General features: G+C 71.0%; 100 protein-coding genes and 2 pseudogenes (2 of these 102 only partly in view). 49 read left to right on the plus strand and 53 right to left on the minus strand.

The window, feature by feature from the left end; translation table 11 throughout:
* The 15 genes from ACZ7OU_RS34810 to ACZ7OU_RS34880 all read left to right on the plus strand — a co-directional run.
* A protein-coding gene (locus ACZ7OU_RS34810) for an IS701 family transposase (protein WP_470259028.1) crosses the window boundary here: on the plus strand, window positions 1-4 show its end. The gene continues 1,142 nt to the left of window position 1, outside the view; only the last 4 of its 1,146 coding nucleotides appear in the window; its start codon lies off the left edge, out of view; its stop codon occupies window positions 2-4.
* A gap of 334 nt (window positions 5-338) precedes the next feature.
* On the plus strand, window positions 339-1,568 hold the full coding sequence (locus ACZ7OU_RS34815) for a PucR family transcriptional regulator (RefSeq protein WP_470258461.1): 1,230 nt from the start codon (window positions 339-341) through the stop codon (window positions 1,566-1,568).
* A 120-nt stretch (window positions 1,569-1,688) separates the two neighbouring features.
* Complete coding sequence (locus tag ACZ7OU_RS34820; RefSeq protein ID WP_470258462.1) at window positions 1,689-2,984, plus strand: 3-keto-5-aminohexanoate cleavage protein; 1,296 nt, start codon at window positions 1,689-1,691, stop codon at window positions 2,982-2,984.
* Between the two features lie 38 nt (window positions 2,985-3,022).
* Entirely contained in the window at window positions 3,023-3,829 is an 807-nt protein-coding gene (locus ACZ7OU_RS34825) for a class I SAM-dependent DNA methyltransferase (protein WP_470242519.1), read from the plus strand.
* Window positions 3,822-4,505 carry an HAD family hydrolase gene (locus ACZ7OU_RS34830; RefSeq protein ID WP_470258463.1) on the plus strand — a complete coding sequence of 228 codons (684 nt, stop codon included), beginning with the start codon at window positions 3,822-3,824 and terminating at the stop codon, window positions 4,503-4,505. Before ACZ7OU_RS34825 ends, ACZ7OU_RS34830 begins: the two co-directional genes overlap by 8 nt.
* A 14-nt stretch (window positions 4,506-4,519) precedes the next feature.
* Complete coding sequence (locus tag ACZ7OU_RS34835) at window positions 4,520-4,960, plus strand: discoidin domain-containing protein (RefSeq protein ID WP_470258464.1); 441 nt, start codon at window positions 4,520-4,522, stop codon at window positions 4,958-4,960.
* Between the two features lie 23 nt (window positions 4,961-4,983).
* Window positions 4,984-5,421: a cupin domain-containing protein gene (locus ACZ7OU_RS34840; RefSeq protein ID WP_470242522.1), complete on the plus strand. Its 438-nt coding sequence runs from the start codon at window positions 4,984-4,986 to the stop codon at window positions 5,419-5,421.
* Window positions 5,418-6,728 (plus strand): aminotransferase class III-fold pyridoxal phosphate-dependent enzyme, encoded by a 1,311-nt coding sequence (locus ACZ7OU_RS34845; RefSeq protein WP_470258465.1) that lies wholly within the window; start codon window positions 5,418-5,420, stop codon window positions 6,726-6,728. Before ACZ7OU_RS34840 ends, ACZ7OU_RS34845 begins: the two co-directional genes overlap by 4 nt.
* Window positions 6,729-6,757: 29 nt before the next feature.
* A complete protein-coding gene (locus tag ACZ7OU_RS34850) occupies window positions 6,758-8,068 on the plus strand; it encodes an ATP-grasp domain-containing protein (protein WP_470258466.1) in 1,311 nt (436 codons plus the stop codon).
* Window positions 8,065-9,312, plus strand: coding sequence for an MFS transporter (locus tag ACZ7OU_RS34855; RefSeq protein ID WP_470258467.1), 1,248 nt, complete (start codon window positions 8,065-8,067; stop codon window positions 9,310-9,312). The genes ACZ7OU_RS34850 and ACZ7OU_RS34855 overlap by 4 nt, the downstream gene beginning before the upstream one ends.
* The gene (locus ACZ7OU_RS34860; protein ID WP_470258468.1) at window positions 9,309-10,436 is read left to right on the plus strand and encodes an Ldh family oxidoreductase; all 1,128 of its coding nucleotides are present in this window, start codon (window positions 9,309-9,311) and stop codon (window positions 10,434-10,436) included. The genes ACZ7OU_RS34855 and ACZ7OU_RS34860 overlap by 4 nt, the downstream gene beginning before the upstream one ends.
* 20 nt (window positions 10,437-10,456) lie before the next feature.
* The gene (locus tag ACZ7OU_RS34865) at window positions 10,457-10,852 is read left to right on the plus strand and encodes a VOC family protein (protein ID WP_470258469.1); all 396 of its coding nucleotides are present in this window, start codon (window positions 10,457-10,459) and stop codon (window positions 10,850-10,852) included.
* Complete coding sequence (locus tag ACZ7OU_RS34870) at window positions 10,852-12,045, plus strand: pyridoxal phosphate-dependent aminotransferase (protein WP_470258470.1); 1,194 nt, start codon at window positions 10,852-10,854, stop codon at window positions 12,043-12,045. The genes ACZ7OU_RS34865 and ACZ7OU_RS34870 overlap by 1 nt, the downstream gene beginning before the upstream one ends.
* 215 nt (window positions 12,046-12,260) lie before the next feature.
* Complete coding sequence (locus ACZ7OU_RS34875) at window positions 12,261-14,555, plus strand: WD40 repeat domain-containing protein (RefSeq protein WP_470258471.1); 2,295 nt, start codon at window positions 12,261-12,263, stop codon at window positions 14,553-14,555.
* Between the two features lie 1,151 nt (window positions 14,556-15,706).
* The gene (locus ACZ7OU_RS34880) at window positions 15,707-17,263 is read left to right on the plus strand and encodes an NAD-binding protein (RefSeq protein WP_470258472.1); all 1,557 of its coding nucleotides are present in this window, start codon (window positions 15,707-15,709) and stop codon (window positions 17,261-17,263) included.
* 18 nt (window positions 17,264-17,281) lie between these two features.
* Here the strand turns inward: ACZ7OU_RS34880 and ACZ7OU_RS34885 are convergent, their stop codons facing one another.
* The 3 genes from ACZ7OU_RS34885 to ACZ7OU_RS34895 are packed head-to-tail and all read right to left on the minus strand — an operon-like array spanning window position 17,282 to window position 20,935.
* On the minus strand, window positions 17,282-17,746 hold the full coding sequence (locus ACZ7OU_RS34885; protein WP_470258473.1) for a hypothetical protein: 465 nt from the start codon (window positions 17,744-17,746) through the stop codon (window positions 17,282-17,284).
* Between the two features lie 47 nt (window positions 17,747-17,793).
* On the minus strand, window positions 17,794-19,401 hold the full coding sequence (locus ACZ7OU_RS34890) for a PfkB family carbohydrate kinase (protein ID WP_470258474.1): 1,608 nt from the start codon (window positions 19,399-19,401) through the stop codon (window positions 17,794-17,796).
* Complete coding sequence (locus tag ACZ7OU_RS34895; protein ID WP_470258475.1) at window positions 19,376-20,935, minus strand: PfkB family carbohydrate kinase; 1,560 nt, start codon at window positions 20,933-20,935, stop codon at window positions 19,376-19,378. Before ACZ7OU_RS34895 ends, ACZ7OU_RS34890 begins: the two co-directional genes overlap by 26 nt.
* Window positions 20,936-21,785: 850 nt before the next feature.
* Here ACZ7OU_RS34895 and ACZ7OU_RS34900 point away from each other — a divergent pair.
* A pseudogene (locus ACZ7OU_RS34900) lies at window positions 21,786-21,960 on the plus strand (transposase); the annotation flags it as partial.
* 3 nt (window positions 21,961-21,963) lie between these two features.
* Here the strand turns inward: ACZ7OU_RS34900 and ACZ7OU_RS34905 are convergent.
* Together ACZ7OU_RS34905 and ACZ7OU_RS34910 are read right to left on the minus strand one after the other, a co-directional pair.
* Window positions 21,964-22,347: a hypothetical protein gene (locus ACZ7OU_RS34905; RefSeq protein ID WP_470258476.1), complete on the minus strand. Its 384-nt coding sequence runs from the start codon at window positions 22,345-22,347 to the stop codon at window positions 21,964-21,966.
* A 12-nt stretch (window positions 22,348-22,359) separates the two neighbouring features.
* Window positions 22,360-22,725, minus strand: coding sequence for a hypothetical protein (locus ACZ7OU_RS34910; RefSeq protein ID WP_470258477.1), 366 nt, complete (start codon window positions 22,723-22,725; stop codon window positions 22,360-22,362).
* Window positions 22,726-22,908: 183 nt separating this feature from the next.
* Here ACZ7OU_RS34910 and ACZ7OU_RS34915 point away from each other — a divergent pair, with 183 nt between their 5' ends.
* Window positions 22,909-23,442: a hypothetical protein gene (locus ACZ7OU_RS34915; protein WP_470258478.1), complete on the plus strand. Its 534-nt coding sequence runs from the start codon at window positions 22,909-22,911 to the stop codon at window positions 23,440-23,442.
* 58 nt (window positions 23,443-23,500) lie between these two features.
* On the opposite strand, the gene ACZ7OU_RS34920 is transcribed toward ACZ7OU_RS34915, so the two are convergent.
* On the minus strand, window positions 23,501-24,001 hold the full coding sequence (locus tag ACZ7OU_RS34920; protein ID WP_470258479.1) for a TadE/TadG family type IV pilus assembly protein: 501 nt from the start codon (window positions 23,999-24,001) through the stop codon (window positions 23,501-23,503).
* The gene (locus tag ACZ7OU_RS34925; protein WP_470258480.1) at window positions 23,998-24,237 is read right to left on the minus strand and encodes a hypothetical protein; all 240 of its coding nucleotides are present in this window, start codon (window positions 24,235-24,237) and stop codon (window positions 23,998-24,000) included. Before ACZ7OU_RS34925 ends, ACZ7OU_RS34920 begins: the two co-directional genes overlap by 4 nt.
* A gap of 269 nt (window positions 24,238-24,506) precedes the next feature.
* Between ACZ7OU_RS34925 and ACZ7OU_RS34930 the strand changes: the two genes are divergently transcribed.
* Window positions 24,507-25,061, plus strand: a complete 555-nt coding sequence (locus ACZ7OU_RS34930; protein ID WP_470258481.1) for a hypothetical protein — start codon at window positions 24,507-24,509, stop codon at window positions 25,059-25,061.
* Between the two features lie 272 nt (window positions 25,062-25,333).
* Here the strand turns inward: ACZ7OU_RS34930 and ACZ7OU_RS34935 are convergent, their stop codons facing one another.
* The 3 genes from ACZ7OU_RS34935 to ACZ7OU_RS34945 form a co-directional block, all read right to left on the minus strand.
* Window positions 25,334-25,513, minus strand: a complete 180-nt coding sequence (locus tag ACZ7OU_RS34935) for a hypothetical protein (RefSeq protein WP_470258482.1) — start codon at window positions 25,511-25,513, stop codon at window positions 25,334-25,336.
* Between the two features lie 335 nt (window positions 25,514-25,848).
* Window positions 25,849-26,346 (minus strand): GNAT family N-acetyltransferase, encoded by a 498-nt coding sequence (locus ACZ7OU_RS34940; protein ID WP_470258483.1) that lies wholly within the window; start codon window positions 26,344-26,346, stop codon window positions 25,849-25,851.
* A gap of 65 nt (window positions 26,347-26,411) precedes the next feature.
* Entirely contained in the window at window positions 26,412-27,314 is a 903-nt protein-coding gene (locus ACZ7OU_RS34945) for an RNA polymerase sigma factor (protein WP_470258484.1), read from the minus strand.
* Window positions 27,315-27,442: 128 nt separating this feature from the next.
* On the opposite strand from ACZ7OU_RS34945, the gene ACZ7OU_RS34950 reads away from it, so the two are divergent.
* A complete protein-coding gene (locus tag ACZ7OU_RS34950; RefSeq protein ID WP_470258485.1) occupies window positions 27,443-28,309 on the plus strand; it encodes an alpha/beta fold hydrolase in 867 nt (288 codons plus the stop codon).
* Between the two features lie 26 nt (window positions 28,310-28,335).
* Here ACZ7OU_RS34950 and ACZ7OU_RS34955 read toward each other — a convergent pair whose 3' ends face one another.
* Window positions 28,336-31,134 (minus strand): glycoside hydrolase family 2 protein, encoded by a 2,799-nt coding sequence (locus ACZ7OU_RS34955; RefSeq protein WP_470258486.1) that lies wholly within the window; start codon window positions 31,132-31,134, stop codon window positions 28,336-28,338.
* A gap of 118 nt (window positions 31,135-31,252) precedes the next feature.
* Between ACZ7OU_RS34955 and ACZ7OU_RS34960 the strand changes: the two genes are divergently transcribed.
* Window positions 31,253-33,307 (plus strand): PQQ-dependent sugar dehydrogenase, encoded by a 2,055-nt coding sequence (locus ACZ7OU_RS34960; RefSeq protein WP_470258487.1) that lies wholly within the window; start codon window positions 31,253-31,255, stop codon window positions 33,305-33,307.
* A gap of 136 nt (window positions 33,308-33,443) precedes the next feature.
* Here the strand turns inward: ACZ7OU_RS34960 and ACZ7OU_RS34965 are convergent, their stop codons facing one another.
* Window positions 33,444-34,430, minus strand: coding sequence for an AraC-like ligand-binding domain-containing protein (locus ACZ7OU_RS34965; RefSeq protein ID WP_470258488.1), 987 nt, complete (start codon window positions 34,428-34,430; stop codon window positions 33,444-33,446).
* A gap of 155 nt (window positions 34,431-34,585) precedes the next feature.
* On the opposite strand from ACZ7OU_RS34965, the gene ACZ7OU_RS34970 reads away from it, so the two are divergent.
* From ACZ7OU_RS34970 to ACZ7OU_RS34985, 4 genes are read left to right on the plus strand one after another with little or no spacing between them, the layout of a single operon-like run.
* On the plus strand, window positions 34,586-35,539 hold the full coding sequence (locus ACZ7OU_RS34970) for a VOC family protein (protein ID WP_470258489.1): 954 nt from the start codon (window positions 34,586-34,588) through the stop codon (window positions 35,537-35,539).
* A gap of 11 nt (window positions 35,540-35,550) precedes the next feature.
* Window positions 35,551-36,537, plus strand: coding sequence for an alpha/beta fold hydrolase (locus tag ACZ7OU_RS34975; RefSeq protein ID WP_470258490.1), 987 nt, complete (start codon window positions 35,551-35,553; stop codon window positions 36,535-36,537).
* The gene (locus ACZ7OU_RS34980; RefSeq protein ID WP_470258491.1) at window positions 36,534-37,712 is read left to right on the plus strand and encodes an acyl-CoA dehydrogenase family protein; all 1,179 of its coding nucleotides are present in this window, start codon (window positions 36,534-36,536) and stop codon (window positions 37,710-37,712) included. Before ACZ7OU_RS34975 ends, ACZ7OU_RS34980 begins: the two co-directional genes overlap by 4 nt.
* Window positions 37,709-38,350: an alpha/beta hydrolase gene (locus ACZ7OU_RS34985; protein WP_470258492.1), complete on the plus strand. Its 642-nt coding sequence runs from the start codon at window positions 37,709-37,711 to the stop codon at window positions 38,348-38,350. Before ACZ7OU_RS34980 ends, ACZ7OU_RS34985 begins: the two co-directional genes overlap by 4 nt.
* Before the next feature lie 27 nt (window positions 38,351-38,377).
* Here ACZ7OU_RS34985 and ACZ7OU_RS34990 read toward each other — a convergent pair whose 3' ends face one another.
* Window positions 38,378-39,337 (minus strand): zinc-binding dehydrogenase, encoded by a 960-nt coding sequence (locus ACZ7OU_RS34990; protein ID WP_470258493.1) that lies wholly within the window; start codon window positions 39,335-39,337, stop codon window positions 38,378-38,380.
* Window positions 39,334-39,552, minus strand: coding sequence for a hypothetical protein (locus ACZ7OU_RS34995; RefSeq protein WP_470258494.1), 219 nt, complete (start codon window positions 39,550-39,552; stop codon window positions 39,334-39,336). Before ACZ7OU_RS34995 ends, ACZ7OU_RS34990 begins: the two co-directional genes overlap by 4 nt.
* A gap of 83 nt (window positions 39,553-39,635) precedes the next feature.
* Between ACZ7OU_RS34995 and ACZ7OU_RS35000 the strand changes: the two genes are divergently transcribed.
* The 4 genes from ACZ7OU_RS35000 (at window position 39,636) to ACZ7OU_RS35015 (ending at window position 43,228) form a co-directional block, all read left to right on the plus strand.
* Entirely contained in the window at window positions 39,636-40,379 is a 744-nt protein-coding gene (locus ACZ7OU_RS35000; protein WP_470258495.1) for a TetR/AcrR family transcriptional regulator, read from the plus strand.
* A gap of 41 nt (window positions 40,380-40,420) precedes the next feature.
* Window positions 40,421-41,173 carry a DinB family protein gene (locus tag ACZ7OU_RS35005; RefSeq protein WP_470258496.1) on the plus strand — a complete coding sequence of 251 codons (753 nt, stop codon included), beginning with the start codon at window positions 40,421-40,423 and terminating at the stop codon, window positions 41,171-41,173.
* 5 nt (window positions 41,174-41,178) lie between these two features.
* Window positions 41,179-41,952, plus strand: a complete 774-nt coding sequence (locus ACZ7OU_RS35010) for a helix-turn-helix domain-containing protein (protein WP_470258497.1) — start codon at window positions 41,179-41,181, stop codon at window positions 41,950-41,952.
* A gap of 121 nt (window positions 41,953-42,073) precedes the next feature.
* Window positions 42,074-43,228: a 4-hydroxybenzoate 3-monooxygenase gene (locus ACZ7OU_RS35015; RefSeq protein ID WP_470258498.1), complete on the plus strand. Its 1,155-nt coding sequence runs from the start codon at window positions 42,074-42,076 to the stop codon at window positions 43,226-43,228.
* 39 nt (window positions 43,229-43,267) lie between these two features.
* Here ACZ7OU_RS35015 and ACZ7OU_RS35020 read toward each other — a convergent pair whose 3' ends face one another.
* The 4 genes from ACZ7OU_RS35020 to ACZ7OU_RS35035 all read right to left on the minus strand — a co-directional run bounded on the left by ACZ7OU_RS35020 (window position 43,268) and on the right by ACZ7OU_RS35035 (window position 45,775).
* A complete protein-coding gene (locus tag ACZ7OU_RS35020; RefSeq protein ID WP_470258499.1) occupies window positions 43,268-43,864 on the minus strand; it encodes a VOC family protein in 597 nt (198 codons plus the stop codon).
* Between the two features lie 136 nt (window positions 43,865-44,000).
* Entirely contained in the window at window positions 44,001-44,663 is a 663-nt protein-coding gene (locus ACZ7OU_RS35025; protein WP_470258500.1) for a maleylpyruvate isomerase family mycothiol-dependent enzyme, read from the minus strand.
* Window positions 44,660-45,238 (minus strand): TetR/AcrR family transcriptional regulator, encoded by a 579-nt coding sequence (locus tag ACZ7OU_RS35030; protein WP_470258501.1) that lies wholly within the window; start codon window positions 45,236-45,238, stop codon window positions 44,660-44,662. The genes ACZ7OU_RS35025 and ACZ7OU_RS35030 overlap by 4 nt, the downstream gene beginning before the upstream one ends.
* 96 nt (window positions 45,239-45,334) lie before the next feature.
* Entirely contained in the window at window positions 45,335-45,775 is a 441-nt protein-coding gene (locus ACZ7OU_RS35035) for a GNAT family N-acetyltransferase (RefSeq protein ID WP_470258502.1), read from the minus strand.
* A 200-nt stretch (window positions 45,776-45,975) separates the two neighbouring features.
* On the opposite strand from ACZ7OU_RS35035, the gene ACZ7OU_RS35040 reads away from it, so the two are divergent.
* Together ACZ7OU_RS35040 and ACZ7OU_RS35045 are read left to right on the plus strand one after the other, a co-directional pair.
* Window positions 45,976-47,142 carry a hypothetical protein gene (locus ACZ7OU_RS35040; RefSeq protein ID WP_470242612.1) on the plus strand — a complete coding sequence of 389 codons (1,167 nt, stop codon included), beginning with the start codon at window positions 45,976-45,978 and terminating at the stop codon, window positions 47,140-47,142.
* 355 nt (window positions 47,143-47,497) lie between these two features.
* A pseudogene (locus ACZ7OU_RS35045) lies at window positions 47,498-48,460 on the plus strand (cytochrome P450).
* Between the two features lie 44 nt (window positions 48,461-48,504).
* On the opposite strand, the gene ACZ7OU_RS35050 reads toward ACZ7OU_RS35045, so the two are convergent.
* Window positions 48,505-48,630 (minus strand): hypothetical protein, encoded by a 126-nt coding sequence (locus ACZ7OU_RS35050; RefSeq protein WP_470258503.1) that lies wholly within the window; start codon window positions 48,628-48,630, stop codon window positions 48,505-48,507.
* A complete protein-coding gene (locus tag ACZ7OU_RS35055) occupies window positions 48,627-51,425 on the minus strand; it encodes an AfsR/SARP family transcriptional regulator (RefSeq protein WP_470258504.1) in 2,799 nt (932 codons plus the stop codon). The genes ACZ7OU_RS35050 and ACZ7OU_RS35055 overlap by 4 nt, the downstream gene beginning before the upstream one ends.
* Before the next feature lie 139 nt (window positions 51,426-51,564).
* Between ACZ7OU_RS35055 and ACZ7OU_RS35060 the strand changes: the two genes are divergently transcribed.
* Window positions 51,565-52,029, plus strand: coding sequence for a hypothetical protein (locus tag ACZ7OU_RS35060; RefSeq protein WP_470258505.1), 465 nt, complete (start codon window positions 51,565-51,567; stop codon window positions 52,027-52,029).
* Between the two features lie 96 nt (window positions 52,030-52,125).
* Here the strand turns inward: ACZ7OU_RS35060 and ACZ7OU_RS35065 are convergent, their stop codons facing one another.
* From ACZ7OU_RS35065 to ACZ7OU_RS35080, 4 genes are read right to left on the minus strand one after another with little or no spacing between them, the layout of a single operon-like run.
* A complete protein-coding gene (locus tag ACZ7OU_RS35065; protein ID WP_470258506.1) occupies window positions 52,126-53,043 on the minus strand; it encodes an NADP-dependent oxidoreductase in 918 nt (305 codons plus the stop codon).
* 44 nt (window positions 53,044-53,087) lie between these two features.
* Entirely contained in the window at window positions 53,088-53,786 is a 699-nt protein-coding gene (locus ACZ7OU_RS35070; protein WP_470258507.1) for an FAD-binding oxidoreductase, read from the minus strand.
* The gene (locus ACZ7OU_RS35075; protein WP_470258508.1) at window positions 53,786-54,394 is read right to left on the minus strand and encodes a sulfite oxidase-like oxidoreductase; all 609 of its coding nucleotides are present in this window, start codon (window positions 54,392-54,394) and stop codon (window positions 53,786-53,788) included. Before ACZ7OU_RS35075 ends, ACZ7OU_RS35070 begins: the two co-directional genes overlap by 1 nt.
* 29 nt (window positions 54,395-54,423) lie before the next feature.
* Complete coding sequence (locus tag ACZ7OU_RS35080; RefSeq protein WP_470258509.1) at window positions 54,424-54,858, minus strand: DUF5709 domain-containing protein; 435 nt, start codon at window positions 54,856-54,858, stop codon at window positions 54,424-54,426.
* Window positions 54,859-55,048: 190 nt separating this feature from the next.
* Here ACZ7OU_RS35080 and msrB point away from each other — a divergent pair, with 190 nt between their 5' ends.
* Entirely contained in the window at window positions 55,049-55,516 is a 468-nt protein-coding gene (gene msrB / locus ACZ7OU_RS35085; RefSeq protein ID WP_470258510.1) for a peptide-methionine (R)-S-oxide reductase MsrB, read from the plus strand.
* Between the two features lie 52 nt (window positions 55,517-55,568).
* Entirely contained in the window at window positions 55,569-56,129 is a 561-nt protein-coding gene (locus tag ACZ7OU_RS35090; RefSeq protein WP_470258511.1) for an MOSC domain-containing protein, read from the plus strand.
* 22 nt (window positions 56,130-56,151) lie between these two features.
* Here the strand turns inward: ACZ7OU_RS35090 and ACZ7OU_RS35095 are convergent, their stop codons facing one another.
* The 5 genes from ACZ7OU_RS35095 to ACZ7OU_RS35115 form a co-directional block, all read right to left on the minus strand.
* Window positions 56,152-56,778: a TetR/AcrR family transcriptional regulator gene (locus ACZ7OU_RS35095; protein ID WP_470242623.1), complete on the minus strand. Its 627-nt coding sequence runs from the start codon at window positions 56,776-56,778 to the stop codon at window positions 56,152-56,154.
* A gap of 81 nt (window positions 56,779-56,859) precedes the next feature.
* Window positions 56,860-57,450 (minus strand): uracil-DNA glycosylase family protein, encoded by a 591-nt coding sequence (locus ACZ7OU_RS35100; RefSeq protein ID WP_470258512.1) that lies wholly within the window; start codon window positions 57,448-57,450, stop codon window positions 56,860-56,862.
* Window positions 57,451-57,604: 154 nt separating this feature from the next.
* Complete coding sequence (gene ctaD / locus ACZ7OU_RS35105; RefSeq protein ID WP_470258513.1) at window positions 57,605-59,302, minus strand: aa3-type cytochrome oxidase subunit I; 1,698 nt, start codon at window positions 59,300-59,302, stop codon at window positions 57,605-57,607.
* A gap of 376 nt (window positions 59,303-59,678) precedes the next feature.
* A complete protein-coding gene (locus ACZ7OU_RS35110) occupies window positions 59,679-60,635 on the minus strand; it encodes an NADP-dependent oxidoreductase (protein ID WP_470258514.1) in 957 nt (318 codons plus the stop codon).
* 111 nt (window positions 60,636-60,746) lie between these two features.
* Window positions 60,747-61,361 (minus strand): TetR/AcrR family transcriptional regulator, encoded by a 615-nt coding sequence (locus ACZ7OU_RS35115; protein ID WP_470258515.1) that lies wholly within the window; start codon window positions 61,359-61,361, stop codon window positions 60,747-60,749.
* 195 nt (window positions 61,362-61,556) lie between these two features.
* On the opposite strand from ACZ7OU_RS35115, the gene ACZ7OU_RS35120 reads away from it, so the two are divergent.
* Entirely contained in the window at window positions 61,557-62,231 is a 675-nt protein-coding gene (locus ACZ7OU_RS35120; RefSeq protein WP_470258516.1) for a TetR/AcrR family transcriptional regulator, read from the plus strand.
* Here ACZ7OU_RS35120 and ACZ7OU_RS35125 read toward each other — a convergent pair.
* On the minus strand, window positions 62,193-62,837 hold the full coding sequence (locus ACZ7OU_RS35125) for a nitroreductase family protein (RefSeq protein ID WP_470258517.1): 645 nt from the start codon (window positions 62,835-62,837) through the stop codon (window positions 62,193-62,195). The genes ACZ7OU_RS35120 and ACZ7OU_RS35125 overlap by 39 nt on opposite strands.
* A gap of 228 nt (window positions 62,838-63,065) precedes the next feature.
* Here ACZ7OU_RS35125 and ACZ7OU_RS35130 point away from each other — a divergent pair, with 228 nt between their 5' ends.
* Window positions 63,066-63,782, plus strand: a complete 717-nt coding sequence (locus ACZ7OU_RS35130) for a DNA-3-methyladenine glycosylase family protein (protein WP_470258518.1) — start codon at window positions 63,066-63,068, stop codon at window positions 63,780-63,782.
* Here the strand turns inward: ACZ7OU_RS35130 and ACZ7OU_RS35135 are convergent.
* Window positions 63,749-64,981, minus strand: coding sequence for an MFS transporter (locus tag ACZ7OU_RS35135; RefSeq protein ID WP_470258519.1), 1,233 nt, complete (start codon window positions 64,979-64,981; stop codon window positions 63,749-63,751). The genes ACZ7OU_RS35130 and ACZ7OU_RS35135 overlap by 34 nt on opposite strands.
* 112 nt (window positions 64,982-65,093) lie before the next feature.
* Here ACZ7OU_RS35135 and ACZ7OU_RS35140 point away from each other — a divergent pair, with 112 nt between their 5' ends.
* Window positions 65,094-65,840 carry an SDR family oxidoreductase gene (locus ACZ7OU_RS35140; protein ID WP_470258520.1) on the plus strand — a complete coding sequence of 249 codons (747 nt, stop codon included), beginning with the start codon at window positions 65,094-65,096 and terminating at the stop codon, window positions 65,838-65,840.
* Between the two features lie 73 nt (window positions 65,841-65,913).
* Entirely contained in the window at window positions 65,914-66,858 is a 945-nt protein-coding gene (locus ACZ7OU_RS35145; RefSeq protein WP_470258521.1) for an NADP-dependent oxidoreductase, read from the plus strand.
* Between the two features lie 17 nt (window positions 66,859-66,875).
* Here ACZ7OU_RS35145 and ACZ7OU_RS35150 read toward each other — a convergent pair whose 3' ends face one another.
* The 6 genes from ACZ7OU_RS35150 to ACZ7OU_RS35175 all read right to left on the minus strand — a co-directional run bounded on the left by ACZ7OU_RS35150 (window position 66,876) and on the right by ACZ7OU_RS35175 (window position 70,570).
* On the minus strand, window positions 66,876-67,538 hold the full coding sequence (locus ACZ7OU_RS35150; protein ID WP_470258522.1) for an RNA polymerase sigma factor: 663 nt from the start codon (window positions 67,536-67,538) through the stop codon (window positions 66,876-66,878).
* Window positions 67,539-67,621: 83 nt separating this feature from the next.
* On the minus strand, window positions 67,622-68,488 hold the full coding sequence (locus tag ACZ7OU_RS35155) for an aldo/keto reductase (protein ID WP_470258523.1): 867 nt from the start codon (window positions 68,486-68,488) through the stop codon (window positions 67,622-67,624).
* Window positions 68,489-68,532: 44 nt separating this feature from the next.
* On the minus strand, window positions 68,533-69,126 hold the full coding sequence (locus tag ACZ7OU_RS35160) for a GNAT family N-acetyltransferase (protein WP_470258524.1): 594 nt from the start codon (window positions 69,124-69,126) through the stop codon (window positions 68,533-68,535).
* A gap of 11 nt (window positions 69,127-69,137) precedes the next feature.
* Complete coding sequence (locus ACZ7OU_RS35165) at window positions 69,138-69,479, minus strand: GNAT family N-acetyltransferase (RefSeq protein ID WP_470258525.1); 342 nt, start codon at window positions 69,477-69,479, stop codon at window positions 69,138-69,140.
* Between the two features lies 1 nt (window position 69,480).
* Complete coding sequence (locus tag ACZ7OU_RS35170) at window positions 69,481-69,906, minus strand: hypothetical protein (protein ID WP_470258526.1); 426 nt, start codon at window positions 69,904-69,906, stop codon at window positions 69,481-69,483.
* Between the two features lie 160 nt (window positions 69,907-70,066).
* Complete coding sequence (locus ACZ7OU_RS35175; protein ID WP_470258527.1) at window positions 70,067-70,570, minus strand: DsbA family protein; 504 nt, start codon at window positions 70,568-70,570, stop codon at window positions 70,067-70,069.
* 82 nt (window positions 70,571-70,652) lie between these two features.
* On the opposite strand from ACZ7OU_RS35175, the gene nhaA reads away from it, so the two are divergent.
* The 4 genes from nhaA to ACZ7OU_RS35195 all read left to right on the plus strand — a co-directional run bounded on the left by nhaA (window position 70,653) and on the right by ACZ7OU_RS35195 (window position 75,525).
* The gene (gene nhaA, locus ACZ7OU_RS35180; protein WP_470258528.1) at window positions 70,653-72,065 is read left to right on the plus strand and encodes a Na+/H+ antiporter NhaA; all 1,413 of its coding nucleotides are present in this window, start codon (window positions 70,653-70,655) and stop codon (window positions 72,063-72,065) included.
* 31 nt (window positions 72,066-72,096) lie between these two features.
* Entirely contained in the window at window positions 72,097-73,506 is a 1,410-nt protein-coding gene (gene pdxR / locus ACZ7OU_RS35185) for a MocR-like pyridoxine biosynthesis transcription factor PdxR (RefSeq protein WP_470258529.1), read from the plus strand.
* Window positions 73,507-73,631: 125 nt separating this feature from the next.
* Window positions 73,632-74,552: an NADP-dependent oxidoreductase gene (locus tag ACZ7OU_RS35190; protein WP_470258530.1), complete on the plus strand. Its 921-nt coding sequence runs from the start codon at window positions 73,632-73,634 to the stop codon at window positions 74,550-74,552.
* A gap of 13 nt (window positions 74,553-74,565) precedes the next feature.
* Window positions 74,566-75,525, plus strand: coding sequence for a VOC family protein (locus ACZ7OU_RS35195; RefSeq protein ID WP_470258531.1), 960 nt, complete (start codon window positions 74,566-74,568; stop codon window positions 75,523-75,525).
* Between the two features lie 136 nt (window positions 75,526-75,661).
* Here the strand turns inward: ACZ7OU_RS35195 and ACZ7OU_RS35200 are convergent, their stop codons facing one another.
* The gene (locus tag ACZ7OU_RS35200; RefSeq protein ID WP_470258532.1) at window positions 75,662-76,582 is read right to left on the minus strand and encodes an aminoglycoside phosphotransferase family protein; all 921 of its coding nucleotides are present in this window, start codon (window positions 76,580-76,582) and stop codon (window positions 75,662-75,664) included.
* Between the two features lie 65 nt (window positions 76,583-76,647).
* Window positions 76,648-77,445, minus strand: a complete 798-nt coding sequence (locus ACZ7OU_RS35205) for a MerR family transcriptional regulator (RefSeq protein WP_470258533.1) — start codon at window positions 77,443-77,445, stop codon at window positions 76,648-76,650.
* 99 nt (window positions 77,446-77,544) lie between these two features.
* On the opposite strand from ACZ7OU_RS35205, the gene ACZ7OU_RS35210 reads away from it, so the two are divergent.
* Entirely contained in the window at window positions 77,545-77,832 is a 288-nt protein-coding gene (locus tag ACZ7OU_RS35210; protein ID WP_470258534.1) for a hypothetical protein, read from the plus strand.
* A gap of 63 nt (window positions 77,833-77,895) precedes the next feature.
* Here ACZ7OU_RS35210 and ACZ7OU_RS35215 read toward each other — a convergent pair whose 3' ends face one another.
* Window positions 77,896-78,399, minus strand: coding sequence for a hypothetical protein (locus ACZ7OU_RS35215; protein WP_470258535.1), 504 nt, complete (start codon window positions 78,397-78,399; stop codon window positions 77,896-77,898).
* A 226-nt stretch (window positions 78,400-78,625) separates the two neighbouring features.
* Here ACZ7OU_RS35215 and ACZ7OU_RS35220 point away from each other — a divergent pair, with 226 nt between their 5' ends.
* The gene (locus ACZ7OU_RS35220; protein WP_470258536.1) at window positions 78,626-79,069 is read left to right on the plus strand and encodes a hypothetical protein; all 444 of its coding nucleotides are present in this window, start codon (window positions 78,626-78,628) and stop codon (window positions 79,067-79,069) included.
* A gap of 14 nt (window positions 79,070-79,083) precedes the next feature.
* Here the strand turns inward: ACZ7OU_RS35220 and ACZ7OU_RS35225 are convergent, their stop codons facing one another.
* On the minus strand, window positions 79,084-80,103 hold the full coding sequence (locus tag ACZ7OU_RS35225; protein ID WP_470242646.1) for a zinc-dependent alcohol dehydrogenase: 1,020 nt from the start codon (window positions 80,101-80,103) through the stop codon (window positions 79,084-79,086).
* Between the two features lie 74 nt (window positions 80,104-80,177).
* On the opposite strand from ACZ7OU_RS35225, the gene ACZ7OU_RS35230 reads away from it, so the two are divergent.
* Window positions 80,178-80,756, plus strand: coding sequence for a TetR/AcrR family transcriptional regulator (locus ACZ7OU_RS35230; RefSeq protein WP_470258537.1), 579 nt, complete (start codon window positions 80,178-80,180; stop codon window positions 80,754-80,756).
* Here ACZ7OU_RS35230 and ACZ7OU_RS35235 read toward each other — a convergent pair.
* The gene (locus ACZ7OU_RS35235; protein ID WP_470258538.1) at window positions 80,743-81,552 is read right to left on the minus strand and encodes a dienelactone hydrolase family protein; all 810 of its coding nucleotides are present in this window, start codon (window positions 81,550-81,552) and stop codon (window positions 80,743-80,745) included. The genes ACZ7OU_RS35230 and ACZ7OU_RS35235 overlap by 14 nt on opposite strands.
* A gap of 77 nt (window positions 81,553-81,629) precedes the next feature.
* Between ACZ7OU_RS35235 and ACZ7OU_RS35240 the strand changes: the two genes are divergently transcribed.
* Window positions 81,630-82,223 (plus strand): TetR/AcrR family transcriptional regulator, encoded by a 594-nt coding sequence (locus ACZ7OU_RS35240; RefSeq protein ID WP_470258539.1) that lies wholly within the window; start codon window positions 81,630-81,632, stop codon window positions 82,221-82,223.
* Between the two features lie 62 nt (window positions 82,224-82,285).
* On the opposite strand, the gene ACZ7OU_RS35245 is transcribed toward ACZ7OU_RS35240, so the two are convergent.
* The 8 genes from ACZ7OU_RS35245 to ACZ7OU_RS35280 all read right to left on the minus strand — a co-directional run bounded on the left by ACZ7OU_RS35245 (window position 82,286) and on the right by ACZ7OU_RS35280 (window position 101,444).
* Window positions 82,286-83,209 (minus strand): quinone oxidoreductase family protein, encoded by a 924-nt coding sequence (locus ACZ7OU_RS35245; protein WP_470258540.1) that lies wholly within the window; start codon window positions 83,207-83,209, stop codon window positions 82,286-82,288.
* A 106-nt stretch (window positions 83,210-83,315) separates the two neighbouring features.
* Window positions 83,316-83,693, minus strand: a complete 378-nt coding sequence (locus ACZ7OU_RS35250; RefSeq protein WP_470258541.1) for a MerR family transcriptional regulator — start codon at window positions 83,691-83,693, stop codon at window positions 83,316-83,318.
* 27 nt (window positions 83,694-83,720) lie between these two features.
* On the minus strand, window positions 83,721-85,505 hold the full coding sequence (locus ACZ7OU_RS35255; protein ID WP_470242652.1) for a hypothetical protein: 1,785 nt from the start codon (window positions 85,503-85,505) through the stop codon (window positions 83,721-83,723).
* Window positions 85,502-90,256, minus strand: coding sequence for a hypothetical protein (locus tag ACZ7OU_RS35260; RefSeq protein ID WP_470258542.1), 4,755 nt, complete (start codon window positions 90,254-90,256; stop codon window positions 85,502-85,504). Before ACZ7OU_RS35260 ends, ACZ7OU_RS35255 begins: the two co-directional genes overlap by 4 nt.
* Entirely contained in the window at window positions 90,237-93,242 is a 3,006-nt protein-coding gene (locus tag ACZ7OU_RS35265) for a hypothetical protein (protein ID WP_470258543.1), read from the minus strand. The genes ACZ7OU_RS35260 and ACZ7OU_RS35265 overlap by 20 nt, the downstream gene beginning before the upstream one ends.
* Complete coding sequence (locus ACZ7OU_RS35270) at window positions 93,239-94,372, minus strand: Kelch repeat-containing protein (RefSeq protein ID WP_470258544.1); 1,134 nt, start codon at window positions 94,370-94,372, stop codon at window positions 93,239-93,241. Before ACZ7OU_RS35270 ends, ACZ7OU_RS35265 begins: the two co-directional genes overlap by 4 nt.
* Before the next feature lie 101 nt (window positions 94,373-94,473).
* Window positions 94,474-99,039, minus strand: coding sequence for a DUF6603 domain-containing protein (locus ACZ7OU_RS35275; protein WP_470258545.1), 4,566 nt, complete (start codon window positions 99,037-99,039; stop codon window positions 94,474-94,476).
* Window positions 99,036-101,444, minus strand: a complete 2,409-nt coding sequence (locus ACZ7OU_RS35280) for a S8 family serine peptidase (protein WP_470258546.1) — start codon at window positions 101,442-101,444, stop codon at window positions 99,036-99,038. The genes ACZ7OU_RS35275 and ACZ7OU_RS35280 overlap by 4 nt, the downstream gene beginning before the upstream one ends.
* A gap of 451 nt (window positions 101,445-101,895) precedes the next feature.
* Between ACZ7OU_RS35280 and ACZ7OU_RS35285 the strand changes: the two genes are divergently transcribed.
* From ACZ7OU_RS35285 to pntB, 3 genes are all read left to right on the plus strand, one after another.
* Window positions 101,896-105,030 carry a LamG-like jellyroll fold domain-containing protein gene (locus ACZ7OU_RS35285; protein WP_470258547.1) on the plus strand — a complete coding sequence of 1,045 codons (3,135 nt, stop codon included), beginning with the start codon at window positions 101,896-101,898 and terminating at the stop codon, window positions 105,028-105,030.
* Between the two features lie 302 nt (window positions 105,031-105,332).
* Window positions 105,333-106,889, plus strand: a complete 1,557-nt coding sequence (locus tag ACZ7OU_RS35290) for a Re/Si-specific NAD(P)(+) transhydrogenase subunit alpha (protein ID WP_470242660.1) — start codon at window positions 105,333-105,335, stop codon at window positions 106,887-106,889.
* A 4-nt stretch (window positions 106,890-106,893) separates the two neighbouring features.
* A complete protein-coding gene (pntB, locus tag ACZ7OU_RS35295) occupies window positions 106,894-108,318 on the plus strand; it encodes a Re/Si-specific NAD(P)(+) transhydrogenase subunit beta (RefSeq protein WP_470258548.1) in 1,425 nt (474 codons plus the stop codon).
* Window positions 108,319-108,335: 17 nt separating this feature from the next.
* On the opposite strand, the gene ACZ7OU_RS35300 is transcribed toward pntB, so the two are convergent.
* The 3 genes from ACZ7OU_RS35300 to asnB form a co-directional block, all read right to left on the minus strand.
* Window positions 108,336-111,548 (minus strand): WD40 repeat domain-containing serine/threonine protein kinase, encoded by a 3,213-nt coding sequence (locus tag ACZ7OU_RS35300; protein ID WP_470258549.1) that lies wholly within the window; start codon window positions 111,546-111,548, stop codon window positions 108,336-108,338.
* The gene (locus ACZ7OU_RS35305) at window positions 111,549-112,205 is read right to left on the minus strand and encodes a DUF7019 family protein (RefSeq protein ID WP_470258550.1); all 657 of its coding nucleotides are present in this window, start codon (window positions 112,203-112,205) and stop codon (window positions 111,549-111,551) included.
* 68 nt (window positions 112,206-112,273) lie between these two features.
* Window positions 112,274-114,109, minus strand: a complete 1,836-nt coding sequence (asnB, locus tag ACZ7OU_RS35310; protein ID WP_470258551.1) for an asparagine synthase (glutamine-hydrolyzing) — start codon at window positions 114,107-114,109, stop codon at window positions 112,274-112,276.
* Window positions 114,110-114,221: 112 nt separating this feature from the next.
* Between asnB and ACZ7OU_RS35315 the strand changes: the two genes are divergently transcribed.
* A protein-coding gene (locus ACZ7OU_RS35315; RefSeq protein WP_470258552.1) for a diiron oxygenase crosses the window boundary here: on the plus strand, window positions 114,222-114,598 show its 5' portion. Its footprint extends 550 nt past the window's final position; only the first 377 of its 927 coding nucleotides appear in the window; the start codon lies at window positions 114,222-114,224; the stop codon falls past the right edge of the window.

The raw sequence follows: 114,598 nt of genomic DNA on the forward strand, positions 1-114,598 counted from the left end.
TTGATTTCGTTCGGCCGGCCGGAAATAGCCCGATACCACCGAACCGACCAGATCTGCCACCCGAATGGGCCATTATTCCCGGTGTAGCATGGAACGCCGGGGAGCGCGAGCGGGGTGGGCTCAAGCGCCGGAGCCGTCGCGCAGGCTCGGCCGGGCACGGGATTTGGGGGAACGGCACACTGATGTCTGCCGACCGAAACGAGGGTGATCGGGACGCGACCGGGGATCGCCGGATTCAGCACACGCCCCCGGAACGGAGTGTGCTGAACTCGCTGGGTGATCTCACCGGAATTGCCGGAGAGAATGTCCGAAATCTCGAAAACATCACCGCGACGGCGGTGGAATTGAATGATCGGCTCACCGCGCTGGAAAACGGGCTCCGCCGAGCCCGTCAGCTGAACGAGGAGCACGCCGAACTGCTCGACGAAGTGCTCGCCGAGCCGGACCTGGACGGCGTCGCCAAGCAGGTGGCGCGGAGGATTCACGGGGATGTCGTGATCTGCGGGCCCGACGGTGCCGTCCTGTCGGCGTCGGGTGAGCGGCTGCCCGAGGTCGAGAAAGCCGTCGCGGCCGGGGCGGTGGCCGCGCACACCGACCGGGCGCCCGTGTGGCTGGCCGACGCCCGGGTGACGATTCCGGTCGTCGCGGGGAACGAAGGCGTCGGCACCATCGTCGCCCGGCCGGGTGGCACCGAGGAGATCGACCGGGAACGCCTGCGCATGTTCGCCCAGGCGGCCGCGGTGGCGTTCCTGGTGCAGCGGCGGACCGGCGCCACCGGCGGCCCGGATCGGGACGAACTGCTCGACGAGGTACTGGGCGGCTCGCCCATCCCACCGGGTCAGCTCGACCGTCGCGCACGGCGGCTCGGGATGAACCTGCGCGAGCCCTACCTCGTGGTGATCGCCCGGCCGGAGGAGAAGTCGCACGGCCGGATGCTGATCTGGGCGTCGTCGTTCACCCATCGCGCGGGTGGCCTGCGGAGCATGCGCGACGGCGCGGCGGTGCTGGTGGTCCCCGGCACCGACGCGAGCGCGACCGCACGCGTGGTCCGCGACGAGCTGACCGCCCTGCTCGACACGCCGGTGACCGTCGGTGCGGCCGGGCCCGCGTCGGAACCCGGCTCGATCCTGTCCGAGTACCGGCAAGCGAGCCGGTGCCTCGATGCGATCACCGCGCTCGGCGGCGCGGGCAACGCCGCCTCGACCGGCCAGCTCGGTTTCGTCGGTCTCCTGCTCTCCGACACGCCGGACGTCGGCGATTTCGTCCGGCGGACGATCGGGCCGGTGGTGCGCTACGACGCCGAGCGCCACACCCACCTGCTCGAGACGATCACCGCGTACTTCGACGCCGGAGGCAGCCCCACCTATGCCGCCGACCGGCTCTACGTCCACCCGAACACGGTGGCCCGGCGCCTCGAGCGCGTGGCGGAGCTGCTCGGCGACGACTGGCAGAAGCCGGAGCGAGCGGTCGACCTGCAACTGGCCCTGCGGATCCAGCGCATACGCGACCTGATGTCCCGGCCCGCCACCGGTGCGGGCACCGGGATGTCCGGTCCCGGACGCGGTTGACCTGACAAACTGCCGCACGTGCAGTCGCACGCCCGTTCGGATCCGTCGTAGGGTTTCCTCATCGCCATTTGACCATTACTAGCGGCGTCCGGGTATTCGCCGGACGCTTGGGGGCGAATAGTGGAATCCACCACGGATGGGAAGTCCCTGGTTCTGGGCTGCGCGTCGACCGGCGCCAAGTTCACGCCGGCCAACCACCGGCTCACCGGGGACGCTCTCCTGGACGAAATCTGCAGCGGCGGCACGATCAAGACGTCGCCCTCGGCGTTGCTCGCCGAAGCGGAAGCGTTGCACGGCATGGGATGCCGGTACTATCACTACCACGCGAGGAATCGGAGGACGCACGAGCAGACCACCAGCAACGAGGTCTACCGGGAGATCAGCCGCGAGCTCCAGCGCCGCTGCCCCGACCTCCTGATCAGTTTCGGCGCGAGCCGCAACGGTGCCGAGGTGCGGGAAAGCATCGCCCGCTTCGGGGAATGGGAACGCGTCAGCCAGTGCGGGCTTCCGCTGCACCTCGGCGGAGCGCACTTCGTCACCATTCAATCCGCGGTCGAACTCCAGCTGATGTGCGAACTGGAGCGTCAGTTCGGTGATGGGCCGGCCGGCGCGGTCGACAGTGCGCGGTTCGCCGAGGCGGTCCTCGCTTACCGGCCGTCGGATCAGCTGACGTCGTCCGATCTCGACACCTATTCGACGAGCAAGGGCGCCGACTACGGCCGGACTTCGCCGGCCATCCAGTTCGAGGTCTACCGGAGCGCGATCGAGGCGCGGTGCCGGCTGGGCCTGTTCCACGAGGTGGAGTGGGTGCAGTTCCCGCGCAGCCACGCCATGTCGCGGTACGCCGTGGAACACCCTTTGCTGCGCCTGGGAAGCAGCGGCCAGCTCAACGTGACCATCCTCTTCGGGTTCTCCCCGCGGCTGCCGTTCCCGGACAGCTACGTGGAGTTCAAACGAGTCGTGGCCGCCGCGAAGAGCCTCGAACACGACCTCGCCGAACCCGGCGCCCAGAAACGCCACGTGACGGTCACAGTGGGCGCGGCGGTCCTGCCCCAGCAGGCCGCCGGTCACTTTGCACCGCTCGACGTCGGCCCTCGCGCCGGCCAACGGGCTTGCGCGCTGCGCAGGCTGGCCACCTACGCGTGTCAACCGGACAGCGACGTGGACATCCTGCGGTTCGGCATGGAAGACAGCCCCTACGCGGTGGACGGCGACGGCGAAGTCCGCCTGGCGGGGAACACCGAGCTGGCCGAAATACTGCTTCATGAGCTGGCGATCAACGGTGCCCGGGTCGAAACCGGCACCCAGGCGGTCGCCGAGCGGCTGGGCTTGAACTGGATCAGCCAGAGCGTCCTGCGCGAGCAGCGGCGCCGCCCGCTCGGCCGGCCGGTGGACCGGCCGCTCCAGTTCGCCTGAACCGTTTCCCGTCCCCGGAAAGGAAAGCCGGACCGGTCATGCCCTTTTACGACCCGGAGTTCTACGACGACCTCGCCGACACCTACCACCGGATGTACGAGGACTGGTGGAGCTTCGCCGTGCGCTACACCGAACCCATCGCGACGGCGCTCGCCGGAGCGGGGATCGAGCCTCCCGCCGAGGTTCTCGACTGCACCTGCGGCATCGGGACGCAAGCACTGCCTCTCGCCGGCCGGGGCTACCGGGTCACGGGTTCCGACCTCAGCGGCCGCGCCGTCGAACGGGCCGGCCGGGAGGCCGCGGCCCGCGAGCTCGACGCGCGGTTCGTGACCGGCGACGTCCGCCACGTCGACGAGCACGTGGGCGGGACGTTCGACGCCGCGATCTCGGGCGCGAACTCCCTCACGCACCTGCTCACCGACGAAGACCTGCGGCAGGCGCTGACGGCCGTCCGCCGGTGCCTGCGCCCGTCGGGCGTTTTCGTCGCCACCATCCGCGACTACGACGAGGTCCTCCGGGACGAGGCACCAGGGCTGATGCCGGAGCTGTTCGGCAAGGGCGACGACCGCAGCGTCATCACCCAGGCCTGGGACTGGGCCGAGGACCGGCGGACCTTGACCACCATCCACATCCTCACCCTCAAGAACCGCGGCCGGCCGGGCTGGGACACGACCGTCCGGACCACCGACTACCGCGTGCTGCGGCGCGCCGAGTTCGACGCCGCGCTGGCCGCGACCGGCTTCGGCGACATCCGCTGGTACTTCCCGGACGAGAGCGGCCACTACCAGCCGATGGTCGCGGCGCGCGTTCGTCCTGATCGGACAGAGGAGAGCGTTCATGGCTGAAATCGACGGGATCTGCTTCGACCTGTTCTCGACCCTGGTCCACAAGAAACCGGGCAACCCGTTCTTCGGGCGGGTGGCCGCCGACCTCGGCCTGGACCTCGCTCGGTGGAAGCCCGCCTACGACGAGCTCCACGACGAAACCATGGCGTCGATCGTTCCGGGCATCGTGGCGCGCATCGTGCTGTCCGCCAAGACCACCGGGGTCCGGGTGTCACCGGACGCGGCTGGCGCCGCCGTCGAACGCCACTTCGCCGCCTTCGTGGCGAGCATGCAGGTCGACCCGCAGGCGGTACCGCTGCTCGACCGGCTCCGCACGGGAGGCACGTCACTGGCGCTGGTGACGAACGCCTCCGACCACGCCGAGTGGCTGTTCGACCGGCTCGGCCTGCGCGAATGGTTCGACGTCACCGTGTTCTCCCACCGCGTCGGACGCCTGAAGCCACACCCGGAGATGTACCGGCGCGCGATCGACCGGCTCGGCATCGCCGCTTCGCACTGCGCGTTCGTCGGCGACGGCCAGCACGACGAACTGCGCGGAGCCCGCGAAAGCGGCTTGACCACCGTGCTCGTCGATCGCCGGCTGCCGCACACCGAGGCGGCCCGCGCCCACGCCGACTTCGTCGTCCGCGACCTCGCCGACGTCGACGCCGTCCTCGCCACGGTCAGCACCGTCTAGAAGGGAAAGCCGACATGCCCCTCATCGAAACCTGCCGCGTAACGGATTCTTCCGGCTGCCACCGCTACGACTTCTGGAACGAGCAGTTCCTCCTCGACGGCAGCCCGCACACCGGGTGGAGCTCGCCCAGCCGCAACGAATCGCGTCCCGAGCACCTCGACTTCGACCTCGGCGGACTCCGCGTGCCCACGCGCATCCGGCTCCAGCGGCGGCCCGTACCCGTGATCCGCACCGGGTTCCCGCGGTCGATCCGCGTGATCGCGCTCCCCGACGAGGGCGGCGAGAAGACGGTGCTGGTCGCCGACGACGTCGACGTCGACGCGGGCGCCTGGTTCGACAGAGAGCTCGAGCCGGTCGCGACGCGCCGGGTGCGGCTGGAGACCTCCGGGGTGGCGATCCGGCCCAGCGGCAAGTACTTCACGCAGCTCATGCAGGTGCAGTTCCTCGAAGCGTGACCACGACCGGAAGAGGTGTTCAGATGACGTTGCGCACGTTCACCGTGCCCACCACGCCGTGTACCGACAGCGTGGCCCGCAAGCTCGGGCTCTTCGCCAGCGAACGCATGCAGGCGGCGGCCTGGCGGCTGGCGCCCGGCCAGGACATTTCCGCGCGGATGCACCCCCGGGCCGACGGGATGGTCGTGGTGCTGCAGGGCCGGGGCGAGTTCCAGGTCTTCGACGAGACCGAGCCGGCCCCGGCGGGCTGCTACGTCCCGTCCGCCCACTACCCCCTCGACGCACCGCCCAAGCGTCCACTGCCCGAGCCCACCCGGCACGACATCGGCCCCGGGTCCGTCGGCGTGGCCCCCGCCGGGCTCTACTACGGGCTGGTCAACACCGGGGACGACGTCCTCGTGGCCGTCACGGTGACCGCCTCGGACACCAGCGGGACTTCGTGGACGGTGCGGGCCTCGTGACCGGGCACGCCATGCCGGGCGCCGGCACCGCCACGGACATCGACGACGCGTGGGTGCTCGATACCCTGCGCCGCCACGAACCCGCGACGATGCACACGCAGCACCCCGTGGTGTGGCACCACGCCCACGGCAGCCGCGTCTTCGACCGGCACGGCCGGTCGTGGCTCGACTGGACGAGCGGGATCCTCACCGCCAACGCGGGACACGGACGAGCCGAAGTGGCCGACGCGATCGCCGAACAGGCTCGCCAAGGCCTGTTGCACGCCTACATGTTCCCCACCGAGGTGCGCGCCCGCGTGGTCCGCGCGCTGAGCGAGCTCACCGGGTTCCCGCAGTGCGTCCTGTACACCACGGGAGCGGAGGCGGTCGAAGGGTCGTTGAAGATCGCCCGCCGCTACGCCCGGGCGCGGGGGCGGCGCGCCGTCATCGTCACCTTCGACGGCGCCTTCCACGGCCGGACCCTGGGCGCCCAGCTCGCCGGCGGGCTCCCCGCCCAGCGCGACTGGGCACCGGAGTGCGACGACGTGTTCGTCCGGGTTCCCTTCCCCGCCCTCGGCGAGCCGTGGACGCCGGCGTCGCTCGAGGCGGAGTTGCACGCGGTCGGCGCGCGCCCCGAAGACGTCGCCTGCGTGCTGGGCGAGCTGTACCAGGGCTCGACGTTGCGCGTGCTGGACCCGGCGGCCGCGGTGAAGCTGCGCGACTGGTGCACCCGGGTGGGGGCGCTGCTGGTGTTCGACGAGATCCAGTCGGGCTTCGGCCGGACCGGCACGCTCTTCGCCTGCGAGCAGGCCGGGGTCCGCCCCGATCTCCTGCTGTGCGCCAAGGGTCTTTCCGGTTCGCTGCCGGTGTCGGCGGTCCTCGTCGGGGACCCGCGCTTCACCGAAGGTCTCCGGCTGGGCGAGCTCACGAGCACCCACAGCGGCAACCCCGTCGCGCTCGCCGCCACCGAGGCCAACCTCGCGCTCTTCGCCGACGGGCGCCTCGTCGCCCACGCCGCCGAGCGCGGCCGGCAGCTCGCCGCGGGGCTGTCCGGCTGGGCGGCGCGACGACCGGACCGGCGCCGGGTCGTCGGCGCCATCGGCATGGTGGCCGGCATCGCGTTCACCACGCCGGACGGTGCCTTCGACCCGCCGACGGCCCGTCGCGTGGTGACCGAGTGCGTCGACCACGGCCTGCTGATGTGCGTCCCGTCCACCTTGGGCGGAGCGATGGCCAAGATCATGCCCCCGCTCACCACGACCGAGGCGGAGCTGGCCGAAGGGCTGGCCATCTTCCGCGCGGCCTCCGACACCGACCGGCACGACTGACCCACCCCACGACGACGGAGCGGAAATTCATGGGTACCACCGGGAAGACTCCGGGTTTCATCGTCCTGAGCGACCTGTCCAAGATCGGCCCGTACCTGACGGAGCTGCGCGCTCGAGGCGTCGCCGTCCTGGCCGTCTCCCAGCCACGGGGATCGGCAATGGTCCACCGCGGTCTCGAGCTGCTCGGCACCGCCGGCCACCCCTTCGCCGGCCTCGCCGACGTCGCACTGCACGACGGCGGCGACCTGAGCGGCATCGTCGACCGGGCGACCCGCTGGGCGGCGGCCTACGACATCACCGGCGTGCTGGTCGCCGCCGAGGTCTACGTCGAGGCCGGCCAGGTCATCAGCGACCTGTTCAGCCTGCCCGGTCCGGGCATGCGGGCGGCGCGGGTCTGCCGCAACAAGCTCCTGCAACGCCGCTACCTCGCCGAGTGGAGCCCGAAGTCGGTGCTCGTCAGCGGACCGGCGGGCATGGCGACCTACGACGGGCCGTTCCCCGCCGCGGTCAAGCCGCTCGACCGCGAGTCCAGCATCGGCGTCCGCCTGGTCGACGACGCGGCCGCACTCGCCGGGATCGTCGAGAACCTCGAACCGGGTAGCCGGATCCTCGTCGAGGAACGCGTGCCAGGCCGGGAGTACAACGTGGACTCCATCGTGCTCGACGGCAAACCGATCGTGACGCTGCTGACCCAGAAGGGGACCAACGAGGAGTCGACCGAGTTCTTCGTCGAACTGGTCCACACGACTCCACCGGCCAACCTCGACGAGCGGCAGGCCGGTCTCATCACCGATGCCCAGCACGGCGTCGTCGACCGGCTCGCCTTCGAAACCGGCTTCGCCCACGCCGAATACCGGATCACCGACGAGGGCCGCGTGGTGCTGATGGAGATCGCGGCCCGCGCCCCGGGCGACGCCTGCCTGCCCCTGTACCACCTCGCGACCGGCCAGGCCGTCGAGCCGGTGCTGATCGACGCGGCCATGGGCCGTCCGACCGGCTACCAGCCGGCGTTCCGGCGGCGAGGCCGTCAGGTCTACTTCGAGCACGTCCCGGGAACGCTGCTCGACGTCCACGCGGAAGGGACCGGCGAGGTACGGCCACGCTGGCTCGCCGACACCACCGGCATCTGGCCGCCGCTGCGACCGGTCGAGGAGCACGCGCCGCCCACGCTGCACGAGCTGCTCGTGCTCAAGAAGCGCGGCGACCGGCTCCTGCCGATCACCGAGTCGTCGAACCGGGCGGTCACGGCCATCTTCGACGCACCGCTCGACGCCGACATCGACGCTGTCGGAGCCGGGGTGCGCCGGTCGGTCACGATCGAGACCGAGCCGGGTCGATGACGGGACTGTCCGAAGTCCCTCCGGTGACCGCGGAGAAGAGCCGCGGCGAACCGGTGGTCAAGGTGCTGGCCTGGGACAACCTGCTGGGCAGCCTTGGCCAGTACAGCGTAGTGCCGGCCCTCGGGGTCCTGATCGCGACCCAGGACCCGGGAGCCGGGCCCGGCGCGGTGGGCGGGGGACTCTTCCTCTACTTCGCGACCGTCGGCCTCGCCTCGCTCGCGGTCAACCACTGGCTCCCCCGGTTCCGCTACCGCACGATCCTCTGGGCGAGCTGGCTGCTGGCCACGGTGGGCTTCGCGCTGCTGGCGCTGCTGCACACTTTCGCCCTGCTCATGGTCGCGCTGCTGATCGCCGGGTTCGGCGTGAGCGTGCACCACGTGCTGGCGCGCGTCCTCATCGCCGAACGCACCACCGGGGACGTCGAGCGGAACCGGGCGTACTCGTGGATGAACGTCGCGCTCAACGTCGGCGGCGCGGCCGGTCCGTTCATCGCGAGCCTGCTCTACGTCGCCGGCGACGCGCGTCCCCTGATGGTCGCCGTAGCCGCCTGCTACCTGCTCGCCTCGGCTGTCCTGATCCGGTGGCTGCCCGCCGGGCTCCGACCGACCCCGACGCCGACGGCCTGGCCGCTCAACCGGGCCGGGCTGAAGTCGGTCCTGCGGCAGCCGGTGGCCTGGCGCACAGTCGTCATCGCGACGCTCGCGACCTTCCTCTACGCGCAGTTCTACTCGGCGTTCGCGCTGCTGGTCGCCGACCGGATCACGACACCGCTGATGCGGGCGGCCCTGCTGTCGGGCCCGGCCGTCGCGATCGTCGTCCTCCAGTCGTCGGTCACCGCGGTGGTCGCCGCGCTCCTGCGACGTGGCGCACGGCCGATGCCGCTGCTCGGCGGGGCCACCGTGGTCTTCGGCGTCTCCATGGTCTCGCTGGGTTCGAGTCTCCCGGTGCTGTCGGCCTGTCTGCTGGCCGTCGCGCTCTTCGCGCTGGCCGAGATGGTCTTCACCCCCATGCTCAACACCGCGTTCGCGGCCCTTCCGTTCCCGACTTCGCTCGAGCGGCTCAACTTCCGGCAGGTCTGCTGGACGGCGGGCGAGGCACTGGGGTCGCTGTGCGGCGGCACGCTCTTCCTGGTGCTCGGCGCCCGCGGGCTGGACCGGCTGTACTGGGCAGGCCTCGCGGCCGTCTCGGTCGTCGTGACCGTGCCCCTGCTCATCCCGCGCCGCTCACCGAGGAGTGCGTCATGACCCGCCACGAAACGGCCCGGCGTCTCGTCGGCGCCGGTGAACTGACCGGTTTCACCGCCACCGCCCTGCGCGCGGCGGGAGCCCGGCGCGCGGACGCCGAGGTCACCGCGGACGTCCTGGTCTCCGCCGACCTCGGCGGGGTCGAAAGCCACGGCGTCGCCCGGTTGCGGCGCTACGTCGAAGGCCTCCGGGACGGCATGATCGACGCCGGTGCCGTCCCGGAGGTCGTCCAGGACAACGGCGGGGTGTGCGTTGTGGACGCTCACAACGGCCTCGGGCAGCCGGCGCTGTGCACGGCCGTCGATCTCGCCGCCGACCGCGCCCGCGCCACCGGTGTCTCCGTCGCGCTGGTGCGGCGGTCCAACCACATGGGCATCGCGGGCTGGTTCGCCGAACGGGCCGCCCGCACGGGCGTGCTCGCGGTCGTGACCACCAACGCCGTGCCGCAGGTCGCGCCGATGGGTGTCCGCGAACCCATGTTCGGCACCAACCCGCTGTGCTACGCCGTGCCGACGAGCCAGGGGCCGATCTGCTTCGACGGCGCCACCAGCGTCGTGTCCCGCGGGAAGCTCGAGCAGCTCGGCCGCACGGGCGGGGCGATGCGGGCCGGCTGGGCGCTGGATCCCGCCGGCCGTCCGGCCACCGACGTCCACGGGACCGTCGACGGCCTCATCGGCCGGAGCGGGCACGCGCTGCTGCCCCTCGGCGGCGGCAGCCAGGACCACGGCGGGCACAAGGGTTCCGGGTTCGCCCTGCTCGTCGAGCTTCTCTGCGGCCCGCTCGCCGGAGCGCGGTGGAGCAGGCACACCTACGAAGACGGCGAAGCAGGCGTCGGCCATTTCGTGCTCTGCCTCCGTCTCGACGCCGTCGGCGATCCGGCGGTGGTCGACGCGCACCTCGCGGAGCTGGGCCGCGAAATCCGGGAAGGCAGCCCGGTCGACGCCGGGAACCCACCGCGGCTGCCCGGCGACCGACGACGCCGGCTCGCCGACCGGCGCCGGACCTACGGCGTGCCCGTCCTCGAGTCCGTCCTGACCGAGCTCCGGGACATCGCCGCGCGGCTCGGCATCCGGCCGCCGTCGCCGGCCAACTACGACATCCCCGCGGTGACCGCACCGCGTTGACCGCTATCCGGGAGGAACCCGTGCACTACGAACGTCTCGACCACACCGTGCTCACCGTCGCCGACCTCGACGCGACGGTCGACTTCTACGGCCGCGTCCTCGGCATGGAAGTGGTGACCTTCAGCAGCCTCGTCGCCAACCGCAAGGCGCTGCGCTTCGGCGACAGCAAGATCAACCTGCACGAGGCGGGCAAGGAGATCCAGCCGACCGCCGCGAACCCCGGGCCCGGCACGGAACACCTGTGCTTCATCGTGAAGGACCCCGTCGAAGGAGTGGCCGAGCACCTGCGCGCGGCCGGTCTCGAGGTCGAGGACGGGCCGGTCGAGCGCGCCGGCGCGCTCGGGCCGATCACGAGCGTCTACGTCCGCGACCCGGACGGGAACCTCATCGAGCTGAGCAACTACGTGGCCGGCTGATGCGAATTTCCGCCCGTGTAACGGGAATCGAGGAATCCGCCACGCTGGCCGTCGACGCCAGGGCCAAAGAGCTGGTCCGGGCCGGGCGGCCGGTCATCGGATTCGCCTCCGGTGAGCCGGATTTCCCGACTCCGGCGTACATCGTCGAGGCCGCCGCAGCGGCGTGCCGTGAGCCCCGCTACCACCGGTACTCCCCCACCGGCGGGCTGCCGGAGCTGAAAGCGGCGATCGCGGCCAAGACGCGCCGCGACACCGGTCTCGACGTCGACGCCGGCCAGGTGCTGGTCACCAACGGCGGGAAGCAAGCCATCTACCAGGCGTTCGCGGCTCTGGTGGATCCCGGCGACGAAGTGCTGGTGCCGGCGCCGTACTGGCCGACGTACCCGGCCGCGATCTCGCTCGCGGGCAGCAGGCCGGTCGCGGTCCCCGGCGACGAACGCGACGGCCTGCGCGTCACCGTGGACCACCTGGAAGCGGCCCGGACGGCGAAGACCACAATGCTGGTCTTCTGCTCTCCGGCCAACCCGACCGGCACGGTGTACACCCGCGCGCAGGTCGAGGCGATCGGCCGGTGGGCGACCGCGAACGATCTGTGGATCCTGACCGACGAGATCTACGAGCACCTGGTCTACGGGACGGCGGCGTTCCACTCGCTGCCCGTCGTGGTGCCGGAGGCGCGCGACCGGTGCGTCGTCGTCAACGGGGTCGCCAAGGCCTACGCGATGACCGGCTGGCGAGTCGGCTGGGCGCTGGCTCCGGCCGACGTCACCGCGGCCATGACGAGGCTGCAGTCTCACGTCTCGTCGAACGTGGGCAACGTCGCGCAGGTCGCCGCGATCGCGGCGTTGTCGGGCGGAACCGGGGAGATCGAACGCATGCGAGCGGCCTTCGACCGCCGCCGCCGCACGATGGTCCGCATGCTCGACGAGATCGACGGCATCCGCTGCCTCGCTCCGGAGGGCGCGTTCTACGTCTATGCGTCGGCGAAAGACGTACTGGGCAGACGGATCGGCGACAGACGTCCGGAGACGACGGCCGAGCTGGCATCCGTACTGCTCGACGAAGCGGAAGTGGCCGTCGTACCTGGCGAGGCTTTCGGCACGCCGGGTTACCTTCGGCTGTCCTACGCCTTGGGTGACGAGGATCTGGTCGAGGGGATCACGCGCATCGGCAAGCTGTTCGCCGGCGGTTGAGGCCTCGGCACCGGGCGACCGGCCCGGTGCCGAGGAGCCCCTGTTACGGGCAGGTGAGCGTCGGCTCGGCGGCCAGGTAGAACCTCATCGAGCCGCCAGCCGCAGCCGTGTCGCTCGCGCGACCGCCGGTGCGTCGACGGCGACCGCCGTCGAAACGCCACTTTTCCACCGCACACTGTCACGTTCCGGGTGACGGCCGCGACTACCTGCACGTGGTGGACAGCAAGCCGTTCGCGCGGCACTTCTGGCCGTTCTTCGCGATGGCCATGGCGCCGGCGAACGGCTGGATCGTCACCGGCGGCGGTGACGGTTCCCTCCGGCGCTGGGACCTGCTCGAACGGCGGGAGCTGGGGACACCCATCGCGGCGGACTCGCGCTGGGTGCTCGCGGTGGCCGTCACGCCGGACGGGCGGCAGATCGTCAGCGGCGGGGGCGACGGCGTCGTCCGCCTGTGGGACGTAGACACCGGCGAGCTGATCCGCGAGGCGTCCAGCCACGTCGGCCTGATCTGGACCCTGGCAGTCAGCTCGGACGGCACCCGGGTCATCAGCGGCGGCGACGACGGGACGCTCAGTGAGTGGGATCTCCGCACCGGCAACGCCATCACGATCATCCGGACCGAGCAGTCGGTACGGGCCGTGGCGGTGTCGCCGGACGGCGCGGAGCTCGTCCTCAGTGGCACGGACAGCGTCATCCGCCGCACCGGCGACCGGCCCGACCTGGCCGGCCACGACGGGTGGGTGCAAGCGCTGGCCCTGACCCCGGACGGGACCGGGCTCGTCAGCGGCGGCAGCGACGGCACCCTCCGCCGCTGGGACCTCCGCACCGGACGGGCGATCGGCGCCCCCTTGCTCGGCCACGACGGCACCGTGTTCACCGTGGCCGTGACGCCAGACGGGAAGCGGATCGTCAGCGGAGGCAGTGACGGCACTGTCCGCACCTGGGATTTCGCCGACGGAACGGCGATCGGCGCGCTGTCCGGGCACACCGACTGGGTTCGCTCCGTCCAGGTCAGCGCGGGTGGCGAGCGGGTCGTCAGCTGTAGCAACGACGGCACGATCGGCGTTCTGTCGCTCCCCGGCGGCATCAGCACCGGCGAGTTCTTCGAGGGACCGGCCGTCGCGGTCAACGCCCTCGCGGTGCACCACGGGACCGGCACGGTCTTCAGCGCGAGCATCGACGGGTCTGTGCGCCGCTGGGACGGCCGGACCGGCCGGGCACTCGGACGGCTGCGTTCCCCCGACGGCTGGGTCAACGCACTCGCGGTCTCGCCGGATGGCGAACTGCTCGTCCGGGTCGGCGAAGACGGCCAGATTGTCCGGTGGAGCGCCGTCGCGGGCGATCCCGCCGGTCAGTCGATCACCGGGCACGAGGGCGGTGTGCGCGCGGTTGCGTTCACGCCGGACGGCCGCCGGATCGTCAGCGCTGGTACCGACGGGACGGTCCGCCGTTGGGATCGCGACAGCGGCGACCAGATCGGTCCTCCGCTCAAGCGCCACCGCGGCGTGATCAACTCGGTCGTCGTGACGCCCGACGGAAAACAGATCGTCGCGGCGTGCAGCGACGACGGCCGGCTCATCCGCTGGGACGCGGACACCGGAAGCCGCCTGGGCGAGCCGATCGCGGCCCACCCGCGAGCAGCGCTGACGGTCTCGGTGGACGGCGCCGGGCGGCGGCTCGTCAGCGGCGGCGGCGACGGCAGGGTCCGCGTATGGGACGCCGACACCGGCGAGCACGACTTGACGTCGGAGGAACGTCACAAGGGCTCGGTGACCGTCGTGCGGTTCAGCCCGGACGGGCGGCGAATCTACAGCGGCGGAACCGACCGCCTCGTGCGGCAGTGGAATGCCGAAACCGGGGCTTCCGCAGGTGAGCCGCTTCGTGGCCACGACGGCACGATCACTTCGCTGGCGTTCCTCGACGACGCCGGCACCGTGCTGCTCTCGGGCTCGGCGGACGGCACGGTCCGCAAATGGGATCTCTCCTCCGGCACCCAGCTGGCCGCCGAAACCGAGTCGGCCGTCGTCGTCGAGACGCTCCCCGACGTCCAGAGCGATCTCGAGAGCAGCGTCGACCGGCTCGACATCGCGGAGGACGTCCGCCGCGTCGGCGCCATGCTCGCCGCGGTGGCGGTCCAGCCGCCGCTGTCGGTCGCGCTCCTGGGCGACTGGGGCACGGGCAAGTCCACGTTCATGTGCCAGCTGCGGGCCTGGCTGGAGGACACCGCGAGCAAGGCTCGCGCCCGGCCTGGCAGCGCGTACGTCTCGAACGTGAAGCAGGTGACGTTCAACGCCTGGCACTACAGCGACGACCACCTGTGGGTCGGGCTCGTCGAGCACATGTTCCGCGAGCTGGCCAAGGACGAACCGGCGCCGACTCCGGACAAGGCCGCCGAGCTCGAGGCGACGGCGAACGAGGTCGCCCAGCTCAAGGCGAAGCTGTCGACGCGGAAAGCGGATTGCGAACGGCTCGCCGCCGACCTCGGCGCGACACGACCCGCCTGCGGGTGAGATGTGCTTGCTGCTGGGACTTCGTCATAGTGGGATTTCCTTGTTGGGATCCGATGTTCTGACGTGGCCAGAATCTCGGCCCGCGAGGACCGGAACCATCCGGCTGACCAGCCTCCCACCGTGGGACGGCGCCCCATTGCCAGGTACGGCAATGCCTGTTAGGAGAACCCGAGCGTGGCGGTTCGGTGGCGGTCGCCCCGCTGCGTCCGGCAAGTTCGATTGCTCCTGAGCGTGGCCTAAGCCGGCAGACTGAAGGCCATCTGCTCGACTAGTCGCAAGCGCCAACGCAGGGTGCGGAGAGACCGAACTCTTCCCGCAGACGATTCTGCGAAATCCGACGCCAGGGCCGCCGGTCACGACGTTTCTTCGCCGGGGCCGACGCAGATAATCTCCCCGATGTCGATCAGAGGGATCCCACTGCCTGAGCCAGCTGCCGATGACCGCGAGAGGATCCCGCGCATGGAGCAGGCGTTCGGAGTATTCGCGCTCGATCGACGGAACTGGACAAAAGTCGGGCAACTCACGCCAGCTGGGGCCACTCATATTGCCTCCGACATTCTGGTGGCTTATCGTACTCGGTCTGTTACAGGGAGGGAATTATGGTACTCAGCTCTGCCACGAAGGGCCTTCACCACCCTCGCTCCGACGACACCGGCGAGCAGGTAGCAACCTCGCCCGGGCCGCGGTCGGGTAAGTGCGAGCGGCTGCCACCGGCGCCTGAAGACCGCGCGAACACCTACTTCCGCAACAGGCGCCACACTTATCGGCGGCTGCGGCACGAGCCCGGCGACCGGCCTGATTCGCAGGTGCCTTGCCCCGTCCGTCGGTACTGAGCAGAGGTGACCTCCGCGTAAAATCACGTAACTCGCACGACCGGCAACGGTCGGGCAGTCGAACATCAAGGAACCCTGGTGACCAGTCGGAGCAGAAAGAAGACCATGGCCAGTTCGGGCGGATCTTTGTCGACCGCTACCGCTGCTCGCCTGCTCGGTTTCGGCCTGCTAGCTGTGGCAACCTTGATTCTCGGAACGTACGGATTTGCCGCGTACCTACCGTCAAGACCCGAATTTGGGCGAACTCTACTGGATCAGCTATACTACAGTATCCAGCTATTTTTTCTCGCGTCAGAGCCAGTCAAAAACGGTAGTCCAATGCCGATGGCGCTGGAGATTGCCCGGTTTTCCGGCCCTTTGGTCACCGCCTCGGCGCTCATCGAGGTCGCCGCGGCGGTGTTCACCACTCAACGTCAATTGTGGCGCGCTCGCTTCTCCCGGCAACATGCCGTTGTCTGCGGCAGTGGGCGTGATGCCTTGCTGCTGATACAACGACTTCGATCTGCGGGCACCAGCGTTGTACTGGTAGAGCCACGGCCGACGAACGACGTAGTCCACGCTTGCCGTCTCAGCAGAGCATCGCTGATCACCGGTGATCCAACCGACCAGGTGGTCCTACGCAATGCCGGAATCGCCAATGCCGGCTCGGTCTACGCACTCTCCTCGAGCGGCGCCGTCAACACTGCGATAGCTGTTGCCGCACACGCGGTCAAGAGGAGCCGTCGCAACCCTTTGAACTGTTTTGCACTCATGCCGGACCGTGATCTCCGCGCGGCGCTGCTGGCCCGCGGCATGGGCCGGGCGGAAAACAATTTCAGCCTCGTGCTGTTCAGCACCGATGAGATTGCGGCGCGCGTACTGAGCCGGCACATGCCGTCGGCTCCGACGGCCGACATAGCCGAACAACATATCGTCGTTGCCGGGCTTGATGACTTCGGGCAAACTCTAGCCCTTGAATTGGCCCGGCGCTGGCACGTCCGCGTCAACCTCGGTCACCCACGACTGAAGGTGACTCTCGTCGGATCCGACGCGGCGGCACTGAGCGCCGTACTTCATCGACGCTTCCCCACATTCGACGCTATCTGCGAATTGACGTTCGTAACCTCCGAAGTCAAGGCGCTGCTCGACTCGCACACCGCATTGCTTGAGTCCGCCGATCGCGTCTACGTATGCGCGGAAGATGACACCGAAGGGGTGAAGATCGGGCTCGCCATGCTTCGAATGCTCCGCGACAGGTCGGTCCACATCACGGTGCGGGTAACCGATCGAGGAGCAGAGCTGAACGAGGCCTTCCACGGTGCGAGCGGGCGGCTGTTCGACGACGCATCGGGCTCCCTGCAAGTCTTCGGGACGTTGGATTCGGCGTGTCACCCGGACGCGATCCGCGAAGGAATTCTTCAGGAGGACATCGCTCGCGCCCTGCACGACGAATACATCATACAGTGCGTTCGCAATGGGGACTCGCTCCTGACCAATCCAGCGATGCAGCCATGGGACGCGCTACCCAGCGACCTCAAAAAAGCCAATCGTGCACAGGCGAGCCAGCTGGGCGAGAAACTGCTCGCGATCAGGTGTGTGGTGGTACCAAGCTTCGACGGAGCCACTCCCTTTGCGTTCCGCAAGAACCCTGACGAAGTGGAACAACTGGCGCGACTGGAGCACCAACGCTGGGTCGACGAGCGCATACTCAAGGGATACGAGTACGGACCGATCAAACGTGGATTCGAGCACCCCAGCCTGATCGACTGGGATCAGCTTTCGGACCCGGCACGCGAGAAAAATCGCGTGTTCGTCCGAGCCTTGCCAAGGATACTCGCGGGCGCCGGCTTCCAGATCTTACGGGTGCACGCCGACCTCGTCGCCGGCCCCTCTTGAGCACTTCACCATGAGCCTTCAGGGCCGGATGGCGCCTTCCGGCCAGCAAACAGCAACTTCGCGTCCGACGCTTCGAGCGTAGCTGAGCGTGGAAAGGGTCCCGCCAGGACCACGAGCGAAGCGACCGTCCCAGACTGCGATCAGCAGGTCACAGCGTTCGACGATGAAGCGCCCGGCCGCTCCGTACGCCTCGGGCCCGGCTTCGACGAAGTTGAGCACGGTCGTCCGCGAGGAAGCTTTCAGCAACCGCCGGTAAGTCTCACCGTCTACAACGGTTCTTTCATATTCCGCGGCAGGAATGACGGCATGCAGGCTTCCCCCTTTGCTCAGAACCAGGTCGGCGAAAACCTGATCCGCACCGTCTGCGAGACAGCTCAAACCGAGTACCGGCCAATGACCGAGAAGCTCGATAATCTTGACCCGAACGTAAGCACGAACCTGCTCCGTCAACTGACGATGCCCGGTAATTCCGACAATCCTCATGCGTCATCCCCTAGTCACTGCGCGCAGTCGCACGCCTTGAACCAAGCCTACTTGAGCACCTGAGTCGAATCCATTACATCGAACCCTTGCCGGATCATTTTGTCGAGACGATAGAATGTCTCACTTATTCCATTACTCGGGAAGAATACAGTGTACGCATCCACTGCTCCCGGGGAAAATCCGCATCCTTCTTCCACCAGCATCATCACTCGATCGAAACCATGTCTCCCCTGAAACAACCCCACTTCGTGGATGACATTTTGCCGAGCTTGCCGAAGCCCGTCTTCACCAAAGTTTTCCGCCGTCAGAACACAGATTGCAAAACTGCATCTCTCAAGGTAATTGGACAAGGCTTCGGTCACTTGCCGGCCACCCCACGATCCACTTTCGAAGGAATATACCGGAATCTGGAAACGGGCTTCAATAAATCGTTGAACTGCGAGCCATTCGGGATTCGCTCCGTGAGCAATGAACACACCCCTCGGCAGACTGCTCCCCCGCCGCTCTGCATCAAGGGTTGCAATGAAGTTCCTGGTCACTTCGGCGAACTGCGCATGTCCCGAGCTCCCGACGTAACGAAGTTTGTGCCTTGCCAGGCTCATACCCAGAACGGAACCCAGCTCGATCTGCAGCCGATCACAGGTGAGCACCGTGAGCAGTCCGGCCGCGAAAACATCCCCCGCACCCGTCGAATCCTCGATTTCATCGTCGGCAAGTGGCGCTTGAGCGTAAAATTCGCCTAGAAGTTCGTCACCTTTTCGACGATAGGACCAGATTCCGGCAGACCGTTTTACGACCAATACACTTTGCTTGCTGTCAAATCTCCTGTGGAGCCGCGCCGCCACCTGATCCCGTGATTCACCTGGCTTACTACGCCCAAGCTCCTGAAACTCACGGTAGTTGACCAGCAAATAGTCGCTGATCCGAATGATTCCGTCGACCCCAGTACTCCGCGTCGTGCTCCATACATGCCCCGGATCGAAGCTGATCAGGGTTTCCTCGTTGCATTGTTTGACCTTGTGCAAAAGCGGCAGAAGGCAATCTGCCGTCCGGTCGTCAAGAAAAGACGTCACGTGCACAACCCTGGCGCTCGCCACGTATTCGACCAGATCGTCAAAGTTTTTCTCGATATAGTCGACGAGATTTTTGTTCGCACCCATATGAGTCAAAAGAGTCCTGTCGCCATCCTCGATGAACGACAGACATATTCCACACAAGCGCTCATCTTCATTGAACACAAATCGACTGTCGACACCGAGCACTTCGAGCTGCTGGACGATCGACATGCCAAGCACAGGAACCCGTCCCGCGACGCCCACATATCCCAGACGCAATCCGACCTGAGTCTGAGCGATTGCCTGGATCGCATTGAACGCAGATCCCCCGAAAGTGGTCTCGAGCTGTGCAGAACTAGCCGCTTCGATCGCGGCATGGATCATTTGCTCGTCGACGTGGTGTTCAACGCCCCACTCCACTTTCGGACCATTTCCGCCCGCCAGTTCCAAGATACGATCGACCATGGACTGTGCCCCCATGCGCCCCCGAAGTTGCGAAGCCGTGGCAACGTAGTCAAGATTCAATGCCCCGATGCCGACAACATCGAAAGAAAACCTATCTTGGTTCACCGTCTCAATCCCTGCGCCGAGCTCGATCATGGTAATTCCCTCCCGACCTAAGAAGGCCTTCACGTCGCAACATTCGTTCCAACTCGAAGAGTTTCACGTCAATGCGGCCATGCGGAAAATCGAGTCGGATCAGGCCGGCCACGTTCGAGAATGCGCTGTACCCCTGCTCGACCATCAAAGCGACACGACCAAACCCGTACCTGCCCTGGAAGATTCCGGCCTGGTGTACTATTTCCTGGCCGGCACACCCGTCCATCAGGCATACAGCGAAGCTGCACCGGCCAAGCTGCTCAGACATCACCTCCGCCAAATTGCAGTTGTTGACATTGCGCGAGTCGATTTCAAACACTTCCAGCTTGCAAGTGTCTTCAATGAAGTTCTTTACCTGAGTCCATTGCAAATCTTCGCCGTGAACGATCAACACGGCGTTTGGCTTCTCATTTAGATCCGAGAATTTTTCACTCTGCTGCAGAAATCCTTTACTGAGGTCCCAACCTTGATTTCGCGGAACCCGAGGCCCCTGACGCATCTTGTAGCGCGCCAAGCTCAATCCGAGGAAAGCCCCCAGTTCGACCTTCAGCTGATTTGAAGTCAGCGAGGCCAGCACCGCGGCCGAGAAGACATCACCGGCCCCGGTCGCATCTTCCAACTCGGTCTCATTAACCGGTCGCTCCAACTGGAAACGATAGGCCACCATGCCCTGCGATAGGCCCCGAAAGACTTCGATGAGATCATAGCGCTTGGTTACATACAGCGAACATCCGGAAGCGCAGCGCGCCAATACCTTCCGCGCGACAGCGTCGTCAGATTCGCCGTGAGCGTACCGCCCCAGCGCCTTGAACTCGCGATAGTTCGCAAATACGAGATCCGCACGACTGAGAAGTCCCTCAACCGCCACACTTGGATGCTCAGCCCAATCGAAGCCCGGATCGAAACTGAGTCGCAGCGCAGGATTGATCTCCTTGGCACGGGTGAGCACTCGCAGAACTTCCAGCGGTGTCTCATCATCAAGAAAGGACGTCAAGTGGACGTACCGCGCCGACGCCAGATAAGCGGCGATCTCATTAAAGTTCTGCTGAATGTGGTCACACATTTCAAAATTGGCACCCGGATGTGTGAGCATCACACGGTCCGTGTCGTCAATATAGGAAAGGCACAGTCCGCATATGCGATCCGGTCGCCGACCGACCCACTTGCGATCGACGTCCAGTTCGTCCATCTGACCGACGAAGGACAAACCCGGAGCTTCGACTCGCCCGACCACACCAACGTAGCCCAGTCGGATGCCGACACGCATCTGCGCCAGGGCGAAGGTGGTGAGCCAGGCCGAACCACCCAGGGAGTAACTCAACGACGCCGCACCGAGCCGGCCGATTGCCTCGATGATGGTCGTCTGGTCGACCGGGCCCTCGAGATTCCAGTCGAACCGCGCGGTGGCCTCGGTGACGCGCTCGGCTGTGCGCTGCGACAACCTTGATGCGCTGGCGATGTAGTCGACGTTCAGGGCGCCGAATCCGACGATGTCGGGACGGGCCGAATCCGCGGAATCATTCACGATGCCCACCCGTTCGTCCGGAGTCGGTCGTACCCTTCTCCATCTTCACGGTGCTCCTGCCGATGTCAACTCCGGATGCCTCGCAGCCGCTGCGAGCGCGCGGCGTCGCACCCACAACACGATCCTTCTCGCGGTTCGCACGATCGGGTGATAGGTCGGATTCACCCGGCAGCAACACACAACTCACAACCGTCGGCGATCCGACTACGTCGCGCGTGTCGACAGCCTGTTGACCTGGCATTCGGCGGATCGTGCAGGCAGTCGATCTTCAGCGGACAAGATAGTCGGAGCCGGAGCGAGACTCACACCGGCTGGTAGTGAACTGCAACATCCTGGCCAGTTCCGACGACGTAGACGAACGTGACCGATGACAGCGTGACTGACGAAGCGGCGATCGCGGCAGCGTTCGTGGTGCCGCGGTGATCGGCGGACCCGACCGCGTCGAGTTCGTGTCCGCGCACCGTGACGCACTGAAGTGCCGGCGTCGCGGTGCCAGTTGTCGAAGGACGCCGGTCGCGGCCGTTCGGAGTACACCACCGCTGCTGAGCCGACCGACAGGCCCCACCGAACACTTGCCGCACGTCCCCCAGAGGCACCCTTGAGACGACTGAGACCGGAAATGCGCCAAACCGCTCAACGCATCCCCCGTCGTGCCCCGAACGAGTGTATCCGGCGATGTGCTGTGCCTACGCCGGCGCGAGCCGAGAAGCCCGTTCGTGCCGAGAGTGAATCACCCACCGGTCGACGAGTGCTTCGTGCTCAGCGTCACGGGTCTGGTTGAAAGGAACCCCACCGGCATCCCCGGCGCGCTAGAACCTGTCCTCAAAGCTGGTGCGGTGATCTGCATTGATCTTCGGTTGTGATTCGCAGGCATGAACTGACGGATGAGCAGTGGCAGGTCATCCAGCCGTTGCTGCCCGTATCGGGCACGAAAGGTCGCCCGCGGGAGGGTGACCGGCGGGTGATCAACGGAATTTTGTTCAAGGCCAAGACCCGGGGTGGCGTGGCGGGACCTGCCGGAACGCTGCGTCCCCGGCTCAGCTTCGAGGGCCTTGCGCAACCGAGGCAACTTGCGACTCCGGCTGCGCGGGTGCCAGCGAATCGACGTGGCGGGTGTCCGGTTTCGGCCGCCGGCTGCCGGGCGGACGGCCGCGCCGAGCGCGGGACTTGCCAGCAGTGAGCCACCCGGTGAGGTCAGTGGGCGGGATGTCGGTGAACTCGGCCAGCTCGTCGACGCTGACGATGTCTGCCGCCGCGGCGAGTACGGTGCCGAGCTGGCGTTCGACATCTGCCAGCTCATCGACGAGTGCGGCTCGGCGGTGTGCGAGTTCGCCGACCTCGCGGGCAGCGGCCGTCCTCCTCGCGCTCTTGTCCGCGTCAGCCTTCTCTACGCGCCGTTCGATTTCATCGGTCGTGATCATAGCTTCACTCTCTCAGGGCTCCAGCGTGGCAACTCCACGTTGCGGATGGGCAGCGCCACTGCCATGGGCTCCGATCATCGAAATGCCGATGAGCGACAGCAGCTGGGTGCGCTGGCTGGTCGTGACGGTGACGGTGTCGACGGTCGCGGTCACCGCCCCGCTGGCGCTGATTCCGGCGAGGTAGCGGCGGGCGAGCTTGTCGGCGTCCCCGGATATCCGCCGGAGTGCGCCGGTCGCCCGGTAGGCGGCGAGGTCGATCGCTTGCGCGCCTGCGCAAGCGGCGGATTCGGCCTGGCCGGTGACGCGGACTTTGGCTGCGAGCGCGAGTCCGCCGTCCAGTCCGACGCCGGCCAAGGCCAGCAACCCGAGCACCAGCACGACGACGAAGGCCGATACGCGGCCCTCCTCCGTTCGCCACCAGGCGGCCGTTCGGTGAATCGCCGGTTCTCCCAGCTCTGCGGCAAACTGTTCAGAGCGAGGATCAGGTAGCAGGCGTCGGCGGCTCAGGCCTGGCTGACCGGTCGGTGCGCGGTCGTTGCGATCGGATGCGAAGGGGAGAACATGCCGTTTCAGTGGCAAATCGCGACTTCGAGTGCGGCGGGCGCGTTGATCACTCTCATCGGCGTCTTCGCCGGTGCCGCGCTGACCGGCCGGACTCAGCGACGGCTGTGGAACCGAACGAAGCAAATTGATACCTGCGCCACAATCCTCGCTGAAGCCACCCGGATCAGCCACGCTCTCGCGGCGAAATGGCGACGCGGCGAACCGATCGAGTGGGTGATCTGGAACCAAGCTCTCGCGGCCGTGTGGCTGATTGGCGAGCCGGAAGTCGTGGAGACGGCGCTGAACATCGACAAGACCTTCTGGATTCAGAACGCTCGGATCAATCGGGGCGAGATCACGGATGACGCCACCTGGACACCGGTGCTCGACGCGATGGACGCTGATCGGCTGCAGTTCGTGAACGCCGTTCGTGCGCACATCGTGAACTCCAGGAAGCCGCTGTCGGCGGTCCCGACCGGACGTACGGTGCTCAGTGAAACCCAAGCTCCTCCCGACGTCCGCGAAGCCACCGAAACCGAGCCACCCCCGTAAGCCCGGCCGATCCGCGAGGGAGGGTGCACGGTGGCCGGGTCGACGGTGCAGTTCGCCATCACAATCCATGAAGGTCACCTCCTCCAAGTGCCTCGGCCGGCAAGTTCGCATCGCCGGTTGCCCCGGATCGATAGGTGTCGATGACTTCGCTGGCGGTGGCGCTGAGCGTCCGGGCGCCGGGGACGCCGAACACGAGCGCTTGGCCGAAGTCGACGGTGCAGCGGACGCTGACGACGACGGTGCTGCCCGGGCTCGACGAGGTCGTCGTGCTGACTGCGGCGCTGCGGCAGACCAGCCCGGCGTGCGCGAGCGCCGAGGTGACAGCCGCTTCCGCTGCGGTGCCGGCGGATGCCGGGGTGCGCTGGAGGCTCGCGGCACGCGCGGCCTGGTGGACGGTGTCGTCGAGCCGCAGTCTCGCGTCGACGCCGCGGTCGACGATCACGGCGACGAACACCAGCAGCATGACCAGGACCGGTGCGATCAGGACGGCCTCGGCGGTCACCGACACGCGCTCGGCACGCCACCAGCCGCCCACCCGGCGGGCCCGCGCTGCGGTCACCGGGCTCGCTCCGCGATCGGTAGTTCCCACGGGAACGGTCGGGTGCCGGTCAGATCACGAGCCGCGGTGACGTACGCGAAGACCGACCTCGCCAGCTCCTCGGCGACCTCGACCACCGGGCGGATCGGCACCGAGCCCAGCTCGGCGCAGATCGTGCTGGTGTGCTCGAGCAACTCGGTGTGGCGGAGCTTGGCTTCCCACTCCCGGGCGAGGACGACGCAGCCTTGCAGGTGCAAGACGAGCTCGCCGAGCGAGGCGTCGAAGTCGGCGATCGCGGCCGCGGTCGTAGCCGCGAGGTCGGTCTCCCCTGACGTCGCCGCGCGGCGTGCCGGCGAGCGGTTCCGGTGCGGACCAGGCAGGTCAGCGCGTCCCAGACGACCTGGTGGACTTGGCCGGGTAGCTCCGGGTCGAGCCAGCCGCGTGGCGTTGTGTCGTGCAGTTCCCCGGTGAGGTCGACGAGGATTCCGGCCGCCTGTAGCGCTGCCTCGCCCAGGTCGACGAAGTCGTGGCTGCGGAGGAAGAACTCGCGGTGCGGTCGCTTCAGACGGCAGCCGCGTCCATGCTGGTGGTCGCTCGCCAGGCCGACCGCGGTGACGACCGCGTCGAGCAGGCCGCTCAGCACGAGCGCGATAGCACCGCCGATCACCAGCGCGAGCGTCTCCGCGTAGTCGAGACTCAGCACCGTGGCGAGAGCCAGCAGTCCGGTCGCACAGCGAAACGAGGCAGCTCGCGGGAGAAACGCGCGCAGCATCTCGTAGCGCCAGTGTTTCTTTGTGAGAGCTGGATTCCACAGCATGATGTCCGGGCCGTCGGCGAAATCGCCGACCGTCACGACATCCGGCTTTTCCAGCAGAGAAATGACTTCTCCCCTCTCGATCAGACGTCCGGAACGAACCGTCCGACCTCGCCCGCAGCTTCGGCGTGCACGTGCAAGTGCACACCGGGCAGGACAGCGACGACCTCGCCCTGCACACTCACCGACGCCGAGGTCGCCGTCCGCGCCACGTCGACCTGCGAAGACCGCAGCGGCCCCTGCGCGAGGTCGTCGAGCAGCCGCTGAGCAGCGGCGCGGCCTGCCTCTGCTGTGCCGTCCTGGGCACGCGCGGCGGCGAGCCCTTCCGCGGACGCCGCCTGCGCGACGTGTCCCGTCAGCGCGAGTTCTGTGGCGGCGGTCGGGCTGACTTCCTGGCGACGTTACCTTCCGCTCGCTCAGGAGTGCCGTCATGGACTTGCCCACTTCACCGAATTCCGAATCCCGGACACCGTCAGTTCGCGGTCGTCGTACCGAGCCCGGCGTATTCGACGCCCCCCGCACCGCCTTCACCTGGCTCGTCACCGCCCCGCCCTCGACGACGTCGGCGCCGCGCTGATCGCCAAGGGCTGTCCACAAGAGACGCGGGACGCGGTGTGGACCGCGCTCGTGACGCGGTCGCGTGGCGAGGGCGGCACGTGGACGGTCGCGTGCGTCGGGCTCGCGCTGCCGGGGCTGATCCCGGTCGCGGCCAAGCTCACCAAACATCGTCGATCACCTGCGCATTTCCCCTCGCGGCGTTACGACTTGCCGGTCACGTTTGACGTCGGCGACCGCTGTCCACGCATCGAGCACAGCGCACTGCGGCGGACCCGCGCGGCCGAAGTCCGCCGAGTCGGCGGCCGGTTCACCGTCCGCCGGCTGGGCCGCGGAATACTGAACGGAGGATTCGAACGTCCTCTTCTGCGATGAGCGCGGCGTTTTCGTCACTGCCGCCGGAGGTCCGCCACTACGGCCGTCAAATGCTGGTGACGTCTGCAGCGGCACGACCACACAACGATGAGAAGACCTTCAACCAGCTACCGCTTCGCATGTGTCACGAGACGGGCGGCAGCGCGAGCCACTCCTGCCACGCGATGTCGCGGCCCAGATAGCGGGGCTGGCGGAAGGGCCAGTCGGCGGCGATCCACTTCGGTACCAGCTCGTCGAGCGCCTGCTCCACTTCGCTGCCGACGAGGTCGTCCACCACCCACCATGCCACCTCGCCGTCGGAACCGGTGCGCTCGGGTGGGTCGATGTACACGCAGCCGAGGATCGCTGTCTCCTCTTCGTCCAGCAGCGCGTAGTTGAACGACTGATGCGCGGCTATCTCCTTCTCGTGCCGCAGCAGGTCGAGGCGGTCCTCCTCGAACGTCATCGTCTCCCTGGGCCAGGACCAGGCCGGACCGAAGATTCCCCACAACCGCTCCCGAGAGCCCATCACAGCCGGGTAATCGAGAGCGGTGTCCGACTCACGGATCGGCCGCAGATGAAGCCCGGTGTCGGGCACGGGCGTGTAGACCGGGTGGACGAAATCGTCGGGCAGCCAGCTCATGGCTGCCGAGGCTACTCCTGATCATGCGCCCAAGCGGCACCTCACCTCGGGAGACCCGGGCGGCTTTACGGGAAGAACAGCCGCAGGCGGTTCACCCGGCCCTGCGGGTGGGACATCAGCCAGACCACCGCCGGCGGGCAGTGGTGCGGGTCGTGGGCCGGGCTGATCATCTCCATCTCCCACACCGTGAAGTCGCGGCTGGTCACCGCCTGGCGGAGGTGCTGCCGCACGCCGTGGGCCAGGTCCGTCTCCATTCCGGCCACCGCCATGTCCGCGCCGCCCCGGTAGCCCTGGCCGCTGATCATGCTCATGCCGGGCGTCCAGCGGTCGGCGACGACGTCGGCGAACTCGCCGCGCCCCGCGGCGGACAGCGTGTCGTTCGCCTCCCGGGCGCTCGCGGCGTTGCGCGCGGCCGCGTCGTCGTAGGCCTGGTCGGCGGTGGCCAGCAGCGCTTCGGACAACTTCGCCCGGGCCTGGTTCAGCCGGCTGCGGACCGTGCCGACTGGGAGCTCGCAGGCGGCGGCGATCTGCTCGTACGACGTGACATCGCTGAAGTGGCGCAACATCACCACCTCCCGCAGCGCGGGCGACAGCCGGTCGACCGCGTGCCAGATCCAGTCACGCGACACGTGGTCGTCGAGGACGCCTTCGGGCGTCACGGGATCGGCGGGCAGGTGCGGGTCCGCGACCGGCACGAGCCGGCGGGCGGCGCGCAGGCGTGCGCGGCAGGCGTTGCGGACGATCGCCCGCAGCCACGGACCGGCCGCGGCCGGGTCGCGCAGGGTCCCGATCCGGCGCAACGCGAGCAGCGCGGCGTCCTGCAGGGCGTCTTCGGCGTCCGGTCCGTGCCCCAGGATGCTCAGCGCCACGGCGCGCATGCCGGCCTCGTGCCGGGCGAGCAAGGTCCCGAGAGCACCGACGCTGCCCGCCCGAGCGCCGCGCGCCAGCTCGATCTCGGGGTCGGTCACGGACTCATCCTCCCGGTCTGCGTCTCCACTGATGATCGACGATGTGACGCACGTCATGCCGGCCGGGTCGAACTTCCCGCCGACGACCCCATCTTGCCCGTGTCCCCGCACCCCACGATCGGAGTTCCATGGACATCGGCACCCACACCGTCGAGCTCGACGGCATCCCGCAGCGCTACCACGTGCACGGCCGCGGGCCGGTGTGCGTCGTGCACCCCGGCGGCCCCGGAGTGGACTGGGAGTACCTGCGGATGCCGGCGCTCGAACCGCACCTGACCATGGTCTACGTCGAGCCGATCGGCACCGGCGGCTCCGGGCGGCTGGCGTCGCACCCGCACGGCTACACCCGCGACCGCTACGCCCGCGCCCTGCTCGCGCTGCTCGACCACCTCGGCCTGGACACGGCCGTCCTCCTCGGGCATTCCCACGGCGGGTTCGTCGTGCAGTACTTCGCGCTGCACCACCCGGACCGCGTCGCCGGGATCGTGCTGTACGACAGCGCCCCGGTCACCGGCCCGGAGCACGGCGCCGAAGCCCAGCTCCGCGTCGAGGAGTTCGCACACCGCAACGCCGACCGGCCGGACCTGCCCCAGGTGCTGGCCGCTCTGCAGGCGACCGCGTCGATTTCGGACGACGACGAGATGAACGCCGCCCTGCGGGGCCTGCTGCCGGCGTACTTCGCCGACTACTGGGGCCGGGAGAAGGAGTTCGCGCCGCTGCGAAAGACGGTGAGCGGCACCCACATCTCCGGACTGGACGCGCAGCTGGCCCCGGACACGATCGACGACCGCGCGACGCTCGGCTCGCTGGCCGTGCCGGCACTGGTGATCGTCGGCCGGTACGACGTGATCTGCGGTCCCCGCTGGGCGCGCGAGCTGGCCGCCCTGATCCCCGGGTCCCGCCTCGTGGTGCTGGAGCACAGCGGTCACTTCGGTCACCTGGAAGAGCCCGGCCTGTTCGGCGAGGCGGTCGTGGACTTCGTCGCCGGCGGCTGAGCCACCGGGCGTTTCCCGCAGGGATTTCACCCGTCGAAACGGAAGAACACCGTGCGGTGGTAGTCGCCCGTTCCGGTGTTCGGGCGGCTCTCCGGGCCCAGCGACGCGACTCCGTGGAACTTGTTGCCGATCGGCGCGATCCCGTCCAGCAGCGAGAGGGTGCCCGCCGGGTAGCTGACCACCGCGTTCTGCGGGTCCGGGCCCACCGCCGGGGTGAACAACCGCAGGAACAGGCCCTCCTCCGCCGCGACCACCGTGACCGCGCCCTCGGTCGTGTCCAGCACCGCCCAGCAGGTCCGAGCGTGGTAGCCCTTGAACTCCGGGTACGCGAACCCGCTCGCCCCGGTCGCGGTGTCGTTGAACGGCTTGCTCCAGACGTCGGGAGCCACCCCGCGCAGCCGGTTCTTGTAGACGCGGTAGGGCCCGTCGCCGAGCCACGTCAGGCCCCGGACGCGTCCCTCCGGGTAGTCGAAGTTCACGCCGAGGTGGTCGTGGTCACCGGTGGCGTGGTAGCGGTACTCCAGCCGCAGCCAGCCGGTGGCGTCCAGGCGCCAGCGCACCGACGTCAGGTCGCCGCTGTAGTCGCACTGCACGACCCAGCCGGTGCCGTCGCGGAAGTGGCTGAACACGGTGAGCGTCGCCTCCCCGCCCGCCGGCGCGGGGCCGTTGGCCAGCGACACCGGCGTACTGCCGCGGCGCACGCCGGTCAGCCGTCCGTCGGCCTTGGCGATGGTGACCCGGGTGGCACCGGCGACGAGCACGACGTCGGTGGCCGTCTCGGTCGCGGTGACGCTGCCCGTCGTCGCCGGCTTGACCAGGCGCGCGGCGAAGTCCGCTGCCTTGCGGATGCGCCACGTCCAGCCGGTGATCTCCCGGCCGGTCGGGTCGGTGACGCTCAGCCGCAGCGCGTCGGCGGTGGTCCAGTCGGCGGGCAGGCCGAGCGTCACCGCGCCGGTGGCGCCCGGGGCGACGTCCGGCGCGCCGGCCTGGCCTTGGGACAGGACCTGGTGGCCGGTTCCCGCGCCGGGCACCGGGAAAACCAGCAGCTGCCAGGTGAACCGGCACGTGCGGAGGTTCGTGAAGTCGTACCGGTTGACGAGCTTCACGGTCTTGTCGAACGACGCCGGGAAAACCGAGTCGTAATAGGACGGACTGGCCAGCTGGACCGGTGACCAGATGTCCTTGATCGTGAAGTAACTCGCTTCCTTTTCACGGTACGGGCCGAGGATGCCGTCGGGAGCGCGGCTGCCGTTGGTGTCGAGGGCGCCGCCGCGGTCGTCGCGCGCGACGCTTTCGTCGACGAGCGCCCAGATGAACCCACCCGCCGAGCGCTGGGTACCGCCCATGAGCTTCCAGTAGTCGTTCAGGCCGGCACCGGCGCCACCGTCGTAGAGCCCGTGCAGGAATTCGGTCGGCATGAAGATCGTGGTGCCGGCGGCCTTGCTCGCGGTACTGCTGTAGGTCTGGTAGTGACTCGTGTCGACGCCGCTGAACGTCGTCCACGGGTGCAGCACCGCGCGCCGCTGCGGGTCGTACTGCGCGAAGTCGTCGTCCAGCGCGGTGTTCCAGCCGCCCTCGTTCCCGTTGTCCCAGAACAGGATCGACGGGTGGTTGACGTCGCGCTCGACCAGGGCCTTGACCAGCGGCGCGCCGACGCCCTCGTCGTAGCGGCGCTGCCAGCCGGTCAGCTCGTCCAGGACGTAGAGCCCGAGCTCGTCGCAGAGGTCGAGGAAGTACGCGTCCGGCGGGTAGTGCGACATCCGGACGGCGTTCATGTTCATGTCCTTCATCAGCCCGATGTCCAGCCGGGCGAGCCGCGGGCTCGACGCCCGGCCGAGCGTCGGCCAGAAGGTGTGCCGGTTCGCTCCTTTGAGGACGATCCGCTTCCCGTTGACGTAGACGCCGTCGCCGGTCCGGACCTCGATCGTGCGGAACCCGAAGCGCTCGACGGTGCTGTGCCACGGCACGCCGGCGGAACTCGCGAGCGTCAGCTCGACCTGGTGGAGGTTCGGCGTCTCGGCCGTCCACAAAGGAGGCCGGTCAGCGGTGGTGGTCAGGGTCGCACTGGTCGCGCCGCTCGCGACGGCGACCGAAAAGGCCCCGCCGATGGCCGTGCCGTCGAGCCGGCGCAGCTGAGCGGTCAGCCGGGCCGCCGCGGCCACCCCCGCGAGCGTGACCTGGGCGGCGAATGTCCCGTCGGCGCGGGCGTCGAGCGCGACGCGGTCGATCCGGGCGGCCGGGTACGCCACCAGCGACACCGGCCGGAAGATCCCGCCGAAGTTCCAGAAGTCGCCGCGGCGCTCGGCGTCGTTCACGGAGTTGTCGGCCGATTCCTTGCTGACGGTCACTTCGAGCAGGTTCGGCCCGCCGAGGCGCAGCAGGGCCGTGACGTCGTGGCGGAAGCGGTAGAAGCCGCCCTGGTGCACCGGTCCCGCCGAGACGCCGTTGACCCGCACGTCGGCGTCGGTCATGGCGGCCTCGAACACCAGGAAGATCCGGCGGCCGGCCCAGGACGCCGGCGGCGTGAACGAGTGCCGGTAGTCGCCCTTCTCCGCCGGGACGAGATCGCCGCCGTAGTGGTAGCTGCCGAAGCCGTGGCATTCCCAGTTGGACGGTGTCGGGATCGTGGTCCACTCCCCCGCGCGCCGACCGGCCGTGACCTGGAAGTCCCAGTCGACGGTGTGGTCGGCGTCGCTGCCGGTGAGGAGCAGCGTTTCGGTCGCCGGGCCGGTTCCGGCCGCCGCGGCGACTCCGGACACGGGCAGTCCCGCCGCGGCCACGCCGGCCGCGCTGATCGCCAGAGCCTGACGACGGGTGAGTTCCACCAGGCCTCCCAGATCTAATCTGATATATGACACACCGTACAACGGGAGACACTCACTGAGCGGACAAGCAGCCGGACAAGTCTTGACGGCCGGCCGCGGGCCTGCGAAAGGTAAGAGCATGTCCCCTTCGAACGTCCACCGCCGGCTGCTCCTCGGTGTCCTGACCGCGGTGATCGCCGCCGCTGCAGTCGTGGTCGCGCCCGCGACCGCCGCCACCGGCTCGACCGTGGTCGGCGTGGCTTCCGGGCGGTGCCTGGACGTCGTCGGCGCCGGCACCGCGGCGAAGACGCGCGTCAACATCTACGACTGCGTCGGGCAGGCCAACCAGGCCTGGACGTTCACGGCGGCCGGCGAGCTGCGCGTGTACGACGGCACGATGTGCCTCGACGTCGCCGGCGCGAGCACCACCTCCCCGGCCGACGCGCAGATCTACCCGTGTAACGGCGGCGCCAACCAGAAGTGGCGGATCAACGCCGACGGCACCATCACCGGTGTCCAGTCCGGCCTCTGCCTGGACGTCACCGGCGCGGGCACCGCGAACAGCACCCTGGTCGGGTTGTACACCTGCAACGGCGGCGGCAACCAGAAGTGGCGGACCGCCCTCGGTGACACCCAGCCGCCGGGCGTGCCGGGCAACCCCCGGGTGAGCGACCTGGTCTGCGACGCCGTGACGTTCTCGTGGGACGCCGCCACCGACAACGTGGGTGTCGCGTTCTACGACGTCTACCACGACGGCCAGCTGATGAAGTCGGTGAACACCCTCTCGACCAGCCTGACCGTGGTCGGGGGCGTGACCTGGGGCCTGTACGTCAACGCGCGGGACGCCGCGGGCAACGTCTCACAGGCCAGCGCCACGGTGCCGGTCACGCCGCCGCAGTGCCAGCCGGACACCCAGGCGCCGAGCGCGCCGGCGAACCTCGCCGGCAGCGCGTCCGGCACGACGGTGACCCTGAACTGGACCGCGGCCACCGACAACATCGGCGTCCGCGCCTACGACGTCTACCGCGGCGGGGCCAAGGTCGGCGCGGTCACCGGGACAGCCACCGCGCCGCCCGCGACCACCTTCGTCGACAGCGGGCTGGCCGCGAACACGAGCTACTCCTACTACGTCGTCGCGCGAGATGCCCAGGCGAACGTGTCGGCGCCCAGCGCGGCCACGACGGTGACCACCGGCGCGGCCTGCGGCGACTCCGTGTGCGCGGTGACGCAGATCGCCACCGACACCGACATCCCGTGGGGCCTGGTGACCCTGCCGGACGGCACGATCCTCTACAGCAGGCGCGACGCGCACGACATCGTCCACCTGAACCCGGCCACCGGGGCGAAGACGTCGGTGGGCACGGTCCCCGGCGTGGACAACACCGACGGTGAAGGCGGGCTGCTCGGCCTGGCCGTCTCGGCCGGGTTCTCCGGCGACCACTGGCTCTACGTCATGCACACGTCGCCGACCGACAACCGGATCGTGCGGATCAAGCTGGAGAACGACCGGCTCGGCACCGAGCAGGTCCTGCTCAGCGGGTTGCTGCGCAACAAGTTCCACAACGGCGGCCGGCTGCGCTTCGGCCCCGACGGCAAGCTGTACGCCAGCACCGGCGACGCGCAGAACGGCGACAACGCGCAGAACAAGGCCAGCCTCAACGGCAAGGTCCTGCGGCTCAACCCGGACGGCACCGTGCCGTCGGACAACCCGTTCGGCAACGCGGTGTGGAGCTACGGCCACCGCAACCCGCAGGGCCTGGCGTTCGACTCGCAGGGCCGGTTGTGGGAGCAGGAGTTCGGCAACGCGGTGATGGACGAGACCAACCTGATCACCAAGGGCGGCAACTACGGCTGGCCGGCGTGCGAAGGCACCTCCGGGACGTGCGGCACCGCGGGGTTCATCCCCCCGAAGCGGACGTACTCGACGGCGGACGGCTCCTGCTCGGGCATCGCCATCGTCCGCGACGTGCTCTACGTCGCCTGCGAACGCGGCACCCGGATGTACCGCGAAGTGATCAGCGGCAGCGACCTGACGAACGTCCAGGCGTACTTCAACGGCACCTACGGACGGCTGCGCACGGTCGAACCCGCCCCTGACGGCGGCCTGTGGCTGACCACGACCAACAACGGCGACAAGGACAGCATCCCGGACAACAGCGACGAGCGGATCTTCCACGTCGCGTTGGGCGGGTAGCCGTCGCGGTCAGATGAGCAGGCGGTGAGCAGCGGCAGCGCGATGAGGGTGATCAACGGCGTCCGGCGTGGGCTTCGTACCGACCCGGACGGTGCCGGCGAACGAGCGACAGACCCGGGCGCGCCGAGACGGTGGCCTACCGGTCCGAACTCGGCTGCGCCGCCAGCATCTGCCGGCGGAACTCGGCGGGTGCCGGGCCCGTCTCCCGCTTGAAAACCTGCCCGAAATGCGACGCTCCCGGAAATCCCCACCGCGCGCCGATGGCGGACGCCGGCACGTGTGCCAGTGCCGGGTCGGCCAGGTCGAGGCGGCAGCGTTCGAGCCTGCGCTCGCGGATGTGGCGGGACACCGTCGTGCCGGTTCGCTCGAACAGGGTGTGCAGCGCCCGGGGTGAGACGAAGTGCGCGGCCGCGATCCCGCGCGGGTCGAGGTCGGCTTCGGCGAGGTGGGCGTCGATGTGGGCGAGGATGCGTTCGAGCAGGTCCTCCTGCGGTGGCCGCGCCGGGACGTGGTTGCCGAGTTCGCCGCGCAGCATCGTGCCGACGAGGGTCATCAGCGACCGGATGGTGGTGGGCCCGTGCGGGCCGAGCGCCTCGAGGTTGCGGTTGACGCTGAGCACCGTGCTCCACACCGTGTCGGTGAGACCCGGTGCGCAGGCGAACGGCGTCGCCGTGATCTCGGCCAGCGGATCGTCCTGGCGGGGCGTGATCGCGGTCTTGGGGAACCGGATGCAGGTCGAGCGGTAGCCGTCGCCGACGGTCAGCGTGGCCGGTTTGCCCGAGTCGTACAACGCGAACAGGCCGGGTTTCAACAGCGCGACGCGGCCGTCCTGCGCGATGCGGATCTCGCCGGCGAGCTGCAGGGTGAGCACGTAGAACCCGGCGTCGGCGGCGCGGATCGTGCGGTGGTCGCGGTAGGCCGCGTGCCGTCCGGAGGCCATGTCGACGAAGCTGACGCCGTGCAGGTGCCGGTCGCGGACGCGGCCGGTGAACTGCTCCGGCCGGTCGCAGTCGAACTCGAAGGTCAGCACGCTGCGCCGGACGGCGTCCGCCCACGACGTGAGCGTGATCGGTCGCGGCGCCACGCCGGTGAACTGCGCTGGTAGCGATGTGAATGACGTCATCGTCATCTCCACGGTCGGTCCGCCCACGGTACCCAGGGGCCCCGCCGCGGACCAGTGCGCTGGTTCGACATCGCCGTGCGCTCTCGCGCCACACGCCGGCCGGCCGCGTTCCTACAGTTCGCCTCGGCGGACATCTCAGTGTGGAGGAGCCACCCATGACCTACGTGCAAGGTTCGCACCACGTGACGCTCTCCGTGGCCGACGCCCAGGAAGACGTCGACTTCCACGTCAAGATCCTCGGGATGCGCTTCATCAAGCGCACCGTCCTGTTCGACGGCTCCCTGCCGATCTACCACCTGTACTACTCCAACGCCGCGGGCGACCCGTCGAGCGTCGTCACGACCTTCCCGTGGGCGCAGGCCGGGTTCTTCGGCAAGCGCGGCACCAACCAGGCCCGCGAGGTCCTGCTGTCGGTCCCGGAGCACTCGCTGGACTTCTGGCACGGCCGGCTGACCGACCACGACGTCGAGGTCACCGACGTCGAACGGTTCGGCAAGCGCCGGCTCGCGTTCCGGCACCCGTCGGGCATCGAATACCTGTTCGTCGGGAACAGCGGCGACGAGCGTGAGGGCCACCCGGGCCACGGGGTGCCGCCGGAGCACGCGATCCACGGCATCCACGGCATCGGGGTGCACATGGCCACGCCCGACCGCATGGTGGAGTTCGCCGGCGAGTCGTTCTTCGCCCAGGACGGCCTCGCCGAGGAGGGCGACGTCATCGGGCTGCGGATCGGCGACGCCAAGCACGGCAACCACCTCGAGATCACCGTCAACCGCACCGACGACCAGGGCACCTGGGGCTACGGCGCCGGCACCTACCACCACTTCGCGTGGAACGCCGACACCCTGGAGAACCAGGACGCGCTGAAGTTCTCGATCGAAGGACGCGGCTACACCGACATCTCGGAGCTGAAGGACCGCAAGTACTTCAAGAGCGTCTACGTGCGCACCCCGAGCGGCGCGCTGTTCGAGCTCGCCGTCACCCACGCCGACGGTGGCTGGACCTGCGACGAGTCCCCGCACGAGCTCGGGACGCGCTTCCAGCTGCCGGAACAGTTCGAGCACCGCCGCGACGAAATCCTGGGACGGCTGGAACCGATCGACATCTGAGGGCGGCGGCCATGACGGCACCGCACGTCGCCGGCGGGCACGAGATCACCGTCCGGCGTGGACAGTTCTGGATACCCGGCGAGCGGGTGCGCACGGAGCACGGGACGGTGCAGCGGGCCCCACTGTTCGTGCAGTGGGAGGCGCCGCCGGGCGACGCCCATCCCGTTCCGCTCGTGCTCGTGCACGGGGGCGGCGGTCAGGGCACCGACTGGACGGGCACCCCCGACGGCAGGCCGGGGTGGGCGACCCGGTTCGTCGAGGCGGGCTTCGCGGTCTACGTCGTCGATCGCTGCGGGCACGGACGCTCGCCGTACCACCCCGACGTCGTCGGCCCGATGGGCGCGCCGTTCCCGTACGAGGCGGCGCAGGCGCTCTTCCTCCCCGAGGAATTGCGCGACGCGCAGACGCAATGGACGTACGGGCCCGAGCACGTCGACCAGCTCCTCTGCCCGATGGGACCACTGCCCGCCGACCTGGCCGAGTCGCAGCGCCTCGACGCGGACCGCCTGGGCAGGCTGCTCGACCTCGTGGGTGAGGCCGTGCTGGTGACCCATTCGGCCGGCGGCCCGGTCGGCTGGCTGACCGCCGACGCGCGGCCGGACCGGGTCGCGGCCATCGCGGCGATCGAGCCGATGGGTCCCCCGTTCGCGCGGTTCCCCGGGCTCGGCACGCTGACCTGGGGACTCACCAGCGCCGAGATCACCTACGACCCGCCGGCCGGTGACCCGGCCGAGGCCGTCGGGCGGCGCATCCCGGCGCTGGCGGGCAAGCCCATCGCGGTGGTGACCGGCGGGGCGTCGGCGTTCGCCGGGTTCGCCCCGCGGGTCGTGGAGTTCCTGACCACCGCCGGCGCCGACGCCCAGCAGCTGCACCTGCCGGACTTCGGCATCACCGGCAACGGGCACGGGCTGATCTTCGAGGCGAACTCGGACGAGACCGTGAAGCCCGTCATCGACTGGATCCTGGCCACGCTGAGCACCCGAGGAGGGACGTCATGAACCACCTGCACGTCAGCGACGAATTCGACGCGGTCATGGCGCGGCTCGACGCGATCACGCCGCTCATCGAGGAAACCGCCGACCAGGGCGAGACACTCGGCCGCGTCCCCGACGAGACCGCGAAGGCCCTGACCGGGACCGGCGCGTTCAAGGTCGGCATCCCCCGCGAACTCGGCGGCTACGAGTTCTCGCCACGCCAGGTGATCGACACGATCGCCAAACTGTCCTCGGCGGACGCTTCGGTGGGCTGGGCCTTCATGGCCGTGCAGATGGTCACCGGCACGACGGCCGCCTACCTCGGCCCGGAGGCCGTCGCGGACCTGTACCCGGACGCCGGCCACGGCGACCACACGCTCATCGCGGGCCAGGGCACCAAGCTCGGCACGGCCGTGCGCACCGACGGCGGCTACCGCATCAGCGGGCACTGGCACTTCGCGTCCGGGATCTCGATGGCGACCCACATCCACACCGCCGCGCTCTGCGAGGAAACCGGCGAGGCACTGGTCTTCACGCTGCCCAAGGAGCAGGCCACCGTGATCGACAACTGGGACGTCATGGGCCTGCGCGCGACCAGCAGCCACGACTACGTGTGCGAAGACGTGTTCGTGCCGGAGAGCCACGTCTACGGCATCGCGACCACCGACGTCCGGCACGGCGGCGCGATCTACCGCATGGGACTGGCGAACATGGCCGGCGTCTGCCACACGGGCTGGGCGCTCGGCGTCGGCCGCCGGATGCTCGATGAGATGAAGGTGCTGGTGGCCAAGAAGACCGGCGGCCGGGGCGCGTCGGTGGACACGCAGCAGTTCTACGCCGAGTACGCCCAGGCCGAGGCGAAACTGCGTGCGGCGCGGGCGTGGGCGACGGAGGTCTGGGCGGACAACGAAGCCACCCTGGACCGCGGCGAGCCGCTGGACACCGACCAGGAGACGCTGACGCGGCTGATGCTCAACAACACCACGTGGTCGGTGCACGCCGTGGGCCAGACCGTCTACAAGTGGGCGGCGACGGCGGCCCTGCGCCACGGTGTCCTGCAACGGTTCTTCCGCGACCTGCACGCCGGCACCCAGCACATCACGTCCAGCCCGGTCGTGCTGCAGAACTGCGGAAAGCTGCTCAGCGGCCTGGCACCCGGCGCGCGGTGGGTGTTCCTCGATCTCCGGGAAGCGCCGTGACCCCTTCGCTCACCGAGTGGGGCGCTCCGGCGGACCGGGCGGCCGTGGCCGTGCTCGCCGTGCACGGCCGCGGCCAGGACCCGGCGTTCATGCGGGCGACGGCTGAGCGGCTCGGCACGGCGTCAGCGCGGTTCTTCGCGCCGGAAGCCGAGGGCAACACGTGGTACCCGCTGTCGTTCCTGGAACCGGTCGAGCGCAACCAGCCGGCGCTGGACCGGTCGGTGCGGGTGCTGGAAGCGTGCCTCGACCGGCTCGCCGAGGCCGGTTTCGGCCGTGAACGGGTGGTGCTGTGGGGCTTTTCCCAGGGCGCCTGCCTGCTGTCGCACCTGGTGCTGAGCGCCCCGCGGCCGGTGGCCGGACTCGTCCTGTTCACCGGCGGCTACCTCGGCACGGTGCAGCCGGCGCCGGACGACCGGGCCCTGCGCGGAGTTCCCGTGGTGCTGCGGAGCATCGAGGACGACCCGTGGGTCCCCCGGCACCGGGTCGAGGAGACGGCCGCGCTGCTGCGGCGGGCGGGAGCGGAGGTGGACCTGCGCATCGACCCGGGCACCGACCACATCATCACCGACGAGGCCTGCGCGACGGCCACCGAACTGCTCGACACGGTGGCCGCGCCCGGCTCAGCGGGAATGCGGTGACGTTAGGCCCGGGCGATCGCCCCGGTCTCATCCGGTGACGACGAGCCTCCTGCCGCGCAGGTCGGTTCGTTGCCAGGCTGTCTCGATGTCGCCGAGCGGGACGCGCTCGATCCCGACGACGAGTTCCCCCGCGCGCGTCCACCGCACGATCTGGCCGTACGCCTCGGCCACGGCCTGTCCGTCCAAGCCCTTGCCGACGCCGTAGACCTCCACCCCGGAGGTACGGACGCTGTCTGCCGTAAGCGCGATCCGGGCTCCGGCCGACTCCCCGGCCTGGACGAGACGGGTGGCTTTCGGCCGGCCGATCCGGCTCGGCACCAGCGCCTTGAGCAACAGTTCCGTCGGGCGCCCCCACAGGAAGTCGAGCACCACGTCATAGCCGTCGCCGGCTTCAGCTGCGAACGCGTCCGTGAGCTCGTCGTCGGCCACCGCGGTGTTGATCACCGCGTCCGCACCGAGACCGATGACTTCGGCCAGCGCGTCGTCGTCGCGGCCGGTCGCCACGACGCGTCCCGCGCCGAGCAGCCAGGCGACCTGCACGGCCAGCCGTCCCGCGACGCCGGTCGCGCCCTGGACCAGGACGGTCTCGCCAGGGGTGAAACCGGCGGCGGTCCTGATCGCGAAACCGGTCACGGCGGAGGAGATCACGACGGCGACAGCCGGGTCGATCCCCTCGGGCGTCGGGGTCGTGTTCTCCACCGGGACGACGGTGCGCTCGGCCAGCGCGCCGAAGGGCGGGCGCGGCTGGCTGAAGCCGACGAGGGTGCCGTCGGGCAGGGTCCCGATCCCGTCGAACACGACGACCGCGGGAAGCTCGGGGAGGAAGTGGCGGGCGGCGAAGTGGGTGCCCGCCGCGACGGCCTTGTCGACGTTCTCCACCGCGACGGCGTTCACCTCCACCACGACCTCGCCTTCGCCCGCTACCGGATCGGGGAAGTCCTCGTACCGCGGCACGGCCCCGAACTCGTGCAGGACCGCCGCTTTCACCGCTGATCACCCCGCCGCGCCAACAGGCCGCCGATCCAGTTCTGCCACGCCACCAGGACCCGCGGCGGTCGGGCGTGCTGCCCGTTCGGGGTGGACAGCGACCGGTGGTGCCCGCCGTGGTGGTGCCGGTTCCGGCGGCCCGCTTCGGAGTGCGGGGGCATCCCAGGCAGCTTGTGCAGGTGCCCGTGGAGCCGTTCGGTGATCGATGCCGACATGAAGTCCTCCTCGTGGTCGCTTGTTCGTATCACGTACGAACAGCATAATCGTATCACGCACGAACAAGGCGAGGACAGGAAAAATGGCGAAGACGGACGGCAGCGACTTGATCTGGCTGCGACCGCAGCCCCACGAGCGCCGGCCGCGGTTCACCCGCGAGCAGATCACCGCCGCCGCGGTGCGGGTCGCGGACGCCGAAGGCTTCGGGGCCGTCACGATGAAGCGCGTCGCCGCCGAGCTCGGGGCGGGCACGATGAGCCTCTACTACTACATCCGCACCAAGGCCGACCTGGTCGCACTGATGCAGGACTCGATCCTCGCCGACCTCCTCATCCCCGACGACGAGCTGCCCGCGGACTGGCGCGAGGCCGTCACTGTCATCGCCCGGCGCACCCGTGACGTCCTGCTCGCCCACCCGTGGTCCATCGCGTCGCTCGACGACGCCCAGTTCGGCCCGAACGCCATGCGCCACATCGAGCAGTCGCTGGCCGCGCTCGACCGGCTCGAGCTGGACCCCGCGGCGAAGCTGTCGCTCTGGGGGATCGTGGACGACTACGTGTTCGGCAGCGCCCTGCACACCATCGAGACGCGTACCCGCATGGCCCAGGCCGAGCACAATCCCCGGCTGCTCGCCGACGCCCTCACCTACGGGCAGCAGCAGCTCGCCACCGGGCAGTTCCCGCGCCTCGCGGCTCTCTACCAGCAGCAGTCAGGGACCGACCGGAACAGCGACATCGCGGCAGCGGACCCGCTCACGGTCCAGTTCGAGCACGGCCTCGTCGCTCTTCTGGACGGGCTCACACGCGATGTGCGGCGCGCTCGATGATCGACGTAGCGCGTGCGGGACAAGTCCGCGAGACTGCCTCGATGGCTTCCGAATACACCCAGAGCGAGCAGTTCCGCGGTGCCCGTATCCACCTGTGCGACCTCACCGGCCTCGAGATCCGCGATTGCGAAGTGACCGGCCTGAAGATCGTCGACTGTTACGGCAGCGACGTCTACCTGGGTGGCGCCTTCGAGCGCCTCGTCGTCAACGACGTCGACGTGACCGCCTACGTCGAGGCCGAGCTCGACCGCCGGCACCCCGCACGGGCGCTGGCGCGGAATGCGGCGTCCCCCGAGGACTACCGGGCCGCCCTGGACGCCATCGAGACCCAGTGGAGCGCGACGCTCGACCGGGCGAGGCTGTTGCCCGAAGCCAAACTCCACGAGCGGGTCGACGGCGAGTGGTCCTTCGTCGAGACACAACGGCATCTGCTGTTCGCCTGCGACGCCTGGCTCGGCAACTCCGTGCTCGAGGAGGACGCGCCCTACCACCCGCTGGGCTTCCCCGCCGGCGGGACACCGCCCGAAGAGGCGGCGAAACTCGGCCTCACCCTCGAAGCCACCCCGACACTCGACGAGGTGCTCGCGCCGCGGCTCGCCCGCATGGCCGCGATGCGACGGGTCGTCGACGGGCTCACCACGGCCGAGCTCGACCGGGTGTGCGGCCGCAAGCCCGCCGACCCGTATCCCGAGCAGGAATACGTCGTGCGCCGCTGCCTCAAGGTAGTGCTGAAGGAAGAAGCCGAGCACCACCGTTACGCGGTGCGCGACCTCGCGGTGCTCGAGGCCGGTTGACACCGATGCGGGAAACCCGCCACCACTCCGTCCCGTCCGGGACGACACCGCAGGGCGGAGGCTGGCTCCCGCACGGCTATCACCTGGAAAGCCACTCCCACCCCGATGGGCAGCTGGTGTACGCGGCGGCCGGAGCCTTCGCCACCACGACCGAGTACGGGACGTGGGTGGCTCCCGCCGACCGGGTCACGTGGACGCCGCCGGGTTTCGAGCACTCGCACCGTTTCTACGGCCGGACCGACGCCCGCATCGTCGCCGTCCCGTCCGGCGAGTGCGATGAGCTCGTGGCATACCCGTGCGTGTTCGCGGTGTCGCCGCTGCTGCGGGAGGGCATTCTGGCGCTGACGGGTCGCCGGGCGAAATCCGCCGACGCCGACCGGCGGCTGCGGGCGGTGGTGGTCGACGAACTCGGCGAGATTCCCGAGCGGTCGCTGCACCTGCCCGAGCCTCGCGACGACCGGCTGCGCGCCGTCACCGATCTCCTGCACGCCGATCCCGGCCGGAACACGACGTTGGCCGAGCTGGGGCGGGCCGTCGGGGCGAGCGAACGCACCCTCAGCCGCCTGTTCCACACCGACCTCGACATGAGCTTTCACCGCTGGCGCACCATCCTGCGCATCCACCACGCCCTGATCCGGCTCACCGAGGGTGTCTCCGTCACCGACACGGCGATCACCTGCGGGTGGTCGAACCCGTCGACCTTCATCGAGGCGTTCACCGCCGTCATCGGGCAGACCCCCGGGCGCTACCAAGCCGATCTGCGCGAGCGAGGCCGGTAGGACCAGGTTGGCGGGTTTCCGTTATCGACCGTCCGGTTATCGGTAGACGGCAATCGTCCGCACGTCCACAGTGGAGATCGACAGTTTCACGCGTCAACGATCATTCTTCACGGGGAAAACAATGACACAGGCAGACGAGAACACCACCGTGGTCGTCGTGGGCGGCGGGGTCGCCGGGCTCGCGCTCGGCACCTTCCTCCTGCGCAGCGGAATCGGTTGCGTCATCTTGGAAAAGCACAGCCGTGAATACGTCGAGCACCGGCAACGGGCCGGCTCCCTCGACGCCCGCGGCGTGCGCATGCTGCACGAATGGGGGGTGGGAGAGGTCGTCGAAGGACCCGGCCACGATTCCTCCGACGCCGCGATGCCGCTGTTCATCGACGGCGAGAAGCGCGAATGGAAAATGGACGACTACGAGGACGCCGAAGGGGCTTTCATCCCCCAGCAGATCCTCGTCCGCAACCTCATCAGGACATTCCTCCGCGACGGCGGCGACCTCCGTTTCGAAGCCGAGGACATTTCACTGGACGACCTCGACACCGAGAACCCGCAGGTCCGCTACCGGGACGCCGCGGGCACGGCCAGGGTGATCGGCTGCGACTTCGTCGCCGGCAGCGACGGCTACCAGGGCGTCAGCAGGACGGCCATCCCCGACGGCTTCCTCACCTGCCACACCCACGAGTTCGGGTACGCCTGGCTGACCGTCATGACGGCCGTGCCGGCCGACCCGCCGGCCGTGATGGCGGTGCACTCCCGGGGTTTCGCCGCACAGATCACCCGCGGACCGGACGCGAGCCGCGTCTACCTGCAGTGCCCGGTCACCGACACCGTCGACGACTGGCCGGACGACCGCATCTGGAGCGAACTGGGAGCACGGTTCGGCACACCCGTGCGGAAGGGGCCGATCACCGTCAAGCAGGTCGTGCCGCTGCGCGGTGTGGTGTTCAGCCCCATGGGCTACGGCAGGCTCTACCTCCTCGGGGACGCGGCGCACCTGATTTCCCCGATGAGCGCGGAGGGGATGAGCCTCGCGCTGCACGACGCCGAGGTCCTCGCCCGCGCGGTCGTCCAGCAGGTCGAGAAGGACGATTCGAGCCTGCTGGAGAGCTACTCGGACACCTGCCTGACCCACGTCTGGGACCGTCAGGCGGCCGCGGTCGCGATGACCGACACGATGCACGACTCCGGTGACGCGTCCTACCGCGGGCAGTTCCTCAAGCAGGTCGCCCGGGCCAACCTGGAGGAGTTCCTCCGGCCGCGCACGCCGAAGAGCTGAGCACGCGCACGATCGGGCTCGAAGCGGTCGGGCCCGCGCTCAAGCGCCTGGACGCGGCTCCGACCCCTTGATCCGTTCGACGAGCTCGTCGCGGTACTCCCGCACCGCCTGAAGCTCCGGTTCGTCGCCGGTCGCCCGCTTCAACGCGCCTTCCAGGATCTTCAGCCCCTGGCGTTCGTCGCCGCGCGCGTCCGCCTGCCTCGCGGCGTTCTCCATGGCTTTGGCGAGCTTGGTCCGCGCCTCGGGTTCCTCGGCGGCCTGGTGGATCCGGATCCAGTTGCCGCCCGGGTCGACGACGGTGAACCCGGTGTACCGGTCGTTGCGCAGCCGCGGCCGGGTCACGCGCGGGATACCGGAGACGAGCAGTTTTCCGTGCACGGAACGCATCCCCGCCGCGAAGGCCTCGAACAGCTCGCCGGTGTCGGCCACGACGACCAGGCACGTGCTGTACGACTGCGCCGGGTCGTAGTCGTCCATGCCGAAGAAGTGCAGGTTGAGATCTTCCCGCCGCAGCGCGACGTGCGGGTTCGGCCGCGTCTGCCGGTAGGTGATCTCGAAGCCGAGCATCTCGTAGAACGACGCGATCTCGTCGATGGAAGGACAGGGCAGGAGCGGAATGGTCAGTTCGTTCGCCACCGCCCGAAGGTAAGCCCGGACCCGCCGAAACGACACGGAGCTCTTTGCTGGTGCGAACACCACTTCGCGTAACGCGAGAAGCTCGCCGGCGGTCACGCTGACGACCGGACGGCTCCCGGCGATCGATCGCCGGGGTTCAGGAAAGGGCGGCGGCGAGCTGCGGGACTCCCTCGCCGGACAGCTGCGGCAGCGCCGCGGTGCGGCCGGTGGCGATCAGCAGCAAGGCGCTGATCGGTCCGGTCACCCGCGGACCGGTGCCCGCCGACCAGTCCACGTCCGTGGCGACCAGCCCGAACCCGCGCACGATCCGCACCGTCGGCAACGGCGGCGGCCAGCGCATGGCCAGTGTGCGTCCCGCCGAGGCCGCTGCGGCGTCCGGGGGCATGTCCAGCCGGAAGCCCAGCGGCAGGGCGATGTCCTGACTGTGCACCATGACGTCCGTGAGCGGTTCCAGCTCGGTGACGCCCAGGGTCTTCCGGCGTGAGCCGGCCATGGTGCGGAGCTCCGCCGTGAGCCGGCCGGTGGTCCAGGACGTGGCGCGACGGCGGGCGGCGTGCTGGATCGTGCGGTCCATCGTGCCGCGCCAGTGCACCATCGTGCCGAGCACGTCGCGCGGGCCGAGCTGTTGCAGGGTCAGGTGTGCGGCCACGTCTTTCACCGTCCATCCGGCACACAGCGACGGGTGCTGCCACTGCTCGTCGGACAGCTCGTCGAGCAGGCCGGCGAGACTTCGCCGTTGGTCGCCGATGACCTGCCAGACCCGCTCGTGGCCGAGTCCGGCAGAAGTTTTGCGGGTCATGACCGTTCCTCCGTTCCCGGTGGCCGGATGACGCGGGGGACGAGTTCGGTGATCTCCGCCGTCGGGCCGAACTCGGGGTCAGGGTTGGCGAGCTGGTGCAGCACCAGGCCGGTGAAGTGGTTCATGATGAGCGGGGCCTCGCGTTCCGGGTCGGTGGAGCCGGCGATGCGCATCCAGTTCAGGAACCAGGCGAGGACACGGGCGCCGCCGTCGGTGAGCTTCCGTCGCAGTGGCGGGTGGTTCGCCGCCTCGAGGAGGATCGCGTACCGCGCCACGGTCAGGTCCCGGTGCCGGCCGGCCGCTTCGCGGGCCGCCTCGACCAGCGTCTCGGCCAGCTTGGCCGGAGTGGTGGGCGCGGTGGTCGTGGCGATCTCCTCCCAGATGGCCCGCTCCCGCTCCATGATCCGTTCGGTGACGGCCTCCAGCAGCACGTCCCGGCTGCGGAAGTGGTTGGAGGTGGAACCCGCCGCCAGCCCGGCGGCGGCGTCCACGGCCCGGTGGGTGAGCCCGTGGATCCCGGAGCCGCCGAGTACGGCGATCGCGGCATCGAGAAGCTGCTGACGGCGGTTGACCATGCCGCGATACTACAATGGTAGTACCTCTAACAGCAAATACTGTCTTTCAGACTACGGTGGTAGTTGCGGTGCCCGCCTGGTCCGCTGACGAAGCCGTTACTCGCGGCGGGAAAGAGTCTTCTTGAAGAAGACCGCCGAGTCGTCGTAGCCGAGGGCGCGATAGAAGTCGCCGGCGCGCCGGGTCGCGAGGGCGAGGTAGGCGGCGCCGGCCTCGGCGGCCCATGCCTCCGCCCGTTGCATGAGTTCACGACCGACGCCGGCGCCTCGGGCCCGTTCGTCGACCATGAGTTCTTCGACCCAGGCCACCGGCCCGTTCGCGAACAGCGTGGTGTGGTTGTGGGCGAGCAGGTACCCCGCCACGTCCGTCGCCGGCGTGTCCGCGACCAGGACGAGGCTTCCCGGCGTGGTGAGCAGGATGCCGAACGACGCGTCGAAGGCAGCGCGTTCCGGCCGGAACGACGTGGCGAACTCCCGCACCAAGGACCAGACGCGGTCGCGATCAGCGGGTCGAGCCTGCCGCACCACGTGGTCAGCCATCACTCGTCGAGACTCTTGAGTACTACCGCAAAGCGAGTCAGCATCAGGAAACCGTCCAGGGAAAGGCGTTCGATGTCAGACGATAGCCGACGGCTGCGTTTCGGATCCGGGAAACGCACGGCCGGTGTTCGTCCTCACCGTCGATGGCGACGACCTGACCCGATCGGGCCAACGCCGCCGCCACCGGGGATCATCTGTCCATGCCGACATCATCACCGCGGGCGCGGGTCCAGCGGACCGAACGCTGGTTCCTCCGACGCGGGACCCCGACGATGATCGCCGGCTACGGCTTCGCCGAACACATCCTGCCGCGGATGCTGCCCGCACTCGCCTTCGTCATGCTCGCCAGCCTCGCCTGGCTCGTGCCGCTCAAAACCGCCGGCTCCGGCCGGTGGGTCCTGCTCGGCGTCGTCATCGCCGTGACCATCGCCGCCTGGGTCACGATCTCGCTGTTCGTCCGGCGCCTCCCCCGCTTCTCGCGCGCCGCGACCATCGCCGTCCTCACCACCTACGCCGCGATGCCGGTCGCCGTCCCGCTGCTGCAGCTCGCCTTCGACGGCGCCATCACCCTTCCCGGCGCCCGCGCGCTCGGCGTTCTCGCCTTCCTCGTCTTCTTCGCCGCCGCCTTCGCCGCCACCTACCTCGGCACCACCTACGGCTTCGGCACCCTCCTGCGCCAAGCCATCCGGCAAGCCGTCACCGATCTCCGCAACAGCGTCCAAGTCCTCGGGCGCGCCCTGCCCGTCCTACTCTTCGTCACCCTGTTCCTCTTCTTCACCGGCGAGCTCTGGCAGCTGATGAACCAGCTCGACTGGTGGCGCCTCGCCCTCGTCGTCGCCCTCTTCGGCGCCGTCACCGTCCTCGCCGCGGCCGCCCGCCTGCGCGAGGAGATCGGCCGCGTCGAACAGGACTTCAGCCCGCCCATGCTGACCGCCGCCTGCGCCGGCACGCCGCTGTCCGCCGTCACCCTCGACGGGCCCATCCGCGCGGTCAGCCTCAGCGGACGCCAGAAGCGCAACCTGCTGCTGGTGCTCGCCACCCGCCAGCTGGTCCAGGCCGCGGTCATCGGGCTCGCCCTGTTCGCCTTCTTCGTCCTCCTCGGCGTGATCATCGTGACCCCCGCCGCCGCCGAGCAGTGGATCGGCGCGAAACCGGCGATCTCCCCGCTGCTGCCCGGCGTCCCGGTCGCCCTGCTGCGCAACGCCACCCTGCTCGCCGGGTTCGGCAGCATGTACTTCGCGGTCACCTCGATGAGCGACACCGAGCACCGCAAGCAGTTCTTCGCCCCCCTCATCGACGAAATCGAACGCACCCTCGCCGTCCGCGCCGTCTACCTCACCCTGCACCGGGACTCCGTTTCGCCCTGACCGCCCCCGGTACACCCAAGCGTCGCCCAGCCACTGTCCTAAGTGGACCGACTCCGGTGCGGCGGGACGTCGTGCCCGCGAGGATGGAGTCGAGCCCCTCCAGGCGGTACGGTCCGTCCTGGAGGGTGTCATGAACGTGCGTTCCTACCCGTTCGGTCCGGTGGCCGGGCTGGAGATCGACCCGGCATACGGCCGGCTGCGCGACGACGAACCGCTGGCCCGCGTGAAGCTCCCCCACGGTGAGGAGGGCTGGTTGCTCACCCGGTACGACGACGTCCGCATCGCGCTCGGCGACACCAGGTTCAGCCTCGCCCAGGCGGCCGTGCGGGACACCCCGCGGCTGGGCCCGCAGCGGATGGGCGCGATCCTGACCGACCTCGACCCGCCGGACCACACCCGGCTGCGGCGGCTGCTGGCGCACGCGTTCACCGTGCGCCGCGTCGAACAGCTGCGCGCGGGCGCGGAACGCCTGGCGGGCGAGCTGGTGGACGAGATGGAGAAGACCGGTCCGCCCGTCGATCTGCTGACGGCGCTGGCGGTCCCGTTGCCCGGCCTCATGGTCTGCGAACTGCTCGGCGTTCCGTACGAAGACCGTGACCACTTCCAGGAGCTGGCCGCGGCGTTCATGTCCGTCACGGCACTGACCGACGACGAGAAGCTGGCCCGGCTGGGTGAGCTCGGCGGCTATTTGGCCGGGCTCGCCGACCTGCGTCGCAAACGCCAGGAAGACGACCTGATCAGCGCACTCGTGGTGGCACAGGAGGACGGCGACCGGCTCACCGCCGACGAGCTCGTGCAGCTGACGGTGATGCTGCTCGGCGCCGGCTACGACTCCACGGCGAGCCAGATCGCGAACTCCGTCTACGCCCTGCTGCGGTTCCCCGACCAGCTGGAGCTGCTGCGCTCCCGGCCCGAGCTGATGCCCGGCGCCGTCGAGGAACTGCTGCGCTGAATCCCGGCGCAGGAGGTCTCCGACATCCTCCCCCGGTACGCGCTGGAGGACGTGGAGCTGAGCGGCGGCACCGTGCGCGCGGGCGAACCCGTGCTGCTGGCCAAGCACGCGGCCAACCGCGACCCGCGCCACTTCCCCGATCCCGACCGGCTGGACGTGACCAGGAACGCCAAGGGACACCTGGCCTTCGGCCACGGGCCGCACCACTGCATCGGGGCCCAGCTGGCGCGCATGGACATCCAGGTGGCGTTGACGGCGGTACTGGCACGGTTCCCCGGACTGCGGACGGCGGTGCCCGACGACGAGATCGAGTGGAGGACCGGCATGGCACTGCGCGGGCCGATCGCGTTGCCGATCAGCTGGTGACGCGGCCCGGCCGGGGTCTCACGTGTTCGACGGCCGCGGCCGGGCTACTCCCAGCACCCGATGCAGTCGGGGCGGGCCACCGGCCCGGCCGGCTGTGCCGCGGCCGCCGGGGCGACCGCCAGGACCGCCGCGACGACCGCGAGGCCGGCGAGCGTGAGGATCTTCTTCATTTCTCCCCCTTGTGGTGAACAGCGGAAACTCGAGTACGCCCGGCCCGGGCGGCGCGCAGCCGGCCGAGCTGGTGCTCGACCCGTTCGCCCTCTTCGACCCGGCCCTGACTCCGGTACAGCTCCAGGGCTTCCTGCCACGCTTCGCGCGCTTCGCCGGTCCGGCCGAGGGCTGCGTGGGAAAGGCCGAGGTGGTCGAGCGTTTCGGCGGACGCCGGGAGGTGGCCGAGACCGCGTCGGAGGGTGAGCGCCCGGCGGTGGAGGTGGATGGCCTCGTCGTGGTTGCCCGCGTCCTGTTCGAGGCGGGCCAGCCGGTCGAGGCTGTCGGCCTCCCCCGCCGCGTTGTCGTGGTCGCGATGCAGGGTCAGGGCGGCGTCGAAGTGGTCTCGGGCGGCGTCGTGGTCACCGAGCCGGGCGGCGTGCCGGCCGACCGCGTTGTGCCCGTGGGCCGTGCACACCGGCAGGCCGAGGTCCTCGAACAGGCGCAACGCGCGGCGGGCGTGGGTCAGCGCCAGCTCGTCGTCGTGCCGCTCCAGCGTCCGGGCGAGTGCCTGGTGGACGTGGCCCAGTTCGTAGCGGTCGTCGTGGTCTCCGGCGAGGCCGATGGCGTGCCGCAGCTGCCGGGCCGCCTCCTCGCGCAGTCCCGACGCGGCGCAGGCGCGCCCGAGGTGCCGGCGGGCGACGAGCGCGGGAGCCCGGCCCGGCAGCGACGTCGCCGCGTGGACCGCGGCCCGCCATCCCGCGAGACGATCGTGGCGGTGGCCTCGCCGCTGGCGGGCCGTGTCGGCCGACAGGGCCAGCCACCACACGATGTCGTGCCGGTCCCGGCTCGCGGCGGCGTCCTGGGCCGCGAGCAGGGTGGCGCGCTCGGCTTCGAACCACACCATGGCGGCCTCGGCATCGGGCACCTCGAGGACGTGCGGACCGGGCTCGGGCGGGCGGAGGCCGACGGGGCCGCGATGCGTGTCCAGTACCAGACCGGCGTGGTAGGCGGTGTGGGCGCAGAAGTCGAGAACCCGGCGCACCGCGGCGTCCCGGACGTCTTCGGGCAGCTTCCGTGCGATTCCGGCCGCGTAGGCGCGGACCAGGTCGTGCATCCGGTAGCGGCCGTCCGGGTCGTGCTCGAGCAGCGACATCTGCTCGAGACCGCGCAGCACGGCCCGGGCGCGCGCCGGCGGCAGCCCGGTCAGGTTCGCCGCGGTGGCCAGGGCGGCGTCCGGCCCCGGCGCGAGGGCCAGCAAGCCGAACGCGGTGGCCTGGTCCTCGGTCAGCGCGTCGTACGACGAGGACAGCACCGCGGACAGGCTCGCGGCCGGGTCGTCGTCGGCCAGGCCGTCGAGGCCCGACTCCCGCAGCTCTCCGGCCAGGGCGGACAGCCTCGTCCCGGCCCGGCCGGCGAGCACGCTCAACGCCAGCGGCAGGCCACCGCAGACGCCCACCAGCTCGTCGACCGCCTCGCGCTCGGCGTCGACCCGGGCGGCACCGAGCCGGGCAGCCAGCAGCTCGCGGGCGTCCGCCGCGGGGAGGACGCCCAGCGCGACGCTGCGGGCGTCGTGCGCCGCGACGAGGCCCGCGAGCCCGTTGCGGCTGGTCACGACCACGGCGCAGGACGCACCTCCGGGCAGCAGCGGCACGACCTGGTCGGTGCCGGCGGCGTTGTCGAGCACCACCAGCAGCCGCTTGCCCGCGGTCAAGGTGCGGAACAACGCCGACCGGCCGTGCGGGTCCGGCGGAATCGACTCCGGCTCGACTCCGAGCGCGGTGAGGAAGCCGAAGAGCGCCGCGGCCGGGGTCATCGGTGCGCCGGCGCCGAAGCCGCCGAGGTCGGCGAAGAGCTGGCCGTCCGGGAACCGGTCGGCCCGGCGGTGCGCCCAGTGCAGGACCAGCCAGGTCTTGCCGAGCCCGCCGGTGCCCCGGACGACGGCGAGCATCATCGTTCCGCCGGCCCTCGCGGAGTTCAGCGTGGCGTCGAGCCGGTGAAGATCGCCGGCACGGCCCACGAACGACGCGGGCGCGGCCCGGAGCTCACGCGGCACCGCCGAGCGCGGCGGTGGGCCCGGCTTGCCGGCGCCGGTGGTCAGGAGCCGGCGGTGCAGCTCCTGCAGCGCGGCGCCGGGGTCGGCGCCCAGCTCCTCGACGAAGCGGGCACGCACCCGCCGGTAGTGGTCCAGCGCCTCGGCGGTCCGCCCGGCCTGGTGCAGCGCCAGCAGGAACTGGCCCGCGATGCGTTCGTCCAGCGGGTGCGCCTCGGCGCGCGCCGCCAGCTCGTCCACGACGTCCTCCCCCAGCCCCAGCCGGAGCTGGGCATCGGCGAGATCCCGCGCCGTGGCCAGCCGTTCCCGTTCCAGCTGCTCGCGTTCGGCTTCGGCCCAGTCGCCCGCGAGCCCGATCAGCGCTTCTCCCTGCCACAGGCCCACTGCTTCGGTCAGCAACGCCGTCGCGCGCTCCTCGTCGGCGCGGGCGTTCGCCCGCAGCTCGCGACACCGAAGTAGGTCCACTGTGGACACTTCGGGTTCGGTCACCAGGACGTAGCCGCCGGAGCGGCGGGCGAGGGTGACTCCGTCGGCGTCGGCCAGCGCCGCCCGCAACCGCGAGATGTAGCCGTGGAGGGTGGTCCGTGTCCGCGACGTCGCGTCGGCGCCCCAGACGCGCTCGATCAGCCGGTCCGCGCGCACCACCTGACCCGCTTCGAGGGCCAGCACCGCGAGGACGCATCGCTGCCGCGGGGTGCCGAGGTCGATCGGACGCCCGTCCACGAGCACGTCGACCTGGCCCAGCAACCGCACCACCGTGCCCACGGGCCGTCCCCCCTCGGCAAGTCCCCGTCCCAGGGTAGCCGACCAGGCGTTACAAGCTCGCCTGCAGAAATCCTGACGAACGCCCGGACACGATCATCGGCGATGCCGGCCCCAGCCGGCACGGAAGGGGAGCATGACGATGAACAGACTGAAGCGACGGCTCGCGTCGGCGATGGCGGTCTCCGGGATCGTGGCGACCGCGGTGCTCGGCGGGGCGGCCACCGCGTCGGCGACCGACCCGGCCGACGCCCCACCCGGGTACGCCGGGCCGTACGCGACGTGCAACGGCGTGGCGCTCCCGCCCCTGCAGCTGTCCGGGACGCCCGGCTACGTCCAGCTCTGGCTCGACCGGTCCGGCAGCGGCACGTGGTGCGCGAAGACCTTCGACAACCTCGCGGGCGACCACCACACCGAGATCGTCCTCCAGCGGGTGGGCTGGCAGACCCGTTGGTACGACTCGGGGACGTATTCGACCTACGCGGGCGGCATCTACGTCTCCGGTGCGAACACCGACTGCACGCGCGTCTACGGGGAGGTCACGGTGAACGGGGTCGCCCACCGGCTCCCGACCACCGATGGCTGGGTGACGGTCTGCGCGAACTAGCGCGGGGGCGGGTTCCCGGCACGTTCGCCGTCCGGTGAGCGTGCCGGGACCGGGGTGGAGCTGTGCACGTACCTCGGGGTATGCCCTGGATGACCGCTACGGACGAATGCGGATGATCGTCTTGCCCTTGACCCGCTCCGCCGGGTTGAAGGCGGCGACGGCGTCGTCGAGGCCGGCAACCCGGCCGATGTTCGGCTTCAGCCGGCCCTCCCGAACCCGCCGGACGATCTCGCCCAGCTGAGCGCGGTCGGCTTCGACGACGAAGTCGACCGCCCGGCCGTCGGCGGGCCGCGCCTCCGGCGGACCGGCGATCGTCACCAGCGTTCCCCCGGCCCGGACCAGGTCCGCGGAGCGCTTCTGGATGTCCCCGCCGAAGACGTCGAAGACGAGGTCCACTCCGCCGATCTCTTCCAGCGAGTCGTGCTCGAGGTCGACGAACTCCCGCACCCCGAAGTCGAGCGCCGCCTCACGGTCGGCGGCGCGCCCGGTGCCGATGACGTACGCGCCCGCCTCGTGCGCGAGCTGCGCCACCATCGAGCCGACCCCGCCGGCCGCCCCGTGCACCAGGACGCTCTGCCCCGCCTCGACGCGGCCGTGCACGAACAGCCCCTGCCACGCGGTCAGGCCCGAGATCGGCAGGCTCGCCCCGACCGTGAAGTCGACGTCACCCGGCAGTGGCGCGAGGTTCCGCGCCTCGACGGCCGCGTACTCCGCCAGCGTGCCGTCGCGGGTCCAGTCGGTCAGGCCGAACACCCGCTGCCCCACCGACAACCTCCGCGTGCCGTACCCGAGCGCGCTGACCACGCCGGCCAGCTCGTGCCCGGGCACCGACGGCGTCCGGTCGCGGCCGAGCCGGTCGGCCCAGGCCGAGGGCCACGTCAGCTCACCCGGGGTGAACCCCGACGCGTGCACCTCGACGAGGACGTCGTTGCCCGCCGCCTCCGGTCGCGGCCGCTCCGCCACCGTCATCCCGGCCGTTCCCGCGGCCTGGTCCGTCACCACGATCGCCTTCATCCCGCACCTTCCTGCATCGATGGGTCACAGCCAGAACGACCGGCTCAGCCGGTCGGCCCGAACCGGCTCACGCGGATCCGCTTCGCTTCGACTCCGACGTCGGCGAGCAGACCGGTTGCCGCGTCGCAGAAACCTTGCGAACCGCAGACGTAGACATCGCGGTCGGCGTCGGCCAGCGGCCGGAGGTCGTCGGCCGTGAGGCGGCCCACGGGCCGGGCACCGCCCGCGGGACCTCGGCGCGTGTAGACGACCGTCGTCTCCGGTCCGGCTATTTCGTCCGCGTAGTACAGCTCTTCGGGTGACCGGACGGACACGACCAACCGCATCAGGCCGGCCCGGCCCGAGCTACGCGCCGACCGCAGCATGGACATGAGCGGGACCACCCCGGAACCCCCGGCGACGCCCAGGATCGGCGCGTCACCGTCCCAGGAGAAGAACCGGCCGATCGGGCCGCGGACCTGCAGCGTGTCCCCGACTTCGACCACGTCGTGCAGGAAAGCCGACACTTCGCCGTCCGGCAGCTTCTCGACCGTGAGCTCGATGTCCTCGCCGCCGGGCGCACCGGCCACCGAGTAGTCGCGCTGGGCGTGGTAGCCGTCCGGGGCGGTCAGCCGGACGACGTAGAACTGGCCGGGCCGGTGCGTCCGGGGTTCGGTGAGCCGCAACCGGAACGTCTTCGCGTGCGGGGTCTCCTCGCCGATAGCGGTCACGACGCCGGTCTGCCAGGACGAAGCCGTGGCCATCAGTCGCCCTGGTAACGCTGCTCGAGCCACGGGTCGCCGTGGTCGTGGTAGCCGTTGCGTTCCCAGAAGCCCTGCTGGTCCTCGGCCGTGAAGTTCAGCCCGGACACCCATTTCGCGCTCTTCCAGAAGTACAGGTGCGGCACCAGCAGCCGGGCCGGGCCGCCGTGGATGTCGTCCAGCGGTGCGCCGTCGACGTCCCACACCACCCAGGCGCGGCCGTCGACCACGTCCTCGATCGGCAGGTTGGTCGTGTAGCCGGTGTGTGACCGCGCCAGGACGTAGGCCGCGTCGTCGCGCACCCCGGTGACTTCGAGCAGAGTGTCGACGGAGACGCCGTCGAACCTCATGCCGAACTTGGACCACGTCGTGACGCAGTGGATCGCGCCCTCGTACCGGTCACCCGGGAGCGCTCGAATCTCGTCCCACGTCCAGGTGGTCGGCGTGTCGACGAGGCCGTCGACGGTGAAGGTCCACGTCTCGGTGTCGATCGACGGCGTCGCTTCCGCGTGCAGGACCGGCCAGTCGTCGCCCGCGTCGTACTGCCCGGGTGGCAGCCGGGGGTCGTGGCCGGCGCGCCCGCGCCCGACGAAGCCTCTGGTGATCACCATCTGCCTGTGCCTTTCCGGTGTTCCGGCGGTCATTCCGGGACGATGTGGACGGCCGCTTCTTCGGCGGACGCCGCGGCGCCGTCCAGGCCGACGTCGGAGGCGAACACGTAGGGGTACGCCTCGTCCGCGTCCGGGTCTTCGACCAGCCGTCCGGCCCGCGCCACGCCGACCTGGTCGTCGTACGGTTCGCCGTCAGTGTCGGACGCGTCACCGAGCCCGTCGCCCCGGTCCGCGACGTCGAAGACGTCCGGCAACTCGCGCGCGAGCCGTTTGCCGAGCTCTTCGTGGCCGGCGGCTTCGCGCGCCGTCGTGCCCCAGTCGAAGACCGCGATGGGGTGGTCCGGCGGCGTGTAGCCCTCGTCCAGCACGTCCACCACGCCGCGGTCCACGAGGCTGTCCTCGGGTTCCAGCAGACCGTTGTCCAGGTCGAAACCGCCGTCGTAGTCGTCGGAGTCGTCACTCATGGGTTCTCGCATTCGGTCCGCCGCTTCGTTCCCGGTGACCCTAGCTTGCTTGGACTATTTAGTCCATATTGAACGAGACGTCGACGCCAGTCCTTACGAAAGAAGAACGCCCGCGCCGACCGGCCGTCCGACGGAATAGCGCGGGTGCGCCGCACGTCTGTACCCCTGCACGTCCAAGGAAGGGAGAGCTGTGCCTCAGCAGGCCGACTACCACAAGAGCCCGGAAGCCGTGACGCGACTGGATCCGGAGCAGTACCGCGTGACCCAGCAGGACGGCACGGAACGTCCGTTCGCGAACGCGTACTGGGACAACCACGAGCCGGGCATCTACGTCGACGTCGTGTCCGGCGAGCCGCTGTTCGCTTCGGTCGACAAGTACGACAGCCGGTCCGGGTGGCCGAGCTTCACCAAGCCGATCGTCAAGGCGAACGTCGTCGAGCGGGACGACTTCGGCCACGGGATGATCCGGGCGGAGGTCCGTTCGCTGCACGCGGACAGCCACCTCGGCCACGTCTTCGACGACGGCCCGCTGGACAAGGGCGGCATGCGCTACTGCATCAACTCCGCGTCGTTGCGGTTCATCCACCTCGACGACCTGGAGGCGGCGGGCTACGGCGACTACCGCACCCTGTTCACGAGCGACACCGACGGCAAGTGAGGTCCCCGGCGCGCGAACTCCGGTTCGCGCGCCGGGGCGAGTGAGGAGAGCCATGCCGGAACCGCCCGCGACGATCTCGGCCCCGGTGGAGATCGTCGCGCTGCTGGTCTCCCCCGCGCACGCCTTCGAAGGCCGTCCCGCGGACGGCCCGCGGCCCGACCCGGGACCCCCCGCGCGCGACGAGGTGACCATGCGCGCCGGGCTCGGGCTCGTCGGTGACCGGTACTTCAACCAGCCCGCTCATCGGCAGGCCGCCGTCACCCTCTTCGCCGCGGAGTCGCTCGACGTTCTCGCGCGGGACCTCGGCCTCGCCGCGGTGCCGGACCCGCACCTGCCGCGGCGCAACATCGTCGTGCGCGGGTTTCCCGTCGACGAACTGGCCGCGCCGCGGGGCGGCACCGGGGCGGTGTTCGGCCTCGACTCCGGGGCGGGCGAAGTCCGGTTCCAGGCCTATCGCCCCGCCCACCCGTGCGCCTGGATGGACGTGGTGCTGGCGCCCGGCGCGTTCCGCGGGCTGCGCGGGCACGGCGGCGTGCGCTGCGCCCCGCTCGACGACGGAGTCCTGCGGGTCGGCCGCGCGACCCTCACCGTGGAGCGCTCCCCCGCGGCATGAAGCTCCCGCCGCGACGCGGGGTTCAGGGCTGGAAGCTGCGGATGTGGTCGATGGCCATGTCGAGCGCGATGCGCATCGGCTTGACGTCGTGTTCGGTCTGCGCGAGCAGGTACCCGCCCTGCAGGGCACCCATCAGGCCGATGGCGAGCCGCTCGGGGTCGGTGTCGGGCCGCAGCTTCCCGGCGTCCCGCATCCGCCGCAGGCCGTCGGTGAGCAGACCCTGCCAGGTCTCGAAGTGGCCCGCCAACGCCGACCGCGCCCGCTCGTTCTGGTCCGAGAGCTCACTCGCCAGCGAACCCAGGCGGCAACCGTGAGCCCCGTTGCGCAGGGCACTGCGCTGGACGATCGCGTCCCGCCAGCGCTCCAGCCCGCGGATCGAGTTGAGCCGCCTCAGCTGCTCCCCCTGGAGAGTCAGCACCTCTTCGGCCTGGACCTCGATGACGTCCTGGACCAGGGCGTCCTTGTCGGGGTAGTGGTGGTAGAGCTGCGACTTGCTGGTGCTGCTCGCCGCGCGGACGTCGTCGAGCGTGGTGGCGGCCACCCCTTTCACCGTCATCAGGTCGACCGCGGCCCGCAGAATCCGCGCCCTGGTCGCCTCACCACGCGCCGTCCGCCGGACCGGCCTCACAGCGCTCTCCGGTTCCACCACGGCACCACATTATCGCACCGGCGCGGATCGGCGGCCTTCGCGCGGCGGAAGACGGACCTTCCGGACCACTTGTCGGCGCCGTCACCCGCGACCCAGCGCGAGCGCGACCCGGCCGACCAGCGCGGGGACGACCTCGGCCTCGAACCACGGGTTCCGGGCGTGCCAGCGGTGGTTCAGCGGTGAGGGGTGCACCAGCGGGAACTCGGCGGGGAGGTATTCGCCGTAGGCCCGCACGGTCTCGGTGAGGTTCGCCTTGGCCCGGCCGGCGAGGTGGAACCGCTGCGCGTACGTGCCGATGAGCACGCGGAGGGTGACGTCGGGCATCCCGGCCAGGATCCGCGGATGCCACCGCGGTGCGAAGTCCCGGCGCGGGGGCAGATCGCCCGTCTTGCCCTTGCCCGGGAAGTAGAAGTCCATCGGCACGATGGCGAACAGCCGGGGATCGTAGAACTCCTCGTCGCGGACCCCGAGCCACGAGCGCAGCCGCACGCCGCTGGCGTCGTCCCACGGGATCCCGCTTTCCTGGGCTCGCCACCCCGGCGCCTGACCGATGATCACGACCCGCGCGGACGGCGACCCGGCCCACACGGGCCGGTAGCCGAGGTCCCGGGCCCACGCGTTGGAGGGGTCCGACGTCAGCTCGTCCACGACCGCGCGCACAACGTCTGCCAACTGCACTCCGGGTTTCGTCGTCGGGATGGTGGGGCGCGGTCCGCCTGAGCGGGACGATACTCGAAGTGGACCATTTCGTCCAATCGGGCCGCAGCTCCTCGCCGGTGAGCCGCGTGGGGCGCTGTGTCGTCTCGCCCTCGACGCGCTCCCCCGCCTAAGGTCGCTGCTTCCCGAAGAAGCCGATCTCGCCCTCGCTGTGCATGCGCTCGATCATGTGCGGGTAGTGCAGCTCGAACGCCGGCCGCTCGGAGCGGATCCGGGGCAGCTCGGTGAAGTTGTGCCGCGGCGGCGGGCAGGACGTCGCCCATTCGAGCGAGTTGCCGTAGCCCCACGGGTCGTCCACCGTGACGATCTCGCCGTACCGGTAGCTCTTGAAGACGTTCCAGATGAACGGCAGCGTCGAGGCACCGAGGATGTACGCGCCGATCGTCGAGATCGTGTTCAGCGTCGTGAAGCCGTCACTGGTCAGGTAGTCCGCGTACCGGCGCGGCATGCCTTCCGCACCCAGCCAGTGCTGGACGAGGAACGTGCCGTGGAAGCCGATGAACGTGGTCCAGAAGTGCCACTTGCCGAGCTTCTCGTCCATCATCCGGCCGGTGATCTTCGGGAACCAGAAGTAGATACCGGCGAAGGTCGCGAAGGCGATGGTGCCGTAGAGCACGTAGTGGAAGTGCGCGACGACGAAGTAGCTGTCGGAGACGTGGAAGTCGATCGCCGGCGCGGCCAGCATGATGCCGGTCAGGCCGCCGAAGAGGAACGTGACGATGAAGCCCATCGAGAAGATCATCGGCGTCTCGAAGGACAGCTGGCCCTTCCACATCGTGCCGATCCAGTTGAAGAACTTCACGCCGGTCGGGACCGCGATCAGGAAGGTCATGAAGGAGAAGAACGGCAGCAGCACGGCACCGGTGGCGTAGAGGTGGTGTGCCCAGACGGAGAACGAGAGCGCGGCGATGGCCAGCGTCGCGAAGACCAGTCCTTTGTAGCCGAAGAGCGGTTTGCGGCTGAACACGGGGAAGATCTCCGACACGATCCCGAAGAACGGGAGCGCGATGATGTAGACCTCGGGGTGGCCGAAGAACCAGAACAGGTGCTGCCAGAGGATCACGCCGCCGTTGGCGGGGTCGAACACGTGCGCGCCCAGCCGGCGATCGGCCTCCAGCCCGAAGAACGCCGCGGTGAGGATGGGGAACGCGACGAGGATCAGGATCGACGTCACCAGGATGTTCCAGGTGAAGATCGGCATCCGGTACATCGTCATGCCGGGCGCGCGCAGCGAGATCACGGTGGTGACCATGTTGACCGCGCCGAGAATGGTACCGAGGCCACTGACGATCAGGCCCATGATCCACAGGTCGGTGCCGGGGCCGGGGGTGTGCGTGGCTTCCGACAGCGGCGTGTAGCCGGTCCACCCGAACTCCGCCGCGCCGCCGGGGGTGAGGAAACCCGAGACGACGGTCAGGCTGCCGAAGAGGTAGAGCCAGTACGAGAACGCGTTCAGCCGCGGGAACGCGACGTCGGGCGAGCCGATCTGCAGCGGCAGGATGAAGTTCGCGAAGCCGAACAGGATCGGGGTCGCGTACATCAGCAGCATCACCGTGCCGTGCATGGTGAACAGCTGGTTGTACTGCTCCTGCGAGAGGAACTGCAGGCCGGGCCGCGCGAGCTCGGAGCGGAGCAGCATCGCCATCGCCCCACCGACCATGAAGAAGGCGAAGGCCGTGACCAGGTACATCACGCCGATCTGCTTGTGGTCCGTCGTGCGCATCAGCCGCAGCAACGCCGAACCCTTCACGGAACGGCGCACGGGGTAGGGCCGCGTGACGATGGGGCCGGGGGCGGTGGTCTTCATGGTTTCTCCAGCTGGACGGGGAAGATCTCGCGCATGCCGGCTCGCCTCACCCGGGGAGCCGGCCGAGGAACTGGATCGACGTCCGGCGAGGCTCGGCGGCCTCCCCCGAGGCGTCGTTCGAGCGCGCCGGTGCCCCTGGTCGGCGTGGTCATGCTGCATTGGTGTCGCGCGCGGAGCCGGTCTTACGCCTCGAGCCGGAAAGGCCGCCGCCAGACGAGGGATCGGGACCACGGGGTCGGCCAGGACGAGGATTCCCGCCGACGGCAGCACAGTGTTGACCACCCGGTCGGCATGGGGCCGGATCGCGAGAGCCCACACCCCGAGGACGAGCACGGCGATGCCGATGAGCCGGCCGGACGAATCGACCTGTCACCGCTCAGGGCGCGACGGACTTCGACGGCCACCGGTCCGTGACCAGGACGACCGGACCGCCGCCGGCGCCCCGGATCACGCGCTCGAGCGCGGCCGCCGCCTCGGTCAGCGGCAGGGTGGTGCCCACCGGCAGGGTCAGCTTGCCCTCGCCGAGGAGCGCGCTCAGCTTCGCGAGCTGAGCGGCGTCCGGGCGCACGTAGACGTTCGCGACGCCGATGCCTCGCGCGGCGGGTGGCGGGTCGCCGGTGATCGTCGCCAGGCGGCCGCCTTCGCGCACCGCCAGGAGGGTGTCGGCGCTGCCGCCGGCCACGGCGTTCAGGGCGGTGTCGACGCCGTCGCCACCGGCCCACTCGCGGACCCGGTCCGGCCAGCTCCGGTCGTGGTAGTCGACGACCTCGGCCGCGCCGGCCCGGGCCACCCGGGCGGCGCTCGCGGGTCCGGCGGTGGCGATCACCCGGGCGCCCCGCAGGACCGCGAGCCGCACGGCCAGCCCACCGGTCGCGCCACCCGCACCGTGGACGAGCAGCGTCTCGTTCTCCGCGACGCGAAGGGATTCGGAGAGCGCCTGCTCGGCGGTCAGGGCCGGCACGGGGAACGCCGCCGCCGTCTCCCACCGCACGCCCGGCGGTTTCGCCACGACCAGTTCGGCGTCGACCACCACCCGCTCGGCCCAGCACCCCTGGTGACGCAGCGGGAGCGGATGGCCGAACACCTCGTCGCCCGGCCGGAAGTCCGTCACGGCCGACCCGACCGCGACCACCGTCCCGGCCACCTCCACACCGAGTGCCATCGGCGGGGTCAGCCCGACGTCCCACCCACCCGAACGGACGATGTCGTCCCAGTTGCCGACACCGGCCGCCACGACCTCGATCACCACTTCGCCCGGCCCGGGGCCGCCGGGCTCCGGCAGGTCGAGCAGCTCGACCCGGCCACCGATTTCCCGCACACCAGCGGCAAGCACCACGATTCTCCGCCTCACATCGAGCAGCCAGCCACCGAGGCCGGTGGCCGTCCCGGATGGGACACTTCTTCTGCGTTCGCCGCGCGCGTCGTCTTACCCCCGGGGCCGGGATCAGGCCTGGAACGCCCGGATGCCGTCAAGCGCCATGTCCAGCGCGATCTTCATCGGGGTGACGTCCTGGTGGGTCTGCGCGAGCAGGTACCCGCCCTGCAGCGCACCCATCAGCCCGACCGCGAGCCGCCGCGGGTCGGCCTCCGGCCTCAGTGTGCCCGCGGCGCGCATCCGTTCCAGGCCGTCCGCGATGAGGCCTTCCCACGTCGCGAAATGGGCGGCCAGCTCCGTGCGCGCCTGCTCGTCGCGATCGGACAGCTCACTCGCCAGCGAACCGAGGGGACAGCCGTAGGCGCCGTTGTGCAGGGCGTTGTGCTGGACGACCGCGTCCCGCCACCGCTCGAGGCCGCGCATCGAATTCAGCCGCTTGAGCTGTCCTTCGTGCCAGGAAAGCAGGTCCCGCGCCCGGCGGCCGACGACCTCGTGGACCAAAGCGTCCTTGTCCGGGAAGTGGTGGTACAGCTGCGACTTGCTCGTGCCGCTGGCCGCGCGCACGTCGTCCAACGTGGTCGAGGTCGCGCCCTTCACGGACATCAGCTCGACCGCCGCGTCCAGGATCCGGGCCCGGGTCGCCGCACCCCGGGCCGTCAACCGCGTGCGCTCCGGTTCTGCCACGCCGTCAGGCTACCCCACCGGACCTGCGAAGACGGACATGACGCGGCGCGACATCGTGGCGAACGGCGACGCCGGCCGACGTCTCGCACCTTCCGGGCCACCTAGCCACTCCGCGCGATCACAGTGGACTATAACGTCCAGAAATTGCCTGGGTCGAGGTGTGCCGCGCCATGCTCGTCCGCTAGTGTCCGTGGCATGTCGGGTGACCGGACCGCGAAGCACGCCGAGGATGCGCACCGGCTGGCCGTGACCGCGGCGATCGACCTCCTGCGCCACCGCCCGCTGGGCGAGATCACCCTCGGCCATGTCGCACCCACGAGCGGCGTCCCCGAAGCGCGGCTCCGGCAGATCTTCGAGAACGAAGAGGCGCTCATCGAGGCCGTGGTGCATGCGCAGGTCGCGGCCGTGCTGACCACTCAGAAAGCATTGCTAGAACGAGTGCACTCACTCGAGGACCTTCAGGCGTGGCGCGACAAGCTCGTCGAGGACAACCGGGTCACCGGGGGCGTCGGCGGTTGCCCGATCGGGTCTCTCATCGGCGAGCTCGCCGGGCGTCACGACCGCGGTCACCGCGCCCTCGTCGCCGGGTTCGCGGCGTGGGAAAGCCTTCTCGCCGGGGCTTTCCGGCGCATCCGGGAACGTGGAGACCTTGACTCCCGCGTGGACCCCGGCACGATCGCCACCGCCGTCATGGGGGCGCTGCAGGGCGGGTTCCTGCTCGCCCGGACCACCCGCGACCCCGGGCAGCTGGCGACGGTGCTCGACGTGTCGCTCGAGCACCTGCGGGTCGGCTGCTCGCCCCGCGGGGCGAGCAGCCGGTGCGTCCCCGGTTCACACGAAGGTGAACAGCCGATCCGCATCGAACCGTGAAATCGGGCCCTGGTAGGCCTTTTCCTTGTCGGGGTAGCCGAGCGCCATCAGCACGGTCGTCGTGTGCCCGGTCTCGCGGATCTTGAACGCCTTGTCGACGCTGGCCGGGTCGAACCCTTCCAACGGCGTCGCGTCGAAGCCGAGTTCGACGGCCGCCATCATGGTCATCCCCATCACCATGTAGGTCTGCTTTTCCATCCAGTGGTTGAGGTCCTTGTACGCGTAGTTGCGCAGGTTCAGGAAGTCCCGCGTCATGTACTGCCACATCGCGCGCTTCGCCGGGTCGGGGAACCGGCCGTCGGCGTCTTCCTTGCCGAACACCTCGTCAAGGTGGCTGTCCGGGACGTCCGCCCGGGTCGTGAGGATGAGGGTGTGCGACGAGTTCAGGATCTTCGCGCCGTTGTCCTGGAACCGCTCCCCCAGGTTGTCCGCGAGCTGCCGCTTGGCTTCGGCCGACGCGAGGACGTAGAAGTGGTTGGGCTGGATGTTCGTCGACGTCGGCGCGGACCGCAGGAACCGCAGCAGCTGCCGGAGGGATTCTTCCGGAATGGTTCTGCCGTCGAACGCCCTCGTGAGGTGCTGGTTCATGAGCTTGTCGAGATCCATGGTGAGCTGCCTTTTCTTTCGGGTGATGGGTGGGTACGTCAGTTCCCGGCACCGGCGATCAGTTCGCCGATCCTCGACGGGCTCCGATTCGCGCACCGGCCGGTGGACAGCCAACCGTGACACGTGGATCACCCTCCGATGGTGTGTGAGTCTTGAGCGTCGGGCCGGAGCCGGCTCTTACGGCTTACTTTGGACTATATAGTCCACAGTAAGGCCGGGGAGAAGAGCATGGACGTTCGGCCGGGCCTGGGCGCAGACGAACTCGTCGAGAACATCCCCGCCGAACTCGGTGCCCACGACCACCCCGAGGAGTTCCGGCCCGCCCACCCCGTCCTCGAACGGGCCTGGCGTCAGCTGCCGGGCCTGCGCGTACCCCGCACGGGCCGGGTGTTCGAGGCGCTCGTGCCCGCGGTCCTCGAACAGCGGGTCGTCAGCCTGGACGCCCAGGCCGCCTGGGCCCGGCTGCTCTTCGCCCACGGCACGCCGGCGCCGGGTCCCGCTCCCGCGGCGATGCGGGTCGTGCCTTCCCCCGGCGGGTGGGCGGAGATCCCGATCTGGGACTGGCGGCGAGCCGGAGTCGACCTGCAGCGCTCGAGAACCGTCGTGCTCGCCGCCCGGCAGGCGGGCAAGCTCGACCGTGCCGCCGCCGACCCGGCCCGCGCCTACCGGATGATGTCGACGCTGCCGGGTGTCGGGGTGTGGACCGCGGCGCAGGTCGGGCACCGCGCGCTCGGTGACGCCGACGCGCTGCCGCTCGGCGACTTCGGCCTCGGCCGGATGACCGGCCTGGCGCTGGCCGGCCGGCCGCTGGCCGACGAGGAGGTCGAAGCGTTCTACCGGCCGTGGCGGCCGCACCGGTACCGGGTGGTCCGGGTTCTCGAGCTCACGCCCCGCATCGCGCCGCGGCGCGGTCACCGGGCCCCGCGCGCACGGCCGTTCCGCTGACGATCGCGGGCGGCGACCACGGTGTACACGGTGGCGACGAGGGCGAGCACGCCGTACCCGACGGCGATCTGCGGGAGGGAGAACGTCGGGGAAAGCCGGCCGGCGACGAGGGCGGGAATCGTCGCGCCGCAGTAGGAGAAGAGGTAGACGACCGTGAAGATCGGGGCCCGGTCGGCCACGCCGCTGCCCGCCAGCAGGCCGCGGGTGGCGGCGCTGATCGCGATGCCCTGGCTCGCCCCCGCGACGACGGTCGCCGCGAAGAACAGCACCAGCGTGCCGGTGGCGATCGCCGCGATGATGCCGATCATGCCGGCCAGGAACCCGAGCATGCCGGCCCGCTGCGCCACCGCGGGCGCGAACCGGCCGCTGAGCGGCGCACCGAGCGCACTCGGTCCCATGTAGGCGGCGAACACCAGCCCGAGGGCGAGCGGGCTGCGCGTGTGGAGCTGGTCGGCGACGAGCGCCGGCACGAACGCCTGGTAGAACGCCCCGGTCGCCCAGGTCGCCAGCAGCACCGCCGCCGCGACAGGGACCCGGTGCCTGACCCCGGCCGGGACGCGGACCCGGGGTCGCAGCGATCGCCGGAGGCCCGGCGCCGGGGTCACGGTTTCCGGGCTGACGAAGACGAGCACGGCGGACAGCAGGAGCAGACCGATCACCGCGAGGTAGATCAGCTCGCGGGGCCAGGGACCGAACTGCACGAGCGCGCCGGAACCGATGGCGCCGACCGCGAGCCCGAGCATGACCGTCTGGCTCGAGGCGACCGAAGCCAGCCAGGCCGGCCGGGCCGGTGCGGCGTCGACGATGTAGGACGTGAGACTACTGCTGGCCAGGCCGGCACCGAAGCCCATCAGGAGCCGTCCCGCGATCAGGACGCCGACGTCGTGCACGTCCAGCAGGACCACGCAGCCCAGCAGGAGCAGGCCGAGGCTCGCGATCGACGTGGGCCGCCGCCCCAGGTGGCCGGAAACCCGGCCCAGCACCAGCAACGTGCCGAGGGTGGCGGCGGAGTAGGCGACCACGGTGATCGAGATGTCGGCGTTGGTGAAGCCTTCCTCGGCCCGGTAGACGTTGAACAGCGGGATCGTGGACCCCACGGCGGCGAACGCAGCCACGAGCGACACCACCCCGGCCGGAAAGGCCGAGGAAAGCCGTCCACCACGCCGGGCGACGCCGGTTCTCGGTACCGCGTCTCGCATCGGGTAACACCTTTCTCCACCGGACCGATCTCCGCTGTTACAAACTGGACTATACAGTCCTCTTTGCGGCACACTGGCCGACAAGACGCCCAACTACACGGGAGCGATGACCATGTCGGCACGTACGGCCCTGATCACGGGCGGCACCAGCGGGATCGGGAAGGCGGCCGCCGAAGCCCTGCACAGTCGCGGATACCGCGTCGCAGTCACCGGGCAACGTCCGGAAAGCGTCGCGCGGGCCCGGGAGGAGCTGCCCGAGGACGTTCTGGTCCTGCGGGCCGACGCGCACACGCTCGCGGACACCGACCAGGTCGTGGCCGAAGTCGGCGCCCGGTTCGGAAGCCTGACCACGCTGTTCCTGAACGCGGGCGTCAGCCTTCCGATGACCCTGGACGACTGCGACGAAGCCGCGTACGACGAGGTTTTCGCCGTCAACACCAAAGGCCAGTTCTTCACGCTCGCCAAGGCGTTGCCACTGCTGACCGACGGTGCTTCCGTCATCGTCACCGTCGGCATCGGCGCCACCCGCAGCCTCACCGGCAACAGCGTCGCGGCCGGGTCGCACGGGGCGATGCTGGCCATGCTCCCGACCCTCGCTCTCGAGCTCGCCCCGCGCCGCATCCGGATCAACGCGGTGAGCCCGGGGTTCACCGACACCCCGATGACGCGCACCGCGCTCGGCACGCAGACCGACGACGTCGCGGGGACGATGACCGCGATGGCGGAGAAGAACCCGTTCGGCCGCCTCGCCCGGCCCGAGGACATCGCCGGCACCGTCGCGTTCCTGGCTTCGGACGAGGCCGCGTACGTGACCGGCCAGGAGATCGTGGTGTCCGGCGGCGCCGGGCTGGCCATCTGAGTCCGAAGGAGCCGCACACCATGGACGGACGGAAGCTGCAGCAGACACCGCGCACGAAGGGAAGTGGTTGCACATGAAGGCGATCGTGGTGACGGACGAGGCCGCGGGCCGGGCGGGGATGACGCTCGCGGAGCGCCCCGCTCCGGACGTGGCGAAGCTCGCCGACCTCGCCGGAGCGAACTACGGCGATGTGGTCGTCGAGGTCCACGCGTCGGGGTTCACCTGGGACGAGCTGTCGTGGCCCTCGACGTGGATCGACCGGCGCGGCCGGGACCGGACGCCGTCGATCCCCGGGCACGAGGTGGCCGGCGTGGTTTCCGCACTGAGTTACGGCGCCGCCGGGCTGTCAGTCGGTCAGCGGGTGTTCGGCCTGACGGACTGGACGCGCGACGGAACCCTGGCGGAGTACGCGGTCGTCGAGGCGCGCAACCTGGCGCCGCTGCCCGGCGACGTCGACTTCACCACCGGCGCGGGCATCGTCATGTCCGGCCTCACCGCGTGGCAAGGCCTGTTCGTGCACGGCCGCCTGGAGGCGGGACAACGTGTCCTCGTGCACGGCGCGGCCGGCGCCGTCGGCTCGATGGCGACGCAGCTCGCGCGGGAGGCGGGCGCCTACGTCGTCGGCACCGGGCGCGCGACCGGCGAGCGGACCGCGCGGGACTTCGGGGCGAACGAGTTCGTCGACCTGGAGAACGACCGGCTCGAGGACGCCGGCGCCGTGGACCTGGTGTTCGACGTGTTCGGCGGCGACCTCGGGGCGCGCTCGGCGCGCCTGGTCCGGACCGGCGGAACGCTGGTCACGATCGCCGGCCCGCCCGAGGTCCGGCCCGCCGACGGCCGCACGGTCGACTTCGTGGTCGAGGCCGACCGGACCCAGCTGGGGGAAATCGTGCGGCGGGTGCGCGACGGGCGGGTCCGGCCCCACATCGGGACCATCGCGTCGCTCGACGACGCCGTCGCCGCCTTCAACCCGGCCGAGCGACGGAAGGGAAAGACGATCATCCGCGTGCGCCCGTAGCGGGAGCGCGGATCCGGTCAGGACAAGAAGTCGTGCGCCACCAGGTGGGCGCGGATGTTGCGCCGGGCGTCGAACATCGCCTTGTAGATGGCGTTGCGGTTGGTGTCCAGCTCGGCCGCGAGGGCGTCCATCGGGACGTTGTCGATGGCCAGCGCCACGAACACGGTCCGCTGGCGCCGGGTCAGCGCGTTCTCGATGGCGTCGCCGAGGGCGGCCCGCAGCTCGCCGGCCTCGACCTGGTGCGGCGGTTCGTCGCCGGCGGCGGCCGGGGCCCGGTCGGTCTCGCCGCCGTCGGGGAACACCCGGTGGTCGCGCCAGAAGTGCCGGCCGACCTTCGTCGACACCTCGAGGATGACGAACTTGAACGCCCAGGTCTTGAACTGCGCGTCCCCGCGGAACTCGCCGATCTTGCGGGTGATCCGCATGAGCGCGTCGGCCGCGGCCTGGTGGGCCAGGTCCTCGAGTTCCGGGCCGGTCAGCCGCAGGATCGGCGACCGGCGCAGGGTCTCCCGCCGCGCGATCTTGAAGAGCATCGCGTACAGCCGTCGGCAGGCGGCTTCGAAGTCCGGGCCGCCGGGACCGAGCTCCCGGACCCAGGCGGCGGACTCGGGGTCGAAGCTCCGCCCGTCGACCACGACCCGTCCGCCGACCTCCGAGGCGTGGAGCACACCTGACGTCATGCCGTCTCCCTCTCCACGATCGATCTTCGGCACCGTCACCAGGCGGCGAGCCGGCACAGGGGCTGCCCCGCTGAACACCCTGGTTACGGCCGAGGCGCCATCCGGTCGAGGTCGGCGACTTCGGCTGCCGTCAGCCGGATGTCGGCCGCGGCCACGTTCTCCTCCAGGTGCCGGACGCTCAGCGTGCCGGGGGTGGGGAGCAGTGCCGGCGAGCGGTTCAGCAGCCAGGCCAGCGCGATCTGCGCCGGTGGGACACCGCGCCGCCGGGCCGTTTCGGCCACCGGGCCGTCCTCGCCGGCCAGTGCCCCGGTCGCCAGCGGGAGCCACGGGATGAACCCGATGTGCGCCGACTCCGCGTAGTCCACGAGCGGGTCGGCCGTGCGGTCGACGAGGTTGTACTCGGCCTGGACCGTCGCGATGTCGGCGTGTACCCGGGCTTCCCGCAGTTCGGCCAGCGTCACCTCCGCCAGCCCGATGCACCCGATCTTCCCCTCGTGGTGCAGCTCGGTGAGCAGGCCGAGCTGGTCGGCGATCGGCGCGTGCGGGCTGAACCCGTGCAGCTGGAACAGCGGGATGCGGTCCAGCTTCAGGTAGTACAGCCGCGTCTCGATCTGCTTGCGGAGGAACGAAGGCCGCGGCAACGGCTCCCACTCCCCCTGGGGCGTCCGGAGCAGCCCGCCTTTGATCATCAGCAGCAGGTCGTCGGGGAACGGGCTCAGCGACTGGGCGATGAGCTCCTCGTAGTCGAAGGGCCCGGACGACTCGGCGACGTCGATGAGGTTCACCCCGAGGTCGACCGCCTCCCGGAGCACCCGCTTCGCTTCCGCGGCGTCTTCGGGATGGCTCCAGACGCCGGACTCGCTCATCCGGGCGGTCCCGAGCCCGAGCCGGGTGATTTCGTGTCCGCCGATCGCGTAGGTACCGCATCGGTCGGGAAGGGTTCCGGGCATGGTCGTTTCTCTTTCGGCGCGTGGTCTGTCGATGTCGGTGTGGATCAGCTGTCGGTGAGCGCGCCCGGGCGCGCCGGCACGTCCAGGTCGTACCGGCGCAGGCGGAACACGTCGAGCCGCGTGTCGTAGTACTTGCCGGTCTGCCCGACCCACTCCAAGCCCATCCGGCGCACGGCCGCCGCGGCGCGCCGGTTCGCGGGGCGGGAGACGGCGAAGATCTCGTCCACGCCGGCGTCGAACGCGTAGTGGGCGACCGCGTCGCCCAACTCACCGGCGTACCCGCGGCCCCACCGGCCGCGGGCGATCTGGACGCCGACCTCGAGGTCGATGTCGTCGGGCGGCAGCGGCAGCAATGAGACCGCGCCCACCACCCGCCCGCCGGCGCGTTCGGCGACCTTCCACCGGCCGACCGGCGGCTCGGCGGCCGGACCGGCCGAGACCCAGCCGTCGAGAAGCCGCCGCATGGCGGCCAGGTCCGGCACCCGCGCCATGGCCGGCGCCAGCCACCGGGCCACTTCCCCGTCACCGAAGATGCCCAGGGCCGCTTCGGCGTCGGAGGTGCTCCACGGGGTCAGAAGCAGGCGAGCGGTCCGGATCCGCGGTCCGTCGATTTCGACCGCATGCGATGCCCGGGTCAACTCCGCACTCCTCAGCGAACGCGGGGCGCGCGCTCGGGCACCGTCGCGCGCCCGGGGAACCGGCCGTCGACCAGGTCCTGGTATTCGGGGTGGTCGGCGATGTAGTCGGCGACGAAGGTGCAGTAGTTGGTGAGTTTCCGGTCCTGGGCGCGCAGATCGTCCAGCGCGTGCTTCACCAGCCGCGTCGCGATGCCCCGGCCCCGGTAGCCGGGTTCGACGATGGTGTGGCTCACCGTCACCCGCTGCCCACCGCGCGGCACGTGGTACACGATCATGCCGACGACCTTCCCGTCGACCACGGCTTCGTACGATCCGGTGTCGCCGTTGCGTCGGATGTCCATCTCGGCGGTCATTTCACTTCTCCTGAGGTCTTCTCTCGGCGGTTCGGCCGAACGGCACGGTGAGGTGCCAGGGGGAATCTTCGAGCGGGGAACCCGGCACTTCGAACGTCGTGGTCCACTCGTTCCGGGCGACGTCGCCCTCGGAGAAGGTCAACGTCAGGGTGCAGGGCCCGGTCCGGGGCGCTCCGCGGCCGGCGAGGTGGACCACGTCCGGGATCATGCTCAGCAGGACCGCGTTGACGTGGAGCTCGCGGTGGCCGTCCGCCGTGTTCCCGCCCGGCCGGTGGGTCGTGGCGAGCATGATCTCGGTTTCGCCCAGCACCTGTGCGCTGATCGAGAGTTCCCACGGCAGCGGCGGATCGCCGCCGTCGGTGGTCACGACGGCCGAGGACAGCTTCAAGGCCGCCGGCCTCGCCGCGAACCCCAGCTGCTCGGTCACCGTGATGGCCCTTCGTTCGGCGCGGCTTCGTTCTCCGGCACTCATCATGCCTCAAAGAGAACTATTTAGTCCAGTTTCTGATCGCAGACTCCGCCACTGTAGGTCAGATCACGACGACGACTGGACTGCCCGGTCCATCATCGCCGGACGAAGAGCCCCGTCACGACTGCGGCCGCACCGCCGAGCGGAGGGCCGGGAAGCTGACCCGGCCCCGGTAGACGCGGCCGTCGACGAACAACGCCGGGGTGCCCCGGACCCCCAGCTCGGCGCCGGAGGTGTAGTCGGCCACGACGGCGGGCCGGAACCGCTGCACGGCCTCGCCGGTGACCTCGCCCGCCCCGATCCGCGCCGCGTAGGCCCGCAGGTGGACGTCCGTCAGCTCACTCTGGTGGGTGAGCAGCAAGTCGTGCATCTCCCAGAACCGCTCCCCCGACGCCTCCGCGGCGAGCGCCGCGGTGAGCGCGTACGGGTGGATCGTGAAGATCGGGAAGTGGCGGAACACCAACCGGATCGTGCCGTCCGAGCCGTCGACCAGCCTGCGCAGCTCGGGTGCCGCCGCGGCGCAGTACGGGCACTCGAAGTCCGCGTACTCCACCACGGTCACCGAAGCCGCGGGATCGCCGTACACATGACGGTCCGGATCGACCTCACTCGGTGTCGTCACAGACGATCCCTCCGCACGACGGGTCCATTCGGGACAGTGCGCGCCCGACGTTACCCGGTGGCCGGTCGGGCATACTCGGCCTGTGAAGCCCGACTCGAGCCGGTTCGCCGAAGGACTCCTCCCCCAGCTGCCGGCCATGGCCCGCCGGGTGAGCACCCCGCTGCCGTACGTCACTGCCGGGTTGCGCCGGTTCCTGCTGACCGAGGCCGGCAGCGCGGTCCTGCTCCTCGCCGCGACGGCGGCCGCACTCGTCTGGGCGAACGCCGCGGGCGCGAACTACGACGCGTTCTGGGGGATCCAGGCGGGCGTGGAAGCCGGCGGCGCGCACTTCACGCTGGACCTTCGCGCCTGGGTGAACGACGTGGCCATGGTCGTGTTCTTCGCCGTGGTGGGCTTGGAGATCAGCCGGGAGGTGTCCGTCGGCGAGCTCCACGACCTGCGCTCGATCGTCGTCCCGGCCTGTGGTGCGCTCGGCGGGCTGGCCCTGCCCGCGATCATCTACTTCGCTTTCGCCGGTTCGGGCCCGGCCGCCGCCGGCTGGGGCATCCCGATGTCGAGCGACACCGCGTTCCTGATCGGCGTCCTGGCACTGTTCGGTCCCCGCTGCCCCGACCAGCTGCGGCTCTTCCTGCTCACGCTGGCGATCGGCGACGACATCGGGGCGATCGCGGTGATGGCCGTGTTCTACACGCACCACGTGTCGGTCGTGGCGCTCGCCGCGGCGGGGGTGCTGGTCCTGGCGCTGCTCGCCCTGCGCGCGCTGGGCGTGTGGCGGCTGACGCCGTACCTGGTCGCCGGCGCCGCGTTGTGGGTGGCGGTCGACGCGTCCGGCGTGCACCCGACCCTGGCCGGCGTGCTCATCGGGCTGCTCGTGCCCGCCGGCGCGGTCGACGGCCACGCCCGCGAACGCCTCCGCCTCTACGGGCGGGCCGTGATCGAGCGCGCGGACCCGACGCGGGTGCGGCTCGCCACCACCGCGATGAAAGCCACCCTTTCGGCGAACGAGCGCCTGCAGGCGATCCTGCACCCGGTCAGCGCCTTCGCGATCATCCCCGCGTTCGGCTTGGCCAACGCCGGCGTGCGCCTCGACGGCGACGCCTTGCGGGCGGCGGCTTCCTCCCCCGTCACCCTCGGCGTCGCGGTCGGCCTGGTCGCCGGCAACACCCTCGGTATTTCCCTGGGCGCGGGAATCGCGCTCCGGACCGGCATCGCGACGTTGCCCGGCCGCGTCCGCTACAGCCACCTCATCGGCGGCGCGATGCTGGCCGGGATCGGCTTCACGATCGCGTTGTTCATCACGGATCTCGCGTTCACCGATCCCGGGCTTCAGCAGCAGGCCAAGGTCGGCGTCCTCGCCGGTTCGCTCTGTGCGGCGGTCCTGGGGTCGGTCGTCCTGCGGTTCCTCGGCGAACGGCTCCCGCTGTGCTCCTTCGACGAGCAGTTCGCGCTTCCGGAGCTGCCCGAAGGCCCGTGGCTGGACCCGAGCGTGGCCTAGCGGCATCGTGAGCGGCCATTATCGTTGACCCGTGAGCGACCGAACGGCCGAGCGCCGCCCCCGGACGACGGGTCTCGACCTGCACCTGGGGCGGCTCGACGGGAACGTGCGGGCCAGCCTCACGGACGCCGTCCGCGAGGCGATCCGCGCCGGCCGGCTCGCGCCCGGGACTCGGCTGCCGTCGAGCCGTGCCCTGGCCGCCGACCTGCAGGTGGCCCGCAACACCGTCGTCCGGGTGTACTCGGAGCTCATCGACGAGGGCTGGCTCACCGGGCTGCAGGGTTCCGGCACCGAAGTTGCCGAACGGGTCGCCGACTTCGTCGACGGCCGGCCGCGGCCGGCCGACACCCGCTCGCGGCCGGGGCACGACCTGCGGCCCGGGCACCCGGACCTGTCGTCGTTCCCGCGCGACGAGTGGATCCGCGCGGTGAAGAAGTCGGTCGGCACCACGCCGTTCGAGGCGTTCGGCTACACGGATCCCCACGGCCGCGGCGAACTCCGCGACACCCTCGCCCGGTATCTCACGCGGGCCCGCGGGCTGCGCGCGCACGCCGGCAACGTCGTCGTGTGCGGGGGCGCCGCGGAGGGGCTGCGACTCGTCGCGGCCGCGCTCGCGGCGGCCGGGGTGACGCGGGTGGCGGTCGAGGAGTTCGGCCTGCCGTCCCAGCACCGCACGCTGGCCGGCGCCGGGCTCGAAACCGTTCCCCTCGCCGTCGATGCCGACGGCGTCGACCCGGCGGCGCTGGACGGGTTGCCGTCGATCGGGGCCGTGCTCCTCACCCCGTCGCACCAGTTCCCGCTGGGGGTCGCGCTGCGTTACGACCGGCGCGCGGCCGTCGTCGAGTGGGCCCGCCGGCGCGGCGCGCTGGTCATCGAAGACGACTACGACGGCGAGTTCCGCTACGACCGGTCCCCCGTCGGCGCACTGCAGGGCCTCGACCCCGAGCACGTGCTGTACCTGGGCACCGCGAGCAAGTCGCTCGCGCCGGGCCTGCGCCTCGGCTGGCTCGTGCTGCCGGACCGCCTCGTCGGCGCGATCGTCGCCCAGAAGGGGGAAACGGAGGAAACCGTCGGGTTCGTGAACCAGCTGGCGATGACCGAGTTCGTGGAGTCGGGCTCCTACGACCGGCACATCCGGGCGATGCGCGCGCAGTACCGCCGACGGCGCCGGCACCTGGTCGAGACGCTCGCCCGGCACGCGCCGGAGGTGCGAGCGGCGGGGATGGCCGCCGGATTGCACGTCGTGCTCGAACAACCCGGGCGCACGGGCGGCGAACTCGTGCGCCGGATCGCCGACGAGCAGCTGACCGTCGAGCCCCTGGACTTCTTCCGACATCCCGGCGCCGCCTCGGACCGCGACGGCGTGGTGATCGGGTTCGCCGCACCCTCGCCGAGCGGGTGGTCCGGCGTGCTCGACGCGCTGATCCGCGCGCTCACGTGACCCGAGTGGTTCCCGCTCGCGCGTCCCAAGTGGACCCCGGTGCCACCCTCGGCCGGAGCTAGCCTCGCGGACAGGCCGGCAGATGACGCGGCCGCCCCGTTGCCCGCTCACCACGAGGACTCAGCATGAAAGCCATCATCGTCAAGGACCCCGACGCCGGGGTCGACGGGTTGACCCTGACCGACCTCCCGGCTCCGCACGCCGCGGGGAACGACGTCATCGTGCGGGTGCACGCGGCCGGCTTCACCTCCGGCGAGCTGGAGTGGCCCGGCACGTGGACCGACCGGTCGGGCCGGGACCGGACGCCCAGCGTGCCCGGTCACGAGCTGTCGGGCGTCGTCACCGAGCTCGGCTACGGCACGACCGGCCTCACGGTGGGACAGCGCGTGTTCGGGCTCGCCGACTGGACCCGCGACGGGTCGCTCGCCGAGTTCACCGCCGTCGAAGCCCGCAACCTCGCACCGCTGCCGGCCGACATCGAGCACGCCGTCGGCGCCGCGTTGCCGGTCTCCGGACTGACCGCGTGGCAGGCGTTGTTCGACCACGGCCGCCTCCAGGCGGGACAGACCGTGCTGATCCACGGCGCGGCCGGCGGAGTCGGCTCGATCGCGGTGCAGCTGGCGAAGCGAGCGGGGGCGACCGTGATCGGCACGGGCCGCGCCCACAACCGTGACGTCGCCCTCGACCTGGGCGCCGACGCGTTCGTCGACCTGGACAACGACAAGCTGGAAGACGTCGGCGAAGTCGACCTGGTGCTCGACGTGTTCGGCGAAGAGATCGGCGTGCGCTCCGCCGGCCTGGTGCGCGCGGGCGGCACGCTGGTCACGATCGCCGCCCCACCGGAGTTCGAGCCGCGGTACGGGCGGTCGGTCTTCTTCGTCGTGGAAGCGGACCGGGCCCAGCTCGCCCAGTTGGCCACGCTCGTGCGCGACGGCAGCCTGCGCGTGCTGATCGGGACGCGCCATTCGCTGGCCGACGTGCCCAAGGCGTTCGGTGCCGGACGGCAGGGTGGCGGGAAGCCGATCGTCGTGGTCGACGAGTCGTAGCGATCCGGGCGTCGTGGAGACGCTGCCGAGCGGGCGCGGCCGTTCCGGTCAGCGGTTCGTGAAGTCGAGCAAGACCTTCGAGGCCTTCGCGCGGTCGAAGGCCGCGATCGCCTCCGCTACCGGGAAGCGGTGGGTTACCACCGGATCCATCGGCAGGCCCCGGCGAGGAGCGGCTTATCGCGCCGGGACGACGGTGATCGAGGTCAGCGGCCTCGCCCCGGTGCTGGCGGCATATTGGCTTGCCGCCGCACGGGGTGGTGTCTACGTTCCGGTGATGCGACTGCAGGCAGTGACCTTCGAAGCGGGCAACCCGGCTGAACCGGCACGCTTCTGGGCCGGGCTGCTCGGCCGGGACGTCATCGACGGGGCCCTGCTCCCCGGCGGGGACACCCAGCTCGGCCTGCGGTTCGTACCGGGGCGCGACGGCCAACCCGGCGCGAACCGGATGCACCTGCACCTGACCAGCGCCGACCTCGACGACCAGCGGCACACGGTGGCCACGGCGATCAGGCTCGGTGCCCGCCGCCTCGATGTCGGGCAGCGACCCGAGGAAGGGCACGTCGTCCTGGCCGACCCGGCGGGCTATGAGTTCTGCGTGATCGAGCCCGGCAACGGCTACCTCGCCGGGTGCGGCCCGCTGGGCGAGCTCACCTGTGCCGGCACCCGGCGGGCCGGCCGGTTCTGGAGTGAGGCGCTGGGCTGGCCCCTGGTGTGGGACCGGGGCGAGCAGATCGCGATCCAGTCACCGCGCGGCGGCACGAAACTCGCCTGGGACACCTGGGATGGCACGCCCGCGTCACCGAACCGGCAGCGCTTCGAACTGCTCCCGGCGGACGGCGACCAAGAGGCGGCGGTCGAGGCGCTGATCGCCCTCGGCGCCTCTCGGCTCGACGCCCGCGATGACGGCACCGTCGTACTGGCGGATCCGGACGGCAACGCGTTCTGCGTGCGCCTCCCCGGCGGGTCCGGATGACCGAGGGCCGAGCCGATCGGCCGGCGACGGGCGTGTCGGGTCTCGTGGGGCCACCATGACCACCGCCGCTCGCACCGGAAGCCCGGGCCGGGCCGATCGGCCTGTCATTCCCCCAGGTCGCCGACCCGGCCGCCGGCTAGTGGTCGTCGGCGTCGAGGCGGCTCAGTGCCGCGGTGAGGAATGCGTCCCGGCGTTGTCCGAGCAGGCCGGCGTCGAGGTCTGTTCTGCCCTGGTCGTGGAGCGCCGGCACGCAGAACGCCATGTCGGCCAGGGTGACTGATGCCGCGACGACGTCCCAGTAGGCGACCTGCTCGGCTCGTCGGCCGGCAGCCCGCTGCCACCCCTCCAGGACCTGCTCCGCGGCGGGCAGCCCGAACATCAACGCTGCGTCGAAGCGCGCTCCGCCGAGGTCGATTCCCGGCGATCCGGCTCCGGCGCAGTCCCAGTCGACCAGGCCGGTGCAGCGGTCGCCGGACCAGAGGGTGTTCCCGAACCACAGGTCGCCGTGCACGAAGACGGTCGGGCCGCCGGGCGCGGGCAACCGTTCCAGGCGTTCTTCGGCCGCCGTCAGCAGCGCGGTCGTGCCCTTTTCCCGGCGTTGGGCCGCGAAGTCGACGTCCGCGATCGAGCGGGTCCGCACCGGCAGAGCGGTCCGGGGCGCCAACGGGACCGCCTGCAGCGCCGCGGCTGTGGCCCCCAGGCCCCGCAGCCGCTCGGCGGAGGCGACCGAGGGGATCCGGCTGTGCCCGGGCAGGACCGTCGTCAGCACCGCCAGGACGCCCGCGGCGGACCCGTCGAGATCCGTGGCGATCAGCCGGGCCGCGGGCAGCCGGTGGTCGCCGGCGACGCGCAGTGCTGCCACCTCGGTGGCGAACCGCTCGCAGTGGTCGGGATCGGCGGGGTCGCCGAGCCGCAGCACGGCCGCCTCGACGCGGCTGCCCGGTTCGAACTTCACAAGCCACGGATTGGCCCCCTGTCGTAGGCCGGTGGCCAGGTGGGCGCTGCCTCCCGCCGCGTCGCTCACCCAGCGCCGGACCTTCTCGGACAGTTCGTGCACCGTGATCACACCCCCGTGTCGAGCCTGAACATCGAGCGACCACGATGGCACGGGCGCCGCCGGCTTCAGCACCGGCTGCCGAGATGGGTGCGCAGTGCCTGGCCGAACCAGGTGAACACCGGTTCCAGGTCCGGGAGCGGAGGCCGGCCGTTGATGGTGGCCACCAGCTGCCAGTACCGCGTCACGCGAGGATCGTCGGCGACCTCGAGCCGTTCGAGGATCCATCGCTTCAGCTGGTCGTCATCGGCCTTGCCGAAGGTCTCGGTGTAACGCGCGGTGAGCGTGGCGACGATGCCGCCGGCCTGCTCCGAGTCCGGTGCGATGCCCGCGGCGAGCGCCCGGCCGACGTCCTCGCGCACGGTCTCGGTCAGGTCGTGGTGCAGGCCGGTCGTGTCCCCGTCGGCGCGTTGGGCGGCCTGGTACTCGGCCATCCGCCGCACCGCGGCCCGGAAGTCGTTGTCCTGGACCAGCTCCACGAGCTCCATCCACGCCTCGACTTGTTCGGGAGTGGCCATCTCCTGAGGGGTCGATCCCCGGTTCGCGACCGCGGCCAGCACCGAGCGCCGCAGGCGCAGGACCCGTATGTGCACGTCGAGGGCCGCCGCGTGCGCCGCGGCGACCTCGGCCAGGGAGGTCTCGTCGGTCAGCACGCGCCGGATCGTGGCCAGGTCGATGTCCAGCTCGCGGAGCGTGCGGACCAGTTCCAGGCGGCCCAGGGCGGCGACGTCGTACAGGCGGTAGCCGGCCGGGCTGTGACAGGTCGCCGGAACGATCCCCTTGTCGGAGTAGAACCGGATCTTCTTGACGGACAGACCGGTCCGCGCGGCCAAAGCCCCGATCGTCAGGAGGTTCTCGTCGTCCATGCCCCCAGCGTGCGGTCTCCCCCTGACGGAGACTCAACTCTTCACCCGGCATTCACGCGTTGATCACCTGAGCACGCCGGTTGTGTCAGGCTGGTGTGCGTGCACGCCGAACACACCGAAGAACCACGGTCCGTGGCCGACCTGGCCGCGGACCCGGACTGGGTGATCACCCGCACCGGCACGACCGGGCAGTGGCTCACCGCCGAGCGCGTCCTCGAGCGCGACGGCCGGCGCCGGCTCCTCGGGCTCACCCCGATCCGGCCCGGCACCGTCGCGCTCATGCTGTGGTCCGGCGGCGACGTCGTCGAGCACTTCCGCGGCAGCGAGGCCGAGGCCTGCTCGACGGCCCTCCGGTGGACGGCCGAATTCCTGGCCGGCGAGCGCTAGAACCCGGTCGCCTCGCGCGCCACCGGACCCGGCCGAGTGGGTCCGGTGGCGCTGGGGCGGCCGCTACGCCAGCGTCCACTCCGAGGTCCAGCCCAGCGGCGGGGCGTAGCGCTGAACCCAGTACTTGTTGCTGGCCGCCACCCAGATCACGACCCCCTTGGATCCGTTGGGGGTCTCGTCCACGGCGTAGGCGATGTCGTCGGCGAGCCCGTTGCCGCCCATCTTCTTCCAGCCTCCGGAGTTGGGCCACGCGTGCCAGACCGTGCGGTCGGTGGAGATGCCGAAGCACTCGTCGCTGGTGTGGATCCAGTCGACGACCATGACGAAAGACCCCTGTTTGAACGTGCCGTAGTAGCCGTAGCAGGAAACCCTGCCACTGGCCGGTACCGCGGTGTAGTGGAATGACGTGCCAGCGGCCGCGGCCGGCGCCTGCGCGGCCGAACTCGCCGTCGGAGTCGCGTTCACCGCCGCGTTCGCCGCCGCCGGCGAGGCGGAGGTGATCACCGCGGCGAGCACCATCCCCGCCGCCATCGACCAGCTTCGCGCCACTCGTGTCCGGAACATCATCCGGTACTCCCCTCACCAGCCGCGCCCGGTCGTTCCGGACGCACCGACGACCAACGCCCGGGTCGCATACCCGGTTTACGCGCACTCGATCGATTCACCCGATCGGCCGCACGACGAGTTCGGGAAGTCGGTGCGGTGAACGCTATTTCTCCCGCGGCGCGGGATTGTGTGATAGGACGGATTCCGGCTCGCCAGGGACTGTGAGCGAACGATGAGGGGAAAGCCGATGCGGAAGAATTCCGGATTCACGTCACAATGGCCGGCGACGGCCAAGAGGAAGGCTCGCGCGGCGATGGCAACGGCTGCCGCAATCGCCGGGCTGGTTCTGATGGAAGCACCCGCGGCCACCGCCGCACCGGCCGGGACTTCCCATGACTTCCTGGTCTACGGCGCGGACGGAAGCAGCTACATCACCGGAAGCGTGCTCTTCGCAAACCGTTCGGCCAGCGTCCAGGCGACATTTCACGCGGTCGGGTGCCGGCGGTTCTACGCTTACGCACTCGCGGGCACGACTCAGTTGGACGTCAGAAACACGAGCACTCATTGCAACTCCAACACCGGGGAGGACATCCCTCTCAAAGCCGATGTCCCGGGTGGAGCCAATCACGTCAAAGTCAGCTTGACCGACCAGAACGGACAAAACCCTCGCACCGGCGATATTTATCGCTGAATGGGATCTGATTCTCACCGGCGGGTGAAGACCGGCTTGCCCGCCGGCGGCTCCAGCAGTACCTCGACGGCGTCGGCGTAGTCGAACGGGCCGGCCAGGATCGGTGCTGGGTCCAAGGTTCCGTCGCCGACCAGCTTCAGCACGTCCGGCACGTGCGGGCTCGCGTGAGGCGGACCCACGACAAGATTGATACCCGTGCCGTACAAAGCGAAGTACGGCAGACGCGGCTCTCCGAAGTAGACAGACCGGATCACACACGTGCCGCCGGGGCGGGTGGACAGCAGCGCGCACCGGAACCCCTCCGCCGCGGCCGACGCGTCCACCACCAGGTCGAAACGGCCGTCGAGGCGGTCGGGGTACGCGTCGGCCGCCACCACCGCGGCGCCCGCGGCCGCGGCCTTCGCACGCCGCCCTTCGTCCACGTCGAAGTACGTGACCTTCGCGGCCCTCAGTGCGATGGCGCTCAAGACCGTCAGCAACCCGAGGCTGGCCGTTCCCCCGACCACGAGCACCTCGGCCTCCGGCTGAGCATCCAACGTCGGCCGGACCGCCTGGAAGGCGTCGGTCAGGTTGTCGCTGGCCGAGGCGGCCAGGAACGGCTCGATCGACGACGGTAGCGGCGTGAGGTTGTGCCGTGCCCACGGAACGCGCACCAGCTCGTCGAACAACCCACCCCACAGGCCGCCGACGCTCGTGCCGAAGGACGCCAGCGCCGGCACCGAAGCGCACGCGCCCGGGAGGTCGCGCCGGCAGTTTTCGCACGTTCCGCAGCTGATGTGCCACGGGATGACCACCCGCTGGCCGATCCGGAGCTCCGGCTCGTCGCCGGCGAGGTCGACGACTTCGCCGACCGCCTCGTGGCCGAGCGCGAACGGCGTCTCGAACGGCGAAGGCGACACCACGAGCCGCCGGTCGAGGTCGCAGGCCGCGGACGCGATGGGCCGCACCAGTGCGTCGCCGGACGCGGACACGCGGGGCGCCGGCCGGTCTTGCCACTGCAGGCTCCGGGGGCCGGTGAGGACGAGGCTTCGCATGGGTCTCCCGACACCGACTAGACGATTCTCTCTAGAGAGAAGACTCTAGAGAGGGCGTTCGCTATCGTCAACCCATGCCACGACCCGTCCACGACACCTCGGCGATCCTCGACGCGGCAGCGCGGCTGCTCGCGACCGGGAGCGCCGACGCCATCACCATCGCCGGCGTCATCCGGGAAGCGGCGGTGTCCAGCGGCTCCGTCTACCACCGGTTCCCCAACCGCGCGGCGCTGCTGGCCGCCGTCTGGAACCGGGCGGTGCAGGGCTTCCACGCCGAGCTTTACCCGCTCTTCGACGACGAGCCGGTGGCCGCGGCCGCCGCCCTCGGGCGCCGGACGGTGTCGTGGTGCCGCGCCAACCCGGCGGACGCGCGGGTGCTGCTGGCCGGCCTCGGCTCCTTCGAACCCACCGCCTGGCCCGCGGAAAGCCGCAGCTCGCGCGAGGCCGACCAAGCACGCTGGGACCAGCACATCCGCCGCCTGGTGACCGACCTCAAGGCGGCGACCGGACGCGCGACGGCGGAGGTCCTCCTCATCGTCGTCGACCTGCCTTACGCCGCCGTGCGCCGCTACCTGGGCGCCGGCCGGGACATCCCGGCGACGCTCGACGGCATCGTCGAGCAGATCATCCGGTCACAGTTCACGCGGCGATGAGACGAGCACGGAGGAACGCGAGGATCTCGTCACGGGCTCGCACTGTCGGGTGGCCGTCCTCATCCGTGAAGTGCGCCGTCACGACACTGTGCGGCGTCCCCACCACCTCCCGGAAGAAGGGCGGCGGCGCGGGGTTCGCGCATTCCCCCGGCAGGACCCGGCCGTCGAATCGATCGCCGAGCAGCCGCGCATAAGCCGCGAAACGCTGTCCGGTGCACCATTTGTCGTTGTCGAAACGGTAGGCCAGCGCCGTCAGGTCGTCGCGGGCGAAGCGCTCCTGGATCGTGGCCGCGTCCTCGGGTGAGAGCTCGAGGCCGGCCGGGTCGTCCAACGGCAGCGACGGGTGGTTCAGCACCGGCGCGATCACGGCCGGCTCCAGCGCCATCGTCAGCGCGAAGTTGCCGGTGAAGCACATGCCCACCGCACCGACGCCCGGACCTCCGCATTCCTCGTGCGCCGTGCGCGCCAGGGCTCGCAGCCACTCCGCGACCGGGCTGGTGCCCCCGCCGGCGAACGCACGGAACTCCTTGCTGACACAGGCCCGCCGGAGGATCGGCTCGGCCAGTTCGACCGTGGGGTACGCGCCGTCGACGCCGAAGAGGGACGGCAGGTACACCGTGAACCCGGCGTCGCGCACCCAGCGCCCGAACCGCACCACGTCGGGACTGATTCCCGGCATCTCCGGCAGCACGATCACCGCCGGGCCGTCGCCGGCCACGTGAACGACCTTCTCCTTCCCGGCGAGCGAAACGACTCGCCGGGCGAAGCCGTCCAGGACGGCGTCGTCGACATCCACGGGCGTCCTCCACTATGCGACCGATCGGTCGTGTTGTCGGCAATCTACACGACCGATCGGTCGTCTACAATCACGTCATGGCCGACGCACCCTCCCCGCGAGCGGACGGGCGCCGCGCCCGCGGTGACCGGACCCGTCAGGACGTCGCCCGGCAGGCCGCCATGGCGGCGACCGTGCACGGGCTCGACTCCATCACCGTCGGCTCCCTGGCCGAGCGGACCGGGCACAGCAAGAGCGGGATCCTGACCGTGTTCGCCAGCCGGGAAGCCATCCAGCTCGCCGCCGTCGCCGAGGCCCGCCGCCTGTACCTGCACCACGTGATCGCTCCGGCGTGGGACGTCGAGCCGGGCCGGCTCCGCCTCCGGGCCGTGCTGGCGAACTGGGTCACCTACCTGCGCGACGGCGTCTTCCCCGGCGGCTGCTTCATCGCCACGACGTCGGTCGAGTACGGCCACCGGGAGGGCCCGGTGGCCGACGCGGTCCGCCGGCTCACCCGCGAATGGCTGCACCTGCTGGAAACCGAACTGTCCATTGCGGACACTACAGAGCCGGCGGACGACGCCTTCCGGATCGACGCGTACCTGCGCGCCGGCGCCACGCGCTTCCAGCTCTTCGGCGACGACACCGAGCTGGACCGCGCGCACCGCCTCGCGTCGGACGTCGTCGGCTGACGCCAACCGCGGCGTGCTCCAGGGCGAGGTACGGCGTGTCGTTGGCGAGGTCCACCGCCGGCTCAAGTCACCTTGATGACGACCTTGCCCGACGGGTGGCCGTTCTCGACGGTGGCCAGGGCGGCCGGAGCGTCGGACAACGGGTGGACCGCCGTGATCACCGGGGAGAGGACTCCCTCGAGCGCCAGCCGGGCGGCGCGCTCCAGGTTCTCGCGGTCGAGGCGCCGGTCGACGAAGCGGCCGCCGATGTCGGTCACGGACTGGTCGCCCACCGCGATGACGGTGTGCGGCTCGCGTGCCAGCGGGGCGATCGCCCGCAGGGAGGTGCCGCCGACCAGGTCGACGATCCCGTCGAAGCCGCCGGGCAGCAGCTCCCGGGCCGCGGCGACCACGTCTCCGGCGGTGTAGTCGACGAACCGCACCCCGGCGGCCTCGGCCTGCCCGCGCTTGGCGGCACTGCCGGTGCCGACCACTCGCAGCCCGCGCGCGGCGGCCAGCCGGGCGACCGCCAAGCCGACGCCGCCGCCGACTCCGTTCACCAGGATCGTGGCGCCGGCCGGGAGGCCGAGCTGGTCGAGCGCGTCCACCGCGGTCGTTCCCGCGATCGGCAGCGTCGCCGCCACGGTGGCCGACAGTCCATCCGGGACGCGGGCGGTGTTCGGCGCCGAGAGCACCGTCGTCTCGGCGTAGGTGCCGCCGCCGGTGAGCGCGAAGCCGAAGACCGCGTCGCCCACGGCGAGCCCGTCGACGTCCTCCCCCAGCGCGAGAACGGTCCCCGCGGCCTCCATGCCGAGCACGCGGGGAAACGGACGGCCGCCGTCGAGCCCGGGGACCAGGCCCGCGCGCAGGAGGTGGTCGAGGGGGTTGACCCCGGCGACGTCGACCCGGATCAGCACCTCACCCGGCCCCGGGACGGGATCGGGGCGGTCGAAGAATTCCTGCACCTCGGGTCCGCCGTGCGCGCCGAAGCCCCATGCCTGTCCCATTTTCCGCTGCCTTCCGGGTGACCGGCCCGGCGTTTCCGGGCCCTGCGGCCATCGTCACCGTTCACACCGGTGTCAGGGGCAACCGGCTGAGGCGCGGGTCACAGCGTCAGGCCGGCTGGGTCACCAGCTCCGCCTGGTGGCGCCGGTTGGCCTCGATCACCATGTCGAGCGCGTCGCGGGACTCCCTCAGCCGCGCGATGTCGGCGTCGATCCGGTCGCGCTCGCGCGTCATCGTGGCGAACGCCGACTCGACGACGTCCGGGTCGCTCGGCGTTTCGACGCACGGCAGCACCGCCGCGATCACCCGGCTGGACAGGCCCGCGTCGAACAGCTGCCGGATGAGCGACACGCGCTCGACCTCGGCGTCGGAGTAGTGCCGCTGTCCGGCGTCGGAGCGTGAGCTGGTCAGCAGGCCCTGCGCTTCGTAGTAGCGCAGCGAGCGGGAACTCGCGCCCGTGCGCCGGGACAGCTCGCCGATTCTCATACCGGCGAGGTTACGCCGCGGCCGACGTCACTCGGTGGGCGTCGGCGTGCTGGTGAGGAGATCGAACACGAGACCGCTCGAGCCTTCGCCCCTCCCCGCGCCCCGCTGCGCGCTCAGCCAGACCACCACCCGGCCGTCACGCCAGCGGGTGCGGTTGTAGGCCACCGACAGGCGGGTGCCGGCCTGGGTGACCTCCTCCTCGTTGACGAAGTACTGCTGCCCGCGGTCGAACCCCTCCCGCAGCAACGTGGTGCGGGGACGCACCGGCTGACCGTCGACGGCACCGGGCATCGCCGCGCGCTGGAGCTGGATCTCCCGGTTGTCGCCCGGCACGTGCACCGGGATGAACGGGATCCACTGCTCCGGGATGGTGTTCATCGCCGCGTACGACAGGGCCGCGCGTGGCGCGTCCGGCACCGGCGGTGCCGTCTGCCGGCGGCGGTAGGCGACGATCTCCGCCGCGGCCTCGCTCCCCCGGTGCGGCTCGCCGGTCGGCAGCCGGACGGTCTGCTCGATGCCCCACACCAGGTTCGCGTTCTCGTCGCGGATCAGCAGGACCTCCTCCAGCGGCGGGCCTTCGGCCACCTTGGGCACGCTCGGCGGCAGGAACAGGTCGGTGTCGGCGGGGACGTCGTCGCTGCCGATCGTGTCGAGGGTGAACATCGACCAGCGCTGCCAGTCCTCGTCGAAGCCGGCGCCCGCCGGGGTGACCCACTCGCGGTGGCCGAAGACGTCGGTGACCACGAGACCGCGGATGCGCGCGACGACGCCGGCCGGGAGGTCGCACGGCACCTGGTACCAGTCGTTGCTGAACACCAGCGCGAACTCCAGGAAGACCAGCCGGGCCAGGTCGGTGCTGTCCGGGCGGACGGCGGCGAAGTTGGTCTTGCCGTCCTCCACGGCCCACCAGCGCGGCAGCGGCATGCCGGAGTACCGGACCGGCGCCGGGAACACCGTCCTCGCCAGCGGCGGCTCCGGCGGTTTCGCGCCGCCGAGCGCCGGGCCGGGGTCGACCGAGAACGCGTGCCAGTCGAGCTCGCCGCCCGGGTATTCGCGCGCCGACAGGGTCTTCTCCGTGCCGCCCGGCGCGGAGGCCGCGACCGAGAACCGGTGCTCCAGCCGGCGCGGGTCCCAGGTGGCGTCGCCGTCGGGGTCCGACGGCGTCCGGCCGGCGGGCTGGTCGATCAGGGCGTCGAACCAGGCGACGAGCCGCTTGCCCGCGTTGACGAGCGGCGTGTGGTGCAGCAGCGGGATGGTGTTGATGCCGTCGTCGGCGTCGCCGCCCGCCTTGACGTGCAGGTACAGCTCGTACCCGTCCATGCGGCGACCGGCGGCCGCCTGCATCGTCGCCCAGACCGCCGGGTTGGCCCGCTGCGTGACGTCGGTGGCGGCGGGCAGCTTGATCGGGTACTTCTTCGCGTACTGCTCCTCGTACTTGAGCACGTGGCCGAGCAGCCCGAGCCGGGCGAGCAGCTTGAACCAGCGGTGCCCGATCGCCAGGCGCAGGTCGAAGGCGATCTTTTCGGGGCCGTAGGTGAACGTCAGCGGACGGCGTTCCGCGACCGTCTCGAGGGGACGGTCCGGCGGCAGGTCCTCGACCGGGCCGCCGAACGGCCGGAAGCGGCTGGGCCGCGACTGCGCGACCGAGTACGTCACGGTCACCGGCGAGCCGCCGTCGGTGCCGTGGAACTCCCCGAGCTGCCACTGCCGGGTCAGCAGCCACAGCGGGTCGCGGACCTCGGCGCGCAGCGCGCGGTCGAACTCGGTCGTGCGGGGCCGGCCTTCCAGCCGGTCGGCGGCGGGATCGGTCATCGGTCGGCCCTCCCGAGGTGCGCGGTCGTGTCGAGCTGTGCCGGCTCGACCGCGCGGGTCTTCGCCAGTTCGAAGGTCTCGGTGATCGCGTCGACCAGGTCGGTCGTCGCCCACTGCCCGCCCGCCACCCGCACCGGCGGCACGACCAGCAGCATCGCCTGCGGTGGCTCCGAATCGGGCCCGTTGTGGTGCACGGCGATCCCGGTCGTCTCGCGTTCGGCGGGGATCACCTCGGTCCACTCGTCCAGCAGCAGCCCGCACTGCTGGTCGCTGCCCAGCCCGGTCGCGTAGTGCGCGGTGAACAGCAGCCGGTCTTCGTCGAGCTGGTCGGGCAGGTCCGGGTCCTTCGCGAACTCCATGCCGAGCCAGTGATCGCCGTCCACGAAGGGCAGCTGGACCGGCGAAAGCTGGGGCTCGGGCCAGCCGAGGATGCCGGTGCCGAGCAGCCCGCCCGGCCCGAGGAGCGCGTCGGCCAGCAGGACCGTCTTTTCCCACAGGCGCGGCTTCTCGCGCACCCGCGCCATCCCGTGCAGCCAGTCGTCGACCGGGAAGTCGCGCGCCGGCTTGAGGTGCGCGACGAGGTCGTCGCTGTCGGCGCGGGCCTTGCGCCACTGCTGCAGCACCGCGGCGGGCGGGGCGAACTCGGGCACCGAGAGGACGTCCTCACCGAGCAGCGCCTTGAGCGCGTCGGTGCCGGCGCGGACCTTCTCCGGCCCGGCGACGGCCTGGTCGTAGAGCTGCAGGGCCTGGTTCGCCGCGGCGCGCCGGGCGGCCAGCTCGTCCGTGAGCTTCCGGGCCCGCGCCAGCAGTTCCGCGCCGAAGGCGACGACGCGGTCCTGGAACGGGGTCAGGTCGAGGCCCTGCGGGTCGAAGTCGGCCGGCGGCAGCTTCGCGGCGACGTCCTTGAGCAGGTCGCTCAGGGTCGTCCGGCCGGTGCCGGCCAGCTGGGTCAGCCCGTTCACGCTGGTGGTGAACGTGGTGCGCAGGTTCCGCACCCGGGTGCGCATCTTCGCCGGGGTGTCGTCCCGGCGTTTCGGCTTGGTCGTGAGCAGCCGCTCGGCCTTCTCCAGGAGCTGGAACCGCTGCTCGTTCGGCGTCGAGTTCGGCAGGTGTTCGTACTGGTCGAGCAGTGCGTTCGCCGCGGCGAGCGCGGCGGCCATCCGGGCGGCCAGCGCCGCGACGGCGGTCAAGACGCCGGCGAAGACCCCGCGCCGCCACTGCGCGAGCTCGCCCCAGCCGCTGCGCACCAGCCCGAACCCGCTCGCCGTCACCACCAGTTTCGCGTACCGGGTCAGGAAAGTGTCGATGCCGGTGAGGACGGCGGCCCGCTTGGGCGGTGCGCCGTCGGGGTAGAGCGGGCCGAGGTCGCCGGTGTAGTCGGCGACGTCGTCGATCAGGTCGACCAGGGAGGCCAGCACCGCGGCCGGGCGCTTCCGGGGCAGCGACACCGCGTCGTCCGCGGCCCGGTTCACCGCGGCGGACCCGGCCGCCGGCACCAGGTCGCTCTGGCGCAGCGGCCGGGCGGTCGTCAGCAACGTCCGCACGGCCGCGACCACCGGCGACACCTCGAAGAAGGTGACCTTCTTGTCGACGCGGGTGGTGTACTCGATGCGCAGCTCGAAGTCCGGGCGGGGCTTGCTGCCGTCGATGACGACGCCGAGGATCCGGTCGTCGAGGTCGGTCATCGCGGCCTCGTCGGCCGGGCGCAGCGCCCACAGCAGGTCGATCGGGGACAGCCCGGCGTCGGCCTGGCTGACGACGCGGCTGTGCGGGTCGCCGTCCTCGTCCTGCCAGGTCACCATGGCGACCACGTTCTCGGGTTTCGGCAGCACCGCCGGGAGCCAGTCGTCGACCGCCGGTTCGGCCTGCGCCCGCGGCTTGCTGTGGCCGAGGATCGGCGCGCCGTGGTCGGGGTCGAGGCCGGGGGTGAGCTGCAGGGCCAGCCGGTGGGTGAGCGTGGTCCCGCTGCGCGGGGTCTCCACCACCGACGGCGCGGGCGGGAGCGCTTCTTTGGCGTACGCGTCGAGCGCCGCCGACGCGCGTTCGGTGTTGCCCTGCAACGCCTGGTGGGCGCTCTCGGCCACGGTCACGTCGGCCAGCGCGTCCAAGGCGTTGCGCAGAGCGTCCACTTCGGACCGGATCAGGCCGGTCTGCGTCGCGTCCGCCGGCGGCAGGTCGTCGTAGCCGAACGGGTAGTCGTCGGGGTGCGGAGTGCCCGGTGGGGCCGTGTCGCGCAGCGCGTTCACGTGCCGCAGCAGGGTCAGCCCGTCGATGACGTTGCGGGCTTCGACCTGCTCGATGCTCGTGGGCGCGCCGGGGTCTTCGGGCGTGAGCGCGGTCTCGTCGATCTTGTTGGCCCGCAACGGGAACTTCAGGCGCAGCCCGGCGATGAACGCGTCGAGCCCGGCGCCGCGGTCGTGCAGCCCGCGTTCGAAGCGGTACCCGAGCAGCGCGCCGGGCGACTGGCCCTGCCGGATCCCGTCGGCGATGCCCAGCGCCAGCCGGACGCGCTCGGAGCTGAGGTTCACCGCGAACACGTCGGCGGCGCCGCGGCCGGCGTTCGCGAGGTACCCGGCCCGCAGCACGGCCGCGGTGCGGGCGTGCGCGGGCGAGGGCGTGTGGACGTACCCGGCGTTGGCCCGGTCGTGCGGGATCGGGCCGGCGCCGAACACGCTCGTCAGGTCGGCCGGCACGTCGACCTGGTCCACCGGGTCGGTGTCGCGGGCGAGGTGTTCGAGCCAGCCGTACGCGCCGAGGTGCACGCCCCGCACCGGGGTCCCGGCGCCGGTCGGTCCGTACCGGAGCTCGGCCAGCCGCTCGTTGACCAGCCCGAGCCGCCACGCGTCGAGGCGGTGCGTGGCGCAGTCGAGGTGTTCGGCGAACACCCGTTCCAGCTTCGCGGTGGGCAGCCCGGCCAGGATCGTGAGCGCCTGTGCCAGATCCGGCGGCACGGATCCGGTCCGCAGCACAGCCTGGCGGGCGAGTTGGTAGAGCAGCGCCGCGGGCGGCACATCGTCGGTGAAGCCCTGTTCGCCGCCGATCGTGGCCAGGTCGCTGGTGGCGAGCCAGGTCAGGTAGTCGTGGCCGTCGGCGGTGTAGGGCCGGATCAGGGCCGTCTCCGACAGCGGCCGGTCGTCGGCCACCGGGGTCCCCAGGGTCAGCGCCGGGTCGGCGGTGCGGTGGTACTCGGCCGAAGCCGGGTGCAGCGCGAGGATGTCGAGCAGGGTCTGGTGCGGATCGGCGCCGGGCTCGTCGAGGTCGGCGACGTGCGCGAGCGCGTCGTGCCAGCGGGGCGCGACCTGCTTGAGGGCGGCGTCGAGGGCGGTCCGGTGGGTCGCATCGGTCGGGAAGGCGAGCCGAGAGAACACGGTGGTCGGCAGGATCCCGTAGGGCTGGCGGCCGATCTTCACCGCCGGCAGCGGTCCCCGGCCGGAGACGTGGGCGAGGAAGAACTGCCGCGTCTGCTCGCCGGTCAGCAGCGACGGCAGCGGGTAGCCCGCCGTCGCCGCCCACAGCGCCGTGCCCGCGGCCCGCGCGTCGCGCCGGTCCGTGCCGTCGGCGTTGGGCGCCCCGGCCAGCAGGGCCGGGTCGAGACCGAGCAGTTCGGCGAACCAGGCGCCGTCGGTCTTGGTGGTCCAGTCCGGGACGGCGGCGGCGAACCCGGCCGCGGTGGCGAGGGCGGCGTCGGCTTCGGCCGCCGGGTCCTGGCCGGCCGGGCGTTCTTCGGAGTTGTTGGTCGGCGTGCCCTGCGGCAGGAAACCGAACCCGGACGGGCTGTGCAGCTGGTCGGCGAACAGGCCGCCCAGCGCCGTCGCGGTCTGCTCGGGCGCCGCCTGCTCGCGCAGGCCGAGCACGACGAGCCGGTCGAGGCCGTCGCGGAAGGCGTCCTGCAGCGGGATCCGCAGGCCCATCCCGGCGTTGACGGCCTCGGTGAAGTCGGTCAGCCAGCGCAGGGCGGGCGGCACGGACAGCTTGCCGGTCGTCTCGTCGATCTTCAGCTGGTTCGCGGCCGTCTCGTTCGGGTTCGGGCTCACCGCCAGCCCCTGGCGCACCGGCAGGCCGGTCGCGGTGAACACGAGCGCGCCGCCGCGGTACCCGGACACGGTGAACCGGTCGGGCAGCAGCGTCGCGGTGGCCGCGACCGTCCAGGACTGCGGCGCGACCTGCCCGGCCGCCGCGGCGGGCAGCACGAGGAAGGCGACCGTGACGGCGTCGCCCGGGGCGGCGGCCGCACCGTCCACACCGGACGGACGCCGGGCCTTGATCGCGGCGGCCCGGGTGGCGCTGGTGGCCGCGAGCAGGGCGATCTCGGCGGCGCGCAGCTTCGCGCGGTCGCCGTGCGCCTGCCACACGGCCGTCCAGTACGTGATCGTCGGCTGCTTGTCGTTGGCGGCGACGGCGGCCGGGCTCACGACCACCAGCACGACGGTGCCGGCGGGCACGCCCAGCGGGCGGTCGCCGGGGTTGGCGGGCTGCCGCTGCTTCAGCAGCCAGGCCGCGCGCCCGGCCGGGATCCGCGCGACGAGCTCGTGCCAGGCGGCCTGCTCCCCCGCCGGTGCTCCGCCGGAGGCCCACAGGGCCGCCCAGTACGCGTCCAGCGCGGCGATCTCGGCCGCGGTCGGGCGCGGCTCGAGCTTGGTCACCGACCATTCGTCGGGGAACACGCGGACCAGCAGCTCGGTCTGCGTGAAGCGCGTCTCGACCCGGACCGGGCCCAGCAGTACCGGGAAGTCAAGGCTGAGCTGGGGCATCCGGCAGCATCTCCTCGGCGTGCACGGCCACCAGCACGGGGGCCTGGAAGAGGATGTAGGCGACGTCGGCGGCGCTGACGTCCGGTTGCCACGCCGGGACGTGGTCGTCGTCGGCGCGCTGGTCGGTCTTTTCCTGGTCGTCCTCGTCGTGGTTGAAGTGGGCGAGGGTGACGGTGGGACCGCCGCCGAGCCGGATGAAGCCCTGCCCGGCCGGGTCGACCCCGGCCCACGACAGGTCGTTCCACACCTCGACCGGCACCGGCCCGCCGGGCGGTGCGTCGTCGAGCCCGAACCGCGGGTCGCCCGGCCGCTCCTTCAGCACGAAGAACCAGCCGAGGTCGCCGTCCGGCCCGCGCGCGGTGTCGGCGTCGAGGTCGAAGCCGAGCAGGTAGATGTCCGGGTCGGCTTTGGCTTCGTAGATGGGCAGCCGCACCAGGCCGCGCGGCGGGTCGACGCCTTCCGGCAGCTTCGCGAGGGTGCGCTCGCCGCTCTTGTCCTGCACGCCCGGCTCGTTCTTCTTGTCGGGCCACTCGGCTTTGTGGGCGTAGATCGCCGCGGTCGGGTACTTCCGCAGGAGCTCGCCGCGGATCACCAGCACCAGGTTGGCGGTGCGCGGCGGCTCCCCCGGGGTCAGGTTCGGGTTCTCGCCGAGCTTCGTGGTCTTGGCCCACCGGTGGATCGGCGGGATGTCGTAGAGCCGCTCGCGGCGCGCGTCCGCCGTCTCGCGCGGCTTCGGCGGCGCGGTGCGCGGGTCCCAGAACTGGCGGAACGGCGTGCCGCGCTGGTCGGTCGGGTATTCGCGCCAGAGCAGCTCGCGGGCCAGCTCGTGGTTGAGGCCGACGAGGTAGGACTCGATGAACTTGGTGTTCGCCTCGAGCAGGGTGATCGAGTTCGGCGGGAGCAGCCCGAGGTTGGGCACGAAGGTGTCCGTCGACATCTTCAGCAGCTCGGTGTAGGCCGGGATGTCGAACTTCGGGTACGCCATCACCTCGGTCAGTTCGCCGTCCTTCGGCGCGAGCCGCGCCGGCAGGTTCACCGCCGCGACGATGTTCTCGAGCACGGTCGTGTTCGCGTCGAGCCCGGTCACGACGGCGGTGGTGGTACCGGCGACGTTCAGCCGGGGCCGGTCTTCGGGCCCGGCCGCCACCCCGATCGGTCCCGGCGGCGGGACCAGCGGCGGCGCGGCGGCCACCTCCTGCTCGTCGATCCGGGCCAGCAGCGTGCCGAGCGAGGTGTCCAGGGTCTTCATCAGCCGGCTGCCCGGCCGCGTGATGCGGCGCATGGCGGGCGACACCGGCGCCGTCGCGACCCGGCTCTGCGACACCTTGAACCCGACGGCGAACACCTCGCCCGCCGCGGCCGCGAAGCCCCCGGCGGGCCGGTCGAGCACCTTGGCGTGGGCGGGCGCGGTGATCGTCAGCGCCCGGCCCGACGGCAGCGGCTCCGCGTCCGCGGCGAGCGCGACCGGACCGGCCTGCGGCCGGATGTGCTTGCCGTGCAGGATGTCGCCGACCTCGCGGGCCAGCTGCGCGGTACGGATCCAGGCGTTGGCCCGCCGGGCCTCGCCGAGCTGCTCCCAGGCCGCGGCCATCAGCTCCTCCTGCCGCGCCTGCACCACCTTGGTGCCGAAGTGCGCGGCGACCCGGAACCGCGGGTCGAGGTTGAGCCGGTGCAGCCAGCCGTGCACCTCGGCGTCGGGCAGCGGAGCGCCCTCGGGGGTGGTCAGCAGCTTCGGGGTGAGCGCGTGCCAGCGGCCGTAGAGCGGTGGCGTGATCACCGGGTCGACCTGGCCGGCGAGGTCCGGGATCTGCGGTGCCAGCGCGGTGTTCGCGGTGGCGGCGGTCTGGTGCTGGTAGGCCTCGGCGAGGTTGATCAGCCCGGCGAGCGCGCGCTGCCATTCGTTGGGGTACGGCGGCGCGGGCGGATCGGCCGGGTTCTGCTGGCCGTAGTAGTTGTCCCAGTTCTCGAACCGGTCGATGACCTTGTCGGAGTCGGGCAGCTGCAGCGCGCCGCCGAGGCGCAGCACCCCGTCCGGCTCGGTCGGGGTGGTCAGGCCGGGCAGCCCGAACCCCGGCGTCCGGTGCGCGTCCATGTCCCGCAGGCCGACGGGTTCCTTGGCTTCCAACGGTTTGAGCAGCCGGACCAGGAACTCGAAGTCGCCCGCCGGGCTCGTGGCGAACTGCCAGCGGTGGTAGTACGGCAGCCGGCCGGACGCCGGCATGCCCGCGACGCCCCAGCTCGGCGTGGTCGACGTGATCTGCCCCGGGTCGATGCCGAGCCCGGCCCGCCGGCCGGTTTCGAACGCGGGCACGAGGAACGCGTGGTAGGTCGTGGTCGGCTTGAGGTGACGCGGGCAGAGGATCCGCGAGCACGCGCTGTCCGGGGCGTCGCGCAGCACGCGCGAGAGGTTCGCCAGCGCCGCGCCCATGCCGGTGCGGTCGTCCACCTCGACCGGCACGTCCAGTTCGCCGTTGACGTGGACGTGCGCGAACGCGCCCAGTTCCGCGGGCGTCTGCAGCGCGTCCGGCGCGGTGACGGTGATGAACGGCAGCGGCCCGTCTCCCGCGCCGCCTTCCTCGAACTCGGCCGGGCCCGCGTCGTCGCCGGCGGCGAGCACGACCAGCGCGAGCCACGGCGCGAGCCGTCGCGTGGCGGTGTCGGGCGCGGCCGGGCTGTAGCGCCACGCGAAGTCCTCTTCGTAGAACTCGATGTGCGCCAGGTAGTTCGGCTCGAAGTTGGTGGTGAACGGCGGCGGCTCCATTCGCGAGATCTCGCGCGAGTCGATCCCGATCACGTCGCCGGGCCCGTAGAGTTGCACGGGCTGCTCGATCAGCTTGTGCGGCGCCGGACCGCCGGGGGTGAGCGCGTCGCCGGTCAGCTCCAGCTGGACCGGGATGGTCGCCCGGCCCGGCCCGGGCGCGCCGGTGATCCTGGTCGTGAGCCCGGTCCGCAGCCAGGGCAGGAAGGAGTAGGCGCCGTCGGTCACGTGCCGCTCCGTTCGGCGCTCGCGGTGAGCTCGACGGCCGTCGTCGCGGCGGCCAGCCCGGTGCGCGTGACACCGCCGGCGACGAGCACTTTCGTGCCGGACGACGCCGCCGCGAGCGCCCACCGGCCTTCATCGAGGCCGGCGAACGCCGTCCACGCCCCGCCCGCGAACTGCAGGGTTCCCCGGTAGCCGGTCTCGTTGTCGACGTGGTCGGCACCGCCGAGCACCAGCGCCTTCCCGGCCCCGAACGGGACGGCGCGGTGGAAGGCCCGCCCGGCGGGCATCGCGGCCGCGTCCTGCCAGGTGCCCGCGGTGAGGTCGTACACCTCGGCGGTGGCCCGGGCGAACGGGTCGAAGCCGTCGTCGCGCGCACCCGGCGCGCGCCCGCCCGCGACCAGGACGGACGTGCCCGACAGAGCGGCGGCGGAGTGCGCGCTGCGCGGGAGCCGCATGCTGCCGGTGGGGGCCCAGGTCGCGGTGACGGTGTCGTACAGCTCGCAGAAGGCCAGGTCCGCGCGGTCGGTGCCGCCGACCGGCACACTGCCACCGCAGACGAGCACCTTCTTCCCGTCCTGCAAGGAGATCGCGGTGTGCCCGGTGCGGGCATCGGTCATGTCGAGCTCGACGGCGGTCCACGTGCCGTCGGCGGGGTGGAAGAGCTCGGCCGAGCGCAAGGCGACGCTCCCCCCGCCGGCGCGCGGACCCGAGCCGCCGGCGACGAGGACGAGCCCGTTCGACAGCGTGGTGGCACTGTGCCCGAACCGCACGGCCGCCATGTCGTGCGCGGCCGGGGTCCAGGTGTTCGCGGTGGGATCGAAGATCTCGGCGCTGCGCAGCGCGGCACCGCCGTTGGTGCCGCCGCAGACGAGCACCTTGCCATCGGGCAGCACGGCCAGCGCGTGCAGCTGCCGGGCGGTCCCGAGCAGCGCGGGGGTCGACCATTTTTCTTGGCCCAGGTCGTAGACGGCACTTTGGCGCAGGCTCGCTCCGGTGGCGTCGGCACCGCCGGCGAGGAGGATCTTGGTGCCGCCCGCGAGGACGACGGCGGAGTCGTGCTGGCCGCGCCAGCAGGCGGCGGTGGCGTAGTCGGGTGCGGGCGACCAGGTGTCGGCCGCGAGAGCGGTGGTCATGGTGTCGTCCCCTCGGTCACGGCAGGTAGGTCTCGGAGGTTGTGGCGAGCGGCGCGGCGTCCGACGCGGCGAGAGCGGTGGTCATGGCGTCATCCCCTCGATCACGGCAGGTACGTCTCGGCAGTAGTGGCCAACTCGTCGCCATCCGGTGCGGCAGGCCCGGTCAGCGCCCAGCCACCGACGACGAGCACCCGGCCGTCCGCCAAATCGACAGCGGAGAAGCCAGACCGGCCAGTCACCAACGCGCCGGTCGGCGTCCAAGCCCCAGTCGCGGGTTCGAACGCGACGACGTCCCGGTATCCGGCCGTCGCGCGAGGCCGGCCGGCGCCGCCGATCACGACCGCGCCTCGCGGGGTGCGGACGCACCGGTGCCCGCTGCGGCCGCCGCCCGGCAGGTCGTCCACGCGCGTCCAGACTCCGGTCTTCGGGTCGTACACCTCCGCCGTGGCAAGGCTTTCGACGCGGTACGGGACTCCCGGGACCGCGTCGCCGCCGGTGACCAGCACCCGGCCGTCGGGCAGCAGCGTCGCCTGATGTCCCTTGCGTGCCACGGCAAGGCTGCCGGTCGGGGTCCACGTCTTGGCCGTGACGTCGTACAGCTCGCACGACGTCAGCGCCCGCTCCCCCACCGCGCCACCGACGACGAGGACCTTGCCCGTGCCGATCAAAACGGCCGCATGCCCGGTGCGGGCCTCCAGCATCGGCGCGGTCGCGGTCCAGGTCAGCGTGGCCGGGTCGAGCAGTTCGGCCGAGGCGAGCGCGGCCCCGCGGCCGCTCGTGCCGCCCGCGACCAGGATCGCCTTGCCGGCGAGTGTGGCCGAATGCCCGTGCCGGGCGGTGGCCAGCCCGGCTGCCGGGGTCGACCAGGCATCGGCGGCGAACACCTCGGTGCCGGCCAGCGCCGTGCCGTCGGTGCCGAGTCCGCCGGCGACGACGACCCGGCCGTCGCCGAGGCGCGTGGTCGTGTGCCGCCGTCGCGCCTTCGCCAGTGACGGCGGGGCGGACCAGGTCCCGGCGATCGGGTCGAACGACGCCACCGTCGCGACCGGGCTCCCATCGGCGCCGGTTCCGCCGGCGACGAGCACCCGCCCATTGTCGAGACGGACCGCGTCGGCGTCCGCGACGGCGGCGGGCGGCGAACCGGCCGACGACCAGACGCCGGGCTCGGCGAGCACTCCGCCGAGCACTTCGGCCTGGCGCAGGACGTGCAGCTGCCCGGCCAGCGACGGGTCCGCCTCGGTCCAGTCGGCCATGGCGTCTTCCGCGGTCGCCGCGCTGCGGAAGCTCGACGTCGTCGCGCTCGCGGTGGCCGGCGGGAACGCCTGCTGGTTGTTGCGCCGGTAGGCGACGACGTACCGGCTGCCGGGGACCTGCACGGTCTCCTCGGGCGGGAACGGCTGCCGCTGCCGGGCGTCCTGCTGCGACAGGGCCGAACGGGCCGTGCTGCTGCCGGCCAGGAGCTGCCCGAACACCGCGGGCGGCGGGGTGTACAGGCGCGCGGCGGGCCGGGCGGTCGCCCGGACGGCGGTGATGCGCACGGCGGCGGGCTCCGACGGGGCTTCGCTGTCGATGATGTGCAGCTCGTAGCGGGCACTGCGGCGCACGACGCGCGGTGACGCGATCGCGCCGCCCGCCGCGACCAGCTCGAGCCCGGCGTCCTGGGTTTCGAACGCGGGACGCGACAGCTTCGCCGCGTCGCTCATGTCCTGGAACTGGGCCATCGCGAACTTGTCGCCGGTGAGCGAGCGGCGCACCAGCCCGCTGTTCTGCGGCGGGGCGATCGTGAACCGCTTGCCGTCGCTGGGCCGCTGCGCGCCGACCCGGTCGAGCCGGACGCCGAGCGGGATGACCCGCTGGTGGATGAACAGCGTGCCGAGCGGGTGCAGCACCAGGTCGTCGCCCGGGGGCAGCTGCCGCAGGGTGACCATCGGGTTGAACCCGCCCGCGGGCAGCCGGGTCTGCCAGCCCTCGGTCTTGGTCACCTCGGCCTCGAGCAGCGCGAGCACGGCGACCGGCGGCAGCGTCGTGGTGCGCTCCTCGCCCCACGTGATGTCGAAGTCGGCCGAAATCTCGAAGAACAGCAAGGAGATCGACCCGCGGCCGTGCGCCCGCCACGGCGCGGGCCCTTCCAGGGTGAAGTCCAGGTCGATGCCGAACAGCCCGACGCCGAACGCCTTCAGCGAAACCCCGGCGGAGACCTGCACGATGAACGAGAACGGCGAGAACCGGAACAGCGCGTCGAAACCGAGGTGGCCTTCGATGCCGAAGTCGCTGAACCCGAGGCGCAGTTCGGCTTTCGCGCCGAACTGGACGGAGTTGCTGGTGACGGCGAAGTAGCCGGACACCCGGATCAGCCGGCCCGGGGAGTTCAGGATGTCGACCGAGATCCGCGGCGGCACCGGGAACGGCAGCGGCGGCGGCGTGAACGACGGGTGGAAGCCGCCGACCGACAGCACGAAGTCCGGGTTGTCGCCCCAGGCGACGAGCAGCCCCATCCCGCCTTCGATGGTCATGGTGAGGACGCGGGAGTCGAAGAGCTGCGCGAAGAACCACAGCCGTGACTTGTCGACCTCGAGCGCGCCGACGAAGCTGACCCGCAGCGCCAGCAGCGCGACGTCCTCGCTGGGCAGGACGCATTCGAGCAGCCCGAGGATCGCGATGTTGCCCGGCGGGACCTCGATGATCAGCCCGAGCGAGACGCTGACCAGGGTGGGCGTGCCCCAGCCGATCTTCGCCATCGGGCCGACGAGGAACGTGCCCTCCTCGGGCGGGAAGAACTTCCGGAGGTCGCTGAGGATCCGCGGGGCGTTGGCCACCACGTCCTCCGGGAACATCACCGACTGGATCGACCCGGTGACCACGCCTTCGACCAGCGCGTCGAGGTCCATCCGGCGGTTGAGCCCGAGGATCCCGCCGACGCCGAGCAGCTTGAACCCGAAGCCGAGCTGGATGCCGGCCTGGCCGAACTCGGCGGTGAGCACGATCAGCAGGGAGAAGCCGGGGCTGCCGTCGGGCATCCGGGTGGTGATCAGGCCGATCGCCTTGACGTCGATGAAGCCGGCGAACTCCAGCTCCAGCGCGCCCGCGTACTCGCCCCGCGCGTCGTCGAAGGACAGGAACCCGCCGCCCGCGACGATCCCGGCGTCGATCGCCAGGCCGACCCCGGTCGGCGGCTTGAACCGGAACGCGAGGTCGGCGACGCCGAGGTTGCCGCCACCGTCCGGAAAGGACAGTTCGGCGACGACGCCGACCCGTTCGACGGCCGCGCTGATCGGCCCGAGGGTGGCGGTGAAGCCGCCGGAAACCTCGATGGGCAGCGTGCCGTCCGGGCCGAACCCGGCCCCGAGGTGCAGCGTGGTGATCTCGATCGGACCCAGCGTGACGTGCAGCGGCAGTTCGAGGTCGAGCCCGCCGCTGCCTTCCAGCCGCAGCCCGGTCGAGGGCGACCAGCTCCCGGTGATCTCGAAGGCCGACTCGATCTTCGCGCCGCCCGCGACCGTGCTGATGAAGCCGTCGCCGCCGCCGAGGTCGATCAGCACGTGCCCGCCGGCCAGCTCCACCCGGGCGGACGGCTCGACCGAGACGTCGCCGCCGGTGTCCGCGCTCGCACGCAGGCCGAGCTCGAGGGCGAACCGGCTGACCTCCAGGCGGGACGAGCCGGTCTGGCCGATCAGCACGATGGGCGTGCCGCCCTGCTCGGCGACCGCGCCGGCGCGCACGTCCAGCTCCAGCTCGCCGGTCGGCGGCGAGAGCTCGACGTCGAACGGCGGCCGGATCTTCGCCTCCAGCCCGAAGTCGAACTTGCCGGCCACCGCGAGCGTCAGCTTCCACAGCGAGCCGAGCGGGAGGGTGACCAGGACGTCCCGCTGGGCCGGCACCCGCAGCCGGGCGGTGGCCGCGGGCGGGCTCACCGCCGGGTCGACGCTCAGCCGGAGGAAGTACGCCTCCAGCACGGGCGGCGCGCCCGGCGGCGTCAGGAGCACGAAGTCCCGGTCCCGCCCGGCGAGCACGGCGGCGACCCGGGGCCACAGCAGCGATCCGTCGAAGTCCGGCTCGCCGAAGCCGAACGTGTCGCCCAGCCAGCGGACCGGGTCGGTCAGGATGGCGAGGAAGCGGTCGATGCGCAGCCGGCGGCGCCGGCCGGGTGCCGCGTCCGGGTCCTCGGCGTCGTTCACCGGGCTGTCGTCGACGATGCCGAGCAGCGTCAGCAGCTCGATCGCCGCGCGGCCCTTGCTCTCGAGGTAGCCGATGACCCCCAGCTCGACGAGCCGCTGCGGCATCTGGGCCGCGTCGGCCAGCAGCCGGGTGCGCTGGGCCGCGGTCAGGCCGGTCGCGCCGGTCACCGCGGTGTTCAGGGCGGGCACCAGTGCGTCGAGGGCGGTGAACGTCTCGGCGAGGGCCCGCAGCAGCGCGAGTCCTTCTTGGACGATCGCGCCTTCGTCGCCGGCGGTGACCGCCTGCGTCAGCCGGACGACGATCGGGCCCGCGGCCCCGACCTGACGGGCGACGGTGCCGAGCGCGTCGCCGGCCGCGCCGACGCCGCCGGGCAACCGGAACCCGAGGTCGGCGAAGAAAGCGTCCCGCTTGTCCGGGGCGAGGTTCTGCTCCAGGGGCGCCAGCGCCTTGGCGATCTCCCGGGCCAGTAGCTCGACCGTGCCGGCGCTCACCGGCCGTCCCCGTACGCGAGCGCGGCCTGGTCGAGCCGGTCGAGGGTGGCGCCGGGCCACAGCCGGACGAAGCCCGCGAACCGGGCGATGTCCGCGTGCAGCCGCGGGCCGGCGAACCGGTCGAGCACCGCGACGAACCCGGCGATCAGCTCGCCGACGTCCCGGCCGTCCACCACCGCGGGCAGCAGGGTGTCCTGGGGCGGCGGGCCGTGCAGCAGGCGGCGGACCACCTGCGGGCCGCCGAGCCGGCGCCAAGCGATCAGCACGCGGCGGTTCGTGTTCACCAGCCGCAGCGCCTCGTCGACGTGCTCGCTCACCAGCGCGGCGAACAGCTGCAGCCCGGGCCGGGCGCCGAACCGCCGCTGCAGGTCGGCCAGCCGGGAGCGGAAGGTGTGCGGCACCAGGCCGATCTCCTCCGGCGCGTACGCGAGCAGCGGCGTCGCCGTCCCGCCTCCGGAAGCGGCGACCGTGACCGCGGCCGGGACCGCCGCCAGCGCCGCCGCGGCGTTCACCTTGCCGGAGCCCCACAGGTGGTTGCCGCGGATCCCGGTCGCCGGCTCGATCACCGGCGGCACCTCGGCGGCCGGGATCCCGTCGATCCGGCACGCCTGCTGCAGGTGCGCGCGGACCTGCTCGAACGTCAGGTTGTGGTTCTTCTGGAACATGAGCGCCACCAGGCCGGCCACGTGCGGCGACGCCATGCTGGTGCCGGACTTGTCGACGACGAGCTGGTCACAGCACGAGGAGTTGCTGTCCTTGTCGTCGCGGCTGCGCGGCGCGGCGACCCCGACCCCGGGCGCGGCGAGGGTCGGCTTGATCTCCCCGGCCGGGGCGACGGCCTGAGCCGGCAGACCCCGCGAAGAGAACTCGGCCAGCTCGCCACCCCGGTCGTCGTAGGCGGCGACCGTGATCGCGTTCCGCGAGGTACCCGGTGAGAGGATGGTGTTCACCCGCCGGCGCTCGGTCGGTTCCTTGTCCGACTCCAGGCGGAAGGTCGGGTGGGTGTCGCCCTGCTCCTGGAAGAACCACGCGTTCCAGGCAGCGGCCACGGCTGAGGTGTTGGTCAGCTTCAGCTGCCACTGCCCGTCGCGGACCTGTGTGCCCGCCTGCGGTGTGATCGTGAGGTTGATGTTCTTCTTGCCGCCGTGCGTGGCCTCCGGCGCGGTGGACGAGCTCGCGGCCACCGTCATCGCTCCGATCTTGTACTGGCCGGGTGTGCCGGGCGCGCCCGGGGCGCCGGGCGGGATCGGGCCCGTTGTGTTCGGCCCGGGCCGGGCCGGATTCGGTGGGGCGATGAGTTCCACGGTCAGCGTCGCGGTGCCGGAGTACCAGAGGTCGAGGATGTCCACCTTCTTCGACCCCTGCGGGACGCGGAACGGGACGGTGACGGTGTTCGCGGGCGCGGCACCGGCCTGGACCGTCCCGCTCTCGTGGAGTTCCTCGTCGGCCGCGTTGCCCGCCGCCGCCACGATGGCGATCCCCGCGGGTGGTCCCCCCGCGGGCCGGAGGACCTGATCCACCACGACGTCCAAGGGGTCCGTTCCGTCGTGCGGTCCGGTCAGGTGGCCGAAACTGCAGTTGACCACGACCGGCCGGACGACCGGCGGGTTCCCGGCCGCGAGCCTCGTTCCCGCCTGGGCGCACCAGGTGATGGCGTCCAGCGGGTTGCCGCCGGTCACGCCGATCGTCTTCACCACGACGAGGTCGGCCTCCGGTGCGACACCGGTGTAGTTGCCGGGATTGCTGCACCGATCGTCCTGGCTGCCGTCGCCGGCGGCGATCCCGGCGACGTGGTTGCCGTGCCCGACGTCGTCGACGCTGGCGAACGGCGGACCGGCGGCCAGCGCGGCGTTGATTTCCGGGGCCCGGAAGACCCGGCCGATCTGCGCGAACCCGGCGGGCGGCGCCACCCCGCCCGCCGTGGCGCCCTGATCCCAGAGCTCCAGGATCCGGGTCGTCTTGGTCGCGTCGGAATTGCGGAAGGACTCGTGGAAGACGTCGATCCCGGTGTCGGCCACCGCGACGATCACCCCGGCGCCCTTGCCCGGCCACGGCGAATCCGGCGGAACCTTCCACGGGACGCGCATTTCTTTGACCGTGTTGTCCAGCGCCGGCGCCGGCGGGCGTACCAGAGCCACGGACTCGACTTCGGGCAATTCGCCGAACTGTTCCACGTCCGCCAGCGCGATGCTCCCGCTGATCAGGCCACCGTGGTCGTAACCGGGGTCCAGACCGGCCTGCCGCAGCGCCTCGAGGTCACCGGAGTACCGTACGAGCACGGTGACCCGCCGATTCGCGGCCGGCGCTTCCGCGGAGCCGCCGGCCTGCCGGGTCTCCGCCGAACGACGGACCTCGGATCGCCAAACGGCCACGGCGTGCTGCAACGCGGTTTCGATCTTCGTCATGCGGACCCTCCCGCTTTTCCCACGGCAAGAATTTCAGCAGACCCGCGGAAGCAGCACCGCTGTAGGGGTGAACAAAACTGTCCCGGTTCCCACCCCGATGTCTGCCCTTTAGGGCATTATCCGAAATCGAAAATCAATCACCGGAATTCTTTGTCATCCGCCGACAAAAAGAAACACGGCCGTCGGCGTCAGCCCTCCGTCCACATCGGACAGCGTCAGGGTCCGCTCGCGCGGCCCTCCCATGGAGCCCGTGAGCCGACGTCAGGCCCGCCGAGACCGGCGCCGATCACGATCACCCTCATGCAGCGAACATGACGGAAGACGGCACCCACGACCTCGGCACTCGGCCCCTCAGATACCGCCGTTCGGCGGTAGTTAGCGGTCCGAGTTGTCTGATTGGATCCTCCCCAGAGCGTTTTACAACGTTGTAAAAATGAAGGGGTCCTCGCCGATGAGAAGAGCCGCTTCCGTCTTCGTCGCCGTGCTGGTGGCGCTGGGCGTGGCGTCCGGCACGCCGCCCGCAGGCGCCGCCGAGCCCGTGCACGGCCTGAAGGCCGAGTACTTCACACCGTCGGCGCCGGGCGCGCACGACTTCGCGAACCTGGCCGGCACCGCGCTCGACGGGGAGGTCGACCACGCGGACCTGACCTCGGTCTTCGGGCTGGTCGCCGGGCGCACGGAGAACACGACCGCCCGGTGGAGCGGACAGCTCGCCGTGCCGCAGACCGCCGACTACACGTTCTACGCCATCGGCGACAACGGGTTCCGGCTGTTCCTCGACGGCGCGCCGGTGATCGACCACTGGGTCGGCGACTGGGACAAGGAGCAGACCAGCGCGCCGGTCACGCTGACCGCCGGCAAGCAGTACGACTTCAAGCTGGAGATGTTCCAGGACACCGGCGGCGCGAACATGTTCCTGCGCTGGTCGAGCGCGAGCATCGCGAAGCAGATCGTGCCGCTGTCGGCGTTCACTCCCCCGGCCGGCTTCGCGGTCGTGCCGCGCACGGCGGACGTGTCCCAGGACGGCCGCACGCTCACGGCCGACTTCGGCGGCCGCGTCTCGGGCACGAACGACCTGAAGGACCACCTGCGCATCGAGGTCGACGCGACGCCGATGCCGATCTCGGCCATCACGACGACCCGCACCCGGGCCACGATCCGGCTGGCCGAGGAGGTCCTGAAGGGCCAGCGGATCACGCTCTACTACGACGGCGCGGGCGCGCTCGCGGTCGACGGCACGAAGGTCGGCAAGGCCGGGCGCCTCGTCGCGAACGCGTCGACCGAACGGCTCCGGACGCCGTGGGGCGAGAACGTCGACACGCGCCACCCGCTGCCGGAGTACCCGCGGCCGCAGCTCGAGCGCGACAAGTGGGTCAACCTCAACGGCCCGTGGGAGTTCTCGGCGGCCAAGGACGGCCAGCAGCCGACGTTCGGCAAGCGGCTGCCCGAGAAGGTGATCGTGCCTTACCCGATCGAGTCGCAGCTCTCCGGGCTCGAACGGCACGAGGACCACATGTTCTACCGCCGCACGGTCAGCGTCCCGCGCGACTGGAAGATCGGCGGCGGGCAGCGTCTCAAGCTGAACTTCGGCGCGGTCGACTACCAGGCGAAGGTCTGGGTGAACGGCAAGCTCGTCGCGGAGCACACCGGCGGCTACACGGCGTTCAGCGCCGACATCACCGACGCGCTCAAGCGCGGTGACGAGCAGGAGATCGTCGTCGCGGTCACCGACACGACCGGCCCGTACCAGCCCAAGGGCAAGCAGTCGCCCAACCCCGGCGGCATCTTCTACACGCCGTCGTCGGGCATCTGGCAGACGGTGTGGCTGGAGCCGGTGGCGGCCCAGGGCATCGACGAGATCAAGACGACGCCCGACCTCACCACCAGTTCGCTGGCGCTCAACGTCAAGTCCGCGGGCAACGCCACCGTCACGGCTGTCGCCAAGGACGCGCGCGGCCGTCAGGTCGGCACGGTCAGCGGACCGGCGAACGCGAACCTGAAGCTGGCGGTGCCCAACCCGCACCTGTGGACGCCGGACGACCCGTACCTGTACCAGCTGGAGATCAAGCTGGGCGGCGACAAGGTCAAGAGCTACTTCGGCATGCGGTCCACCGGCATCACGAACGTCAACGGCGTCCCCAAGCTGACGCTCAACGGCAAGCCGTTCTTCTCCCTGATGCAGCTGGACCAGGGCTTCTACCCGGACGGCCTGAACACCGCGCCGAGTGACGACGCCCTCGTCTTCGACCTGAAGGCGCAGAAGGACCTCGGCTTCAACGCGGTCCGCAAGCACATCAAGGTCGAGCCGGCCCGCTGGTACTACCACGCGGACCAGCTGGGACTGCTGGTGTGGCAGGACTTCGTCTCCCTCGACGACGGCAACAACGCCGGGGCGCAGCAGGCGTGGCTCAGCCAGGGCCTGGAGGAGATGCACCAGCTGCAGAACTACCCGTCCGTCTACGCCTGGATCGTGTTCAACGAGGGCTGGGGCGAGTGGGACAAGGCCGCGACCGGCCGGATCACCGACCAGGTCAAGGCCGCCGACCCGAGCCGGATCGTCAACGCCCACAGCGGGGTGAACTGCTGTGCGTCCAAGGGCGACTCGGGCGCGGGTGACGTCATCGACCACCACGACTACAACAACACCGACCCGGCCGCCTCGGACGGCCGACGCGTCGCGATGGACGGCGAGCACGGCGGCTTCACGCTGCGCACGCCGGGTCACCAGTGGCCGGGTGCGCCGATCGCGATCTACAGCGGCGTGCAGGACAAGGCGGCGCTGACGGCGAAGTACGTCGACAACACCCGCACGTTCTACCTCGGGCAGGCGCGGGCCGAGCTGTCGGCGTCGGTCTACACGCAGGTCACGGACCTGGAAGGCGAGCTCAACGGGCTCTGGACCTACGACCGCAAGCGCATCAAGGTCGATCCCGGTCCGGTCCGCGAGATCAACCGGCGTGTGATCGAAGCCGGTGCCAACGCGGGCAAGCCGTACCCGTACGCCGGGAAGGGCTCGTGGAACCTCGACGAGCGCGGCGGAACGACCGCGAAGGACTCGAGCGGCGGCAACAACCCGCTGACGCTCACCCCGGCCGGGGCGACGTTCAAGGACGGCGCGCTGCAGTTCACCGGCGGTTCGGCCGACACCTACGGCCCGGTCGTCGACACGACCGGTGACTACACGGTGTCGGCGAAGGTGCGGCTCGACCAGCTGCCCGGCAACTACGCGACCGCGGTGAGCCAGGACGGCCGGGGGCAGGAGAGCCCGTTCTACCTGCAGTACGGCCAGGGCGCGTTCGCGTTCAGCACGCCGGGCGGCAACCGGGCCCGGTACGAGGTCGTGCCGGAGATCGGCCGCTGGTACGAGCTGACGGGCGTGCGGGCCGGCAACGAGATCAGGCTCTACGTGGACGGCGTGAAGGTGGCGACGGCCGCGGCCGGACCGGCGGTGGCCGGCACGGGCGCGTTCACGGTCGGCCGGGCCAAGTACAACGGCCAGAACGTCGACTTCTGGAGCGGCGCGGTCGACGACGTCCGCGTGGCCGGCAAGGCGTTGACGGACGCGGAGGTGGCCCAGCTCCCCTGACGCCGGCGGCGCGGCCAGGTCCGAAGCCCTGCCCCTCCTCGGAGGGGCAGGGCTTCGGCCGTCAACCGGCGCGGCGCCCTCACCCCCGGTGAATTCCCGTCGTAGCCGAGCCGGTCTTGGACAAACTTAAGGCTCACCCGCCACAGTGGGCGTGATCCGGGCGCCCGCGCTTGCCTGGGTGCATCGTTCAAGACGGGTTCAGTCGCCGGGCAAGAGATAACTGTCACCTCGTGCTCGGGGTGTCCGTTTCGGAAGATGGCTACTGGCACGTCAATCCATTGGTGATCTCCGAGGAGAGGTGCATGAGCGACCTCACTGCTCCGCCCGGCCCCGGTCTGCGCATCGGGCTGGTCGCGGAGTCGAAGAAGGCCGAAACACGAGTGGCCCTCACCCCCGACGCCGTGCGCAAGGCGATCGGGCTGGGCTACACCGTCGTGATCGAGAACGGGACCGGTGTGCGCTCCGGGTTCGACGACGAGGCCTACGCCGCCGCGGGGGCCGAGGTGTCGCCGCATCCGGTGTGGGACGCCGATGTCGTGGTCACGATCAACGCACCCGAACCCGCGGAGATCGACCGGCTGCGCGAAGGCACGGTCCTGGTGTCGATGCTGGCACCCGCGCTCGAGCCGGATCGGCTGGCGGCGCTGGCCGCACGCGGCGTCACGGCGCTCGCGATGGACGCGGTCCCCCGCATCTCGCGGGCGCAGTCGCTGGACGTGCTCAGCTCGATGGCGAACATCGCCGGGTACCGCGCGGTGATCGAGGCGGCGCACGTGTTCGGGCGGTTCTTCACCGGTCAGGTCACCGCCGCGGGCAAGGTCCCGCCGGCGAAGGTGCTCGTCGCGGGCGCCGGCGTGGCCGGGCTGGCGGCGATCGCGGCCGCGAACAGCCTGGGTGCCGTCGTGCGCGCGACCGACCCGCGGCCGGAGGTGGCCGACCAGGTCCGCTCGCTCGGCGGCGAGTACCTCGCGGTGGAGGTCGAGCAGGAGGCGAGCACCGACGGCTACGCCAAGGCGACGTCGGAGGCCTACGACCGGCGGGCGGCGGAGATCTACTCCGAGCAGGCCGCCGACGTCGACATCGTCATCACGACCGCGCTCATCCCGGGCCGGCCGGCGCCGAAGCTGATGACGGCCGAGCAGGTCGCGTCGATGAAGCCGGGCAGCGTGATCGTGGACATGGCGGCCGCTCAGGGCGGCAACGTCGCGGGCACCGTGGCCGGTGAGGTCGTCACCACCGGCAACGGCGTGACGATCGTCGGCTACACCGACCTGCCCGCCCGGCTGCCCGCGCAAGCCTCGCAGCTCTACGGCACGAACGTGGTGAACCTGCTGAAGCTGCTCACCCCCGCCAAGGACGGCCGCCTCACCCTCGACTTCGACGACGCCGTGCAGCGCGGCCTGACCGTGGTCCGCGACGGCGAGGTCCTGTGGCCGCCGCCCCCGGTGTCGGTGAGCGCGGCCCCGCAGGCCGCACCCGCCGCGCGGCCGGAGCCGGAACCCGCGAAGCCCCGGTCGCCGTGGCCGCGGGTGGCCGGCGCCGGACTGGGCGGCGTGGCGCTGTTCCTGGCGTCGGCGTTCGCGCCACCCGAGCTGGCCGGGCACCTGACGGTGTTCGTGCTCGCGATCGTCATCGGCTTCTACGTGATCGGCAACGTGCACCACGCGCTGCACACGCCGCTGATGTCGGTCACCAACGCGATCTCCGGGATCATCGTCGTCGGCGCGATCCTGCAGATCACCGGCGGCGGCGCGCTGACCACCGTCCTGGCCACCGCCGCGGTGCTGCTGGCCGCCATCAACGTCGTCGGTGGCTTCGCGGTGACCCGCCGGATGCTGTCGATGTTCTCGAGGAGCTGAGCCCGTGCACGCGGAAACCTGGAAGACGGCGGCCTACCTCATCGCCGCCCTGCTGTTCGTGGCCAGCCTCGCCGGGCTGGCCAAGCACGAAACGTCCCGCCGCGGCCTCCGGTTCGGCATCGCCGGCATGGTGATCGCGCTGGTCGCGACCGCCGCCACCGCCCTCGGGGCCGCCTCCGGGCTCGGCATCACGCTGCTGCTGGTGGCGCTCGTGATCGGCGCGGCCATCGGCTTGTGGCGGGCCCGCGTGGTCGAGATGACCGGCATGCCCGAGCTGATCGCCCTGATGCACAGCTTCGTCGGCCTGGCCGCGGTGCTCGTCGGCTGGAACGGCTTCCTCGAAGTCGAAGCCGGCTCGACGGCCACCGAGCTGACGGGGTCGCTGCTGGGGATCCACCACGCCGAGGTCGTGATCGGCGTGTTCATCGGCGCCGTGACCTTCACGGGGTCGATCGTGGCCTACCTCAAGCTGTCGGCGCGGATCGCGTCCCAGCCGCTGCAGCTGCCCGGCAAGAACGTGCTCAACCTCGGCGCGCTGGTGGCGTTCGCCGCGCTGACCGTGGTCTTCGTGGTCAGCCCGGGCGTCTGGCTGCTGGCGGTGGTCACGCTGCTGGCGCTGCTGCTCGGCGTCCACCTGGTCGCCTCGATCGGCGGCGGGGACATGCCGGTCGTCGTCTCGATGCTCAACAGCTACTCCGGCTGGGCCGCGGCCGCGTCGGGCTTCCTGCTGGGCAACGACCTGCTGATCATCACCGGCGCGCTCGTCGGCTCCTCGGGTGCGTACCTGTCCTACGTGATGTGCAAGGCGATGAACCGGTCGTTCGTCTCCGTCATCGCCGGCGGCTTCGGCGCGCCCGCGGCGACGGGGTCGGCGGAGGTCGAAGGCGAGCACCGCGAGGTCGACGCCGCCGGCGTGGCCGAGCTCCTCGCCGACGCCCGCTCCGTGATCATCACGCCCGGGTACGGCATGGCGGTCGCCCAGGCGCAGGGACCGGTGGCGGAGCTGACCCGGCGCCTGCGGGACCGCGGCGTCGAGGTCCGCTTCGGGGTGCACCCGGTCGCCGGGCGGCTGCCCGGGCACATGAACGTGCTGCTCGCCGAGGCCAAGGTGCCCTACGACATCGTGCTGGAGATGGACGAGATCAACGACGACTTCGCCGAAACCGACGTCGTCCTCGTCATCGGCGCCAACGACACGGTGAACCCGGCCGCGTCCGAGGACCCGGCCAGCCCGATCGCGGGCATGCCGGTGCTGCGGGTCTGGGAAGCGGGCGACGTCGTGGTGTTCAAGCGCTCGATGGCGACCGGCTACGCGGGGGTGCAGAACCCGTTGTTCTTCCGCGACAACAGCCAGATGCTCTTCGGCGACGCCAAGGACCGCGTCCAGGACATCCTGGCCGCGCTTCCCAGCCGGGTGGCCGTCGGCTGATCCTGCGGGGAGCTGGGCTAGGGGCGATAGTCCCAGTCCAGCTCCCAGCACTGGAGGTGGTAGTACCCGAGGATGGCCACCGCGGCGCACCCGTCGGGCGACAGCTCGACCGCGATGACGTCCTCACCGCATTCGATCTCGGTCACCAGGCCGCCGCTCGGGAGGTGCCACAGGCGCAGCAGCCGAGGCGACGCCGTGAGCAGGAGGTCGCCGTCCGCGCTGAGGGCCAGGGACACCACCCGGTCGTCGGCCACCTTCGCCACGGCCTCGGCCGAGCCCGCGACGGACAGCACGACCTCGCCGGTGTTGTCGAAGCCGAGCCGGGTGGCGGCGAAGACCCGGCCGTCGGCGCTCGCGACCACGACCGACTCGCCGGCGTAGACGCGCGCCTCGCGCACGGTCGTGAAGTTCTCGACGTCCACCACCCGGGCACGCCCGTCGTTCTTGACCACGACGGCGACCGACCCCGACAGCACCACCCGCTCGTCCGCCCGCACCGACCAGCCGTGCAGCGGGCGGCCCGTCAGCCGGTTGCGCAGGACGGCGAGACCATCGCGGCGGATGAACTCGAACGTGGGGTTCTCGTCCTTCAGCACGGGGTTCCCGGCCTCGTCCCGCACGACGACGCCGGCGCGGCGAGCCGTCTTGAGGTCCCACAGCACTTCGGCGCCGTCCGAATCCAGCGCGAGCACGTGGCGGTCGTCCGCGCAGGCCGTCGCGTGCTCGAAGTCCAGCTCGTGCCGCTCCGGCGCGGCCGCCACGTCGCCGGTGCGCAGGTCGACGGCCCGGACACCCCGGCCGAAGAAGTCCGCGAAGGCGTAGTGCACGTCCCGGGTGAGCGCCGTCCGGCCGTGCAGGACGGCGTCGAAGCGGCGGGAAGGCCACAACCCCGCGAAGGCGGTCCGCTCGCTGACCGCGCCGACCCGCCGCCACAGCGTCCGGAGCTCCGGGTGCCTGCGGTAGGCGGGCATCGCGCGCAGGATGTCCAGCTGCCGCCGGGCGTCGGCGAGGCGGCCGGTGTCGAGGAACTCCGCGGCCAGGCCGAGGTTTTCCGCGGCGATCAGCGCGTCCCCGGCCATCCGGTCGGTCGGCTGCGGGCGGGCGTAGCTCCACGGCGCGGCGGGCCCCGGCTCGGGCAGGTGGACGACGGCGGTGGTGTGGACGGTCCGCGGGGTGCGGCTGCCGAGCAGGACCAGGACGGCGCTGCCGCCGGCGTCCGCGGCGATCTCCATCGGGTCGCGCGAGGAGACGGTCGTGGTGAACGTGCACCGGCCTTCGTCGAGCTGCCACCGCTGGACCAGGAGGTCGAAGGTGTTCACCGCGGTCCGGCCGTCGTCGCTGACCGCCAGCCAGCTGAAACCCTTGTTCCACAACAGGGCGCTGCCGATGACCGTGACCTCGGCGGTCGCCAGGTCCACCCGGACGACCTGGTCGTCGTGGGTGGCCGAAAGCGCGTACCGGGCGGTGGGGCTGATCGCGCAGTTGTGCCGCAGGCCGCCGACCCGCCACAGCTCCTCGCCGGAGCGGGTCAGCACCCGCAGCGTCCAGTCGAAGCCGTCGAACACGACCAGGCGCTCGTTGTCGGCGGTCACCGCGATCGCCCAGCCCCGGCCGGATTCCGACTCCGCCGACCCGGCGCGGACGAGCGTCACGGCGTCGCCCAGTACCCGCACGGACCCGTCGCCGCCGACGGTGGCCACCACCGTCCCGTCGGGGCTGACCGCGACGGCCTCCACCGTGCCCGCCGGCAGGTCGGCGACCCGGGTGCACTCCCCCGTGGTCGTGTCCCAGACCCGCACTTGCCCGCTCGCGTCGGCGGAGGCCAGCACCCGGCCGTCGGTGCTCAGCGACACCGACCGGAGGCGGTCTTCGTGGCCGGCCAGGCTGTACCGCACCCGCTCGTCCGGCAGGGACCAGACTTCGGCCTCCTTGCCCCGGAAGGTCACCGCGGCCACCCGGCCGTCGGCGCTCAGGGCGATCGGGTGCGCCCGGTCGACGTAGACCGGGCTGGGCCGCTCGGTGACCGCCCGGTCCGGCAGGGCGCGGGCGGTGGCGGTGTCCGGGACGTCGGGCAGGTCGTCGAGCAGCCGGAGCGCCGACTCCTTGTCGCCGCGCTCGATGTGGACGGCGGCGAGCAGGTGGTCGGCCGTCCGGTCGCCGTCGTGGCTGAGCCGCACCGCGTCCAGCTCGGCGATCAGCTGCCGGTCGGTCCGCGCGCCGGCCCGCCACCGGCGCAACCCGCGGTTGTAGGTCGCGTGCGGGTGGTGCGGGTCGGCCCGCAGCGCCTCCTCCCACAGCTCGTCCGCCCGCTCGGCGTGCCCGAGGTCCAGCAGGGACAGTGCCCGGTTGGACAGCGCGTCGGCGAGCAGCGGGGCTTCGTCCGGCCGCTGCCGCGGGTACGGCTCGAAGACCGCGGACCGGTAGAGCTCCGCCAGCTCGTCGGCGAGTTCGCCGAACCCCGCGGGCCGGGCCGCGGGGTTCTCGGCGAAGCAGCGCCGCAGCAGGTCGGCGACCCCCGGCGGCACCGGCGGGAGGACGGGGTCGGCGGGACCGGCCTCGAGGAACTGGGCGAAGACGCCCGCCGCCGCGTGCCCGAACATCGCCGGCGGCCCGCCCGCGAACATCTCGACCACGCTCACCGCCCACGACCAGACGTCGGTCGCCGGGCCGAGCGTCTCGCCCCTGGCCTGCTCGGGCGAGCAGTACTCCAGGGTCAGGCCTTCGCCGCCGGTGACGTTGGCCAGTCCGAAATCGGTGACCTTCGCCGCGCCGTCGCCGTCGAGCATGACGTTGGCGGGCTTGACGTCCTGGTGGACCACGCCGCGCTCGTGCGCGTGCCCGAGACCCCAGGCGGTCTGGATCGCCAGGTCGAGGATCCGGCGCACCGCCGCGCGGTGCCCGCCGTCGTAGAGCGCGCGGTCGCGGACGGCCTCGGCGAGGCTGCCGCCGCCGGCCCATTCGGCGAACACCCGGGGTGTGCCGTCGACGCGGCGGACGTAGGCGCAGCTCACGACGTGCGGGTGCGCGCCGAGGCCGACCCAGGCCTCCGCCTCGGCCTCGAACCGCTCGGCGTCGGCCGGGGACGCGACCAGCTCCTGGCGCGGGGTCTTGACCGCCAGCTCCATCCCCCACTGGCGGTGCCACACGCGGTACACCAGGCCCATGCCGCCGGTCGTGACGACGTCACGGACCTCGTACACCCCGAGCACGACGTCCCCCGGGGACCACACCTAGTCCACCTGCGCCACGTAGAGCGGGGTGCCGAGCACGACGTTCACGCCGTCGGCCGTGGGGCTGGGCCCGGTCAGCAGCCGCTTGGCGACGAACTCGAGGTTCTGGTCCGGCCCCGGCATGGCCTCGTTGGCCCGCTGCACGGCGGCCAGCGCCCCCTTGTGCGCCCCGTCGTCCTCGCGCTTGATCGCTTCGGTCAGCGCACCGATCTCCGGGTCGCTGCGCAGCCCGGCGAGCAGCGACGGCAGCACCGAGCGGGGCACCCCGGCCGCGGGGCCGCCGCCGAGGATGTGGTGCCCGGACCCGCCGAGCCCGACGACGGTCCGCCCGCTGCTCCCGCCGAAGTACGCGAGCGTCGGCTCGGCCGGGAACGGTCCCCAGCTCATCGGCAGCAGTCCCCAGAAGAACTGGCCGGGTTCGTCGACCGTGCCGAGGTCGCCGTGGTCTTCCAGGTACCGGACCACCCGCTGCAGCTTCGCCGTGCGCTCCCCGCCCGCGGGCGCCTCCGTGGCCTGCTTGCCCCCGAAGAGCTTCAGGTTGACGCTGACCTCGGTGGTGCGCTTGCGCGTGAAGGCCGGGTCCATCTGCGCGAGCAGCATGTCGACCTTGCTGTCACTGACGTACAGGTAGTACTGGAACGACACCGTGCTCCCCATCCCCCGACGACGCTGACCGGATGATAGCGACCGGGCCGGTCGCCGGCATCGCGGCCGTCGTCGCCGGGTCAGGAGAGTTTGAGGGCGGGTTTGGTGAGGTCGAGCCAGACGGCGACGTCGAGGATCCGCTCGAACGTGTAGCGGGCCGCCGGGTCCACGTCGGCCGGGTTCCGGCCGGCCGCCTCGGCCACCTTCTTCGGGTCGCACATGAACAACGCGTCGGTGTTCGACTCGGCGAGGACGTCCCGCACCTGCTGCTGGAGCGCGGCCACGTACCGGAGGTCCTGGGTCGAGGGGTACCCGCTCTTGCGGCGGCCCGCGACCGAGTCCGGGAGCACGTCCCGGGCCGCCGCGCGGAGCAGGCTCTTCTCGTTGCCGTCGAAGGTGTGCATCGACCAGGGGACGTTGTACAGGTACTGCACCAGGCGGTGGTCGCAGAACGGGACCCGGGTCTCCACGCCCGCGCGCATCGCCATCCGGTCCAAGCGGTCCTCGAGGGTGCGCATGAAGCGGGTCAGTCCCAGGTAGGCGATCTCGCGTTGCTTGCGCCGGGGGGTGTCCTCGCCGTCCAGGTGGGGGACCTCGGTGAGCGCGTCGTGGTAGCTGTCCCGAGTGAACCCCGGGAGATCGACCAGGTCGATGAACTCCTGGGTCATGTAGGACGACGTGTCCAGCTGGGGCCAGGCGACGAACCAGGGGAAGTTGCCGCCCGTGTAGACCGATTCGGCGTGGTGCCAGAGGTGGCCCATGAAGATCTCGTCACCGGCCTCGCCGCTCAGCGCCACCGTGACGTGTTCCTTGAGTGCCTTGAACAGCAGGAAGATCGAGCTGTTCATGTCGCCCATGCCGTAGGGCGCGTCCCAGGCGGCCACGACCTCGCGGCGCACGTCCGGGTCGGACAGCGCGCGGTGGTCCAGGACGAGCTGGTGGTGCTCGGTCCCGACGTGCTTCACGACGTCGGCGATGTAGGGGCCGTCGGCACTCCCCCGGATGGTGTCGGGCTTGAAGTTCTCGGTCTGGTCGGGGAAGTCCACCGAGAACGTGCGGACGATCTCACCGCGGGGACGCAGGCTGCGGTCGGCCAGTCCGGTGAGCACGCTGGAGTCCAGGCCGCCGGACAGCAGCACTCCCCGGGGCACGTCGGCCACCAGCTCGTGCGCGACGTTGTCCTCGATCATCGCCTGCACCGTGCGGATCGTGGATTCCCGGTCCTCGGTGTGCGGCTCGGCGGTCAGGCGCCAGTAGGTGTGCTCGCGCAGGCCGGACCGGTCCACCGTGATCACCGTGCCCGGGCGGACGACCTTCACGCCGGACCAGACGCCTTCGTCGGTGCTCGGGAATCCCAGCAGCAGCCGGCGGATGCCGTCGGTGTCGACCACCGCCTCCGCCAGCGGGTGCGCCAGGATCGCCTTCGGCTCGGAGCCGAACAGGACGCCGTCCGGGGTCCGGAAGTAGTGCAACGGCTTGGTGCCCAGGCGGTCGCGGATGAGGAGCAGGCGCTCGGTCCGGCCGTCCCACACCCCGATCGCGCACATGCCGACCATCCGCTCGGCGACCGCCGCGCCCCACTCCAGGTACCCGCGCAGCACCACCTCGGTGTCGCTCGCGGTGCGGAACCGATGGCCTCGCCGGCGCAGTTCGTCGCGCAGTTCGACGAAGTTGTAGGTCTCGCCGCTGTAGGTGAGCACGACCTCGCCGTCCGGGGTGTCGACCGACATCGGCTGGGTTCCGCCGGGCAGGTCGATGATCGAGAGCCGGCGGTGGCCGAAGGCGGCGTGCGTCCCGGTCCAGATCCCCCACTCGTCCGGGCCGCGCTGCCGCATGCTGTGCGTCATCGCCTCGACTGCGGGCCGTTCCTTGGTCAGGTCACGGTCGAACGACACCCAGCCGGCAACCCCGCACATGTTTGCTCCTTCCGTTGCGGTGGAGCGTATCCAGGCTCGCGGGCAGCGACAACGAACATAGGGGTTGGGCCTCCCGGCCCCCCGTGGTGGAGTGGTGCCGGAGGTGGAACCGTTGACAGCAAGCGACTACCGGTCGAGGTTCACCGAGTGGGACCAGCGGTCCTGGGTGCGCTCGAAGCCCCACCGGGACTCCCCCTTCACCGCGGGCGGGCACTACTTCTCGGCGGATCTCTGCCCGCTGTCGGCGTGCCCGCCGGTGCTCGCGGCGCCGGACCGCGTCCGCTCGGCGATCCTCGTCCACAGCCTCTACCTGCACCTGGAGTTCACCGTCCGGCTGGAAATGGGGCCGGTCAACGAGATCTGCGCGCTGCTGCGGTCACCGGACTTCCTGCCGTGGCTGCCCACCGCCATGAAGGACGACGTGCTGCGGATCTACACCGACGAAGCCGGCCACGCGGAGATGTCCAACACGCTCAAGTCGGCGGTCAT

The organism is Amycolatopsis sp. NPDC114505 (genome assembly GCF_055633615.1).

Coding starts and splice junctions, on each gene's coding strand:
- ACZ7OU_RS34825 (WP_470242519.1), top strand. CDS start 3,023: ATGCCCTTTTACGACCCGGAGTTCTACGACGACCTCGCCGACACCTAC.
- ACZ7OU_RS34830 (WP_470258463.1), top strand. CDS start 3,822: ATGGCTGAAATCGACGGGATCTGCTTCGACCTGTTCTCGACCCTGGTC.
- ACZ7OU_RS34835 (WP_470258464.1), top strand. CDS start 4,520: ATGCCCCTCATCGAAACCTGCCGCGTAACGGATTCTTCCGGCTGCCAC.
- ACZ7OU_RS34840 (WP_470242522.1), top strand. CDS start 4,984: ATGACGTTGCGCACGTTCACCGTGCCCACCACGCCGTGTACCGACAGC.
- ACZ7OU_RS34850 (WP_470258466.1), top strand. CDS start 6,758: ATGGGTACCACCGGGAAGACTCCGGGTTTCATCGTCCTGAGCGACCTG.
- ACZ7OU_RS34855 (WP_470258467.1), top strand. CDS start 8,065: ATGACGGGACTGTCCGAAGTCCCTCCGGTGACCGCGGAGAAGAGCCGC.
- ACZ7OU_RS34860 (WP_470258468.1), top strand. CDS start 9,309: ATGACCCGCCACGAAACGGCCCGGCGTCTCGTCGGCGCCGGTGAACTG.
- ACZ7OU_RS34870 (WP_470258470.1), top strand. CDS start 10,852: ATGCGAATTTCCGCCCGTGTAACGGGAATCGAGGAATCCGCCACGCTG.
- ACZ7OU_RS34880 (WP_470258472.1), top strand. CDS start 15,707: ATGCCGATGGCGCTGGAGATTGCCCGGTTTTCCGGCCCTTTGGTCACC.
- ACZ7OU_RS34885 (WP_470258473.1), bottom strand. CDS start 17,746: ATGAGGATTGTCGGAATTACCGGGCATCGTCAGTTGACGGAGCAGGTT.
- ACZ7OU_RS34890 (WP_470258474.1), bottom strand. CDS start 19,401: ATGATCGAGCTCGGCGCAGGGATTGAGACGGTGAACCAAGATAGGTTT.
- ACZ7OU_RS34905 (WP_470258476.1), bottom strand. CDS start 22,347: ATGATCACGACCGATGAAATCGAACGGCGCGTAGAGAAGGCTGACGCG.
- ACZ7OU_RS34915 (WP_470258478.1), top strand. CDS start 22,909: ATGCCGTTTCAGTGGCAAATCGCGACTTCGAGTGCGGCGGGCGCGTTG.
- ACZ7OU_RS34940 (WP_470258483.1), bottom strand. CDS start 26,346: ATGAGCTGGCTGCCCGACGATTTCGTCCACCCGGTCTACACGCCCGTG.
- ACZ7OU_RS34950 (WP_470258485.1), top strand. CDS start 27,443: ATGGACATCGGCACCCACACCGTCGAGCTCGACGGCATCCCGCAGCGC.
- ACZ7OU_RS34960 (WP_470258487.1), top strand. CDS start 31,253: ATGTCCCCTTCGAACGTCCACCGCCGGCTGCTCCTCGGTGTCCTGACC.
- ACZ7OU_RS34965 (WP_470258488.1), bottom strand. CDS start 34,430: ATGACGTCATTCACATCGCTACCAGCGCAGTTCACCGGCGTGGCGCCG.
- ACZ7OU_RS34970 (WP_470258489.1), top strand. CDS start 34,586: ATGACCTACGTGCAAGGTTCGCACCACGTGACGCTCTCCGTGGCCGAC.
- ACZ7OU_RS34975 (WP_470258490.1), top strand. CDS start 35,551: ATGACGGCACCGCACGTCGCCGGCGGGCACGAGATCACCGTCCGGCGT.
- ACZ7OU_RS34980 (WP_470258491.1), top strand. CDS start 36,534: ATGAACCACCTGCACGTCAGCGACGAATTCGACGCGGTCATGGCGCGG.
- ACZ7OU_RS34995 (WP_470258494.1), bottom strand. CDS start 39,552: ATGTCGGCATCGATCACCGAACGGCTCCACGGGCACCTGCACAAGCTG.
- ACZ7OU_RS35000 (WP_470258495.1), top strand. CDS start 39,636: ATGGCGAAGACGGACGGCAGCGACTTGATCTGGCTGCGACCGCAGCCC.
- ACZ7OU_RS35005 (WP_470258496.1), top strand. CDS start 40,421: ATGGCTTCCGAATACACCCAGAGCGAGCAGTTCCGCGGTGCCCGTATC.
- ACZ7OU_RS35010 (WP_470258497.1), top strand. CDS start 41,179: ATGCGGGAAACCCGCCACCACTCCGTCCCGTCCGGGACGACACCGCAG.
- ACZ7OU_RS35015 (WP_470258498.1), top strand. CDS start 42,074: ATGACACAGGCAGACGAGAACACCACCGTGGTCGTCGTGGGCGGCGGG.
- ACZ7OU_RS35025 (WP_470258500.1), bottom strand. CDS start 44,663: ATGACCCGCAAAACTTCTGCCGGACTCGGCCACGAGCGGGTCTGGCAG.
- ACZ7OU_RS35030 (WP_470258501.1), bottom strand. CDS start 45,238: ATGGTCAACCGCCGTCAGCAGCTTCTCGATGCCGCGATCGCCGTACTC.
- ACZ7OU_RS35035 (WP_470258502.1), bottom strand. CDS start 45,775: ATGGCTGACCACGTGGTGCGGCAGGCTCGACCCGCTGATCGCGACCGC.
- ACZ7OU_RS35040 (WP_470242612.1), top strand. CDS start 45,976: ATGCCGACATCATCACCGCGGGCGCGGGTCCAGCGGACCGAACGCTGG.
- ACZ7OU_RS35050 (WP_470258503.1), bottom strand. CDS start 48,630: ATGAAGAAGATCCTCACGCTCGCCGGCCTCGCGGTCGTCGCGGCGGTC.
- ACZ7OU_RS35060 (WP_470258505.1), top strand. CDS start 51,565: ATGAACAGACTGAAGCGACGGCTCGCGTCGGCGATGGCGGTCTCCGGG.
- ACZ7OU_RS35065 (WP_470258506.1), bottom strand. CDS start 53,043: ATGAAGGCGATCGTGGTGACGGACCAGGCCGCGGGAACGGCCGGGATG.
- ACZ7OU_RS35070 (WP_470258507.1), bottom strand. CDS start 53,786: ATGGCCACGGCTTCGTCCTGGCAGACCGGCGTCGTGACCGCTATCGGC.
- ACZ7OU_RS35075 (WP_470258508.1), bottom strand. CDS start 54,394: ATGGTGATCACCAGAGGCTTCGTCGGGCGCGGGCGCGCCGGCCACGAC.
- ACZ7OU_RS35080 (WP_470258509.1), bottom strand. CDS start 54,858: ATGAGTGACGACTCCGACGACTACGACGGCGGTTTCGACCTGGACAAC.
- ACZ7OU_RS35090 (WP_470258511.1), top strand. CDS start 55,569: ATGCCGGAACCGCCCGCGACGATCTCGGCCCCGGTGGAGATCGTCGCG.
- ctaD (WP_470258513.1), bottom strand. CDS start 59,302: ATGAAGACCACCGCCCCCGGCCCCATCGTCACGCGGCCCTACCCCGTG.
- ACZ7OU_RS35120 (WP_470258516.1), top strand. CDS start 61,557: ATGTCGGGTGACCGGACCGCGAAGCACGCCGAGGATGCGCACCGGCTG.
- ACZ7OU_RS35125 (WP_470258517.1), bottom strand. CDS start 62,837: ATGGATCTCGACAAGCTCATGAACCAGCACCTCACGAGGGCGTTCGAC.
- ACZ7OU_RS35130 (WP_470258518.1), top strand. CDS start 63,066: ATGGACGTTCGGCCGGGCCTGGGCGCAGACGAACTCGTCGAGAACATC.
- ACZ7OU_RS35135 (WP_470258519.1), bottom strand. CDS start 64,981: ATGCGAGACGCGGTACCGAGAACCGGCGTCGCCCGGCGTGGTGGACGG.
- ACZ7OU_RS35140 (WP_470258520.1), top strand. CDS start 65,094: ATGTCGGCACGTACGGCCCTGATCACGGGCGGCACCAGCGGGATCGGG.
- ACZ7OU_RS35145 (WP_470258521.1), top strand. CDS start 65,914: ATGAAGGCGATCGTGGTGACGGACGAGGCCGCGGGCCGGGCGGGGATG.
- ACZ7OU_RS35150 (WP_470258522.1), bottom strand. CDS start 67,538: ATGACGTCAGGTGTGCTCCACGCCTCGGAGGTCGGCGGACGGGTCGTG.
- ACZ7OU_RS35155 (WP_470258523.1), bottom strand. CDS start 68,488: ATGCCCGGAACCCTTCCCGACCGATGCGGTACCTACGCGATCGGCGGA.
- ACZ7OU_RS35165 (WP_470258525.1), bottom strand. CDS start 69,479: ATGACCGCCGAGATGGACATCCGACGCAACGGCGACACCGGATCGTAC.
- ACZ7OU_RS35190 (WP_470258530.1), top strand. CDS start 73,632: ATGAAAGCCATCATCGTCAAGGACCCCGACGCCGGGGTCGACGGGTTG.
- ACZ7OU_RS35205 (WP_470258533.1), bottom strand. CDS start 77,445: ATGGACGACGAGAACCTCCTGACGATCGGGGCTTTGGCCGCGCGGACC.
- ACZ7OU_RS35215 (WP_470258535.1), bottom strand. CDS start 78,399: ATGATGTTCCGGACACGAGTGGCGCGAAGCTGGTCGATGGCGGCGGGG.
- ACZ7OU_RS35220 (WP_470258536.1), top strand. CDS start 78,626: ATGCGGAAGAATTCCGGATTCACGTCACAATGGCCGGCGACGGCCAAG.
- ACZ7OU_RS35225 (WP_470242646.1), bottom strand. CDS start 80,103: ATGCGAAGCCTCGTCCTCACCGGCCCCCGGAGCCTGCAGTGGCAAGAC.
- ACZ7OU_RS35230 (WP_470258537.1), top strand. CDS start 80,178: ATGCCACGACCCGTCCACGACACCTCGGCGATCCTCGACGCGGCAGCG.
- ACZ7OU_RS35240 (WP_470258539.1), top strand. CDS start 81,630: ATGGCCGACGCACCCTCCCCGCGAGCGGACGGGCGCCGCGCCCGCGGT.
- ACZ7OU_RS35245 (WP_470258540.1), bottom strand. CDS start 83,209: ATGGGACAGGCATGGGGCTTCGGCGCGCACGGCGGACCCGAGGTGCAG.
- ACZ7OU_RS35250 (WP_470258541.1), bottom strand. CDS start 83,693: ATGAGAATCGGCGAGCTGTCCCGGCGCACGGGCGCGAGTTCCCGCTCG.
- ACZ7OU_RS35255 (WP_470242652.1), bottom strand. CDS start 85,505: ATGACCGATCCCGCCGCCGACCGGCTGGAAGGCCGGCCCCGCACGACC.
- ACZ7OU_RS35260 (WP_470258542.1), bottom strand. CDS start 90,256: ATGCCCCAGCTCAGCCTTGACTTCCCGGTACTGCTGGGCCCGGTCCGG.
- ACZ7OU_RS35270 (WP_470258544.1), bottom strand. CDS start 94,372: ATGACCACCGCTCTCGCGGCCGACACCTGGTCGCCCGCACCCGACTAC.
- ACZ7OU_RS35280 (WP_470258546.1), bottom strand. CDS start 101,444: ATGACGAAGATCGAAACCGCGTTGCAGCACGCCGTGGCCGTTTGGCGA.
- ACZ7OU_RS35285 (WP_470258547.1), top strand. CDS start 101,896: ATGAGAAGAGCCGCTTCCGTCTTCGTCGCCGTGCTGGTGGCGCTGGGC.
- ACZ7OU_RS35290 (WP_470242660.1), top strand. CDS start 105,333: ATGAGCGACCTCACTGCTCCGCCCGGCCCCGGTCTGCGCATCGGGCTG.
- ACZ7OU_RS35305 (WP_470258550.1), bottom strand. CDS start 112,205: ATGGGGAGCACGGTGTCGTTCCAGTACTACCTGTACGTCAGTGACAGC.
- asnB (WP_470258551.1), bottom strand. CDS start 114,109: ATGTGCGGGGTTGCCGGCTGGGTGTCGTTCGACCGTGACCTGACCAAG.